At 71.3% G+C, this 114209-nt stretch carries 99 protein-coding genes, 1 tRNA gene, 1 pseudogene and 1 riboswitch (2 of these 102 running past the window's edge); of the genes and pseudogenes, 52 read left to right on the top strand and 49 right to left on the bottom strand.

Translation table 11 applies throughout. The annotated features are described in order from the left end of the window. The 4 genes from CGL27_RS22500 to CGL27_RS22485 form a co-directional block, all read left to right on the top strand. Nucleotides 1-1161, top strand: partial view of a glycoside hydrolase family 55 protein gene (locus tag CGL27_RS22500; RefSeq protein WP_119989604.1) — the 3' portion only. The gene continues 579 nt to the left of window position 1, outside the view; only the last 1161 of its 1740 coding nucleotides appear in the window; its start codon lies beyond the left edge, outside the window; its stop codon occupies nucleotides 1159-1161. A 112-nt stretch (nucleotides 1162-1273) separates the two neighbouring features. Continuing rightward, nucleotides 1274-1513 carry a hypothetical protein gene (locus tag CGL27_RS22495; RefSeq protein ID WP_150112962.1) on the top strand — a complete coding sequence of 80 codons (240 nt, stop codon included), beginning with the start codon at nucleotides 1274-1276 and terminating at the stop codon, nucleotides 1511-1513. Next, nucleotides 1506-2204, top strand: a complete 699-nt coding sequence (locus tag CGL27_RS22490) for a sigma-70 family RNA polymerase sigma factor (RefSeq protein WP_240450599.1) — start codon at nucleotides 1506-1508, stop codon at nucleotides 2202-2204. Before CGL27_RS22495 ends, CGL27_RS22490 begins: the two co-directional genes overlap by 8 nt. Next, nucleotides 2201-4324: a M48 family metalloprotease gene (locus tag CGL27_RS22485; protein WP_119989602.1), complete on the top strand. Its 2124-nt coding sequence runs from the start codon at nucleotides 2201-2203 to the stop codon at nucleotides 4322-4324. The genes CGL27_RS22490 and CGL27_RS22485 overlap by 4 nt, the downstream gene beginning before the upstream one ends. A gap of 18 nt (nucleotides 4325-4342) precedes the next feature. On the opposite strand, the gene CGL27_RS22480 is transcribed toward CGL27_RS22485, so the two are convergent. Continuing rightward, nucleotides 4343-5713: an MFS transporter gene (locus tag CGL27_RS22480; protein ID WP_205587733.1), complete on the bottom strand. Its 1371-nt coding sequence runs from the start codon at nucleotides 5711-5713 to the stop codon at nucleotides 4343-4345. 150 nt (nucleotides 5714-5863) lie between these two features. Here CGL27_RS22480 and CGL27_RS22475 point away from each other — a divergent pair, with 150 nt between their 5' ends. Then, nucleotides 5864-6625: a phosphoglyceromutase gene (locus tag CGL27_RS22475; RefSeq protein ID WP_078642133.1), complete on the top strand. Its 762-nt coding sequence runs from the start codon at nucleotides 5864-5866 to the stop codon at nucleotides 6623-6625. 78 nt (nucleotides 6626-6703) lie between these two features. Here CGL27_RS22475 and CGL27_RS22470 read toward each other — a convergent pair whose 3' ends face one another. The 5 genes from CGL27_RS22470 to CGL27_RS22450 all read right to left on the bottom strand — a co-directional run bounded on the left by CGL27_RS22470 (nucleotide 6704) and on the right by CGL27_RS22450 (nucleotide 10462). Then, nucleotides 6704-7939: a tyrosine-type recombinase/integrase gene (locus CGL27_RS22470; protein WP_119989600.1), complete on the bottom strand. Its 1236-nt coding sequence runs from the start codon at nucleotides 7937-7939 to the stop codon at nucleotides 6704-6706. 162 nt (nucleotides 7940-8101) lie between these two features. Next, nucleotides 8102-8347 (bottom strand): helix-turn-helix domain-containing protein, encoded by a 246-nt coding sequence (locus CGL27_RS22465; protein ID WP_119989598.1) that lies wholly within the window; start codon nucleotides 8345-8347, stop codon nucleotides 8102-8104. Then, complete coding sequence (locus CGL27_RS22460; RefSeq protein WP_119994501.1) at nucleotides 8344-9066, bottom strand: HNH endonuclease signature motif containing protein; 723 nt, start codon at nucleotides 9064-9066, stop codon at nucleotides 8344-8346. Before CGL27_RS22460 ends, CGL27_RS22465 begins: the two co-directional genes overlap by 4 nt. Nucleotides 9067-9071: 5 nt before the next feature. Next, nucleotides 9072-9827 carry a hypothetical protein gene (locus CGL27_RS22455; protein WP_240450598.1) on the bottom strand — a complete coding sequence of 252 codons (756 nt, stop codon included), beginning with the start codon at nucleotides 9825-9827 and terminating at the stop codon, nucleotides 9072-9074. Then, nucleotides 9824-10462, bottom strand: a complete 639-nt coding sequence (locus CGL27_RS22450) for a hypothetical protein (protein ID WP_162953043.1) — start codon at nucleotides 10460-10462, stop codon at nucleotides 9824-9826. Before CGL27_RS22450 ends, CGL27_RS22455 begins: the two co-directional genes overlap by 4 nt. A 220-nt stretch (nucleotides 10463-10682) precedes the next feature. On the opposite strand from CGL27_RS22450, the gene CGL27_RS22445 reads away from it, so the two are divergent. Together CGL27_RS22445 and CGL27_RS22440 are read left to right on the top strand one after the other, a co-directional pair. Then, nucleotides 10683-11462, top strand: a complete 780-nt coding sequence (locus CGL27_RS22445) for a GntR family transcriptional regulator (protein ID WP_119989594.1) — start codon at nucleotides 10683-10685, stop codon at nucleotides 11460-11462. Further along, nucleotides 11459-12019, top strand: coding sequence for a GNAT family N-acetyltransferase (locus tag CGL27_RS22440; protein WP_119989592.1), 561 nt, complete (start codon nucleotides 11459-11461; stop codon nucleotides 12017-12019). The genes CGL27_RS22445 and CGL27_RS22440 overlap by 4 nt, the downstream gene beginning before the upstream one ends. 3629 nt (nucleotides 12020-15648) lie before the next feature. On the opposite strand, the gene CGL27_RS22435 is transcribed toward CGL27_RS22440, so the two are convergent. Both CGL27_RS22435 and CGL27_RS22430 read right to left on the bottom strand, forming a co-directional pair. Next, entirely contained in the window at nucleotides 15649-16428 is a 780-nt protein-coding gene (locus tag CGL27_RS22435) for a GntR family transcriptional regulator (RefSeq protein ID WP_119989590.1), read from the bottom strand. After that, complete coding sequence (locus CGL27_RS22430) at nucleotides 16425-16970, bottom strand: UTRA domain-containing protein (protein WP_119989588.1); 546 nt, start codon at nucleotides 16968-16970, stop codon at nucleotides 16425-16427. Before CGL27_RS22430 ends, CGL27_RS22435 begins: the two co-directional genes overlap by 4 nt. Before the next feature lie 158 nt (nucleotides 16971-17128). On the opposite strand from CGL27_RS22430, the gene CGL27_RS22425 reads away from it, so the two are divergent. Both CGL27_RS22425 and CGL27_RS22420 read left to right on the top strand, forming a co-directional pair. After that, nucleotides 17129-17533 (top strand): ATP-binding protein, encoded by a 405-nt coding sequence (locus CGL27_RS22425; protein ID WP_119989586.1) that lies wholly within the window; start codon nucleotides 17129-17131, stop codon nucleotides 17531-17533. Further along, nucleotides 17530-17823, top strand: coding sequence for a hypothetical protein (locus CGL27_RS22420; protein WP_119989584.1), 294 nt, complete (start codon nucleotides 17530-17532; stop codon nucleotides 17821-17823). Before CGL27_RS22425 ends, CGL27_RS22420 begins: the two co-directional genes overlap by 4 nt. 107 nt (nucleotides 17824-17930) lie before the next feature. On the opposite strand, the gene CGL27_RS22415 is transcribed toward CGL27_RS22420, so the two are convergent. Then, nucleotides 17931-18542: a DJ-1/PfpI family protein gene (locus CGL27_RS22415; protein WP_119989582.1), complete on the bottom strand. Its 612-nt coding sequence runs from the start codon at nucleotides 18540-18542 to the stop codon at nucleotides 17931-17933. A 167-nt stretch (nucleotides 18543-18709) separates the two neighbouring features. Here CGL27_RS22415 and CGL27_RS22410 point away from each other — a divergent pair, with 167 nt between their 5' ends. From CGL27_RS22410 to CGL27_RS22400, 3 genes are all read left to right on the top strand, one after another. After that, a complete protein-coding gene (locus CGL27_RS22410) occupies nucleotides 18710-19495 on the top strand; it encodes a GntR family transcriptional regulator (RefSeq protein WP_078642127.1) in 786 nt (261 codons plus the stop codon). Nucleotides 19496-19497: 2 nt separating this feature from the next. After that, nucleotides 19498-20256 carry a glycosyltransferase gene (locus tag CGL27_RS22405; protein ID WP_078642126.1) on the top strand — a complete coding sequence of 253 codons (759 nt, stop codon included), beginning with the start codon at nucleotides 19498-19500 and terminating at the stop codon, nucleotides 20254-20256. A 111-nt stretch (nucleotides 20257-20367) separates the two neighbouring features. Continuing rightward, nucleotides 20368-20982, top strand: coding sequence for a dihydrofolate reductase family protein (locus CGL27_RS22400; protein WP_119989580.1), 615 nt, complete (start codon nucleotides 20368-20370; stop codon nucleotides 20980-20982). A gap of 16 nt (nucleotides 20983-20998) precedes the next feature. On the opposite strand, the gene CGL27_RS22395 is transcribed toward CGL27_RS22400, so the two are convergent. The 4 genes from CGL27_RS22395 to phoU all read right to left on the bottom strand — a co-directional run bounded on the left by CGL27_RS22395 (nucleotide 20999) and on the right by phoU (nucleotide 27950). Further along, nucleotides 20999-21931: an FkbM family methyltransferase gene (locus CGL27_RS22395; RefSeq protein WP_119989579.1), complete on the bottom strand. Its 933-nt coding sequence runs from the start codon at nucleotides 21929-21931 to the stop codon at nucleotides 20999-21001. A gap of 210 nt (nucleotides 21932-22141) precedes the next feature. Then, entirely contained in the window at nucleotides 22142-26167 is a 4026-nt protein-coding gene (locus tag CGL27_RS22390) for a WD40 repeat domain-containing protein (RefSeq protein WP_119989577.1), read from the bottom strand. 450 nt (nucleotides 26168-26617) lie between these two features. Beyond that, nucleotides 26618-26848: a hypothetical protein gene (locus CGL27_RS22385; protein WP_014061583.1), complete on the bottom strand. Its 231-nt coding sequence runs from the start codon at nucleotides 26846-26848 to the stop codon at nucleotides 26618-26620. Nucleotides 26849-27272: 424 nt separating this feature from the next. Then, on the bottom strand, nucleotides 27273-27950 hold the full coding sequence (phoU, locus tag CGL27_RS22380; protein WP_078642123.1) for a phosphate signaling complex protein PhoU: 678 nt from the start codon (nucleotides 27948-27950) through the stop codon (nucleotides 27273-27275). A gap of 322 nt (nucleotides 27951-28272) precedes the next feature. On the opposite strand from phoU, the gene CGL27_RS22375 reads away from it, so the two are divergent. Together CGL27_RS22375 and CGL27_RS22370 are read left to right on the top strand one after the other, a co-directional pair. Further along, entirely contained in the window at nucleotides 28273-29571 is a 1299-nt protein-coding gene (locus CGL27_RS22375; protein WP_086708663.1) for an ATP-binding protein, read from the top strand. Further along, nucleotides 29568-30248: a response regulator transcription factor gene (locus CGL27_RS22370; protein ID WP_014061580.1), complete on the top strand. Its 681-nt coding sequence runs from the start codon at nucleotides 29568-29570 to the stop codon at nucleotides 30246-30248. The genes CGL27_RS22375 and CGL27_RS22370 overlap by 4 nt, the downstream gene beginning before the upstream one ends. Before the next feature lie 220 nt (nucleotides 30249-30468). Here CGL27_RS22370 and CGL27_RS22365 read toward each other — a convergent pair whose 3' ends face one another. Further along, the gene (locus tag CGL27_RS22365) at nucleotides 30469-31167 is read right to left on the bottom strand and encodes a DUF461 domain-containing protein (protein WP_119989575.1); all 699 of its coding nucleotides are present in this window, start codon (nucleotides 31165-31167) and stop codon (nucleotides 30469-30471) included. Between the two features lie 596 nt (nucleotides 31168-31763). Between CGL27_RS22365 and CGL27_RS22355 the strand changes: the two genes are divergently transcribed. The 6 genes from CGL27_RS22355 to CGL27_RS22330 all read left to right on the top strand — a co-directional run bounded on the left by CGL27_RS22355 (nucleotide 31764) and on the right by CGL27_RS22330 (nucleotide 38721). Beyond that, nucleotides 31764-32246, top strand: a complete 483-nt coding sequence (locus tag CGL27_RS22355) for a CarD family transcriptional regulator (RefSeq protein WP_009716930.1) — start codon at nucleotides 31764-31766, stop codon at nucleotides 32244-32246. A 306-nt stretch (nucleotides 32247-32552) separates the two neighbouring features. Then, entirely contained in the window at nucleotides 32553-33347 is a 795-nt protein-coding gene (gene ispD / locus CGL27_RS22350) for a 2-C-methyl-D-erythritol 4-phosphate cytidylyltransferase (protein WP_119989573.1), read from the top strand. Then, a complete protein-coding gene (ispF, locus tag CGL27_RS22345) occupies nucleotides 33337-33837 on the top strand; it encodes a 2-C-methyl-D-erythritol 2,4-cyclodiphosphate synthase (RefSeq protein ID WP_119989571.1) in 501 nt (166 codons plus the stop codon). Before ispD ends, ispF begins: the two co-directional genes overlap by 11 nt. Before the next feature lie 128 nt (nucleotides 33838-33965). Further along, on the top strand, nucleotides 33966-35366 hold the full coding sequence (gene cysS / locus CGL27_RS22340; RefSeq protein WP_078642118.1) for a cysteine--tRNA ligase: 1401 nt from the start codon (nucleotides 33966-33968) through the stop codon (nucleotides 35364-35366). A 166-nt stretch (nucleotides 35367-35532) separates the two neighbouring features. Further along, on the top strand, nucleotides 35533-36483 hold the full coding sequence (gene rlmB / locus CGL27_RS22335) for a 23S rRNA (guanosine(2251)-2'-O)-methyltransferase RlmB (protein ID WP_119989569.1): 951 nt from the start codon (nucleotides 35533-35535) through the stop codon (nucleotides 36481-36483). A gap of 501 nt (nucleotides 36484-36984) precedes the next feature. Next, entirely contained in the window at nucleotides 36985-38721 is a 1737-nt protein-coding gene (locus CGL27_RS22330) for a DoxX family protein (RefSeq protein WP_119989566.1), read from the top strand. Nucleotides 38722-39227: 506 nt separating this feature from the next. Here CGL27_RS22330 and CGL27_RS22325 read toward each other — a convergent pair. The 3 genes from CGL27_RS22325 to ugpC all read right to left on the bottom strand — a co-directional run bounded on the left by CGL27_RS22325 (nucleotide 39228) and on the right by ugpC (nucleotide 41992). Beyond that, nucleotides 39228-40028 (bottom strand): nucleotidyltransferase family protein, encoded by an 801-nt coding sequence (locus CGL27_RS22325; protein WP_119989565.1) that lies wholly within the window; start codon nucleotides 40026-40028, stop codon nucleotides 39228-39230. 132 nt (nucleotides 40029-40160) lie between these two features. Beyond that, nucleotides 40161-40580 (bottom strand): hypothetical protein, encoded by a 420-nt coding sequence (locus CGL27_RS22320; RefSeq protein ID WP_078642115.1) that lies wholly within the window; start codon nucleotides 40578-40580, stop codon nucleotides 40161-40163. Nucleotides 40581-40855: 275 nt separating this feature from the next. Next, nucleotides 40856-41992, bottom strand: coding sequence for a sn-glycerol-3-phosphate ABC transporter ATP-binding protein UgpC (ugpC, locus tag CGL27_RS22315; protein WP_119994499.1), 1137 nt, complete (start codon nucleotides 41990-41992; stop codon nucleotides 40856-40858). Nucleotides 41993-42169: 177 nt separating this feature from the next. Here ugpC and CGL27_RS22310 point away from each other — a divergent pair. From CGL27_RS22310 to CGL27_RS22295, 4 genes are all read left to right on the top strand, one after another. Continuing rightward, nucleotides 42170-42242, top strand: a tRNA-Thr gene (locus tag CGL27_RS22310). A gap of 293 nt (nucleotides 42243-42535) precedes the next feature. Next, nucleotides 42536-42793, top strand: a complete 258-nt coding sequence (locus CGL27_RS22305) for a LysR family transcriptional regulator (protein ID WP_119989563.1) — start codon at nucleotides 42536-42538, stop codon at nucleotides 42791-42793. Between the two features lie 830 nt (nucleotides 42794-43623). Further along, complete coding sequence (locus CGL27_RS22300) at nucleotides 43624-44328, top strand: response regulator transcription factor (protein ID WP_119989561.1); 705 nt, start codon at nucleotides 43624-43626, stop codon at nucleotides 44326-44328. A 23-nt stretch (nucleotides 44329-44351) separates the two neighbouring features. Beyond that, the gene (locus CGL27_RS22295; protein WP_237299006.1) at nucleotides 44352-45197 is read left to right on the top strand and encodes a LuxR family transcriptional regulator; all 846 of its coding nucleotides are present in this window, start codon (nucleotides 44352-44354) and stop codon (nucleotides 45195-45197) included. Between the two features lie 305 nt (nucleotides 45198-45502). Here CGL27_RS22295 and CGL27_RS22290 read toward each other — a convergent pair whose 3' ends face one another. The 5 genes from CGL27_RS22290 to CGL27_RS22270 all read right to left on the bottom strand — a co-directional run bounded on the left by CGL27_RS22290 (nucleotide 45503) and on the right by CGL27_RS22270 (nucleotide 51116). Then, entirely contained in the window at nucleotides 45503-46000 is a 498-nt protein-coding gene (locus CGL27_RS22290; RefSeq protein WP_119989559.1) for a hypothetical protein, read from the bottom strand. Between the two features lie 140 nt (nucleotides 46001-46140). Beyond that, on the bottom strand, nucleotides 46141-46779 hold the full coding sequence (locus CGL27_RS22285) for an MBL fold metallo-hydrolase (RefSeq protein WP_119989557.1): 639 nt from the start codon (nucleotides 46777-46779) through the stop codon (nucleotides 46141-46143). After that, nucleotides 46779-47864, bottom strand: a complete 1086-nt coding sequence (locus CGL27_RS22280) for an S-(hydroxymethyl)mycothiol dehydrogenase (RefSeq protein ID WP_078642110.1) — start codon at nucleotides 47862-47864, stop codon at nucleotides 46779-46781. The genes CGL27_RS22285 and CGL27_RS22280 overlap by 1 nt, the downstream gene beginning before the upstream one ends. A 109-nt stretch (nucleotides 47865-47973) precedes the next feature. Continuing rightward, nucleotides 47974-49593, bottom strand: a complete 1620-nt coding sequence (locus CGL27_RS22275; RefSeq protein WP_119989555.1) for a M4 family metallopeptidase — start codon at nucleotides 49591-49593, stop codon at nucleotides 47974-47976. Between the two features lie 512 nt (nucleotides 49594-50105). Beyond that, nucleotides 50106-51116 (bottom strand): NAD(P)-dependent alcohol dehydrogenase, encoded by a 1011-nt coding sequence (locus CGL27_RS22270; RefSeq protein ID WP_119989553.1) that lies wholly within the window; start codon nucleotides 51114-51116, stop codon nucleotides 50106-50108. Nucleotides 51117-51214: 98 nt separating this feature from the next. On the opposite strand from CGL27_RS22270, the gene CGL27_RS22265 reads away from it, so the two are divergent. Both CGL27_RS22265 and CGL27_RS22260 read left to right on the top strand, forming a co-directional pair. Further along, entirely contained in the window at nucleotides 51215-51796 is a 582-nt protein-coding gene (locus tag CGL27_RS22265) for a TetR family transcriptional regulator (RefSeq protein ID WP_119989551.1), read from the top strand. Between the two features lie 88 nt (nucleotides 51797-51884). Then, nucleotides 51885-52481, top strand: coding sequence for a Uma2 family endonuclease (locus CGL27_RS22260; protein WP_205587732.1), 597 nt, complete (start codon nucleotides 51885-51887; stop codon nucleotides 52479-52481). A 117-nt stretch (nucleotides 52482-52598) separates the two neighbouring features. Here the strand turns inward: CGL27_RS22260 and CGL27_RS22255 are convergent, their stop codons facing one another. Further along, the gene (locus tag CGL27_RS22255; RefSeq protein ID WP_059142734.1) at nucleotides 52599-53174 is read right to left on the bottom strand and encodes a TerD family protein; all 576 of its coding nucleotides are present in this window, start codon (nucleotides 53172-53174) and stop codon (nucleotides 52599-52601) included. Nucleotides 53175-53356: 182 nt separating this feature from the next. On the opposite strand from CGL27_RS22255, the gene arfB reads away from it, so the two are divergent. Next, nucleotides 53357-53785, top strand: coding sequence for an alternative ribosome rescue aminoacyl-tRNA hydrolase ArfB (gene arfB / locus CGL27_RS22250; protein ID WP_119989550.1), 429 nt, complete (start codon nucleotides 53357-53359; stop codon nucleotides 53783-53785). A gap of 105 nt (nucleotides 53786-53890) precedes the next feature. On the opposite strand, the gene CGL27_RS22245 is transcribed toward arfB, so the two are convergent. Continuing rightward, the gene (locus CGL27_RS22245; RefSeq protein WP_237299004.1) at nucleotides 53891-54391 is read right to left on the bottom strand and encodes a flavin reductase family protein; all 501 of its coding nucleotides are present in this window, start codon (nucleotides 54389-54391) and stop codon (nucleotides 53891-53893) included. Between the two features lie 404 nt (nucleotides 54392-54795). Here CGL27_RS22245 and cdgB point away from each other — a divergent pair, with 404 nt between their 5' ends. Together cdgB and CGL27_RS22235 are read left to right on the top strand one after the other, a co-directional pair. Then, nucleotides 54796-56484: a diguanylate cyclase CdgB gene (gene cdgB, locus CGL27_RS22240; RefSeq protein ID WP_078642103.1), complete on the top strand. Its 1689-nt coding sequence runs from the start codon at nucleotides 54796-54798 to the stop codon at nucleotides 56482-56484. Nucleotides 56485-56803: 319 nt separating this feature from the next. Beyond that, complete coding sequence (locus CGL27_RS22235) at nucleotides 56804-57793, top strand: carbohydrate-binding protein (protein ID WP_119989548.1); 990 nt, start codon at nucleotides 56804-56806, stop codon at nucleotides 57791-57793. A gap of 93 nt (nucleotides 57794-57886) precedes the next feature. Here CGL27_RS22235 and CGL27_RS22230 read toward each other — a convergent pair whose 3' ends face one another. The 3 genes from CGL27_RS22230 to CGL27_RS22220 all read right to left on the bottom strand — a co-directional run bounded on the left by CGL27_RS22230 (nucleotide 57887) and on the right by CGL27_RS22220 (nucleotide 61197). Next, entirely contained in the window at nucleotides 57887-58849 is a 963-nt protein-coding gene (locus tag CGL27_RS22230; protein ID WP_119989546.1) for a 1-phosphofructokinase family hexose kinase, read from the bottom strand. A gap of 231 nt (nucleotides 58850-59080) precedes the next feature. Next, nucleotides 59081-60265 (bottom strand): N-acetylglucosamine-6-phosphate deacetylase, encoded by a 1185-nt coding sequence (gene nagA / locus CGL27_RS22225; protein ID WP_119989544.1) that lies wholly within the window; start codon nucleotides 60263-60265, stop codon nucleotides 59081-59083. After that, entirely contained in the window at nucleotides 60265-61197 is a 933-nt protein-coding gene (locus tag CGL27_RS22220) for an ROK family protein (protein ID WP_119994497.1), read from the bottom strand. Before CGL27_RS22220 ends, nagA begins: the two co-directional genes overlap by 1 nt. A 292-nt stretch (nucleotides 61198-61489) precedes the next feature. Here CGL27_RS22220 and CGL27_RS22215 point away from each other — a divergent pair, with 292 nt between their 5' ends. The 3 genes from CGL27_RS22215 (at nucleotide 61490) to otsB (ending at nucleotide 64183) form a co-directional block, all read left to right on the top strand. Next, a complete protein-coding gene (locus CGL27_RS22215; RefSeq protein WP_119989542.1) occupies nucleotides 61490-62773 on the top strand; it encodes an extracellular solute-binding protein in 1284 nt (427 codons plus the stop codon). Nucleotides 62774-62925: 152 nt separating this feature from the next. Further along, a complete protein-coding gene (locus CGL27_RS22210) occupies nucleotides 62926-63144 on the top strand; it encodes a DUF3263 domain-containing protein (RefSeq protein WP_078647486.1) in 219 nt (72 codons plus the stop codon). Nucleotides 63145-63328: 184 nt separating this feature from the next. Continuing rightward, a complete protein-coding gene (otsB, locus tag CGL27_RS22205) occupies nucleotides 63329-64183 on the top strand; it encodes a trehalose-phosphatase (RefSeq protein ID WP_119989541.1) in 855 nt (284 codons plus the stop codon). Between the two features lie 75 nt (nucleotides 64184-64258). Here otsB and CGL27_RS22200 read toward each other — a convergent pair whose 3' ends face one another. Together CGL27_RS22200 and CGL27_RS22195 are read right to left on the bottom strand one after the other, a co-directional pair. Beyond that, complete coding sequence (locus CGL27_RS22200) at nucleotides 64259-65725, bottom strand: trehalose-6-phosphate synthase (protein WP_119989539.1); 1467 nt, start codon at nucleotides 65723-65725, stop codon at nucleotides 64259-64261. Between the two features lie 115 nt (nucleotides 65726-65840). Beyond that, the gene (locus CGL27_RS22195) at nucleotides 65841-66788 is read right to left on the bottom strand and encodes a glucosyl-3-phosphoglycerate synthase (protein WP_078642096.1); all 948 of its coding nucleotides are present in this window, start codon (nucleotides 66786-66788) and stop codon (nucleotides 65841-65843) included. Nucleotides 66789-66980: 192 nt separating this feature from the next. Beyond that, nucleotides 66981-67122: riboswitch (SAM riboswitch) on the top strand. Between the two features lie 18 nt (nucleotides 67123-67140). Here CGL27_RS22195 and thrC point away from each other — a divergent pair. The 4 genes from thrC to groL all read left to right on the top strand — a co-directional run bounded on the left by thrC (nucleotide 67141) and on the right by groL (nucleotide 71326). Beyond that, on the top strand, nucleotides 67141-68442 hold the full coding sequence (thrC, locus tag CGL27_RS22190; protein WP_119989537.1) for a threonine synthase: 1302 nt from the start codon (nucleotides 67141-67143) through the stop codon (nucleotides 68440-68442). Then, nucleotides 68439-68717 (top strand): MoaD/ThiS family protein, encoded by a 279-nt coding sequence (locus CGL27_RS22185; protein WP_059142722.1) that lies wholly within the window; start codon nucleotides 68439-68441, stop codon nucleotides 68715-68717. The genes thrC and CGL27_RS22185 overlap by 4 nt, the downstream gene beginning before the upstream one ends. Nucleotides 68718-69126: 409 nt before the next feature. Further along, the gene (locus CGL27_RS22180; protein ID WP_009716982.1) at nucleotides 69127-69333 is read left to right on the top strand and encodes a cold-shock protein; all 207 of its coding nucleotides are present in this window, start codon (nucleotides 69127-69129) and stop codon (nucleotides 69331-69333) included. Between the two features lie 367 nt (nucleotides 69334-69700). Beyond that, on the top strand, nucleotides 69701-71326 hold the full coding sequence (gene groL / locus CGL27_RS22175) for a chaperonin GroEL (RefSeq protein ID WP_059142721.1): 1626 nt from the start codon (nucleotides 69701-69703) through the stop codon (nucleotides 71324-71326). A gap of 147 nt (nucleotides 71327-71473) precedes the next feature. Here groL and murQ read toward each other — a convergent pair whose 3' ends face one another. Both murQ and CGL27_RS22165 read right to left on the bottom strand, forming a co-directional pair. Further along, nucleotides 71474-72424, bottom strand: coding sequence for an N-acetylmuramic acid 6-phosphate etherase (murQ, locus tag CGL27_RS22170; RefSeq protein WP_119989535.1), 951 nt, complete (start codon nucleotides 72422-72424; stop codon nucleotides 71474-71476). A gap of 116 nt (nucleotides 72425-72540) precedes the next feature. Next, complete coding sequence (locus CGL27_RS22165) at nucleotides 72541-73479, bottom strand: MurR/RpiR family transcriptional regulator (RefSeq protein ID WP_078642093.1); 939 nt, start codon at nucleotides 73477-73479, stop codon at nucleotides 72541-72543. Nucleotides 73480-73591: 112 nt separating this feature from the next. On the opposite strand from CGL27_RS22165, the gene CGL27_RS22160 reads away from it, so the two are divergent. Both CGL27_RS22160 and CGL27_RS22155 read left to right on the top strand, forming a co-directional pair. Further along, entirely contained in the window at nucleotides 73592-73957 is a 366-nt protein-coding gene (locus CGL27_RS22160) for a hypothetical protein (RefSeq protein ID WP_043237407.1), read from the top strand. After that, nucleotides 73957-74229, top strand: coding sequence for a DUF4031 domain-containing protein (locus CGL27_RS22155; protein WP_119989533.1), 273 nt, complete (start codon nucleotides 73957-73959; stop codon nucleotides 74227-74229). Before CGL27_RS22160 ends, CGL27_RS22155 begins: the two co-directional genes overlap by 1 nt. A gap of 290 nt (nucleotides 74230-74519) precedes the next feature. Here the strand turns inward: CGL27_RS22155 and CGL27_RS22150 are convergent, their stop codons facing one another. Then, the gene (locus tag CGL27_RS22150) at nucleotides 74520-75758 is read right to left on the bottom strand and encodes a Cmx/CmrA family chloramphenicol efflux MFS transporter (protein WP_119989531.1); all 1239 of its coding nucleotides are present in this window, start codon (nucleotides 75756-75758) and stop codon (nucleotides 74520-74522) included. A 222-nt stretch (nucleotides 75759-75980) separates the two neighbouring features. Here CGL27_RS22150 and CGL27_RS22145 point away from each other — a divergent pair, with 222 nt between their 5' ends. Next, entirely contained in the window at nucleotides 75981-76649 is a 669-nt protein-coding gene (locus tag CGL27_RS22145; RefSeq protein ID WP_119989529.1) for a Type 1 glutamine amidotransferase-like domain-containing protein, read from the top strand. 100 nt (nucleotides 76650-76749) lie between these two features. Here CGL27_RS22145 and CGL27_RS22140 read toward each other — a convergent pair. Beyond that, nucleotides 76750-77420, bottom strand: a pseudogene (locus tag CGL27_RS22140) (hypothetical protein). A 56-nt stretch (nucleotides 77421-77476) separates the two neighbouring features. Here CGL27_RS22140 and CGL27_RS22135 point away from each other — a divergent pair. After that, the gene (locus CGL27_RS22135) at nucleotides 77477-78205 is read left to right on the top strand and encodes a copper homeostasis protein CutC (RefSeq protein WP_119989528.1); all 729 of its coding nucleotides are present in this window, start codon (nucleotides 77477-77479) and stop codon (nucleotides 78203-78205) included. 187 nt (nucleotides 78206-78392) lie between these two features. Continuing rightward, on the top strand, nucleotides 78393-78812 hold the full coding sequence (locus CGL27_RS22130) for a VOC family protein (protein ID WP_119989526.1): 420 nt from the start codon (nucleotides 78393-78395) through the stop codon (nucleotides 78810-78812). An 8-nt stretch (nucleotides 78813-78820) separates the two neighbouring features. Here CGL27_RS22130 and CGL27_RS22125 read toward each other — a convergent pair whose 3' ends face one another. Both CGL27_RS22125 and CGL27_RS22120 read right to left on the bottom strand, forming a co-directional pair. Then, entirely contained in the window at nucleotides 78821-80806 is a 1986-nt protein-coding gene (locus CGL27_RS22125) for an AAA family ATPase (protein ID WP_240450597.1), read from the bottom strand. Between the two features lie 429 nt (nucleotides 80807-81235). Next, nucleotides 81236-82885, bottom strand: a complete 1650-nt coding sequence (locus CGL27_RS22120) for a DNA repair helicase XPB (protein WP_119989524.1) — start codon at nucleotides 82883-82885, stop codon at nucleotides 81236-81238. A 582-nt stretch (nucleotides 82886-83467) separates the two neighbouring features. Between CGL27_RS22120 and CGL27_RS22115 the strand changes: the two genes are divergently transcribed. Continuing rightward, nucleotides 83468-84016 carry a VanZ family protein gene (locus tag CGL27_RS22115; protein ID WP_237299001.1) on the top strand — a complete coding sequence of 183 codons (549 nt, stop codon included), beginning with the start codon at nucleotides 83468-83470 and terminating at the stop codon, nucleotides 84014-84016. Between the two features lie 93 nt (nucleotides 84017-84109). Here CGL27_RS22115 and CGL27_RS22110 read toward each other — a convergent pair whose 3' ends face one another. Continuing rightward, a complete protein-coding gene (locus CGL27_RS22110; protein ID WP_240451003.1) occupies nucleotides 84110-86905 on the bottom strand; it encodes a helicase C-terminal domain-containing protein in 2796 nt (931 codons plus the stop codon). Nucleotides 86906-87190: 285 nt separating this feature from the next. On the opposite strand from CGL27_RS22110, the gene CGL27_RS22105 reads away from it, so the two are divergent. Continuing rightward, entirely contained in the window at nucleotides 87191-88492 is a 1302-nt protein-coding gene (locus tag CGL27_RS22105) for a hypothetical protein (RefSeq protein ID WP_119989520.1), read from the top strand. A 113-nt stretch (nucleotides 88493-88605) separates the two neighbouring features. On the opposite strand, the gene CGL27_RS22100 is transcribed toward CGL27_RS22105, so the two are convergent. The 3 genes from CGL27_RS22100 to CGL27_RS22090 all read right to left on the bottom strand — a co-directional run bounded on the left by CGL27_RS22100 (nucleotide 88606) and on the right by CGL27_RS22090 (nucleotide 91792). Continuing rightward, complete coding sequence (locus tag CGL27_RS22100) at nucleotides 88606-89544, bottom strand: ABC transporter ATP-binding protein (RefSeq protein WP_107439088.1); 939 nt, start codon at nucleotides 89542-89544, stop codon at nucleotides 88606-88608. Continuing rightward, entirely contained in the window at nucleotides 89541-90686 is a 1146-nt protein-coding gene (locus CGL27_RS22095) for an iron chelate uptake ABC transporter family permease subunit (RefSeq protein WP_119994495.1), read from the bottom strand. The genes CGL27_RS22100 and CGL27_RS22095 overlap by 4 nt, the downstream gene beginning before the upstream one ends. Before the next feature lie 71 nt (nucleotides 90687-90757). Continuing rightward, entirely contained in the window at nucleotides 90758-91792 is a 1035-nt protein-coding gene (locus tag CGL27_RS22090) for an iron ABC transporter permease (protein ID WP_119989518.1), read from the bottom strand. 75 nt (nucleotides 91793-91867) lie between these two features. Between CGL27_RS22090 and CGL27_RS22085 the strand changes: the two genes are divergently transcribed. Continuing rightward, nucleotides 91868-92560 (top strand): haloacid dehalogenase-like hydrolase, encoded by a 693-nt coding sequence (locus CGL27_RS22085; RefSeq protein ID WP_205587731.1) that lies wholly within the window; start codon nucleotides 91868-91870, stop codon nucleotides 92558-92560. A 113-nt stretch (nucleotides 92561-92673) separates the two neighbouring features. Here CGL27_RS22085 and CGL27_RS22080 read toward each other — a convergent pair whose 3' ends face one another. After that, a complete protein-coding gene (locus CGL27_RS22080; RefSeq protein WP_119989516.1) occupies nucleotides 92674-92979 on the bottom strand; it encodes a hypothetical protein in 306 nt (101 codons plus the stop codon). Between the two features lie 168 nt (nucleotides 92980-93147). On the opposite strand from CGL27_RS22080, the gene CGL27_RS53195 reads away from it, so the two are divergent. Next, the gene (locus tag CGL27_RS53195) at nucleotides 93148-93531 is read left to right on the top strand and encodes a cold-shock protein (RefSeq protein ID WP_014061494.1); all 384 of its coding nucleotides are present in this window, start codon (nucleotides 93148-93150) and stop codon (nucleotides 93529-93531) included. Nucleotides 93532-93615: 84 nt separating this feature from the next. On the opposite strand, the gene CGL27_RS22070 is transcribed toward CGL27_RS53195, so the two are convergent. The 4 genes from CGL27_RS22070 to CGL27_RS22055 all read right to left on the bottom strand — a co-directional run bounded on the left by CGL27_RS22070 (nucleotide 93616) and on the right by CGL27_RS22055 (nucleotide 97569). Further along, nucleotides 93616-94482 (bottom strand): 1,4-dihydroxy-6-naphthoate synthase, encoded by an 867-nt coding sequence (locus tag CGL27_RS22070; protein ID WP_107439087.1) that lies wholly within the window; start codon nucleotides 94480-94482, stop codon nucleotides 93616-93618. Then, nucleotides 94479-95279, bottom strand: a complete 801-nt coding sequence (locus tag CGL27_RS22065; RefSeq protein WP_119989514.1) for a futalosine hydrolase — start codon at nucleotides 95277-95279, stop codon at nucleotides 94479-94481. Before CGL27_RS22065 ends, CGL27_RS22070 begins: the two co-directional genes overlap by 4 nt. Before the next feature lie 152 nt (nucleotides 95280-95431). After that, nucleotides 95432-95938 carry a hypothetical protein gene (locus CGL27_RS22060; RefSeq protein ID WP_078642078.1) on the bottom strand — a complete coding sequence of 169 codons (507 nt, stop codon included), beginning with the start codon at nucleotides 95936-95938 and terminating at the stop codon, nucleotides 95432-95434. Nucleotides 95939-96168: 230 nt separating this feature from the next. Next, nucleotides 96169-97569 (bottom strand): MFS transporter, encoded by a 1401-nt coding sequence (locus tag CGL27_RS22055; RefSeq protein ID WP_205587938.1) that lies wholly within the window; start codon nucleotides 97567-97569, stop codon nucleotides 96169-96171. Nucleotides 97570-98074: 505 nt separating this feature from the next. On the opposite strand from CGL27_RS22055, the gene CGL27_RS22050 reads away from it, so the two are divergent. Continuing rightward, entirely contained in the window at nucleotides 98075-98980 is a 906-nt protein-coding gene (locus tag CGL27_RS22050) for a DUF3027 domain-containing protein (protein WP_078642077.1), read from the top strand. An 844-nt stretch (nucleotides 98981-99824) separates the two neighbouring features. Beyond that, entirely contained in the window at nucleotides 99825-103358 is a 3534-nt protein-coding gene (locus CGL27_RS22045; protein ID WP_119989512.1) for a molecular chaperone Hsp90, read from the top strand. A gap of 327 nt (nucleotides 103359-103685) precedes the next feature. On the opposite strand, the gene CGL27_RS22040 is transcribed toward CGL27_RS22045, so the two are convergent. Continuing rightward, on the bottom strand, nucleotides 103686-104504 hold the full coding sequence (locus tag CGL27_RS22040) for an SAM-dependent methyltransferase (RefSeq protein ID WP_119989510.1): 819 nt from the start codon (nucleotides 104502-104504) through the stop codon (nucleotides 103686-103688). 329 nt (nucleotides 104505-104833) lie between these two features. Next, entirely contained in the window at nucleotides 104834-105097 is a 264-nt protein-coding gene (locus CGL27_RS22035) for a DUF2530 domain-containing protein (RefSeq protein ID WP_078642074.1), read from the bottom strand. Nucleotides 105098-105267: 170 nt separating this feature from the next. Between CGL27_RS22035 and CGL27_RS22030 the strand changes: the two genes are divergently transcribed. From CGL27_RS22030 to thpR, 4 genes are all read left to right on the top strand, one after another. Continuing rightward, nucleotides 105268-106734 carry an NCS2 family permease gene (locus tag CGL27_RS22030; protein ID WP_119989508.1) on the top strand — a complete coding sequence of 489 codons (1467 nt, stop codon included), beginning with the start codon at nucleotides 105268-105270 and terminating at the stop codon, nucleotides 106732-106734. Nucleotides 106735-106988: 254 nt separating this feature from the next. Further along, the gene (locus CGL27_RS22025; RefSeq protein WP_078642072.1) at nucleotides 106989-107450 is read left to right on the top strand and encodes a MarR family transcriptional regulator; all 462 of its coding nucleotides are present in this window, start codon (nucleotides 106989-106991) and stop codon (nucleotides 107448-107450) included. Between the two features lie 80 nt (nucleotides 107451-107530). After that, nucleotides 107531-108865 (top strand): MFS transporter, encoded by a 1335-nt coding sequence (locus tag CGL27_RS22020; protein WP_240450596.1) that lies wholly within the window; start codon nucleotides 107531-107533, stop codon nucleotides 108863-108865. Between the two features lie 112 nt (nucleotides 108866-108977). Further along, a complete protein-coding gene (gene thpR / locus CGL27_RS22015) occupies nucleotides 108978-109556 on the top strand; it encodes an RNA 2',3'-cyclic phosphodiesterase (RefSeq protein ID WP_119989505.1) in 579 nt (192 codons plus the stop codon). Between the two features lie 278 nt (nucleotides 109557-109834). On the opposite strand, the gene CGL27_RS22010 is transcribed toward thpR, so the two are convergent. After that, on the bottom strand, nucleotides 109835-110830 hold the full coding sequence (locus CGL27_RS22010; protein WP_119989503.1) for an aldo/keto reductase: 996 nt from the start codon (nucleotides 110828-110830) through the stop codon (nucleotides 109835-109837). A gap of 179 nt (nucleotides 110831-111009) precedes the next feature. Continuing rightward, on the bottom strand, nucleotides 111010-111534 hold the full coding sequence (locus CGL27_RS22005) for a hypothetical protein (protein ID WP_078642068.1): 525 nt from the start codon (nucleotides 111532-111534) through the stop codon (nucleotides 111010-111012). A gap of 515 nt (nucleotides 111535-112049) precedes the next feature. On the opposite strand from CGL27_RS22005, the gene CGL27_RS22000 reads away from it, so the two are divergent. Next, nucleotides 112050-113060 (top strand): hypothetical protein, encoded by a 1011-nt coding sequence (locus CGL27_RS22000; protein ID WP_119989501.1) that lies wholly within the window; start codon nucleotides 112050-112052, stop codon nucleotides 113058-113060. A gap of 146 nt (nucleotides 113061-113206) precedes the next feature. Here the strand turns inward: CGL27_RS22000 and serC are convergent, their stop codons facing one another. Continuing rightward, nucleotides 113207-114209, bottom strand: partial view of a phosphoserine transaminase gene (gene serC, locus CGL27_RS21995; protein WP_078642066.1) — the 3' portion only. Its footprint extends 116 nt past the window's final position; only the last 1003 of its 1119 coding nucleotides appear in the window; its start codon lies beyond the right edge, outside the window — the gene reads right to left on this strand; the stop codon is at nucleotides 113207-113209.

Below are 114209 nucleotides of genomic sequence, written 5' to 3'. Positions count from 1 at the left end.
GGGCTCATCTGGATCTGCCCGGACGCCCGCCTGCGCTCCCTGACCGACGCGATCCGGGCCCAGGCGTGGCCGTTCGAGGGCTGGACGGGCAACAAGCGCGACGAGTGGCACACCCTTACCGATCTCGCCGCCCCCGCCCGCCGCGGGGACTGGACGGTGACCGTCGAGGACCCGTCCGCCCTGCGCCGCGGCGACCGCGTGCTGTTCCAGCTCGCCGACGACGACACGCACTCCCTCCTGCGCCATATGGCCGGTGACGTCGAGGGCGCCGCGGAGTACGTCTGGGCCGACAAGACCAAGCTCACCTCGTACGTTCCTTACGAATGGCCGTGCCGCGTCGTCTCCGTCGACCGGTGGCGCCGCCGGGTGACCCTCGACCGTCCGCTGCCGCTGGATGCCCGGCCCGCCTGGAAGCCCCGGTTCACCACGCTCGTACGCCCGGTCACCGGCTCCGGGGTCGAGGGCATCACCCTCGACGTCGTCGAGACCCCGCAGTCGCAGCATCTGCTGGACAAGGGGTACAACGGCGTCGCGCTGCAGTGCGCGTGGGACTGCTGGGTGGACGACGTGACCGTCAACAACGTCGACAACGGCTTCCTGCTCGTCGCCGCCAAGGCGTGCACCCTGCGCCGCACCCGGGTGACGGGGCGCGGCAGCCATCATCCTTACTGCTGCCGCGAGGGCTCGCACGACAACCTCGTGGAGGACTTCGTCCTGGCCCAGCGCACCGTCCCGGCCCCGGCGGGGACGTCACTGCACGGCATCAACGTGGAGGGGCTGTCCAGCTACAACGTCTGGTCGCGCGGCCGGATGGAGATGGGCACCTTCGACACCCACCGCGGGATGCCCTTCGCCAACGTCCGTACGGAGATCACCGTGGACAACACGGGGGCGCACGGCGGCGACGCGAGCGCGGGCCCGCTCTACGGTGCGCGGTTCACCCACTGGAACGTCACGGTCGGCAATCAGCGGGCCGGGTGCGTCAAGGTCGACGACATCGCGCCGTACAGCGCGACGGTCGGGATCAGCGAGGTCCGGCAGTTCGGCCAGATCGACGTCCCGGACTTCACCGGTCCGCTGCACTCCCGTATCGAGTCCTATGGCCACCCCGAGGCCGTCCACCCCCGCAATCTGTACGAGGCGCAGCGCGCGATGGGCTGACATCTCCCGGAAAACAGGGTGCGAAACGGGGTGAAGAAATACGGTCCATGACGCCTCTTCATGGTGAACCGGCTCTGGCCGGGAACCATGAAGAGGAGACACAACGGTGCTCATGGACAATCCGTGGCTCACGGTGGCAACGGTCGTGACGGTGGGGGTGCTACGGCTGATGGGGGACGTCATCCGCTGGCTGGCGGCGCGCTCGGGCGAACGGCTCCGGGCGCGCACACTGGCCGAGTTGGTGAGCAGAACGGCACCGGGCACGGTGCTCACCGACCGCCGCCCCGACGGCACGGCGCTGACCATAAGGCGGCGGGTGGAGGAGCGGGACGGGGGCGATCGGGGTGAGTGACACCGTCGAGGAGACCGCGCGTGGCGGCGAGTCCGAGGAGGAGTTCGACGCCTTCTACGCCCGCACCTACCCCTGGCTGGCCGCCCGCGCGGTGATGCTCAGCGGCAACCGGCAGAACGCCGAGGACGCCGTGCAGGAGGCGTATATCGAGGCGATGCGCCGCTGGCCCAAGGTCAGGGCGTACGCCTCGCCCGAGGCATGGGTGACCACCACCATGCGGCGCAAGCTCTCGAAGGACGGGCGGCGCTGGTGGTTCCGCTGGAAGCCGGTCGAGATGGCCGAGACGACCGTCCCGGCCGCCACGACCGCCACCGTGGAGGAGACCGCCGAGGCACTGGCCGCGCTGCGCGCCCTCGGCACGCTGCCGCCGCGCCAGCGTCAGGTGGTCGTCATGCATTCGCTCGAGGGCATGAGCTATCGGGCGATCTCCGCCGAGCTGGGGATCTCGGTCGGCAGCGTCGGCAGCAACCTCAACAAGGCCCGCGCCCGGCTGAGCCTGCTGCTGGACGTCTCCCCGGAGCTCGGCCGCCCGACCGAGCGCCTGCTGACCCGCACACCGGAGGACCCGCTGACGGTGGCGCTGCACGGGGCCGCGGAGTGGCTGTCGGACGGCTTCCGGTCCGACGCGCGGAAGGGCTTCCGGCCTGACGCCCGGCACGGCGCCCACGACGGCACCCGGGAGGGCCGATGATCGCCGCCGCCCGTGCCCTCCTCGCCCTCGCCCTGCTCGCCGTCTTCTACGCGCTGGTCGCGGCCATGGTGCTGCTCTGGGGCGCCTTCCTCGCGGCGGCCTTATGGACCGCCGGAGAGCCGGGGGTCCAGACGCCGCCCGTGAGCGTCGTCACCGCCTGCGCGGCGTTCGCCCCGATCGTCTTCGGCATGGTGTGGGCGGTGATCCGCACCGCCCGCCCCGCCGTATCGCGTGAGGACGCGGTGCCGGTGACCCGGCGCGGGGCGCCGGAGTTATGGCGCACGGTCGAGGAGCTGGCCCTCGCCGTCGGCACCCGGCCGCCCGCCCGTATCCGGCTGACCGCCGAGGTCAACGCCTCCGTCACCGAGGACGCACCGCTCCTCGGGCTCGCCCCCGGCCAGCGCGTCCTCTACCTCGGAATGCCCCTGCTGGCCTGTCTGTCGCCCGCCGAACTGCGCGCCGTCCTCGCCCATGAGCTGGGCCACTTCTCCCGCCGCCACAGCCGCTTCGGCGCGGTCGCCCACCGGGGCGCGGCGGGGCTGGTCGCCGCCCGGCAGGCGATCCAGGAGGCGTCGGCGGCCAATGACCTGGTGCGGCTGTACGCGGGCTGGCCCCTGCTGCTGCTCGGCCTCTACACCCACGTCTTCCGCTGGCTCACCCGCCCGGTCCGGCGACGGCAGGAGCTGGAGGCCGATCGTGAGGCCGCCCGGGTGGCCGGTCCGGGCGCCATGGCCGACGCGCTGCGCTCGACGGCGGCGCTGGAGGCGGCGTGGCAGGAGTTCCTCGCGGACTTCCTCGCCCCGATGCGCCGGGCGACGGGCCGGATCCCCGACGATCCGTTCCGCGCCTTCGCCCATATGGTCGAGGCCCCCGAAGTACGGGAGCCGCTGGCCGCGTTACGCGCCCGCGCCGTAGAGCGGCCCGCCGACCGCGACGACGCGCATCCGGCCCTGGCCACCCGCTTGGAACGGCTGGCGCGCCTGCCCGCCCCGGAGCCCGGCGCCGAACCCCTTTCCCCGGGCTCCCTCTCCCCGGACCCCCTCTCGCTACGGTCGCGGTACGCGGTCGCGCTGGGCCGCGTCATGCTGTCCGGCCCGGACGCGGGTAAGCGGGTGCCGTGGCGGGACTGGCTCACCGAACTGGCCGAGCAACGGGCGACGCGCATCCTGACCCCGCTGGCCGAGGCGGTGCGCGGGGTCGAGGAGGCCGAGGGGGCGGGACGCCAGAAGGCGGGGCCGGTAACGGTGCCGGAATCGTGGCCGACCGGGGAGCCGGAAGAGGGGCCGAGCGCGGAGCCCGTCGCGGAGCCGGACGCGCGGTGGGCCGGGGAGCCGGACGCGGGACCGGTCGCAGGACCAGCCGCCCAGCCAGACGCGCTGACGGTCCAGCGGGTGCTGCGACTGCTGGATAGCGGCCGCCGTATGCCGCTGGCCCGCGCCCTCAACTCCCGTCTGCCGCACGGTGAGCGGACGCCCCACCCCGGGCAGACCGAACGCGACGATCCGCTCAGCTCCCTGGCCGACGCCCTCGCCGTGCTGATCGGAGCGCAACTGGTCGCGCGGGGGACCGCGTACTGGGCCATGAACTGGACCGGCCCCAGCATCCTCGTACCGCCCGACGGCATCGCCCCCGAAACCATCCGCACCTGGGCCGACACCGCAGTGCGGCTGCCCGGCCAGACCCAGCGGTTGGGGCTGCACCTGGCCGCCCTGGGCGTGGACGAACGCGCACCCCTGCCCGGCCCGGCCGGGGGCACGGCGGCTGGACCGATGCCGGGGGAGAAGGCGCGGCGGATCAGCATCACGCCCGAGGTCACCGGCCCCGCGCGCCGGCGCATCATCGGCGTAGGGGCGCTGGCGCTCACCGTGCTGGTGGGGATGACGGGGCTGATGTTCGCGCTGTGGGCGAACAGGGACGAGCCGAGCTACCCCCGGATCCCGGTGACCCGGTGGAACGACCGCTACCAGCCGGGCGGCGGCACGGGGACGGAGCCCGCCCCGTACCCGACCTACGGACAGCCCACCTTCCCGGACCGGCCGACGATCCCGACCTACCGGCTGCCACCGCCCTCGATACCGAGCATCCACATCGAGCCCGTGATCCCCAGGCCCGCGCCGTAATCGCACCGGGCCGCGCCCCTAGCCGCCGGCGCCCTCGCCCACCCCAGCCCGGACGCCGCCCCCGGCACCCACCACACCCTCAGCATCCACCTCAGCACCCACTCCAGCACCCACCTCAGCATCCACCCCAGCACCCACGTCGCCCTCAGACGTCCCGCCCCCAGGCTGGTTCCGCATCGCACGCCCCAGCGCCGCGTACCCCCCGGCCGCCACGAGCCCCACCACGGCGCTGCTCGCCCACAGGGCGTCCGCCCCGAAGCGGTCCATGACCGCGCCACCCACCAGCGGCGCGGTGAGCGAGGCGAGGGACCACGACAGGCTGTACATCCCCTGGTAGCGGCCGCGCGCATGGGTCGGGGAGAGCCGGGCCACGAGCCCCATCTGCGTGGGGGAGTTGATGATCTCGCCAAGCGTCCAGACGGTCACGGCCACCGCGTACATCCCCACCGACCCGGCGAAGGCGGTCAGCCCGAAGCCCCCTCCGGTCAGCAGCGCGGAGGCGATCAGCAGCGGCGCCGGATCCCGATGTTCGAGGAACCGCGTCACCGGGATCTGTACGGCCACGATCAGCGCGCCGTTCGTCGCGATCGCGATGCCGTAGTCCGTGCTGGACAGCCCCTCCGCCCCCATCGCCACGGGCAGCGCCACGAACGCCTGCTGGATGAGGGTCGCGACCAGATATGACAGCCCGACCACGGCCATGAACCGCCGGTCCCGCAGCACCGAGCCCAGCCCGGCCTCCGGCTTGTCCACTGCCATATCCCCACCGCCACCTCCGGCGGCGCCACCCCGCTCCGGACGGGACTCCGGCACCTTGGCGAAGACGATGAACGCGCACAGCAGCGTCATCCCGGCGTCGCCCAGGAAGAGCGTGAGATAGCCGTGGCTCGCGATCAGCCCGGCCGCCGCCGCGGAGACGGCGAAGCCGAGGTTGATGGCCCAGTAGTTGAGCGCGAAGGCCCGCACCCGGTCCTCGGGACGGACGATGTCGGCGATCATCGCCTGCACCGCGGGCCGTGACGCGTTGCTGGTCATCCCCACCAGACAGGTCACGACGGCGATGGCGACCGGGTTCTGGACGAAGCCCAGCACGGCGACCGTGACCGCCGTCGACACCTGCGATACCAGTAGCGTGGGCCGCCGCCCCAGCCGGTCGGTCAGCACCCCGGAGACCACCGCCGACACCGCCCCGCCCAGCCCGTGCAGCGCCCCGACCAGCCCGGCGAACATCGGCGAATAGCCCCGGTCCACGGTCAGGTACATGGCGAGAAAGGTGGCCACGAACCCGCCCAGCCGATTGACCAGCGTGGAGGTCCACAGCCACCAGAACTCCCGGGGCAACCCCGAGACGCTCTCCTTCGCGGCCCGTTTCAGTCGAGCGACGGACACCGGACGACTCCCCCCTGTGCGCGACACAAGCCGCATCTGTAAGTGGCACAACCAGCATCCGCAACTTACCGACGCGGCCCCCCGCGCCGCCAGCGAATTGACGGGGTCCGTCAACCGACCGCCTCAGACCGGTCCAGTAGGCTCGGCGGCATGGCCGACGCACCGTACAAGCTGATCCTCCTCCGCCATGGCGAGAGCGAGTGGAACGCGAAGAACCTGTTCACCGGCTGGGTGGACGTCAATCTGAACGAGAAGGGCGAGAAGGAGGCGGTCCGCGGCGGTGAGCTGCTGACGGACGCCGGCCTGCTCCCCGACGTGGTCCACACGTCCCTCCAGAAGCGCGCCATCCGCACCGCCCAGCTCGCCCTCGATGCCGCCGACCGCCTCTGGATCCCGGTCCGCCGCTCCTGGCGCCTCAACGAGCGCCACTACGGCGCGCTCCAGGGCAAGGACAAGGCTCAGACCCTCGCCGAGTTCGGCGAGGAGCAGTTCATGCTGTGGCGCCGCTCGTACGACACCCCGCCGCCCCCGCTCGAGGACGGCGCCGAGTGGTCCCAGAGCGACGACCCGCGCTACGCGACCATCCCGCCGGAGCTGCGCCCCCGCACCGAGTGCCTCAAGGACGTCGTCGAGCGCATGCTGCCGTACTGGTACGACAGCATCGTCCCGGACCTGCTCACCGGCCGCACCGTCCTGGTCGCCGCCCACGGCAACTCCCTCCGCGCCCTGGTCAAGCACCTCGACGGCATCTCCGACGCCGACATCGCGGGCCTGAACATCCCCACCGGCATCCCGCTCTCCTACGACCTCGACGCCGACTTCCGCCCTGTCAACCCGGGCGGCACCTACCTCGACCCGGAGGCCGCGAAGGCCGCCATCGAGGCGGTAAAGAACCAGGGCAAGAAGAAGTAGGTTTTGTGATCATGCCCCCGACCTGCGCATACGGCGCGGTGCGGGGGCATTCTCACGGTCTGGGCCCACTGTGGGCCCTCAGTGTCCCGGACCCTGTGGCCGGAGCGCGCGGCCGATGGCCTTCCGGGCGCGGTCCCGGCTGCTGGGCATGAGGTGCGCGTACACCTTCAACGTCAGTCCCGGGTCGGAGTGCCCCAGGTACTCACTGACGGCTTTGATGCTCTCGCCCGCGTCCAGCAGAACGGACGCGTAGAAGTGCCTCAGCGCGTGCATGCCGTGCTCCCGCGCGGCGGCATGCTCACGGCTCTTCGCCTCGGGGATGACGCCCGCTTTGGCGAGCGAGGGCTTCCAGTGGTCTTCGTTCAGCGACGTTCGCCAGACGTGGCCGCCGTTGGGCCCGCTGAAGATGAGTTGCTTGGTCACCGGCTGGCCAGTCGCTCGCATCCACGGCAACGTGACCTTGACCGGCGGGAAGCGCTTGATGTGCTCCTGGAGCGCTTCGGCCACGGGATCGGGCAGAGGCACGTCACGGAGCTTGCCGCCCTTCGGGGGTGCGAACACGGGCTTACTCAGGCTCAGCTTGAGTTGCTGCACCACATGCAGGGTGCCGGTGTCGAAGTCCAGCTCATCGACACATAGCCCGAGGATCTCGCCTTGCCGTAGACCGCAACCGGCGCCCACGTCGACCATGGTGCGGAAGCGTTCGACCATGGCGGTCCGCACGGCGAAGACGCGTTCTGGCTGCCAGGGCACGACGCGACGCGTGCCCATCTCGGGGAGCGTCACCGTGCGGGAGTTGCAGGGGTTCCGGCGAAGGTAGCCATCCTCTGCCGCTGCGGAGAGGACGGCGCGAACGTTGGAGAAGATCACGCGAGCGTACGCGCCGGACATGCCGGATGCTTCGAGCTGAGTCACGAACTCCCGGATGTGACTCGGCTGGAACGACCCGAGCGGACGCGAACCGATGCGCGGGAAAGCGTGCAGCTTGAGCTGAGACTGCATGGACGCGCGGGTGTTCGGGTCTCCGCTCTGGCTTGCAAGCCATTCCTCCGCGAACTCCTGGAAGGACGTCCGGGAGGCGTTCGGGTCGATGTAGTCGCCACGGGCCACGTCCGCCGTGATTTTGCTCAGCCACTGCTCAGCGAGGCGCTTCTGTCCGTCGGGGAAGGACTTGCCCTTGCGCTTGCCGTCAGGCGCGAAGTAGCGGACGCGGTAGCGCATACCCGTGCCGTAGCGCTCGGTCTTGACTCGGACGGCCTTGCCGTCGGCGTTGGTCTCGGTCCTGTACCAGCGGTCTTGGATGCTGCCTGCCATGGTCAGGCGTGCTCCTTCGGGAGTGTTGGGCGTCACGGGGGTGTGACGCGGGAGTCATGCAGGTCATGCCTCATGCCGGGAGGCTGCGCCGGGGGCGTCACGCCCGTGACAGCGGTTGGCGTCACGGGCGTGACGGCTGGGGATGGCTGCCGCGCGGTGGGGTCAGGCGGCTTCGTCGTGTTCGGTCTGTTGCTGGGCCCAGGCGTGGACGGCTGCGGGGTCGTAGCGGAGGTACTTGCCGATGCGGATGGCGGGGGGCCCGATGCGCTTCCTGCGCCAGGCGTAGACCGTCTCGGTGCTCGGGAGGCTGAACATCACGACGAGGTCTTCGGGGGTCAGGTACCGGTCGGGTAGACCGCCGTGGAGCGTGGCGCGCGGTCCGGTCGGGCGGGTCGATCGGGTGGTCATGCGGCCGTTCCTTCCGTGGTGGACGGCTCGGGGCGGGTCGATCGGTCGGGGGTGGAATCGAGGTGGATGGGCTGGTGAGGGGTAGACCGTTCGCCCCGGTCGGGGGTGGACAGTCGGGCGTGCGCGAGTCGGGCCAGCAGCCGCGCAACGGCGAGCGCGGCCGGGGCCGGTGCGGGGGTGGAAGTCGGGTGGAAGTCGGGGGCGTTCACCCGACTTCCACCGGGCCCGACCAGGCGCAGCACGGCGTGAGCAGTCGGCCGGCCGGTCGGCTGGGCCGCCCCCATGGCGGGGGTGGAAGTCGGGTGAACGCTCCGGTTGTTCACCGCGTTCATGGCGTTCACGGCCGGAGCGTTCTGGACGTTCGTGGCGTTCACCGTGAACGGCTCAGCGTTCATGGGCCGGGCGTCACCGTTCACGGTGGACGGCTCGGTGTTCACGGGCGGTCGGTTGGGGGTGTGGTGGGCGCACAGGAGGAGGGCGAGCAGGAGGGGGACCCGTTCGGCCTTGCGGTGGTTGCAGTCCCAGCAGGCCAGCACCAGATGCTCAGCCGCCCAGGTGCGCAGGAGGGACACCGGGACGATGTGGTCGATCGTGGCTTCCCGGCGCCTGGTGAAGGGGCGGTAGCAGTAGGTGCAGCGGCGGCCGTCGCGCCGGGCGAGTTGGCCTCTGCGGGCGCGGCGTTTCTGGGCGTTGGGGGGCCGGGGTGGGGGTTGGTTCACGGGGGTCACCACTGGGCCCGCAGCGGCCGGGCCCACCGGTTGCCGGGCTCCGGCGGGGGCGTCGCACCGAGCGCGTAGGCGCCGCTGTCGGTGCGCACGATCATCGGCAGCGGCACGGGCAGGGGCCCGCGGATGAGGTCGAAGCAGGCGCGGGCGCGGGCGCGGTCGGGCATGAGCTGCCGGTAGAGCCAGCGTCCGGAGCCTGCCGGATCGGGCACCCGCGCCAGGTCCGCGACCGTGCCGCGCCCCAGACGGACCAGAGCGGCCACAGGGAGGCGTGCGGCGCCGTCGCGGATGTGGCGGGCGACCTGGCGGGGGCCGGGGCGTCCACGGGCGGCTGTGCGGCCCCAGTCGGACAGGTACAGGGCGGCGGCGGCTTCCCCGGCGGTCATGGGCCGGGTGCGGGCGTTGCGGTACCAGAAGGTGAGGGCGAGCCGGTAGGCGTACCAGCGGCACTCGCCCACCTCGAAGAACTCGCTGGAGTCCAGGTGCGAGAAGTCCTCGGTGTGCTCCAGCAGCCCGGCCGGGCCCATCTCGCGTACCTGCTGCTTCAGCAGGTCGTACAGGGCGTCGGTGGTGATCTGAGGCAGGTCACAGAGGTCCGCGCAGCCTTCGAAGAGGGCGGCGGCGGTCTCCTCGCGGCACAGCTCCAGCCCCTCCACGGGCACCGAGGGCAGCGCGGTGCCCATCTGGCGCCGGGCCCGCAGCGGCGCAGCGGTGGTGGGGACGTGGGCGAACAGGGCGGCGGTGGGAGTGGTCACGACTCCACCGCCCACACCTGCGCAGCATCGCCGGACGTGGTGGACGCGCCGGTCGACGTGGCCGGGCCCGAGGACGACAGCACCCGGCCGCCGCTGCTGGAGCCCCACCGCATGGCGTGGATCTCGGCCGCGCAGTGGACCGGGCACATCAGGTCCACTTCACCGTCTTCCCAGTCGTAGAAGCCGATGCTGCCGGTGCCCCGGCAGGGGCACGGACCGTCCACCTCCGTGTCAAAGACGCGGGCGCGTCCGGCGTCCGACAGCGGCACGTAGGCGTGGCTGTTGGACGCCTGCTGGCCAGCCCAGTCCAGCCGCTTGGCCTTGGGGAACCGCTCCTCGTGCCGCCGCTGCACTTCCTCGGGGACCAGGCCGAAGGAGGTCAGGGCCTGATGCCCCCGCTCGAACGCCGCCCAGCGGCGCAACTCCTGCTCGCCCAGCCGCTCGGCCCCCTGCACGATCCAGGCACGCACCTGGTCAGCGGGGAACCGACGACGCGCCGACGGCATGTCGGAGACGTACAGCGCAACCGTCCGCTCGGCCAGCGTCAGGTCAGCGACCCGCGCGCTCACCGGCTCCAGCGGCGAAACGCCCTGCTCGGCCGGGCGGGCATGCGGCTTCACCAAAGTTCCAGGCATGATGGATGTGCCCCTTCGAGGGTCGGGGAGCGGCGGCTTTGCTGGCAGGCGGGACGCCGCTTCTCTGTATGGACACGCCCGTTTTGGGCATGGCTGTGCCCTGTGAACAGGGCGTTGGACTTTCGCGACCACTTCTCATGAGAAGTGATGTACCGAAGGTAGAGGGAGTCGACCGACCCCGTCAATGACTTCTCATGAGAAGTCCCGCTAAGCTGTGTCCATGCCGAATCGCAGCCGCCCCAGCACCACGCCACGAATCCATGAGATTGCCTCCGACCTGCGGACTCGCATCGACGAAGGCGAGTTCGCAGCGGGCAGCAAGTTGCCCAGCACCCGGGAGTTGACCGAGCAGTACGACATCAGTGCACAGGCCATCGCACGGGTTGTCTCCCTGCTCAAGGCGGACGGAGTAGTAGAGGGGCGACAGGGCGCCGGGGTGTTCGTTCGGGCGTGGCGCCCCTTGGTCTACCGACCGCAGAGCGAGTTTCGCAGGAAGCCCCCGACTGTCGACATCTTCACAAGCTTGTTGGAGTCAGAGGGGCGAGACGGAAGTCAGACGATCGAGGTGGAGACTCGACTTCCCAACGAGGCGGTCCGTCAGCGGCTCCAGCTTCCCGAAGGGGAGCCTGTCGCCGTGCGTCGTAGGACGAGTTACGTCGACAACCAAGAGCCCTTTGCCACCGACGACTCGTACGTACCTCTGAAGTTGGTCGAAGGGTCGGAGTGGATGACCCCGGGGAGCGTCGACCGTGGGACCAACCAAGTGCTTGCCGAACTTGGCTGCAAGTTGGTCCGGGCCCTGGATGAGATGTACATCAGGATGCCGAGGCCCGACGAGGTGAAACGCCTCAAACTCCCCGCCGGCACTCCGATCGCGGAACTGATCAGCACCGGGCACGACCGCAATGGCCGCCCCGTGCAGGTAACGTCCTGCATCCTTCCCGGTGACCGTCACGTCGTCGTCTACGAGCGGGTCGCACCGGGGGAGGAAGGCGAGTGATCATCGTGTGCGCAAAGCCCGCTGATATCCCGCGCCTTGTCCAGTTCCGGACCGATGCGGCAGCGTGGCTCGCCCCGCTAGGAACCGATCAATGGTCCACGCCCTTCCCGGAAGATCAGATAGCGGCAAGCGTGCGTGCCGGGGAAGTCTTCTTGGTCAAGGGCGCTGGGGACGGTGAAGCGGCGGCAACCGTGACCCTTGACCACGACATAGACGCTGAGCTTTGGGACCTCTGGACCCCAGAAGAGCGGGCAGAACCGGCCCTGTACGTGCACAAGCTCACGGTCGATCGTCGGTATGCAGGTCATGACCTGGGCGGGCGAATTCTCGATTGGGCTGGAGATCGAGCCGCCCGGCAGGGGGCACGGTGGCTACGCCTCGACGCATGGACCACGAATGCCAGGCTGCATGGGTACTACGCTCGGCATGGCTTCCAGCACGTCCGCACCACGGCGGACCCTGACGAAGTATCCGGGTGGCTGGCGCAGCGACCAGCCCGCTTTGCTCAGCATGGTTTCGAGGATCGAACTGTCTCCGACGCCTGCCCGCTCGCATAGGGCATCCGACGCCGACTGCACCTGCCCTCCCCTCTGGGAAGTCCGCGACATCCGCTACACCGCTACGTCGCAGGTCAGGGGCAGGATTTCTGTAGCGGATGGTTCGGGTGTAGCGGATAGGTCCGCTACAGCGCGGTCTCTTCCCCCTCCCCCTCTGAGGTCCGCTACTTCCGCTACCGCCGCTACCGTGCAGGTCAGGGGCATGATCACGGTAGCGGGAAGGGGTGCTGGTAGCGGACAACTCCCGCTACCGGCCCGGTGACCGGCCCTGGCCGCGCGGGTCAGAGCGGAAGGGCAGCATGGACCGCCTTCGGCGGACGACCCTTGGGCGCCCACGGCGGGAGCTCCCGGCGGGCCGTAGGCGGCTGCTGGCGCGACCACGACCGGGGGGCCGGGCCGGGCTCTCCCACCTCCTGAAGAGCCGTGCAGGGGCGCCCACGGGCCGCACCAAGCCCACGGTCGCTCACCTGGTTCCGGGCCGGGGAATCCTGAGTCGTTGGGGGAGTTTTTCGAAAAACCGCGACTCATCGCGACTCATCGACTCTCAGCGCAGGTCAGAAGGGGTGTCCCTGAGTCGGTTCATCGCGACTCATCGGCACTCAGAGCGCACTCATCGCGTCTCAGGCGGGGATGGTGAGCGGCTTGAGTCGCGATGAGTCGCGACTCAGCGCAATGTGCGCGGAACTCGGGACGGCCTTCCAAGGCGGCACGGCGAGACGAGCCTCCCCTTGAAAGGCCGACCGCACGCCGTGGTGGGGCGAAGAGGCCACCCACGCCCGGCCGCGCGGGGGTGGCCTCTTCTCTGCCCACCGACGACTCGCCGCACGCCCTGCTAGACCTAGCACCCACTGCTGCTAGGTCTAGCAGCGCTCCTAGCGCCACAGACCGGGAGTGACCAGCGGCCTAGCGTCTAGCGGGGCCGTTCTCCATCACACGGATGCTGCCCCCAAAGGGCGGGTGCCGCGCCGCGCTGGCCGCTAGCCGCTAGCCGCTAGCCGTGGGCATGGTGCGGCCCGTGGGCGCCCATGGAAGGCTCTTCAGGAGGCGGGGGCGCCCCTTCGCGGCCCGTGTTTGTCCGAGGTTCGGATTTCTGCGTCACAGCGACATCTGCGACATGCGGTGCCCCTGACCTGCACTTTTCGGGTGACGCAGAGGTTCGGAGGTGCGTCAACGGTGACGCGGGGTGTCCGTCAGCGGTGACGCAGATGTCGCAGGATGACGCAGACATTGCCGTCTGCGTCACGCCTGTATGTGCAGGTCAGGGGCCATTTGATGTCGCAGATGTCGCACGTGACGCAGGATTTCCTACTTAGGAAAAAAGAGGGAGTGTCTGTTGTAGTTGGGTGCGCCTCGGCGTTCGGCGCCGAACATCAAGAAGAGCACCCGGGGCCGTGGTGCTCTTCTTGATTGTCCCCCCGGTCGTGGTCACTCCAGCAGCCGCCTACGGCCCGCCGGGAGCTCCCGCCGTGGGCGCCCGAGGGTCGTCCGCCGAAGGCGGTCCATGCTGCCCTTCTCGTTCTGACCCGCGCGGCCGGGGGCGGGTCACCGGGCCGGTAGCGGGAGTTGTCCGCTACCAGCACCCCTTCCCGCTACCGTGATCATGCCCCTGACCTGCACGGTAGCGGCGGTAGCGGAAGTAGCGGACCTCAGAGGGGGAGGGGGAAGAGACCGCGCTGTAGCGGACCTATCCGCTACACCCGAACCGTCCGCTACAGAAAACCGGCCTCTGACCTGCGACGTAGCGGTGTAGCGGATGTCGCGGACTTCCCAGAGGAGGCACCGCCGGGGCGGCCGACCACCGAGGCGATGACACCCGAAGGGAGGGGCCATGTTGGGCCCACAATCCACTGGGTCGCGGACCATCGCGGACCACCCATCCTGACCTGCGCTTTTACCGGGGGCCAGAACGGGAGCATCGCGGACCACTCGTTGAGAGTTGGGGGCGATGCCCCAAACTCTCCAGAGAGTTTGGGGTGATACCCCAGGTGGTCCGCGATGGTCCGGACGTCGAGTCCCACAAAACAGCAGGTCAGGATGGGTGGTCCGCGATGGTCCGCGACCCACAGCAATGTGACGCCAACTTCCCCCGCAGGCACCCCGGTCGGCCTGGTGCTGGCCGGGAGTCGCTTCCGAGGAGGCTCTTAGGGGAGGGTGTGACGCGGGGTGTGAGGACTGGCCCCGGCGGGTGTGACGGGAGGCGTGATGCGGTGTGACGGGCCGCTGTTACGCCCGCGTCACGGCGCGTCTGCCTAGGGGTTTGGGTGTTACGCGGCCGTCACGTGTGACGGGCGTCAGGCGACCGTTACGGCAGCGCGGGGCGCCGTCGCACCCGGGAACGCGAGAGGACCACGCCGACGACTCCACGCTTCTCCCGCCCGGATCGCTCGGAAGTGTCAGAGCGGGTGTCAGGGGGCGGCCGGCGGGGGTGTCAGGCGTGGTGTCAGAAGGTGTCACCGCCGGGTGTCAGGGTGCGTGACACCCGCGTGTGCCTAGGGGTTTGGGTGTCACGGCCGGTCTGACGGCCGACAGGTGTCAGGGCAGCCCCCCACCTAAGAGCCTCCCGGCCACCGGTCCGGGCCGCGGGCGCCGTTCCAGCCGTGCGGGCGCATCCGCACGGCGCCCGCACGCCGTGCGAGCTGCCCTGCTCCCGGTGCGAGGTGGCCTCTTGGCAGTCGCTGTGCGGGGGCGTGCGGCACCCGTGCGGGAAGCGTGCGGCAGGGCCACCCACGGCTGCCGGGGAGCTCCCGGCACGGGCACCACTTGTCGCTTGTCGCTTGTCGCTTGTCGCGACAAGCCTGATAGGGGCCCAACTCCCTCCCCAACCCCCGTGATGGGGGTGACAGGCGACAAGCGACAGGCGACAAGCGACAAGTAGGGGGCTCTTAGGGAGGGCGCCCATGGTCTGCCACCGGTCGGCCTGGTGCCGCTCGTAGTCGCTCCCGCAGCCGCCTATGGCCCGGCGGGAGTTCTCGCCGTGGGCGCCCGAAGGTCGTCCGCCGAAGGCGGTCCTTCCTGCTCTTCTGCTCTGGCTCGCGCACGGCAGGGAGGGAGGCAGGAGGGGCGCGGTGAGGCTGTTTTCCGGGGTTTCCGGACTGGGCGAGGCGGCGCCTCCCTTGCCTCCCTGACGAGGGTCGTTGCAGGTCAGTACGGGGAGGCAGGGCCAGGGAGGCGGTCAGGGAGTTCTCCCTCCTTCCCTGGCGCCTCCCTGACCGCCTCCCTGGACTCGCATGGGCCGCATGGGGCATCCGGCGGGGAGGCGCTCCCGGCCCCTCTACCCCCTCTACCTTGCAGGTCAGGGGCCTTTACCGACCCCTCTACCGAGGTAAAGGCCCCCCGCTACCTCAGCGCCGGGTGAAGACCGCTCGCGCCCCAGAGCGGCCAGGCCCGGCGGCGGCCGGGAGGTAGAGAGGGAGGGCTTTACCTCGGGCCCTCTGTGGGCCCTCCGAGGACGACCGACGACGACCAACAACGACCAACAACGACCGTCCTGCCGCAGGTCGGACGGGGCGCGCACCCTGCTGACCAGGGCCGAAAAACGGGCCCGCCAGACCCAGGGCAAGAAGAAGTAACCCGACGTGATCAAGCCCCCTACCTGCGGCCGCGGGCCGCAGGTAGGGGGCTTTTCGCTATCAGGAGGGAGTGAACTCGTACTGCAGCTCGTAGAGGTGACCGGCCTTGGTCATCACCGTCGCCTCGATGGGGCGCTGGTCGTCGCTGTAGACGACGCGCAGCGTCCGCAGGACCGGAAGGTTTCCCGGCAGGTCGAGCACCGCGTACTGCTCCTGGGTCGGTACGCGCGCGGAGACCTTGTCGACGCTGAGGCGGGGCGGGTAGCCCAGCTCCGCGAGGAGGGCCGGGGTGCCGCCCTTGATCTTGCGGCGGTCCATCATCGCCGTCCCGTGCGCCAGCTCCAGCGGGTAGTACGACTTCACCAGCTCCACCGGCTCATCGTCCATGAGCAGCACCTGTGCCCGCAGCAGCGCCGTGCCGTCCTCCGGGAGGCGCAGGGCCTCGGCGACGTCGGCGGGCGGGCGGATCTCGGTGACGTCGAGGAGCCGGCTGCTTCCGCGCGCCTGGTGGCCCGCGGCCTCGCTGATCCATCGGTACGGTTCTCCGGGCGCGGCCGGGGCCATGTACGAGGCGGGTCGCATGGTGCGCTGCCGGTGTTCGCGTACGGTGACGGCCGCTCCGGCCCGGCCGACCGCCAGCCCTTCGTCCTTCAGGAGCTGCAGCGCTTTCTGCACGGTCGCGTTCGAGGCGGTGAACCGCTCCTTGAGCTGGGCGGTCGAGGGAAGCTTGGCGCCCGGAGGAAGGTCGCCGGACATGATCTCGTCGCGCAGGTCGGCGGCGATCCGTTCATGCAGCGACCGCTGATCGACTGCGTCCTGTTCGGCCTTCGGCACGGTCATCCCATCCTGAGTTCGTAGCGCAGGCGCTGGCGTTGGGCGGGCATGGTGATCAGGTCGGCCTGAATGGCCCGGTCGGCCCCGTCGAGTACGACCCGCTCCAGGCGCAGCACCGGCTCCTCCGCACCGATCCGCAGCAGCTCCCGCTCCTCTGCGTCCGGCATGCGCGCCGTCACGTCCTCGCGTACCCGCCGACCCACATGCCCCAGCTCGGCGAGCAGCGACACCGCTCCTCCGCGGATCTTCGTGGTGCCCGCGAGGCCGGTGCCTGCCGCGATCTGTGCCGGGTAGTAGGAGTCGGTCAACTCGCACGGCTCCTCGTCGAGGTACATGATCCGGCGCCGTACGACGACCGTATCCCTGTCCTCGATTCCCAGCAGGCGGGCCACGACAGCCGGAGCGGGAACCTCCCCGGCGTGCAGGATGCGCTGCGTCCCACGCCTCCCGCGCGCCGCCGCTTCCTCGCCCCATGCGTCGCCCTGACCGCCGCCTTCACCAGGCCGCAGATAGGGCATCGAGGAACTGATCCACGCATCGCTGGCCACTGAGCCCCTCCTCAAGCGGGATCGACACTCGCCGACCTTGCCGCTTTACACAGTAAGCGACCCCTTGGTCACCACCCCTGGAGCCTACCTCGCTACCTTTCGTGAATAGCGATAAGGTGGCCTCGCTCATGCACCCAGCTCTGAGGCGGTGACTCGCCATGCCCCTGACGCGGCAGCAGTCCTTCACGCGGCGCAAGCCATCCATCCGCGCAACGCGACAGTTTGTCACCCGCACGCTCTCCGAATGGGGTTACGTCGACCGCTTGGAGGAGATCCAGTTATGCGTATCGGAGATCGCCACCAATGCCCTCCTGCATGGCGTCCCACCGGGCCGGCTGTTCCGGGTACGGATCGAAGTGGTCGGGGACGAGGTGCGCATCGAAGTACGCGACTCCGGCCCCGGCCGACCGGCCGCCCAATCCCCGCACACGGACAGCGAGAACGGCCGTGGCCTGCTTCTCGTAGCCGAACTGGCGGACGCCTGGGGCGACATCGAGCACACGGTCGGCAAGACGGTCTGGTTCACGGTCAAGGCAACGCAAGCGCAGGGGCGCGCCCAGTGACGGCCCAGCGCGACCATCAGCACGGCTGCTGCAACCTCGACCAGCTCCATCGCGACGAGATCGCAGTGGCGATGAACTGGGTGGTCCGCATCTGCCAGGACATCATCCGCGACCACAGTCACAAGACCTTCTGGGTCCCCACCGGAACCGTGACCGGCACAGCCCCGACCACGGACGGCCTGATCGAGTCGGCTCGCGCTGACGTGCTCGGCAAGCTCAGGCGCCAAATCGACGGCGCAGAGGCCATCATCAACAACACGGAGCACGAACGCGCCCGGCACCAGCGGTGAGTTGCACCCTGCCGGCAAGTACTCAAGGCGTCGCGCCATCGGCGCGGCGGTGCGACAGACAGAGGGCGTGGGCGATGCATCAGCCCCGAGGGCCTATGCCCGGCGCGTCAGCGCAGCGCCGCCTCGCCCGAGTACACCGCACGCAAAGCGTGCTCGACTGTCTCCTCGTTTTCGCCGACCGGGGCCACGTAGTCCAGGACGCCCCGCGCGGCGGCCTCCCCGACGGTTCGGGTGATGACCCATGTGGCGAGGTACTGGGACGACAGGCAGCCGCCCGCCGTCGCGATGTTGCCCTCGGCGTGGAAGGGGACGTCCAGCACGGTGACGCCGCTGGCTTCGACGAAGGGGCGGCTCTTCATGTCCGTGCAGGCGGGCATGCCATCCAGCAGCCCGAGCCGGGAGAGCACCAGCGCGCCGGAGCACTGGGCGCCGATCAGCTGGCGCTCGGGGTCGAGGGGCAGGCGGGAGATCAGTTGGTCGTCGGCGACGACCTCGCGGGCCTTTACTCCGCTGCCAATCAGGACGACGTCGGCTTCGGTCACGAACTCCATCGGGCGCTGGCCGGTGACCTCGACGCCGTTCATGGAGGTGACCACCGGCGTCGGTGTCGTGATGAACGCCTCCAGACCGTCCTTGCGGCATCGGTTGATCAGCGCGGCGGCGATGAAGCTGTCGAGCTCGTTGAATCCGTCAAAGGTGACCACGGCTACCTGCGGCATGGCATCTCCTCACGAGCGGTACGGCGGGTCAGTGTCTCCCGAGTGCCGGGGCCAGGGCGCGGGCCAATTTGGCATCGGTGGCTCAACCGGCCATAAGACCTCTTAAGGACTTACGCTGAAATCGTCCGCAGCGGCCGCACAACCGGGGACGGGACGGTGAGCTACCCATGGCCAAGTACGAGCAGATCGCCGATGCCCTGCGGCAGGGCATCCGCGCAGGTCAGCTGCTCCCCGGGGAGCGGCTGCCGGCCGAGGACAAGCTTGCGGCGCGGTATCGGACCAGTGTGCCGACGCTTCAGCGGGCGCTGTCGGAGCTGGTGGCCGAGGGGCTGATCGACAGGCGGCACGGGGTGGGGACCTTCGTGCGCACCCCGCGTCGGCGGGTCATGCGGAGCAACGATCGGCACCAGTGGGAGAAGGACCGGGCGCGCCGGTCCACGGCGGAGCGCCTGCGGACCGGGTCCACCGAGCACGACACCGGGCTGGAGGTGACCGACCTCGCCTTTCACGCCGAGTACCGCGATGCGAAGGCCGACGACGATCTGGCGTCCGTCTTCCGTATCCCCGTGGGCACGCGGCTGCTGGAGCGGATCTACCGCACCAACTGCCGCGCGGAGGACGCGCCGTTCGCCCTGGTGCACTCGTATCTGGTCCACGATGTGGTGGCCGCCAATCCGGATCTGCTCGACGCCGCCAACGAGCCCTGGCCCGGCGGCACCCAGAATCAGCTCTACACGATCGGCATCGAGCTGGACCGCATAGAGGAACGGATCACGGCCCGGCCGCCGACGGTGGAAGAGGCCGAGGCGCTCGGGCTGAAGAAGGGTGTGTCGGTGATCGTCCTGCGCAAGATCTGTACGGATATCGGCGACCGGGTCGTGGAGGTCTCCGACGTGACGCTGTGCGGAGACCGTACGGAGCTCGTCTTCACCACGCCCCTGACGAGGTGGTGATCATGCCCAACGTCATTACCGTCATCACCGCCGTCCACGCCCCGGGCGCCGAGCATCTGCCGGACGCCTACAAGTCGTTGCGCGAGCAGGAGCTGCCGGACGGCTGGGACTGGCAGTGGGTCATCCAGGAAGACGGCGAGACCGACGCCGTGCGTCCCTACGTCCCCGATGACGCCCGTGTCAGCTTCGGCCAGGGCCGGGCGGGTCGGGCCGCGATGGCCCGCACGATGGGGCTCGCGCGCGCCGAGGGCGAGTACGTCAGGGTGCTGGACGCCGACGACATGCTCACCCCCGGCGCCCTCGCCCGCGACCTCCGCGCGCTCACCGACCACCCCGCTCTCGGCTGGGCCACCTGCCGGGCCCTGGACCTGCTGCCCGACGGCTCCACCGTCGGCTTCGAGGGCGATCCGCCGCAAGGGCCCATCGCGCGCGGCGCCCTCCTCGAATTCTGGCGGGCGAACGGCTACCGAGCCCAGGTGCACCCCGTCACCCTCTTCGTACGCCGGGACCTGCTCCTCGCCCTCGGCGGCTGGATGGCCCTCCCCGCGTCCGAGGACACCGGCCTCCTCATGGCCCTCAACGCGGTCAGCCGCGGCTGGTTCACCGCCGAGACCGGCCTGCTCTACCGCAAGTGGCCCGGCCAGGTCACCAGCCAGTCCGCCCACACCGACGAGGCCGAGCGCACGGCCCGGTTCGCGGTGGTCGAGGCGCGGGCCCGGGTCCTGGCCGCCATGGACGGCTGGCGCTACGACGCGAGCTGAAACGCCTGCTCGGCCGGCACCGATGAGTTTGTGCGGCGTCCCCGGTCTGAGAGGAGGAAGAGCTCACCGACTCAGGAAGAGCTCACCGACCGCTTCCCACGGAGGGGCATCATGAGGAAGATCAGCGCCAGCCTGTTCATCTCGCTCGACGGGGTCGTGGAAGCGCCCGATCAGTGGCACTTCCCCTATTTCAACGACGAGATGGGCGCCGCCGTCGACGCGTCCTTCGCCACGGCCGACACCCTCCTCATCGGCCGCAAGACCTATGACAGCTTCGCCGGCGCGTGGCCGGACCGCGAGGCGGCGGGCGGCGAGGACGCCCACTTCGCCAAGAAGCTCGGTGACGCCCGCAAGATCGTCGTATCGCGCCAGGACCTCACCTTCACCTGGCGGAACTCCGAACTGCTCGAGGGCGAGTTGGCGGACGCCGTCACCGCGCTGAAGAGCGAACCGGGCGGGGACATCGCCCTGAGCGGCTCGGTCTCGGTCGTCCGGCAGCTCCTGGCGCACGGCCTGCTGGACGAGTTGCACCTGCTGGTCCACCCGATCGCCGTCCGCAAGGGCATGCGGCTGTTCGACGAGGGCGAGACCACGATCCCGCTGAAGCTGCTCTCCTCCGAGACCTTCGGCACCGGTGTGCTGCACCTGGTCTACGCCCTGGCCGAACCGACGGGCGACGCGGCCTACGACGACGCCAAGGCCCACCTGCCCCAGAACGATCAGTAGCGCCGTCCGTCTTGTGTCAGGGCAAGGTTTCCGCGTCCACCCGGGAAAAGACCAGATCGCTTTCCTCGGCGACCGGGCCCCGCCAGCGCATCGGCACCTCCGGGGCGCGCCGGAGCGCGTCCGGGTAGCTGGCTGCCGCGTAGTCGTTGGTCAGGCGGTAGACGTGGAAACCGTGGTCTTTGAGAGCGACCAGCAGCTCTGCTACGGAGTCTCCCAGCTCGGACATGCGCTGCGGGGTGACCTCGACGGTCAGTTCGGCGTCCGGGCGCAGCTTGTCCAGGAGGGGGAGAAGCCCCCGGACGACGCCGCCTTCCGCGCCCTCCACGTCGATCTTGATCACCCTGGCCCTGGTGATCTCTTCCTCGGTGAGGAGGCGAGGCAGGGGCTGGGCCGCGATGTCGAAGGTGGACTCGGCCGGGCCGTCGTAGGGGACGACGCTGTTCGCGCCCATGTTGCGGGAGCTGGCGAGGATGAACGTCAGCAGCTCGTCGCGGTCGGAGACGGCCGCGTTGAGCGCGCGGATGTTGGCGCAGCCGTTGCGCCGTGCGTGCCGCAGGAGGATGCGGTGGAAGGTCGGCGAGGCTTCGATCGCCACCACCTTGCCGCGTGCCCCGACGAGGCGTGAGGCCAGGATGCTGTAGTAGCCGATGTTGGCCCCGACGTCCACGAAGACGTCCCCGGGCTTGAGGCGCCGCTGGAGCCACCGCGTCATATGCGGCTCCCAGACGCCGAATAGGTACAGGTAGCGCTGGATGAGGTCCTGTGTGTCGACGGCGAAGGTGGCGCCGAAGCGGGTACGGGCCAGGCGGTGCAGGGGGCGGTCCCGTAGTGCGGCGTTGAGGTGGTTCTCGACCAGGGCCCGCTTTCCGGCGCTCCAGGGCGTATGGCGGACGTACTCGCGGCCGAGGTCCAGAGCGGCCTGGTCGAGCCTGTGGCTGCTGCGGCTCACGGGGCCTCCAGGGGGTGAAAGGTCGTTCTGGTGCGGCGTCTCCCCCTGACCTGCTTCCCCCTGACATGGAAGCGCCCGACCGCTGGCGACGGGGGATGCACCAGCGGTCGGGCTGTACCTAAGCGTAACGCGGCTCCTCGCGTGTGGGGGCCGACTCCTCCCTCCGATGAGGAGTTGTGACCGCGATCACGCAACGTTCTCGCAACGTGGTTACCGCCCACATGGCGGCTCGTACGACAGCCGCGGCAGGTACTCGTGCCATTTCTCCGGTGTCAGCACGCCCCGGGTCATCGAGCAGATACGACGATCCGCCACGCCCACGTCCAGGCTCCAGAGCCGGACCGTGTCGGCGCCGCTGGACACTCCGAGCATCCGGTTCTGGCGACTGAACGACAGGAAATTGCCGGTCTTGGCGTTGGGGCTCAGCGACTGCCCGATGGACGTGGCCTTGGACGGGACGGTGACGTCCCAGAGGCGGGCCGTGTTGTCGTTGCCGCCGCTCGCCAGGGTGCTGCCGTCCCGGCTGAACGACAGCGACACGATCGCGTCGGTGTGGCCGGTGAGAGGGGAGCGCAGCCGGGTCGCCCTGCTGGGATCGGTGACGTTCCAGAGCCGGACGGTGTTGTCGTCGCTGCCGCTGGCCAGTGTGCGGCCGTCCGGGCTGTAGGCGAGCCGGTTGACGGGGCCGAGGTGTCCCGTGAGCGGCGCGCCTCGTGGGGTGGTGTGGCGTGGGTCGGTCACCTTCCACAGGCGGATGGTGTTGTCCGCGCTGCCGCTGACGAGCGTACGGCCGTCGGGGCTGAAGACGAGGTCGTTGACGTAGCCCTTGTGGCCGGTGAGCGGCGTGCCGAGCCGACGGACGTGGGAGAGGTCGCCGACGTCCCACAGTTGGATGGTGCGGTCCTCGTACGCGGTCGCCATGACGTGCCCGTCCGGGCTGAAGGCCAGGGCGCTCGCGAACCGGGTCCGCAGGGGGAGGGGCGACTTGTAGGCGACGGGGTGGGCCGGGTCGGTGACGTTCCACAGTCGCAGCTCGCGGTTGCCGGTCATCACCGCGAGGGTGTGGCCGTCGGGGGAGAAGGTCAGTTCACGTACCGCGTCCTCCCCGGGGAGGAACGGCTTGCCCAGCGGTGCCGGCCGGCTGGGCTTCTCCACGCTCCACAGCCGGACCTTCTCGTCGCGCCCGGCCGTGGCGAGCACCCGCCCGTCCGGGCGGAACACCCCCATCCGGCCGACCATGTCCGAGGTCGGCAGCGACCACAGGCGGGCCGTGTTGTCGCCGGACCCGGTGGCGAGGGTGCGGCCGTCGGGGCTGAAGCCCAGGGCGTACATCTCGCCGCTGCTGCCCGCGAGCGGCTCGCCGACCTGCGACGGGTATTGCGGATCGCTGACGTTCCACAGGCTCGCGGTGCTGTCCTGGCTGGCGGCGGCGAGCATGGATCCGTCCGGGCTGAAGGACACGGACCAGATGGGGCCGGTGTGGCCGGTGAGCGGCGAGCCGAGCGGCTCCGCGTGGCGCGGATCGCCGACGTTCCACAGGCGGATGGTGTTGTCCGCGCTGCCGCTGGCGAGAGTGCGGCCGTCAGGGCTGAAGACCACGGAGTGCACCAGGTCCTTATGGCCGGTCAGCACCGTCTCGATCCGCTTCGGACGGCGCGGATCGGCCATGTTCCACAGCCTGATCGTGCCGTTGTCGCCACCGGCCGCCAGGGTGCGGCCGTCGGGGCTGAACGCCACGGAGCGCACGGCGGCGGTGTGGCCGGTCAGCGCGCCGAGCGGCTTCGGCCGGTCCGGGCGGCTCAGGTCCCAGAGGCGAACGACGCGGTCTTCCGTGGCCGTGGCCAGCGTGCGCCCGTCCGGGCTGAAGGCGAGCAGATAGATCGTGCCGTCGTGGTGGGACAGGGGCGCGCCGATCGGGCGCGGATGGCCGGGGTTCCGTACGTCCCACAGCCGGACCGTGCCGTCGTCGCCGGCGCTGGCGAGGGTGCGGCCGTCCGGGCTGAAGACCGCGCTGCTCACCCAGCTCGTATGGCCGGTGAGGGGTTTGCCGAGCGGTTTGGGGCGGGTCCGGTCGCTCACGTCCCACAGCCGTACGGTCCGGTCGTAGCTGGCGGTGGCCAGGAGCCGCCCGTTCGGGCTGAACGTGGTGAGGTAGACGGCGCCGGTGTGGCCATGGAGCGGGGTGGCCAGCGGCGCGTTCACCATCGAGAGCAACCGGTTCTTCGTGGCCTCGTCGTCGGGCCGCAACCGGTGTGCCACCAGGGCGAGTTGGGCGGACAGCGACGGATCCGTGTACTGGAAGCGATCGGCCTCGGTGACCACCTGCTCGAACACCGCGTCGTCCCGCTGCTGCCAGGCGACCACCGCCGTACCGGCGGCCAGCACCGCCAGGACGACCAGAGCCGACACCGCGCCTCGGCTGAGCCACACCGTGCGCCTGCGCAGCCGGACGGACGCGGCCAGGAATTCCACCGCGCTGCGGGTCAGATAGGTGCCGCCGGCGGTCTTCGCCCAGGTGTGGGCCTGCTCCAGGCGGGAGCCGCGGTAGAGCAGTGACGCGTCGCGGTTCGAGCCCTCCCAGGCCCTGCCGTCCTCCTCCAGCCGCTGGCGCACCAGATGGTCGTTCCGGTCCTCGTCGATCCAGTCGCGCAGCCGTGGCCAGGCGTGGAGCAGCGCCTCGTGGGTGATCTCCACGGTCTCCGCGTCGAGCGTCACCAGGCGGGCGCGGACCAGCGCTTCGAGCGATTCCTCCGTCTTGCCCGGGTCTGTCGACTCCTTGGCCAACTGGTGCCGCGTCCCGCGCCTGCGGGTGGCCTGGGTGTCCTCGCCCAGCCGGACCAGCCGCAGAAGAAGCAGTCGCGCGGCCGTGCGTGCCTCGGTGTCCAGGTCGGACCAGGCGCGTTCGGCGGTGGCCGCCACCGCGCCCTGGATGCCGCCCGCCGCGCGGTAGCCGGCCAGCGTCAGCCGTCCCGCCTTCCGCCGCTGCCAGGTGGCGAGCAGGGCATGGGAGAGGAGCGGCAGCACGCCCGCGTCATGCGTGCCACGAGGGCTGTCGGCGCTCACTTCACGCACGATCAGCTCCGCCAGCCCCGGTTCGAGTTCCAGCCCCACGGCCTTGGCCGGGCCGGTGACCGCTTCGCGCAACTCCGCGGTGGTCAGCGGCCCGAGCACCATGTGCCGGTGCTGCAGCGCGTCGGCCAGTTCGGGATAGGCCAGGCACAGCTCGTAGAAGTCGGCACGTATGCCGAGGACGACGAGCACGGGGGGCGGCTCGCCCGGGCCGTCGGGCGTGCAGACGGCGTGCAGGAGCTGGATGAACGCGCGCCGGTCCGCCTCGTCGGCGCCGAGGGTGAACGCCTCCTCGAACTGATCCACGATCACCACCGGACGGGCGGTGGCGGACGTCTCGCGTTCGGCCCAAGCCATGACGGCCTCGCGCACCGCGCGCGCGAACCCGGGAGTGCCGGGCCCCCGCGCCTCAGCGCCGGGCTCCCGCGCCTCCGGTTCCGCCGACGCGGGGACGACGTCCGCGAGTTCGGGGATCCGGCGGGCCAGCTCGGCGAGCGGATCGGCGCCCGGCACGAGCTGCAGCACCCGACTCTCGCGCAACGCGGGCACCCGCCTCTCGCGCAACGCGGGCACCAGCCCGGCGTTCAGCAGGGAGGACTTCCCCGCCCCGGAGGCGCCCACGAGCACGACCAGGCCGCCCGTCTCCTCCGCCGCGCAGAGCTGAGTGACGAGGGCGTCCGTGCTCCGCTCCCGGCCGAAAAACCACCGGGCGTCCTGCTGACGGTACGAGGCCAGCCCCCGGTACGGGCATACGCCACCGGAGACGGCCGGGGTTTCGGCCGGGGGCCGTTCCTCCTCTTCCGCTGACGGGTCGGGGCGTTCGCCGACCGGGTCGGCCACCGCCCGCTCCCACAGCCGCTGCCAGTGGGCCATGTCGTACAGGCCCTTGGACACCGGCACGGGCCGCGCGCGGCGGGCGTCGGGTATCAGGACGAGCAGTACGGCCGCGAGGGCGATGAACTGGGCGGGTACGTTCTTGGCCCGCCGCCAGTCGCTGATCCGCTGGGCGGAGACCCGTACGGGACGCCCTCGCTCGTCGGCCCGCTGGAGTCGGACGACCGCCTCGGACACGCTCTTGAGGGGAGGGTTGCCGGCCTCCCGGTACAGCAGCGCGAGGCGTTCCGCGAAGGCTGTGCGTGCCCCCGAGTCGGAACTCAAGGTCTCCACTCCTTACTTCCCCCGCGCTCTGAACATCCGGACCGGAAAACTCACTTTATACGGCTGACCAGCGGTGAAGCCGGTATCGCGATGCCGGAACCTCCTCGGCGGGAGGCCCAACTGGCAGGATCATGGCGCAGTAGCGCACCCCACCACGAGCCGCCCAGCAAGGCCATCAGCTCAGCGCACGGAGAGACAACCCATGACATCGCATGTTCTCGGTCAGCTTTCGGCGAAGTCACGTGTTTCGCCGGAGCCACCAGAGGGCGGTCGCGGGGCTCGTCGTATGAGCTCGAGAGATCCGTGGAGCCGGTCCCGTCCGGACGGCTGTCGCATCGACCACGGGTCCGGCCTTCGCACCTGATCCGCACCGGCACGGCGCGGATCGCCACCGCCCCACGGTTCGGCACCGGTCCCCACGAGGGGAGGGACCGGCGCCGAACGTGGGAGCGGGTCAGGTCATCTGGGCGCGGCGGGCCAGTCGCCGGGGCCGCCGCCGTTCCATTCGATCAGCTCGGGGTTGTCGAGGGTCGCGTTCTCTTCCAGCACACCCGCGCGCTGCAGGAGCCGCCGGAGCTCGTCCGCGCTCACCACCACGCCGACGTCCTGGCCGTCGATCAGCACACGACGGCGGCCGTCCAGCGGTTCGTCCACCACTACGCGAGCCGGGGCCGGGGTCTTGTCCTCCATAGCACCAGGCTCGCCGCATACGGCGCCGACCGCACCTCGGGCGGGACGTGCCGACGAGGCCGAACGGCAGAGGGCCGGGAACCGGTCACCTGGTCCCAGGCCCTCCGTCATGCCGGTCGTGCGGTCCTGCGGTCCTGCGGTCGCGCCGATCCTGCCGGTCGTACGGTCGTGCCCGTCAGCCGCAGCAGCCGCCGCACTGGCACGGGCCGCCGGACTGGCAGCCGCAGCCGCAGCCCGATCCGCAGCCACATGCGCCGACGGGGTGGCCGACGGGTTGGGTCGGAGGGGGTTCGGGCTTGGAGAGGTCCGCCATGCGTCGCCTCCTCGGGAGGGGTCACGTCACTTGCCCCTCATGGTGCCGACGACCCGGCGGCCGCGCGCAGGGGCGCGTCGACGGCGCTTCGATGCACGCCGTCGCGGACGCTCACGCCCCTGCGGCGTCTCCCTGCGGGGACATCTCGTCGGCGTGCTCGCCGGTGACCAGGTAGACCACGCGCTTGGCGACGGAGACCGCGTGGTCGGCGAACCGCTCGTAGTAACGGCCCAGCAGCGTGACGTCCACGGCGGTCTCTATGCCGTGCTTCCAGCGGTCGTCCATCAGGTGCTGGAAGAGGGTGCGGTGCAGCAGGTCCATCGCGTCGTCGTCGTGCTCGAGCTGGAGCGCGAGGTCGACGTCCTTGGTGATGATGACCTCGGCGGCCTTCGCCATCAGCCGCTGCGCGAGCTGGCCCATCTCCAGGATCGTGGCGTGCAGATCGTGCGGCACGGCCGACTCCGGGAAACGGAGCCGGGCCAGCTTGGCGACATGCTGCGCGAGGTCGCCGGAGCGCTCCAGGTCGGCGCTCATCCGCAGGCTGGTCACCACGATCCGCAGATCGGTGGCGACCGGCTGCTGCCGGGCCAGCAGGGTTATCGCCCGTCCCTCCAGATCCCGCTGCAGAGTGTCGACCTTCTCATCGGCGGCGATGACGCTCTCGGCGAGCTTGAGGTCCGCGTCGAGAATGGCAGTGGTGGCACGGCCGATGGCCGAACCGACGAGCCGGGCCATGTCGACCAGACCGTCCCCGATCGAATCAAGCTCCTCGTGGTACGCGTCCCGCATCACTGACCTCTTTCACTGACTCTCGGTGACGATCTCTGACAGGTTTCTGGCAGATCTCCGTGGCTATTGCCCTCGAGGGCGAGGGCCCCACACTTCCACGCTCCGGCCGGAACGCGTCCGCTTCCGGCATCGGGCGTGAATCACACCTAACTCCCAGGTGAACTCTCGGCAACGTCGCCCCGGCCGCCCCGTGTGGCACCCGCCCGGCGAAACGTCCGGAGTGAACCGATACCGACGCCCCGGTGAACTCTCGGCAACGTCTGACCAAGGGGATCGTCACGGGGCTGTGGAGCGGTCTCGCCGCCCGCATAACCTTGGACGCATGAACGTGAACGCGGCGATCGCCGCAGTGGCGGCGCTCGCCGGGTTGTGCACCGGCGTCATCGCCATGCTGGCGTTCCGCTGGAGCGAGCGTGAACAGGCGAAGCCTACGCGTTCCTCACTGCATACCGACGCCGTGCTGCCGCCCGGCGTCGACACCGTCCTGTCGGTGCTGCGCTCCTCGGCCGTCGTCCTCGACGAGGCGGACGCCGTCGTCAAGGCAAGTTCGGCCGCGTACGCGCTTGGCCTGGTGCGCGGCGGCAAGCTGGCCGTGGAGCCGATGCTGGCGATGGCCCGCGACACCCGGCGGGACGGCGAGATCCGTCAGATCGAGCTGGATCTGCCGCGCCGCGGCACCGGCCGGGGCGGGGACGCGCTCGCGGTGTCCGCCAGAGTGGCCCCGCTGGGCTCCCGGCTGGTTCTGCTGCTCGTGGAGGACCTCACCGAGGCCCGCCGGATCGAGGCCGTGAGACGTGACTTCGTCGCCAACGTCAGCCATGAGCTCAAGACCCCGGTCGGCGCGCTGTCCCTGCTGTCCGAGGCCGTGATGGACGCGTCCGACGACCCGGAGGCGGTCAACCGCTTCGCCGGGCGGATGCAGGTCGAGGCCACCCGGCTGACCAGCCTCGTCCAGGAGCTCATCGACCTCTCCCGGGTGCAGAACGACGACCCGCTGGAGGACGCCGAGCCGGTCCGGGTGGACGAGCTCGTCGCCGAGGCCATCGACCGGTGCCGTCACCAGGCGGGCACCAAGCAGATCACGATGGCCACGGGCGGCACCGCCGATCTGCACGTATGGGGCAACCGCGGCCAGCTCGCCGCCGCGCTCGGCAATCTCGTCGAGAACGCGGTCAACTACAGTCCGGCCCGTACCCGCGTCGGCATCGCCGCCCGCCGCATCCCCGCCACCGGCGGGGACCTGATCGAGGTCGCCGTGACCGACCAGGGCATAGGCATCTCCGAGAAGGACCGCGAGCGGATCTTCGAGCGCTTCTACCGGGTCGATCCGGCCCGCTCGCGGCAGACCGGCGGGACCGGGCTCGGTCTCGCCATCGTCAAACATGTGGCCGCCTCGCACGGCGGGGAGGTCACCGTGTGGAGCGCCGAAGGACAGGGCTCCACCTTCACCCTGAGACTCCCGGAAGCCGGTGCGGCACGGGACCGGGACCGCTCGCGGAGCCAGCCGAGCGAGTCGAGCGAGTCGTACGACACCGGAGCAGACCTCGATGGCGAGGACCACGGCCGGCCGTACGAGACCTTCACCAATGAACCACTCTCTGCCCCGGAGGTCCTTCCGTGACCCGAGTTCTGGTCGTCGAGGACGAGGAATCGTTCAGCGACGCACTGTCGTACATGCTTCGCAAGGAGGGATTCGAGGTCGCGATCGCGACGACGGGGCCCGAGGGCCTCGACGAGTTCGAGCGCAACGGCGCCGACCTGGTGCTGCTCGACCTGATGCTGCCGGGCCTGCCCGGTACGGAGGTCTGCCGCCAGCTGCGCGGCCGGTCCAATGTCCCGGTGATCATGGTGACCGCCAAGGACAGCGAGATCGACAAGGTGGTCGGGCTGGAGATAGGCGCCGACGACTATGTGACCAAGCCCTTCTCCTCACGTGAGCTGGTCGCCCGGATCAGAGCCGTACTGCGCCGCCGCGGTGAGCCGGAGGAGATCACCCCCGCCGCCCTGGAGGCCGGGCCGGTCCGGATGGACGTGGACCGGCATGTGGTCACGGTCGGCGGCGGCAAGGTGGACCTCCCGCTGAAGGAGTTCGACCTGCTGGAGATGTTGCTGCGCAACGCGGGCCGGGTGCTGACCCGGATGCAGCTGATCGACCGCGTCTGGGGCGCGGACTATGTGGGCGACACCAAGACGCTCGACGTCCACGTCAAGCGACTCCGGGCCAAGATCGAGCCCGACCCGGGTGCGCCTCGGTATCTGGTGACGGTGCGGGGTCTGGGCTACAAGTTCGAGCCGTAAGCCATATGCCGTAGAGCCGGACCCGGGTCCCCGCGCCGCCGGACGGAGTCCGGCACAGCGTCCCGAAGCCCGTGAGGCCCGCCAGGGCCGAGCGGTGCGAGGGGCGCACGCGGGAGGGGGCTCGAGCCGGACCCATGCGCGAGGGCGGCCCTGGAAAGCTCCAGGGCCGCCCTCGCGCATGTCCGGGGCCGGTCTCGGCGACCGGCCCCGGTGACCGGTCTCAGTGACCGCCGCCGTTCGGGTTCGGCTCGCCCGTCGCGATGCCGTTCGGGGCGCCGCTGCTCTGGTCGGAGCCCGGCTGGCCGCTCGCCGAGCCGGACGGGGTGCCGCTGGGCTTGCCACTGGGCGTACCGCTCGGCGTGCCACTGGGCGTCGCCGAGCCCGACGGCTTCGCGGTCGGCAGCTCGGACGGGCCCCAGCCCTTGAAGTAGCTCGTCGCCGGGACCACGAACGCGGTGACCGGGATATTGCCGGTCGAGCTGAGGTCGAAGACGACCCGCTCCGCGTTGCCGTCCTGGGCGGCCTCGCGCCCGTCGCTGATGACGGCGGAGGCATTGCCCTCGCCGCCGAAGGCCACCGAGCCGCCGGCCGGGACGACGACCGGGCCGGTCTTGCCCTTGGCCGGGGTGAGCTTCACCCGCGCATCGGTGCCGGGGAGGGTGATGGCCTTGACGGTCTGGTCCCCCTTGCCGTTGTTGAAGAGCCGGCCGGTGACGACGGCCGGGCCCTTCGCCTTGCGGTCCGGCTGGGTCACCAACGTGGCGTTCTGGATCTTGATATCGCCGACAGCGGTCGCGGCGTTGTCGGGCTTGACCTCCAGCGTCTGTGCGTCGTTCCCGGCTCCGCAGGCGGAGAGCGGGGCGACCGAGACCACGATGGCGGCTGCGGCGAGGGCGCCGCGTCGAAGGCTGCTGCTCACGGCGGCGGCATCTCCTAGGACGAGGTGGACGAGGTAAAGATTGGATCAGCGCGCTTAGATTACCGATCCGCCCTCTTCGGCCCGCACCCGACCCGCCCCAAGGCGCTCCGCCCCGGGCGGGGCACCCGTGCGCTGCCGGTTCCGGCGTGCGTTACGAGGTCCGTACGGCGCCGTCCTGAAGTCCCGAATATCGGCTCGGCCGTTCGCGCCGGAGATTATCGGTAAGGAATCCACGCATGTCCGAGAATTGATCACGGGCTTGATGCGCTCTGCGTGATCAAGTCTGTGATCAATTCTCGAATCGGGGCGGGATCGCTCGCTCCTGATCCGAACGGAGTAGCGGAAGTCCATCGACTGGACTCCGGCAAAACGGGACGTACGGCCACTCGTTCGGGCTTCTTCGGGTACGTAACGGGCGGGTTTCCGCGTGCCCGGACAGCGGCTCCCACCTGCGAATACCCGGTTCCGCACGCCTCGTGCAGCACGTTCCGGTCGCACTTGTCAAGCCCCGAGATATGCCCTGACCTGCGAAAACGCCATTCAGAAGAAGGCGTTCCCGTGTTACCCTGGATAGCCACGGAAGGGGTACCTGTCACATGACGTTCAAGGTTGGCGACACCGTGGTCTATCCCCATCACGGGGCCGCGCTGATCGAGGCCATCGAAACTCGCCAGATCAAAGGCGTGGACAAGACCTACTTGGTGCTGAAGGTCGCTCAGGGTGACCTGACGGTTCGTGTGCCGGCGGACAATGCGGAGTTCGTCGGTGTGCGTGATGTGGTCGGCCAGGACGGGCTGGATCGGGTCTTCGAGGTGCTGCGTGCACCGTATGCGGAAGAACCGACGAACTGGTCCCGTCGTTACAAGGCAAATCTCGAGAAGCTCGCCTCCGGCGATGTGATCAAGGTGGCCGAGGTCGTGCGTGATCTGTGGCGCCGAGAGCGTGAGCGCGGACTCTCCGCCGGTGAGAAGCGCATGCTCGCCAAGGCCCGCCAGATCCTGGTGAGCGAACTCGCGCTCGCCGAGAGCACCAATGAGGACAAGGCCGAGGCTCTGCTCGACGAGGTTCTCGCGTCCTGAATATCAATGCCGTGGTGCCCGAGTGACTCAGACCTCTGATTCCCGCTAAGTCGTCTGTCGCCGGGCGCTGCGGCATGCGTATGCACCGGACGCTGTGATCCCCACGCGGTGATCTCTTGTGAGCCTCCGGTCGTCGCACCTCTGTGCCGGTGCGCTCAGCCGCGCCACGGTGCGCGGTGGAAGGTGTGCCGGGCCCGGGCAGCTGACTCGACCGGTCGTCACGGAAGGGGCCGGTCGGGCCATCGCGCCCGGCACGCTGTGGCCATACCCATCTCGGCTGAGGAAGCAAACCTGAACGCCAACTCAATGTCCGCAACCCCGGATCACGGCGGCTCCGGCGCGTCCGGCCGACCCGCCCGCACCGCCGCCGTGATCCCCGCCGCGGGCCGCGGCGTGCGGCTGGGCCCGGGCGCCCCCAAGGCGCTGCGCCCGCTGAGCGGCACGCCCATGCTCGTCCACGCCGTACGGGCGATGGCCGGATCCCGCTCCGTCTCCCTCGTCGTCGTGGTCGCCCCGCCGGACGGCGCCGACGAGGTACGGCGGCTGCTGGACGCGTATCCGCTGAGCGGCAGCCTCGCCGACACCACCGAGGTGGTGGTCGTGCCCGGCGGCGAGACCCGTCAGGAGTCGGTGCGCAAGGGGCTGGCCGCCGTCCCCGAGACCGTCACCACCGTGCTGGTGCACGACGCGGCGCGGCCGCTGGTGCCCGTGGACACGGTGGACGCGGTCGCCGCCGCCGTACGGGACGGATCGCCCGCCGTCGTCCCGGCGCTGCCGCTGGCCGACACCGTCAAGCAGGTCGAGCCGCGCACCGGGGAGCGGGCCGGCGAGCCCGAGCCGGTCGTCGGCACCCCGGAGCGCGCCCTGCTGCGCGCCGTCCAGACCCCGCAGGGCTTCGACCGCGCCACGCTCGTGGCCGCCCACGAGAAGATCGCCCTGGAGGGCGAGGGCGCGACGGACGACGCGGGCATGGTGGAGCGGCTCGGCGTCGAGGTCGTGGTCGTCCCCGGCCATGAGGAGGCGTTCAAGGTGACCCGGCCGCTGGATCTGGTGCTGGCCGAGGCGGTTCTGGCCCGCAGGAGGGCGAACGATGGCTTCTGACGCGGTGGCGCTCCCCCTGGTGGGCATCGGCACGGATGTGCACGCCTTCGAGAAGGGGCGTGAGCTGTGGTGCGCGGGGCTGCTGTGGGATGGCGACGAGTACGGAGAGTACGGACTGGCCGGCCACTCCGACGGCGATGTGGCCGCGCACGCCGCCTGTGACGCGCTGTTCTCCGCCGCCGGGCTCGGTGATCTCGGCGCCCACTTCGGCACCGACCGCCCCGAGTGGTCCGGCGCCGCGGGCACCACGCTGCTCGCCGAGGCGGCCCGGATCGTGCGGGACGCGGGCTTCGGGATCGGCAATGTGGCGATCCAGGTGATCGGCGTGCGCCCCAAGATCGGCAAACGGCGCGCAGAGGCGACGAAGGTGCTGACGGCGGCGGTGGGCGCCCCCGTCTCGGTGTCCGGTACGACCACGGACGGCCTGGGCCTGACCGGCCGGGCCGAGGGCCTCGCGGCGATCGCCACGGCGCTGGTGGTCCGGCGGTAAGGGGGCAGGGGCGTCGTCGGCCGCTGCCCGCGCGTCCCACGCCCCGGTTTCGTCCCGAGTGTCACGCTTCTGTGTCCCCGCCGGGGAAGGCGCACGGGGCACCGTTCACTTCCCACTACCCTTGATGCGTGACTATTCGCCTGTACGACACCAGCGCCCGGCAGATCCGTGACTTCACCCCGCTCAAGCCGGGCTGTGTCTCGATCTACCTGTGCGGCGCGACCGTGCAGGCGGCCCCGCACATCGGGCACATCAGGTCGGGGCTGAACTTCGACATCATGCGCCGCTGGTTCGCCCACCGCGGCTATGACGTGACGTTCATCCGCAATGTCACCGACATCGACGACAAGATCATCGCGAAGTCGGCGGAGCAGAAGCGGCCGTGGTGGGCGATCGGCTACGAGAACGAGCGCGCCTTCAACCAGGCGTACGACATCCTCGGCTGCCTGCCCGTGACCTATGAGCCGCGGGCGACCGGTCATGTTCCCGAGATGATCGAGATGATGCGGGAGCTGATCGACCGGGGTCATGCCTATGCCGCCGAGGGCAATGTCTACTTCGATGTGCGCTCGTTCCCCGAGTATCTGAAGCTCTCCAACCAGGATCTGGACGGACTGCGCCAGCCCTCCGGCGAGGGCGAGATCGGCAAGCGCGACCCGCGCGATTTCGCCATGTGGAAGGCGGCGAAGCCGGGGGAGCCGAGCTGGGAGACCCCGTGGGGGCGCGGCCGTCCCGGCTGGCACCTGGAGTGCTCGGCGATGGCGCACAAGTACCTCGGGCGCGCCTTCGACATCCACGGCGGTGGCGTCGACCTGATCTTCCCGCACCATGAGAACGAGATCGCGCAGGCCAAGGCGTTCGGCGACGACTTCGCCGCCTACTGGGCGCACAACGCCTGGGTGACCATGAGCGGCGAGAAGATGAGCAAGTCGCTCGGCAACTCGGTGCTGGTCTCCGAGATGGTCAAGCGCTGGCGTCCGATCGTGCTCCGCTACTACCTGGGCACCCCGCACTACCGGTCGATGATCGAGTACAGCGAGGAAGCCCTGCGCGAGGCCGAGTCGGCGTTCGCGCGGATCGAGGGCTTCGTCCAGCGAGTGACCGAAAAGGCAGGGAAGGCAGTCCCTGCCGCGGCCGAGGTGCCGCCCGCCTTCGCGGAGGCGATGGACGACGACCTCGGGGTGCCGCAGGCGCTCGCCGTCGTCCACACCACCGTCCGCCAGGGGAACTCCGCCCTGACCGCCGACGACAAGGAGGCGGCGGTCGCCCGGCTTGCCGAGGTGCGGGCCATGCTGGGCGTGCTGGGCCTCGACCCGCTCGATGAGCACTGGGCGGGCGGCTCGGACCGCGGTGAGGATCTGCACGGCGTGGTCGACTCGCTCGTCCGGCTGGTCCTGGAGCAGCGGCAGGCCGCGCGGACCCGTAAGGACTACGCGACGGCGGACGCGATCCGCGATCAGCTACAGCAGTCGGGTCTGGTGATCGAGGACACCCCGTCCGGACCGCGCTGGGAGCTGGGCCAGCGCTGAGGCCCTGGCCCTGACCTCCTGTGTTGTGCCGCCCGGCGCCCCGGGCGGCACACTTGTGACCGTACAAATGACCGCACAGACGCCTTTGACCTCACAGACGGGTGACGTTCGGCGTCCGAGCCGCTTGCTGAGCGCCGCTGAGCAGTGAAGAGACAGGTGACCATTCATGGCCGGCAACAGCCAGCGCAGGAACCGCCGTACCAGCAACAAGAAGGGTGCGACGGTCGGCAGCGGAGGCAAGCGGCGCCGCTCCCTCGAGGGCAAGGGGCCGACCCCGCCCGCCGAGATGCGTAAGGGACATGCCAAGCAGCGGATCGCCAACGCCCGCACCCGCCAGGCGGCCAAGCGCCCCGTCGCGCGCCGCGGCGGCAAGGGGTCGAGCGAACTGGTGGTGGGCCGTAACCCGGTGGTCGAGGCGCTGCGCGAGGGCGTTCCGGCGAACACCCTGTATGTGCAGCAGTTCATCGACAGCGACGACCGGGTGCGCGAGGCGCTGAAGCTGGCCGCCGACCGCGGCGGCATCCACCTCATGGAGGCGCCCAAGCCCGAACTCGACCGGATGACGAACGGCCTGAACCACCAGGGCGTGGTGCTCCAGGTCCCGCCGTACGAGTACGCCCACCCCGAGGACCTGAGCGCGGCCGCCTTCGACGAGGGCGAGGACCCGCTGATCGTCGCCCTCGACGGCGTCACCGACCCGCGCAACCTGGGCGCCGTGGTCCGCTCGGTGTCCGCCTTCGGCGGCCATGGCGTGGTCGTACCGGAGCGGCGCGCGGCCGGGATGACCGCGGGCGCCTGGAAGACCTCCGCGGGCACCGCCGCCCGCACCCCGGTCGCCCGCGCGACGAACCTCACCCGGACGCTGGAGGCTTACCAGAAGGCGGGCCTGACGGTCGTCGGGCTGGCCGCGGACGGCGAGGTCGAACTGCAGGACGTCGAGGCGCTGGACGGTCCGCTCGTGATCGTCATCGGCAGCGAGGGGAAGGGGCTCTCGCGGCTGGTGGGCGAGACCTGCGATCTGCGGGTGCGGATTCCGATGCCGGGCGGCGCGGAGTCGCTCAACGCGGGCGTGGCGGCGGGCGTCGTCCTCTACGAGGCGGCTCGGCGCCGGGCGTAGGGGGGCCTTTGGCGCGGGGCCCCTGGCGGGGGGTGCGGGCTGCTTGGTCCGGCGGGGCCCCTGGCAGGGGGTGCTGGCTGCTTGATCCGGCGGGGCCCCTGGGCCAGGGGGCGCTGTCGGCCTGATCCGGTCGTAAAGCGGGCTCGGTGGGGTCGCGGGTCAGGTCCGGTCGTAGAGCGGGCTCGGTGGGGTCGTGGTGCGGGTCAGGTCGGGTCGTAGAGCGGGCTCGGTGAGGTTGTGATGCGGGTCAGGTCCGGCCGTAGAGCACGCCCGGTCCGGCCGGGGAACAGGTCCGGCCCGGCCGGGGAACAGGCCCGCTGGCGGGCGACCGCGGCCGTAAGGCGCGCACGGTTCGGCCGTGGGTCGGGGCGTGGGTGCCCTGGCCCGGGCGGGGTCTGCGGCCGATGATCTTGACGGGCCTCGGACAGATCGGGACGTCCCCGGCAGTGTCTTTCCCGTCCGTCGCTCGGTTAGTTGGGCGTGGAGACCAGAAAAGCCCGCATGCCTTCGCCCATGGCGGGAAGCGCGCGGGGATTCGACGACGAGCCACAGCTGACCATGGCCAAGGTGCCATGCGATCCCGCGCAGGTCGCCGTCAACGCCCCGAGCTTCCGGGTGCAGCTCAGCGCCCCGGTCGTCAGCAGCGCGCTGGCGAACACGGCCCGGCTCACCCGCGTCCCGGCCCCGGGTCGGCGTCGGCCGCCCGTGGTGTGGAGCGGCCGCACCCGCCCCGGCGGGGACACCGCGGCGACCCGGCTGCTGCAGGCCGTGCGGTACTCCGCCGAGGGGTTGACCGACAGTCTGTCCGACGGCCTCTCGGACCGTCTGTCCGATGGCCTGTCCGATGCTCTGGGCCGTTCCCGGTCCGGGGAGGGCGCCGAGGACGTGGGCGCCACGCAGGTGCTGCCGCGGATCGCCTTCGACGACGACACCCCCACGGTCATCGGCCCGCGCAGCCCCCATACGGAGAACGCGCCCCGGTCGTCCGGCGGGCGGCGCCGTCCGGGCGCGGACGGCCCGGCCGAGGCGGGCGGGGCCAGCGCGGTGGCGCGGGCGGCCGGGGCGGAGCGGCGCGGCGCGCCCTCCGGACGGCCGGGCGCCATCGACGGCGACGGGCCTGGGCCGCGGAGCGCCACGGTGCCGCGTCCGCGCCGCCACGCCGAGTCCGTACGCCACGCCTACTACCCCGGGCGCCGGATGAACCTCGGCGTCGTCCTGCTCCCGCTGCGCATCTTCCTCGGCTTCATCTCCGTCTACGCGGGGATGGGCAAGCTCTCCGACCCCGTCTACTTCGACGGCGGCGAGCGCGGTTCGATGGTCACCTGGCTGCGCGCGCTGCACCCCTGGCCGTTCGCGGAGCCGCTGCGCGACCTGGCGCTGGAGCATCCGGTGGGCGCCGGGCTGACCGTGGCGTTCCTGCAGATCGTGGTCGGGGTGCTCACCGTGCTCGGGCTGTGGCAGCGGCTGGCCGCCTCGTTCGGCGCGCTGCTGTCCGCCGCGCTGATCCTCACCGTGAGCTGGCGTACGGTGCCGGTCTACGACGCGCCCGACATCATCTACCTCGCCGCCTGGAGCCCGCTGGTCATCGCGGGCGCGCCGGTCTACTCGGCGGACGCCCGGCTCGCCGGCGAGGCATGGCGGCGGCTCGGCCCCCGGGCCGAGCTGTGGGAGCTGCGGCGCCGGGTGCTGCGCCGCGGCGGTGTGATGGCGATGGTGGTCGCCGGGCTGACGCTGCTGGTGGGCTCGATGCTGGGCACCGCCGTACGGTCCTCGGAGGTCGTGAAGGCGCCGGAGCCGAGCGATATGCCGACGAACAACCTGCCCGGCTCGCCACTGCCCAGCAAGTCCGTGGAGAGCCCGCGCGGCGGGCAGCGCGGGCCGATGGGCACGGGCGGCGGATCGGCCGGTGCGCCGTCGCCGCGCGAGCGGCTGCCGCACCGCCCCAAGCCGTCCGCCTCGGCGTCGACGTCCTCCTCCGGGGTGCCGAGCGCGACGGGGCCCGCGTCCGGCACGTCCGACCGCCCCAGCGACGGATCGCGGTCGCGCCCGGGCCTGGGCACCACGCCCCGCTCTCCGCGTCACCACCCTCTCGCCCCGACGGCGGGCCCGTCGTCGCTGGGCGGCGCCGGGGGAGGGATGTCCGCGGGCGGCCCGGAGGGCGGCCCGCCGGAGGACAATACGTCCAACTACAGCGGCCCGGCCGCCGACGAGGCCGCCTTGGGCGGCCTCCTCGGCTGAGCCGGAGCCAACGGGGCACCGTCCCGGCCGGACGAGGAGTCCGCAGGCGGACGAGGGATCGACGGGCGGGCGGCGGCCCGTGCCCGTGCCGAGCACTGCGTTGCCCGCGAGTGGACGACGGACGCGCGAGTGGACGACGGACGCGCGAGTGGACGACGGACGCGCGGGCGGGCGACGAGCCCGTGGGGGCAAGCCCGTGGGGCGAGTCCGTGGGCGGGCGGCGGCCTGTGCCCGCGCCCAGCACCGCGTTGCCCGCGGGTGGACGACGAGCCGCGCCCAGCACCGCCTGAGCCCCTGAGCAGCGGGCACCGGGGTCCCCGAGCAGCGGGGCACTCAAGTACGCAAGCACCGGATCCCGGAGTGCCCAAGCACCGGAGCCCCCGAGCAGCGGGGCGCCCAAGCACCTGAGCACGGGACTGCCGGAGCGCCCGAGCGCCCGAGCACCGAAGCACTCAAGCTCCCGAGCACCGGAGCCCGAGCACCGAGAGCCCCCCCCGCACAGCCGCTCAGCCGTGGGGCACCGGGGCTGTGCCGAAGGGGCCGTGGCCGTGGGGTGGGGGGCCCGAGGCGAGTTCCTTGGCGGCCTCGGTCAGGTCCTTGGCGGTGTCGATGGCCCGCCAGTACGCGCCCTGGGGCAGCGGGAAGCCCGCCAGCCGCCGTTCCCGCGCCAGGCGCGGGAACGTGGTGCGCTCGTGGTCGCCCCGGTCGGGCAGCAACGCGGTGAAGGCGGCGGAGAAGACGTAGACGCCCGCGTTGATGAGATACGGCGAGGGCGGCGACTCGATGAAGTCCAGGACATGCCCGAACTCATTGGTCTCCACGGCCCCCCACGGAATGCGCGGCCGGGCGAGGGCAAGCGTGGCGGTGGCCCCGCGTTCGTCGTGGAAGTCCGCCATGTCGCGGAGCGAGAAGCGGGTCCAGATGTCGCCGTTGGTGGCGTACCAGGGCTGGTCGGGCTCGGGCAGCCTGGCGGCGGCGAACTTCAGGCCGCCGCCGCGCCCCAGCGGCTCCTTCTCGACGACGGTCCGCACCCGCAGCGGCAGGTCCGCCGTCTCGAGCCAGTCCTGGAGGACGGCGGCGAGGTGGCCGCAGGAGACCACGGCGTCGGTGACGCCCTCGGCGGCCAACCAGGCCAGCTGATGGCCGATGATCGGGGTCCCGGTGCCCGGGATCTCGACCATCGGCTTGGGGCGGTCGTCGGTGTACGGACGCAGCCGTGAGCCCTGGCCTCCGGCCAGGACGACGGCTTGTGTGGGGCGCGCGCTCTGGTGGGGATGCCCGGGTCTGCGCTCGTCGTCATCGCTCATGAACCGCACCATATGCGGTGGGAGGACCGCCGTAGGCGGAGCCGGAGCGGGAGCGGTGGCAAGAGCGGGAAGAGCACGGGCGGTACGGGCCACGGCGGGAGCCGCGCGGCCTCGGCGGGACGGGTGACGCGGTCAGCGGTACGCCTGGGTGATACCGGACGCGAACGAGGTGTCGCAGACGGGCCGGGCGTACGCCTGGGCGCGGCTCACGCCGCCGTACTTGGCGACCGCGGCGCGGCCGAGCGCACGGGCGATGGAGGCGCAGTGCTGGGCGAGCGAGGGCCGTTCGGCGGTCGCGGCCTGGAGGTGGGTGAGCGCCACGGAGGGGTTCTTCTCCTGGAGCTCGGCGAGCAGCCGGTCGCGCAGCAGCTCATGCGGGGCCCGGTGGGTGGCGTGGGTGGACGCCCGGTCGGAGGAGGCGGTGAGGATCTGCGACTCGGCGCTCGGCGAGGCCCAGGGGACGCGGGTGACCGCGAGGGTGCCGGAGAGGACGAGCACGACGGGGAGGACGAGAGCGAGCGTTCTGCCGATGCGGCGGGCTGCGTTGTTCACGGGGTAGTTCCTCGCGGGTGGGTGGTACGGGACTGCGGTACGCGGTGATCGTAGCGAGGAGCGACGATTTGGCGACATTCCGTCACCAGGCTGGGTGATGGGAAACCACCCTTGGTGGTCGGAGGGTTGACGCTCTAGATCGAAATGGGCGAAATGTCGGGGAATTTATCGACAACGCAACAACGCGACGACCGCCCCCGCACAACGCGACGGCGCCGCCCGTCCGCGTGGAGCGGACGAACGGCGCCGTCGGAACGACTGACGGGTCAGCGGCCTCAGTCGCTGAGCCGCTCCCCGGTGGAGGTCGAGAAGACGTGCATCTCACCGGGCCGCGGCACGACGTGCAACTGCGCGCCCTTCTCCGGCACCTGGCGCCCGTTCACGCGGACGACCAGGTCCTTGTCCTCGCCGCCGACCTCGGCGGCGCCGTAGACGTAGCCGTCGGCGCCGAGCTCCTCGACGACGTTGACGGTGACGGCGAGACCGGCCGGGGCGTCGTCGGACGCCTTGGTGAGGGCCTTGGCGGCGCCGCCGTTCTGCTCGACCACGTCGAAGTGCTCGGGCCGGACGCCCACGGTGACCGTGCGGTCGCCCTTGTCGGCCGCGGCGCTCAGCGCCTCACGCGAGACCGGGACGACGCTGTTGCCGAACTTCACACCGCCGTCGGTGATCGGCACCTCGACGAGGTTCATCGCCGGCGAGCCGATGAAGCCCGCGACGAAGAGGTTGGCGGGGCGGTCGTACATGTTGCGCGGCGAGTCGACCTGCTGCAGCAGCCCGTCCTTCAGCACCGCCACCCGGTCGCCCATGGTCATGGCCTCGACCTGGTCGTGCGTGACGTACACCGTGGTGATCCCGAGCCGCCGCTGCAGGCTGGCGATCTGTGTACGGGTCTGCACACGGAGCTTGGCGTCCAGGTTGGACAGCGGCTCGTCCATGAGGAACACCTGCGGCTCCCGGACGATCGCCCGCCCCATCGCCACACGCTGCCGCTGACCACCGGACAGCGCCTTCGGCTTGCGCTCCAGGTACTCCGTGAGGTCGAGGATCTTCGCCGCGTCCTCGACCTTCTGCCGGATCTCGGTCTTGTTGACGCCGGCGATCTTGAGCGCGAAGCCCATGTTCTGGGCGACGGACATGTGCGGGTACAGCGCGTAGTTCTGGAACACCATGGCGATGTCCCGGTCCTTCGGCGGCAGGTGGGTGACGTCCCGGTCACCGATCCGGATGGTCCCGCCGTTGACGTCCTCCAGCCCCGCGAGCATCCGCAGGGAGGTCGACTTACCGCAGCCGGAGGGGCCGACGAGGACGAGGAACTCGCCGTCCTCGATGGCGATGTCGAGCTGATCGACAGCGGGCTTCTCAGTGCCCGGGTACACCCGGGTTGCCTTGTCGTACGTGACCGTGGCCATGGTGATCTGTCCCTTCACCGGCAGGAACGTGCCGGACGATCCGAGTAAAGGAGGGGGTCTAGTCCACCGGAGGTGGATTGGCGTGACGCTATACCGGACAGGGCGGCCATGTCTCTAGGCAGGCCCCGGGAATTTTCGAACGGACCACGCCCCGGGGGCGGGTACACTGCAGGGGACGCCGACTTAGCTCAGCTGGTAGAGCACCGCTCTTGTAAAGCGAAGGTCGTCGGTTCGAACCCGACAGTCGGCTCTGCGAAACCGCAGATCACACACGTGATTCTGCGGTTTTTTGTTTGCCGCGGCGCTCTCGGCGGCATCTCCCCGAGCCGGAGCCGTGGGCCCGTGGACCGGGGCACGGGTCGGTGGCGCGGGCCGAGCCGAGCCGGGCCGGGCCGGGCCGGGTCCGCGGGGCTGGGTTCGTGGGCCGGGCGTCGCCCGGGCGGCGGGGTCGGATGATGTTGCCACTTGCAGCTTCCTGCATCCGCTGTTGCCGAACGGGATTCGATCCGTTGATATGGCCTGGACGCGGATAAGGGGGAAGAAATGCATGAGCGCGAGTTTCGTGCCTTCGTATCCATCGCCGAGAGCGGACGCATGGATGAGGCGGCAAAGGCGCTGGATTATTCACAGCCAGCCATCAGCTACCAGATCAAATGCCTTGAACAGACTTTGGGCGTGCGGCTTTTTACGCGTGACTCCACCGGTACTCAGCTGACCAAGGCGGGGCGCGCGATTCTTCCGTCCGCGCGGGCAGTGCTGGCCCTCATCGACGACATGAAGGACGCGTGTGCGGCGGCCTGAGGGACGTGTCACTGGAAGTCCGGCAGTGCGCCCGGTGCACCGGTCTCGACCAGTACGGGCCGGATCGCACCCTTGCAGCATGTCCGCGCCCATGCATGGACAGCGCTGTCATCGCTGTAAAGTGCGTCACCTTCAGGGTGGGGCGGCTCTGGGCAGGCGTTGCTGTCGGCTCGGTGAAACACTCGATTGACCTGCGGTTTCGCAGCGTTGGCCGACGGTCCGCGGAGTTAGCGGGCCGTATCGGAGGTGGCATGGGTGGATAGCTGACAGCAAGCGGTCACCGGGCTCTGTTTTGATTGCTCACCGTTTCCCTCCGACTGCGCTCTGCGCCCGGAGCGTGATCGTCCGAGCCGCGCTTCCCGGCAGATGTGCAACTTGATGTCAATCCGGGGGTCCGGGTGCGGAGCGAGATCAGTTTCCGTTCGAGGGTGGCCGATTTATCTGAAAGTTATCAACTATGATGCATTGACTGAGGTGCGGCCAGCGAACTAATCTCGCCGCCGCACGGCTTAGGGGGCGGCCTTCTGGGGAGAGCGCACGCAGGTTAACCCGCACTTGAACGTACGTGAATGTGCGTGAATGTGCGGGGGTGCAAGGGGGAGTGGGCAGTTCCGATGCCCGAGTCATTCGGGGATGAGAGCACTGGGGAATGCGTCGGCGTCATACGGCTGAGCCCCGGCCGTCCGGCCGCTCGGCGTTCATCGACGGGTACGCGGTAGGGATGTCGCGTACCGCATGGGGGAGTCATGTCAGAACTGTCGAATTCAAGTGGAAGATCCGAGGGCGTAGAAGAGACGCTCCAGCAGGTATGTGAGCTCATCGAATCGGCGGTGACCCTGCACCGCAGCATTCCGCCGCAGCCCTCGCCCATGGTGCTCGTCACCGACGGAGTGGCGGTCGCGCGGTCCGTCGGGCGTTTGCTGGCCGGTGCCAAGTACAGCGTCAGCGTGATCGTTCCGGGCGCTCTGGAGCGGGCCAGGCCGATGCTCGCGCTGATGGGGCGGTTCGCCGCGGTGGCCAAGTCCGGTGTCACCGTCCGGCTGCTGTGCACCCCGCAGGTGCTCGCGGTCCCCCACGGCATCCTCGCCGCGGCGCGCGGCGGGCAGCTGGGCTTCGACGTCCGGGTCACCGACGCCGATCTGCACGGGACCGTCATCGTCGACGGCAAGGCGGCGTTCGGGCGTTCGGGGCCCGAGCGCGACGGTCGTTACGCCACCGTCAACACCGATCTCGCCTCCGTGCGCGCGCTGTACCTGATGTTCGCCGGGGTCTGGGGCAGCGCGATGCCGGTGCACGAACATCTGAGGTTGGCCGAGCGGCTCCGCTCGGACTCCATGCGGGTGATCCTCGAGCGGCTCAGCGAGGGGCACACCGACGACGTCGCGGCCAAGAAGATCCAGATCTCGCTGCGAACCTATCGCCGCCATGTGGCGACCATCATGCGGGACGTGGGCGCGAGTTCGCGCTTCCAGGCAGGGGTGCGCGCGGTCGAGCTCGGGCTGCTCACCCAATCGGGCAGCGAGCTGGTGGATTGAGCGAATTCACGGGGGTGAGGGCAATGAGGGTTCCTACGCCAACGGGGGCCGGAGTCCAGCGACAGCACGATGACGGTGACGGCGACGGTGACGACGAGCACCCCGGGGACGACATCACCCAGGAACTCCTCGCGGTCCAGGCGCTCATCGAATCCACGGTGGTCAAGCACCGCGACCGGCAGCTGCGGAACTCGTGGGTGGCGGCCGTCGAGGCGGACGACAAGGAAGTGCACGCCGCCGCACAGGACCTGCTGCGAACGGCCACCGACCGAGTGGACGTGGTGCTGGCGGCGGAGGCCGCACATGTGCACGTTCTGCACGGTGTCCTCGACCGCTGGCTGCAGTCGGGCGGCGACACCGTGCGCACCCGGATGCTGTGTGCCCAGAACACCGTGGACTGGGGCTTCGTACAGCGGCATGTGAAGGACGGGAACTCCCTGGAGGTGCGGGTGGCGCGCATACCGCTGCTCGCCGCCCTCATCGTGGACGGTCAGGCCGCGTTGGTGTGCGCGGACTCGGCCGCGGGCCGCCGCGCCTCCACCCTCCGCGACTCGGGGGTCATCGAGACGCTCCAGACGCTCTTCGACGGCATCTGGCGGACCGCGCTGTCGGCCAGCGAGCGCATCGAGCTGGGCGAGAGATCGCGCGGGGAGATGGTGCGGCCGATCCTGGAGCGGCTGCAACTCGGGGCCACCGATGAGGTCGCGGCCCGAGAGTTGGCGGTCTCCGTCCGCACATACCGCCGCTATGTGGCCGACATCATGGCCTTGCTGGGGGCCAACTCACGGTTTCAGGCCGGGGTACGGGCGGCGGAGTTGGGCCTGCTGCCCATGACGCCGTCCCAGGACGCTCCGAAGCCATCGAGATGATGGCCGGAAACGGCGAGCAGAGCAGGGCCTCCGGAGGCCGGAAACGCCGGTGACCGCGAGGCCCTGCTCGGGTCTGGCAGCTTCCTGTAGTGCCCTTTGCGGAGGGTTCTCGGCGGTCGATACATATGGCGGCGAGGGAATTCAGCCCCCGTGCCGCGGCGCGGGGGAGAGTTCCCGCCGGCGGCATTCAACCCCCGAGAACGCTGCCGGAGCGGAGGTTCGGCGACGGACTACAGCCGTACCGGACCTCCGCTGAATCGACGCTTCACGGGGCCGCGCCGCACCTTACGGAGCCGCGCAGCACCTTATGCGCGAGGGAAGCGGGACTGCAGGTCCCACACCACGGGGTTGTTGCCGAGCCCCTCGTGCATGTCGATGAGGTCGGCGGTCAAATCGTGCAGGAAGTCGCGGGCCTCGCGGCGCAGCGCCGCGTGGTTGAAGGTCAGCGGCGCCTCCTCCAGCGGCACCCAGTCGGCGGTGATGTCCACCCATCCGAAGCGGCGCTCGAAGAGCATCCGGTCCGTCGACTCGGTGAAGTCCAGCTCCGCGTGGATCGCCGTCGCGGAACGGCTGCCGCGTGGATCCCGGTCGAGCCGCTCCACGATGTCGCACAGCGCCCACGCGAAGTCGAGTACCGGCACCCATCCCCAGGCTGTGGACAGCTCGCGGTCCGCCTCCGTATCGGCGATATACACGTCCCCGCAGAACAGGTCGTGCCGCAGGGTGCGCACATCCGCGGTCCGGTAGTCCGTCTGCGGGGGATCCGGGAAGCGGCGCGAGAGGGAGTAGCCCAGGTCGATCACACGGCCGATGGTGTCATGGAGCGCGGGACCGCCCGGGAGAGGGCGGCCCCGCGCACGCCGCTCAGTGGCCCCGCGATCTGCTGGTCGGGGTCCGGGCCTCTCGACCGTGGGGGCTCGTGGGCCTCTCGACCGGCGGGGGCTCAGTGCCCCCGCGCGATCCACTCGTCGAGGTGCGGGGCCTCGTCCCCGATGGCCGTGGAGTCGCCGTGGCCGGTGCGGACCAGCGTCTCCGGGGGCAGCGTCAGCAGCCGCTCCCGGATCGACTCGATGATCGTCGGGAAGGACGAGTAGGAGCGCCCGGTCGCGCCGGGGCCGCCCTGGAAGAGGGTGTCCCCGGAGAAGACCGTGGTCAGCGCCGGGGCGTGCAGACAGACCGCACCGGGGGAGTGGCCGGGGGTGTGCAGCACCCGCAGCTCGGTCCCCGCGACGGTGAGGACGTCGCCGTCGGCCAGCGGCTTGTCCGGGGCACGGTCCGGGTGGCGCATCCGCCACAGCACCTCGTCCTCGGGGTGCAGCAGGATCGGCGCGCCGGTGCGGTCGGCGAGCACCGGTGCCGCGTCGATGTGGTCGTCGTGGCCGTGGGTGCAGATGATGCCGAGCAGCCGGCGGTCGCCGATGGCGTCCGCGATGGCGTCGGCGTCATGCGCGGCGTCGATCACGTACACCTCGTGGTCGTCGCCGATCAGCCACACGTTGTTGTCCACCTCCCAGGTGCCGCCGTCCAGCGAGAAGGTGCCGGAGGTGACGAGGTGGTCGACGCGTACGGGCGGAGGGGTCATCAGAACATCACCACCGAGCGGAGCACCTCACCGCGGTGCATCTTGGCGAACGCCTCCTCGATGTCCTCGAGCCCGATCGTCTCGCTGACGAACGCGTCCAGGTCGAGGCGGCCCTGCTGGTAGAGGTCGATCAGCAGGGGGAAGTCGCGGGACGGCAGACAGTCCCCGTACCAGGAGGACTTGAGCGCCCCGCCGCGCCCGAAGACGTCCAGGAGCGGCAGCTCCAGCTTCATCTCGGGGGTGGGGACGCCGACCAGGACGACCGTGCCGGCCAGATCGCGGGCGTAGAACGCCTGCTGGTACGTCTCGGGGCGGCCCACCGCCTCGATGACGACGTCGGCGCCGTTGCCGTCGGTCAGTTCCCGGATGGCCTCGACGACATCGGCGCTGCCCGCGTGGAGGGTGTGGGTGGCGCCCAGCGAGCGGGCCCACTCCAGCTTCCGCTCGTCCAGATCCACCGCGATGATCTTCGCGGCTCCGGCCAGCCGCGCCCCGGCGACCGAGGCGGCGCCGACACCGCCGCAGCCGATCACGGCGACCGAGTCGCCGCGCTGGACGTTGCCCGTGTTGAGCGCGGCGCCGATGCCGGCCATCACGCCGCAGCCGAGCAGCCCGGCCGCGGCGGGCGAGGCCGAGGGGTCGACCTTGGTGCACTGTCCGGCGGCCACCAGCGTCTTCTCGGCGAACGCGCCGATGCCGAGCGCCGGGGTCAGCGCGGTGCCGTCGGTCAGCGTCATGGGCTGCTTGGCGTTGTGGGTGTTGAAGCAGTACCAGGGGCGACCGCGACGGCAGGCCCGGCACTCGTGGCAGACGGCCCGCCAGTTGAGGATCACGAAGTCGCCGGGGGCCACCTCCGTGACGCCCTCGCCCACGGACTCCACGATGCCCGCCGCCTCATGGCCGAGCAGGAAGGGGAACTCATCGTTGATCCCACCCTCCCGGTAGTGCAGATCGGTGTGGCAGACGCCGCACGCCTGGACCCGCACCACCGCCTCGCCGGGGCCGGCGTCCGGCACCACGATCGTTTCGATCCTGACCTTCTCGCCCTTGCCGGGGGCTACCACGCCGCGTACCTGTTGAGTCATGACAGCAGCGTAAGTGGCGATCACCGGCTACGACAGGGATGACGGGGCACGCCCGGAACGGGCCGCACCGGTGTTCCCCGGTGCGGCCCGTCCGGGCATCCTTCGGGGCTTACTTCACGTTGATCGCGGTCCAGGCGGCGGCGACCGCCTTGTACTCGGTGGAGCTGGAGCCGTAGAGGTCGGCCGCGGCACTGAGAGTGCCGGTGCGGGCGCCCGCGTACTTGGTCGTCGAGGTCCAGTACGTGGTCAGGGCCCGGTACCAGATCTTGATGGCCTTGTCCCGGCCGATCCCGCTGACGGTCGAACCGTCGTAGGTCGGGCTGTTGTAGCTCACGCCGTTGATGACCTTCGCGCCGCTGCCCTCGGACAGCAGGTAGAAGAAGTGGTTGGCGGGACCGGAGGAGTAGTGGACGTCGATATTGCCGAGCGTCGAGGACCAGTAGTCCTTGGACGCGCCGTCCTTGCTGGGCTTGTCCTGGTAGCGCAGCGGGGTGCCGTCGCCATTGATGTTGATCTTCTCGCCGATGAGGTAGTCACCGACGTCCGCGGAGTTGCCCGAGTAGAACTCCACCGCGGTGGCCATGATGTCGGAGGTGGCCTCGTTGAGACCGCCGGGCTCACCGGCGTAGTTGAGGTTGGCGGTGGCCGCGGTCACGCCGTGGCTCATCTCGTGGCCGGCCACGTCCATCGCGGTCAGCGCGTTGGCGTTGCCCGAGCCGTCGCCGTAGGTCATGCAGAAGCAGGAGTCCTGCCAGAAGGCGTTCACGTAGCTGTTGCCGTAGTGGACGCGGGAGTACGAGCCCACGCCGTTGTTCTTGATGCCGTTGCGGCCCAGGAACTCCTTGTAGAAGTCCCAGGTCTCGGCCGCGCCGTAGTGCGCGTCGACGCCGGCGGTCTGGCGCCCGCCGCCCCATACGTCGTCCGCGTCGGTGAACAGGGTGCCGGTTCCCGAGCTGCCCTGGTTCAGGTCATAGGTCTTGTGGTTGCCACGGGTGGAGTCCGTGAGGCTGTAGGTGGAGCCGCTCTTGGTGGTGCCCAGGGGCACCGTGCCGCTGTACTTGCTGGTGCCGGTGCCGGTCTCGACGCCCTCCCACTGGGACAGCTTCGCGCCCGTGGCGGCGTCGGTGACGACGTGCAGCTCGCTCGGGGTGCCGTCGGCCTGCGTCCCGGTGACGACGGTCTCCCAGGCCAGGACGGGCTTGCCGGTGGCCGCCCAGACCACCTTCCGCGGCGACTTGGCCTTCTCGCCGGTGGTCGCCTTCGGCGCGGCCTTCAGCGCGGTGCCGGAGGCGGCCCCGGGGGTCACGGCGGCGTCGGTGCTCTTGACGGCTATCCGGGCGCCGGTGGCCTTGTTGACCGAGCGCGCGCCGCTGGTCTTCTCGTGGACGACCAGGTCGCCACCGAGGACCGGCAGCCCCGCGTAGGTGCGCTCGTAGCGGGTGTGAACGGTTCCGTCCGCGTCCTTGATGACGTCGCGGACGAGGAGCTTCTCCTTGGCCCCGAGTCCGAGGGACTCGGCCTGCGCGGAGGCGTCGGCCTGGGCCGCCTTGATCGCGGTGGCGCGCTCGGTGGCGGTCAGCGGAAGCGCCGTGGCGCCCGCCTCGCGGGAGCGCTCCGGCTGGGCGCTGGCCTGGCCGGACTGCACACCGATGACGACCATGGCGGCGGAGGCGACGAGCGCCGCCACGCGGACGGTCTTCTTACGGGGGGAGGAAGCGATGGGTCTCACTCGGTCTCCTTGCCTTGGGGCCGCCGGGTCGCGGCCCTGTGTAGGGGGTACGGACGGTCATGGGTGGGCCGTCCGGTCGAGCAGGAGTGGTGCGAGTGGTGCACATGGCGGTGCGTGATGTCCCTACTGCGGAGTCAGAGGACGCGCAGCGGGCCGACCAGAGATTGTCACCGAACGATCGATTCGGGTAGGCGCGTAACAAGAATTTGACTCGACGTTGTTCAAGTGGGGGCGAATTCGGTCAGCGAGGCATGAGGCAACAACGGCTGTTTGATGCCGACTTATGCTGCTACGTCATGCCCCCGTCGTGTTGGTGCGTCCGGCCGTTCCGAGGGCCGGTACCGGCCAATCGCCCAGGTGGCGAGCGCGGCGGGCCGGTCGACGGCGGCGGAGGGCGGCGTTGCTGTGTACGCGACGAGAAGACGATCTGTGTGCCGAGCGGCACGTAACACCGTCACCAATGGCACCGGTGCCGGCACCGTCCCACCGCTCGACGGACCGACGGGGGGAGCTCAGAACTCCAACACCGCGCGGTAGCGCGCGCGTCCGTGGCGGACATGGTCGAGCGCCTCGTCCAGGCGCGCGACCGGGAAGGTCTCGACGGCCGGGCGGATGCCGTGCCGCGCCGCGAAGTCCAGCATCTGCCGGTGCTCCGCCGGTGCTCCCACGAGGCCGCCGACGAGCCGCTTCTCGCCCAGCAGAAGGCTCAACGGGTGGAAGCCGAAGGGCCCGTGGGGAACGCCGACCACGCACAGCGTCCCCTGCGGGCGCAGCGCCGCGAGATACGCGTCCCACGGCAGGTCGGCCGAGACGGTCGAGAGGATGAAGTCGAACGAGCCCGAGACCCGCTGAAGGCCCTCCTCCGCGGCGACGAACTCATGGGCGCCGAACCGGCGGCTGTCGTCCGCCTTCGCCGCCGTCGAGGAGATCGCGGTCACCTGGCAGCCCCACTTGGCGAGGAACTGGATCGCGAGGTGGCCCAGACCGCCCACCCCCACCACGGCGACCCGGTCGGTGGGCCGCACCCCGTTCCGCGTGATCGCCGAGAACACGGTGATCCCGGCGCACAGGAGCGGCGCCGCGTGCTCGGAGGCGAGGGAGTCGGGGATCGGCTGGACATACCGCCAGTCGCTCGCCCGCACCCGGGTGGCGAACGCGCCGCGGTCGCCGCGCAGGACCGTGTCGTCCTTGTCCGCGCACAGATACTGCCGACCGCTGAGGCACCACTCGCAGGCGAAGCACGCCCCCGCCACCGCGCCGACCCCCACCCGCCGGCCGACGGCAAGCTGCCCGCCGTCGACGGCGCTGCCCACGGCCTCGATCACGCCGACCGCCTCATGGCCCGCGACCAGCGGGAACCGGGAGATGCCGTGCGCGTCGTCGACCATGGCGACGTCGGTCTGGCAGACGCCGCAGTGCGTCACGGCGACGTCGACCTCGAGGGGCCCCAGGGGCTCCGGCTCGTACTCGAGCCGCTGAACAGGGCCACCGGCCCGCTCCACCGCGTATGCGCGCACGGTCATGCGCCCCACCTCATTTCTAACTAACTAGTTGGTTGGTTTTTTGTACGCTACGCGGCAGCGCCCGTACTGGCAACTAACCAGTTGGTAATCTGAGCCCCGTGTCTCCCCGGAAAAGCGATGCCACCCGCCGCCGCCTGCTCGACGCGGCCACCGCCGACTTCGCCGCCCATGGCATCGCGGGCGCCCGGGTCGACCGCATCGCGGCCGCCGCGGGCATCAACAAGGCGCAGCTCTATGCCTACTTCGGAGACAAGCTCGGCCTCTTCGGCGCCGTCTTCCGCCTCCACGCCGACGCCGTCGTCGACTCCGTGCCGTTCATGGCCGACGACCTCCCCCAGTACGCCGTGCGGCTGTACGACACCGCCGTGGAACGGCCGGAGCTCATCCGCCTGGCCACCTGGGCGAGGCTGGAAGGAGTGGCCACCGACAATCTGGCGACCGAGTCATCGGCCGCTGTCGCCACCAAACTCCAGGCGATCGCCGATGCCCAGCGCGACGGCCGGGTCACCGCCTCGATGGACCCCCAGGACGTCCTCGCGCTGGTGCTCGCCATGGCCCTGACCTGGTCCGCCTCCGGCCTTTCCGCCACAGCCGCCCCGGACGACCCGTCCGCGGCCCACGACCGCCGCAAGCAGGCCCTCTCCCAGGCGGTCTCGGGCGCCTTCGGCGCGCGGGGCTGATCGTCCTCCGAACGGGTGACTACGGGCCGGACCGCCCGAGACCGCTCGCCTACGCTGGAAGCATCGCTCCGTACGAAGGAGGTCCACCGTGGCACTGACGGCCCCCGAGCGCGAAGCGCGCACGGACAGTGGCGAGAGCACCGCTTCATCGGTCGAGGAAGCCTTCGTGGCGTTGAGCGCGGCAGCCCCCGAGGGATGGCGCGTGGAACTGATCGAAGGAGAAATCCACGTGGTGCCTCCCGCTAACGGTGAGCACGAAGAGATTGTGTCCGAGGTTGCGGACCAGGTGACCAGCCGTCGTACGAACAAGGAATTGCGAACACGTACCGGGCTTGGGCTCCTCGTTCCTGGAGCTTCGGCGACCGGCAAGGTTGTCCCGGATATCGTCATCGCGCCCAAGGGGAGCTTTGACGACTCCTTGGAGTACCACGACCCCGGCGCGGTGATGCTCGTCGGCGAGGTCACCTCGCATTCGACCGCCGACAACGACCGGGGGCCCAAGCTGCGGGGCTATGCGGCGGCGGGCATTCCGTTCTATCTGCTGATCGACCGGGAACGGAAGCAGGCCGTGCTGCACTCCCTGCCCGCCGGGAAGAGGTACACCCGCAAGGTCGAGGTCGACATCTCCCAGCCGCTGTCGCTGCCCGAACCGCTCGGGTTCGACCTGGACACCAGCGAGTTCTGACCCCGTTCCCCTTATGGGGGCCTTATGAGGGCCTTATGGGAGCCCTCATGAGCCCCGATACGGCGAGGGCCGCCCCTGGTGTGGGGCGGCCCTCAGTGTTTCCACGCCGGTGAAACCTCAGACGTTGACGCCGAAGTCCTGGGCGATGCCCACGAGACCGGCGGCGTAGCCCTGGCCCACGGCACGGAACTTCCACTCCGCGCCATTGCGGTACAGCTCGCCGAAGACCATGGCGGTCTCGGTCGCGGCGTCCTCGCTCAGGTCGTAGCGGGCGATCTCGGTGCCGCCGGCCTGGTTGACGATGCGGATGAACGCGTTCCGCACCTGGCCGAAGTTCTGGCTGCGGGACTCGGCGTCGTAGATCGAGACCGGGAAGACGATCTTCTCCACGTCGGCCGGCAGACCGGCCAGGTTGACGTTGATCTGCTCGTCGTCGCCCTCGCCCTGGCCGGTGACGTTGTCACCGGTGTGGACGATGGTCTGGTCCGGCGTGGACTTGTTGTTGAAGAACACGAAGTGCTGGTCGGAGTAGACCTTGCCGTTCGCGTTCACGGCGATGGCACTCGCGTCGAGGTCGAAGTCGGTGCCCGTGGTGGTGCGGACGTCCCAGCCGAGGCCGACCGTGACGGCGGTCAGGCCCGGTGCCTCCTTGGTGAGCGAGACGTTGCCGCCCTTGGACAGGCTTACAGCCATGGGGAGTCCCTTTCGTGGTCTCGATGATTCGAGGCGACGGGCGAAGCCGTCGTCACCCTCCACAACGCCACGAACAGCCCGACAGGTTCCAGCTCCCTTTACTTTCTTTGCCAAACCCTGATGCGGCGGTGTGACGAGATAACCGGATGACGCCGCCGGGGTCGGCAGGCGACCATGGACGCATGCCCGCGCCCTATGTCATCCGAGGTTCCGTCTCCTTGCCGGAGGCCGAGCTGATGTGGCGTTTCTCGCGGTCCTCCGGGCCCGGTGGACAGCACGTCAACACCAGCGACAGCCGGGTCGAGCTGCGCTTCGACCTCGCCCGCACCGAGGCGCTGCCGCCCGTATGGAAGGAGCGCGCGCTGGAGCAGCTGGCGGGCCGGCTGGTGGACGGGGTGGTGGCCGTACGGGCCGCCGAGCACCGTTCGCAGTGGCGCAACCGCGAGACGGCCGCCGTAAGGCTCGCATCGCTGCTCGCGGAGGCGACCGCGCCACCGCCCAAACCGCGCCGCCCCACCCGGATCCCCCGGGGCCTCAACGAGCGGCGGCTGCGGGAGAAGAAGCAGCGCAGTGACGTCAAGCGGGGGCGTACGGGGCGGGGCTGGACGTAGCACCGGGCCGGGGCCGACCGGAACCGAGCTGACCGAACCGGGCCGCCGGACCGGGCCGACCGGACTCCCGGCTCCTTGCTCTTCGGCCTCCACCCCTTGGCGCCCTCACCCCAGCGCCCGGTAGCGCCCCCTGAAATACGTCAGCGGCCCGCCCTCCGCGGCCGGTGCCGCCGCGGCGAGCACCCGCGCCACCACCAGCGTGTGGTCCCCGGCCGTCACCCGCTGCTCGGTGCGGCACTCCAGCGTCGCCAGCGCGCCCACCGCGAGCGGGGCGTCCGTGTGCTCGCCCCGCACCACGGGCATGTCCTCGAACAGCAACCTGTCGCTGATGCGCCCCTTCATGGCGAATCGTCCCGCAATGCTCCGCTGACCTTCCGACAGGACCGATACCGCCCAATGCGGCTGTCGCTCCAGCAGCTCGTCCATCCGCGAACCGTTGCGAACGCTCACCATCACCAGCGGCGGGTCAAGTGACACTGACATGAACGCGGTGGCCGTCATACCGACGTCCTCGCCGCGCGGCCCCTCCTCCGGGTCGTGTGCGGTCACCAGCACCACGCCCGCGGTGAGCCGTGACAGCGCGGCACGGAACTCGTCCTCACTCACCCCACCAGCATGGGGGACGGCGGGCTCGGCTGGACTGGAAGGAGTCGTCGGGAACACCCCTCGACGCTAACCGCCCCCGCCCCCTCCCCGCATCGGACCCGGGGACCACGGCGGGCTTAGGTCGTCGGCCGTAGGCCGGGCGTCGATCGGAGGGTGCTCGGGCCGTTCGGGCGGTCGCCTTGCATGGCCAGGTATCGCCGTTCCGGAATTTGCGTTCACAAAAACTTGGAGCGCTCCCACCCCCTCTGTGAAAGAGGTGAATACGTTCTGTGACATGAGTCACAGCAGGCAGTAATTGTTGACCCTGTGTACCGAGTGAACAGCTCGCTGTGATTCAGTGGCCGTGGCAATCGGACGACAAGACGCCAGGAGTTTGCTGTCGAGGTCTCGGGGGAGCGCGATCGATGGAGACCGAGTCGGAGCCGTACATCCGCCTTGCGACACTGCGGCAGCTGCACCAGGTAGTCGCCGATCTGAACACCGCCCGCAGCCTCGCCGACACGCTTCAGGCCGTCGCCGACGGCGTCATCGCCGGACTCGGGTTCGAGCTGTCGGCCGTCAACCTCGTCCGCCCCGACGGAGACCTCGTCGTCGCCGCCGTCGGCGGCAGCGCCGGGGCCGAGGCGCTGATGGCCGGGCGGGTCGGCTCCCGCTGCTCCTGGGAGCGCCGGCTGTCCATGGGCGACCGCTGGGGCGATCTGCGCTTCATCCCGTACAGCGAGGGCTGGGTCCTCGACGACGACGACGTCCCGCAGTGGCACACCCCCGGCCCCGCGCCCCGCTTTCCCGACGAATGGCACCCCATGGACCGCCTGTTCGCCCCGCTCTACGCGGCGGGCGCCTCCGGCGGCGAGCTCATCGGCGTCATCTCCGTCGACAAACCGCGCAACGGCCGCCGCCCCGGCGCCTGGGGCCGTGAGGCCCTCCAGATGTACGCCTTCCACGCCGCCGTCGCGATCGGCAACGCCCGGCTGCGCGGCAACATGCAGCGCGCCCTGCTGCGCCTGGAGCGCGAGCAGCAGGCGCTGCGCGCCAGCGAGGAGTCCTTCCGGCAGGCGTTCGAGTACGCGCCCAGCGGTATGGCCATCGCCGAGATGGGCGGCGATCAGCACGGCCGGCTGCTGCGTACCAACGACGCCCTGTGCCGGCTGCTGGGCCGTCCCGCCTCCGCGATGCGCCGCTTCTCCTTCTCCGACCTCGTCCACCCCGAGGACATCGGCACCCTGCTGCGCACCTCCGCCGAGGGCGGCCGCGCCGAGCTGCGCCTGGCCCGCCGCGACGGTTCGTACGTCTGGGTCTCGCTGCGCAACTCGGTGGTGGCCGACGCCGCCGACGGCCCGCGCTTCCTGCTCACCCATGTCGAGGACATCGAGGAGCGCAAGCGCCATGAGCTGCAGCTCGCCCACCGGGCCAGCCATGACTCGCTGACCGGTCTGCCCAACAGCGCCGAGCTGCGCGCCCGGCTCGCCGCCCGGCTGTGCGCCACCCCGCCCCGGCCGGGCGGGGGCTACGACGACGAGGCCGCCTCGCCCGACGGCGCGGGTGGCGGCGGGGTCTATGTCGACGCGGCGGGACATCTGCACGGCTTCGACGACTTCGAGTGCTTCGGCACCCCGCCCCCCGCCGAGAGCGTCCCGTTCGACGGCCATGTGCACACCATCCCGCCCAACGAGGACTCCAACGCCGACGACGGCCACAAGGGGCTCGCGGTGCTCTTCTGCGACCTCGACGGCTTCAAGTCCATCAACGACCGCTTCGGGCACCACGCGGGCGATGCCGTGCTCATCGAGGTCGCCCGCCGGCTGACCAACGGCGTGCGGGAAGGGGATACGGTCGCCCGCCTCGGCGGCGACGAATTCGTCGTCCTCGCCGACGGCCTCGGCCGGGCCGACGCCCAGGACCTGGCGGTGCGGCTGCGCAACGCGATCACCCCGCCCATCCGGGTCGACGGCCGGGCCGTCCGGGTGGGTGCCAGCTTCGGCATCGGCTGGGCGGGCTGCGGAATGTCGGCCGAAGAGGTGCTGCACTCCGCCGACCAGCGGATGTACATCGAGAAGCGGTCCCGCTCCAAGGAGCGCCGGCGGGCTGGATGAGCTGTGCGGGGCGTGCGGGCGTGACTGTGCGGGTGTGTGGGCGTGGCCGTGCGGCCGGGTGGTTGTGAGATGTGCCGGTGGGTGGTTGTGAGATATGTCGGGGGTAGGAGGGGGGAACCGACCGGCCGAATGAGGTGTGGGAGCGGTCGGTCGCGGTAGGCTGCGCCGATGCGGCCCTGCCGCCGACAGTGAACCGATCGTGAATATTGGCCATCCGGACAGCACACGCCCTGTTGAGGCCCTCTCGACCCTGATATGAGCTGTCGTGGCGCGTTCTGATCCTGCGCCGATGGCCATATGCATAGGGGAGTGACGAGGGATGACGGCCGGCAACAACGGCTCGGGCACACCGGAGAACGACGACCCGTTCGCCTACCTGTACCGCTCGGAAGGCGACCAGGGGGACCAGGGCGGTCAGTCGGGCCAGCCGGGTGCCGCCCCCCGCACCGGTGGCTACGGCTACCCAGGTCCGGCCCAGCCAGGGGTCCCCCGCACCTCCTACAACCAGGTCCGTGCGGTGGGCGAGCGCAACTACGGCCAGCAGATCCCGAACCAGCCGCCGCAGGGGTACGGCCAGCAGCAGGGTGGCTACGGCCGGCAGAACGCCCACTACGCCGCCCCCGAGACGCTGCCCGGCGGGGCACCCCGCCAGCCCGGTGCGGCCGACCCGCGCGGCGGCCATGGGGGAGGCGGCCGCGGCCCCAACAACAAGGGGCTGCTGATCGGGGCGCTCGCCGTGGTCGCGGTGGTCATCGTGGGCATCGGCGTCGCCATGATCACCAACGGTGACGACAAGAAGGACGACCAGACCGATCCGACGAACCAGCCCACGGCGGGCTCCAGCGTCGGGCCCGGCGAGTCCTCCGGGCCCTCCAAGGCCCCGGACGGGAATCTGCCCACCGAGGACGCCGCCAAGATGCGGCTGACCGGCGGCGCGGCCGCCGCGAGCGCCATCCAGGGCGCCAAGGCCGACGGCGGCTCCTACGTCGGCGTCAACGCCCCGGGCGCGTCCGCGACCTGGAGCGTGGACGTGGACAAGGCGAAGTCGTACCGGCTGTACGTCACGTACGGCGTGCCCGGCGAGGACCAGAGCATGTCGCTGACGATCAACGGCAAGAAGGAGGCGCGGCCGCTCAACATGAAGAACTTCGCGGACGCGCCGAAGGGTGACTTCGAGAAGGGCTGGACGGAGACCTGGTCGATCGTCCAGCTCAGCAAGGGCACCAACACGATCACCGTGTCGTGTGAGAACGGCGACAAGTGCAACGCCAACATCGACCAGATGTGGCTGGCCAAGGCCAAGGGCTAGGCCGGTACTGCCAAGGGTCGGGGCCCCGGAGAGGCCGCCGGGGTCCCAAGAGGGTGCGGGGCTGCTGAACGTGCGGCGGTGCTCGCGGCGGCCTCACGCCGCCGCCGGGTGCTCCGTCACCTCGACTCCCGCCAGCACCTCGTCGTAGACCGCCCGGTCGAACTCGCCCGCCACCGGGGCCCGTACGGCCGCCGCCGACAGGGCCACCGCCCGGGCGAGCCGGTCCGGCCACGGCGCCTCCTCGACCAGCCCGGACAGCAGCCCCGCGACCGCCGCGTCCCCGGCCCCGGTCGGATTGCCCGCCAGTCGGCGCGGCGGGGTGGCGCGCCAGGCGCCGTGGGCGGTGACCGCGAGCATGCCGTGCGGGCCGAGCGAGGCGGCCACCGCGCGCGCCCCGCGCCGCCGGGCGTCGCGCGCGGCGCGCAGCGGGTCGGTGGAGCCGGTGAGCCCGGCGAGCTCATCGATGTTGGGCTTGACGAGATGGGGGCGGGCGGCGATGCCCCGGCGCAGCGGTTCGCCGCTGGTGTCCAGCAGGGTGGGCACGCCCGCCGCATGCGCCTCCCGGATGAGCTGGGCGTACGTCCCGACGGGGACCCCGGGTGGCAGGCTGCCGCACAGCGCGACCGCCGACGCCTCGCGCAGCAGCCGGCCGTAAGCGTCCATGAAGGTGGACCACTCGGGGGTGGTGACGATCGGGCCGGGCTCGTTGAGCTGGGTGGTGTCGCCCGTGGTGGCGTCCACGACGCCGATGGTGCGCCGGGTGGTCCCGGCGATCGGGACCAGTGCGTCGGTGATCGTTCCGTGCGGTGCCTTGGGGCCGGTGCGGGGCACGGCGATTTTGCCGAGCAGTTGCCGCAGCACCGCGCCGGTGACCCCGCCGACGAAGCCGGTGACGACGGTGTCGTGGCCCAGGGCGGCCAGCACCCGGGCCACGTTGAGGCCCTTGCCGCCGGGCCGTTCGGTGACCTCGGTGACGCGGTGGGTGGTGTGCGGACGCAGTTCCGGCACCCGGTAGGTGACGTCGAGGGCGGCGTTGAGCGTGACCGTGAGGATCACCCTGGCATCCCCTCTCCCGTCCCCCCGCCGGACGGAGATTCCTGTGCTGAACGCGACTGTGTACCGAGCCGTGCGTGCCCGTGCCTGGGTCCGTGCCTGGGCCCGAACCCGCACTCATGCCCGTGCCCGTACCTGAGCCCGTGCCCGAGCGATCATGCCAAAACGAGTGGCTTCGGCCCAGACCTCCGAGTCGTTCCGGTCACCGTCATCACTGTCTGAAATCAGAGCATTTCAGCTCAGTTCGGGATGGACAACCCAACCGCCCCGGCGCATCACGCCCCGCAGCCGGAAGTCGTCGTCGAGTACGACGAGATCCGCGTCCTTGCCCACCTCGAGCGAGCCCACCCGGTCGGCGATGCCCAGCAGCCGGGCGGGGGTCGCGGACAGCGCCCTTACGGTCTCCTCGACGCTGAGCCCGTCGATCGTGACGGCCCGCTGGAAGGCCCGGTCCAGGGTGAGGGTGGAGCCCGCGATGGAGCCGGCCGTCGGCCCGTCGCTGATCCGCGCGACGCCGTCCTTGACCTCGACCTCCATGGGGCCGAGCGGATAGCGCCCGTCGTTCATGCCCGCCGCGCCCATCGCGTCGGTGATGAAGGCGACCCGGTCCGCGCCCGCCCGGTGGAACGCCAGCTCCAGCATGGCGGGGTGCAGATGGGTGCCGTCGTTGATCAGCTCGATGGTGACCCGCTCGTCCTCCAGCAGCGCGGCGATCGGGCCGGGGGCGCGGTGCAGCAGCGACGGCATCGCGTTGAACAGGTGGGTCGCCACGGTCGCGCCCGACTCGACGGCCTCCCGCGTCGCCTCGTACGTCGAGTCGGTGTGGCCGACGGCCGCGAGGACTCCGCTGTCGGCCAGCAGCCGTACGGACTCCAGCCCGCCCGGCAGTTCGGGGGCGAGGGTCATCATCCGCGCGGTGCCGCGCGCCGCGTCCACCAGTTTGCGCACATCCGCCGGATCGGGCGCGCGCAGCAGCGACGGCTGGTGGGCGCCGCAGCGGTGGGGGGAGATGAACGGCCCCTCGAAGTGGATGCCCGCCAACTCGCCCTGCTCCACCAGCTCCGAGAGGATGGCGGCCTGCCGGGCGAGGTCGTCCAGATCGCCGGTGACGGTGGAGGCGAGCATCGTGGTGGTGCCGTGCAGCCGGTGCGTACGGATGGCGGTCAGCGATTCTTCGGGGGTGCCCGCCGAGAACGAGGCACCGCCGCCGCCGTGCACATGCAGGTCCACGAAGCCGGGGACGATCCAGCGGCCCGGCAGGTCGAGCGCCTCCTCCGCTCCCTCGCCGTGGCCGGACGCGGTATCCGCCGCCGGCCCGGCCGCGGTGATGCGCGTGCCTTCGACCGTCACCCGCCCGTTGTCGACCACGCCTCCCGGCAGGACCACCCGGGCGCCTGTGAGAACCGTTCGCTGGACCATCAGGCGGTTACCTCCGTGGAGAGTCGATCCCAGGCGAGCAGACCCGCGCCCAGGCAGCCGGCGGTGTCCCCGAGGGCCGCCGGGACGATTCGGGGAAGCTGCTGGAAGGTGAGCCGTGCCTCGACCGCGGTGCGCAGCGGTGCGAACAGGGTTTCCCCGGCCTCGGCCAGCCCACCGCCGACGATCAGCACACCGGGGTCCAGCAGGGTGAGGCCGGTCACCAGGCCGTCGGCGAGCGCGCTCACCATCTCCCCCCATACGGCCACGGCCCTCGGGTCGCCGGACCGGACGGCCTTGGCGCAGTCGGCGGCGTCGGCCGCCGGATCGCCGCTCGCAGCGGCCCAGGCGCGGCCCACCGCCGCCGCCGAGGCGAGCGTCTCCAGACAGCCGGACTGACCGCAGCCGCAGGCGGGGCCGCCCGGCCGGACGACGATATGGCCGATCTCGCCGGAGGAACCGTGCGCTCCGGGGTCGATCCGCCCGTCGATGCCGATGGCGCCCGCGATGCCGGTGCCGACGGATACGAACAGGAAGCGCCGCGCGCCCTCGCCCGCTCCTATCCGCCCCTCGGCCAGCCCGCCCATCCGGACGTCGTGCCCGAGCGCGACCGGGATCCCGCCCAGCCGCTCGGTGAGCAGCGCGCGCAGCGGGACGTCGCTCCAGCCGAGGTTGGCGGCGAAGACGGCCACTCCGCGGTCCTCGTCCAGGACCCCGGGCACGCCGACCCCCGCGGCCACCGGGGGCCCGCCGAACCGTCGCTCGCCGATCTCGCGCAGCTCGGCGGCGAAGTCGAGGATCGCGGCGACGACCGCCTCGGGTCCGCGCTCCCGCTCGGTGGGCCTCCTGGCCTCATGGAGGAGTGTGGTGTCCGCCCCGATCAGGGCGGCCTTCATACCGGTGCCGCCCACATCCAGGGCGATGACGTGTTTCACATGGAACAGTCTCGCGCGATCCACCATGAGAGGTCTAGTCCACTCGCCGCTTCTCGTCAGAAGATCACGCCGTTGCCGGTAAGGGAGTTGGTATGAACCTGCTCTTCCGTTTGTGAGTGGGTGACACATCGCACTTTGGCGTGTAACAACCCGCTCACCTGGGCAAGAGCGCCACCGATATCGAAGCGATATGCCCATGGTGTAGACCTTGTGGAGGTTTGCAAGGCAGACTCGCTCGACCTCGGGGGAGGACCCTGGAGGATGAAACAAGCCATAGGGTGGGAAAACAGCGGTGCAGCGGCGACGGTTCTTGGGTTTGACAACGGCGGGTGTCGCGGCGGTGACGACGACACCCGGGCTCACGGCCTGTGGCAGCGACGGCTCCGGCTCGGGCGGTGACGCCACGCTGAAGGTGGTCGCGGCCGACTACGGCGACAGCACCGCCAACAGCTCCCAGAGGTACTGGAACAGGCTGGCCCGGGCCTTCGAGGCCAAGAACAGCGGGATCAAGGTCGACGTCAAGGTCTATAGCTGGACCGAAGTGGACCGGCGCGTCGCCGAGATGGTCAAGAACGGTCAGGCCCCGGACATCGCGCAGATCGGCGCGTACGCCGACTACGCCGCGCAGGGGAAGCTCTACCGCGCCGACGAGATGCTCGCCATCCCCACCCAGGCCGGTTTCATCACCTCGATCGCCCATGCGGGCGAGGTGCGGCGAGTGCAGTACGGGGTGCCGTTCGTGGCCAGCGCGCGGCTGCTCTTCTACAACAAGAAGCTCTTCGACCAGGCCGGTATATCCTCCGCCCCCACGAGCTGGGACGAGCTCAAGGAGGCGGCCGTCCGGCTCAAGGCCGACGGGGTGAAGATCCCGTACGCGCTGCCGCTCGGCCCCGAGGAGTGCCAGGCCGAGACCATGATGTGGATGCTCAGCGGCGGTGGCGGCTACACCGACACCAACGGCAGCTACACCATCGACTCCTCCGCGAACATCAAGACCTTCGAATGGCTGCGGGACGAACTGGTCGGCGCGGACCTCACCGGCCCCGGCTCCCCGGCCCGCACCAACCGGCAGGACGCCTTCGACGCCTTCACCCGCGGCGAGGTCGGCATGCTCAACGGCCACCCGACCCTGATGCAGCAGGCGTCCGGCCACGGCATCAGCTACGGCACCGCGGCCCTGCCCGGCCGCAGGGGCAAGTCCCCGTCGACGATGGGCGTCGCCGACTGGCTGATGGCCTTCAAGCAGAACGGCCACCGTAAGGAGATCGGGAAGTTTCTCGACTTCGTCTACACCGAGAACAACGTGCTGAACTTCGTCACCGAGTACGACCTGCTGCCGGTGACCACCGCCGTCGAGCAGACGATGCTCGGCGACCGTGAGTACAAGCGGCTGTGGCGGTTCCTCGACGAGCTGGAGAGCGCCGAGTTCTACCCGGCCGACAAGACCTCCTGGGCGGAGGTCAGCAAGCTGTTCAAGCAGAAGATCGGCTCGACCGTGGCCAAGGGCGGCGACCCGACGAGCGTGCTGGGCCAGATCCAGCGCGAGGCCGACGCCATGGAGAATGCGGGGGCATGACAGTGGACACGCCCGCCCCCGGCCCTTCCGACGACCCTGCCGACAAGGGCGAGGGCGGGGGCGAGGGCCGGGGCGGGGAGCAGGACGGGGGCCGGGACCAGGTCGAGAGTCCGGCTGAGGGGCAGGACCAGGAACCGGGCCCGGGTGACGGGCTGTCCGACCGCGACGTGGCCGTGCTCGCCGTGGAGCGACGCGGCTGGCCGGGCCCCGGCGCCAAGGAGCGTGCGATACGGGAGCGGCTGGGCATCTCCCCGACCCGCTACTACCAGCTGCTGAACGCGCTGCTGGACGACCCCAGGGCCCTGGAGCACGACCCGGTGACCGTCAACCGGCTGCGGCGGGTCAGGGACGAGCGCCGCGAACGGCGCTGACGTCTATCGGGGGAGGGATGGCCGGGGCGGTTCACCGGCGGGGCGGCTAGGGGCTGTTCACGGGTGGGACGTCCCTGGGCGGTTCACCGGCGGGACCTCCCTGCGCCGTTCACCGGCGGGATGATGCCCGGGGGAAGCCCGTGGTGCCGCCGGGCCCGGTAGGGTCACCGCTATGGGCAGCGCTATGGGCAGTCACCCCCTCCCCGTACCTACCACCGCCGCCGGCCGCGAGGGCCTCGCCGCCCTCCTCGAACGGCCCGGCCGCGCCGTTGTCGGACTCGACTTCGACGGCACCCTCGCCGAGATCGTCCCTGACCCCGACCGGGCCCGCGCCCACCCCGGCGCCGTCCCCGCGCTCTCCCGGCTGGCCCCGTGGCTGCGCTCCGCCGCGGTGATCACCGGCCGTCCGGCCGAGGTCGCCGTCCGGTACGGCGGCTTCGCCGGGGCCGAGGGGCTGCACGGGCTCGTCGTCCTCGGTCTCTATGGCGCCGAGCGCTGGGACGCGGCGAGCGGCGCCGTCCAGGCACCCGAACCGCACCCCGGCGTCGCCGCCGTCCAGGCCGAACTCCCCGTCGTCCTCGATGAGTACGGCGCTTCGCAGGGCACCTGGATCGAGGACAAGGGCCGCGCCGTCGCCGTCCACACCCGCCGTGCCGAGGACCCGCAGGCCACGTTCGAGCTGCTGCGCGCGCCGCTGCACGTCCTGGCCGAGCGCCATGGGCTGATCGTCGAGCCGGGCCGACTGGTGCTGGAGCTGCGGCCCCCGGGCATGGACAAGGGCGTCGCGCTCACGGAGTACGTACGGCGGACGGGCGCGGAAGCCGTGCTCTACGCGGGCGACGACCTGGGCGACCTGGCCGCGTTCGCGGCGGTGGAGCGGCTGCGCGAGGAGGGTGTGCCGGGGGTGCTGGTGTGCAGCGGCAGCACGGAGGTGACCGAACTCGCCAAGCGGGCCGACCTGGTGGTCGACGGCCCGGCGGGCGTGGTGGAGCTGCTGTCGTCCCTGGCCGACGCGGTCAGCGGCGCCAACGCCTCGTAGAGCCCGCCCGGACCGCGCCGGTCACCTCGTAAGTCCGTGGCTCAGAAGCCCGCCGCCACCGCGAAACCCTCGCCCCTACAGCGCCCGCAACTGCGCCAGGAACCATGCCTGGGGCGGCAGCGCGGTCGCGGCGGCGGCGAGTCGCTTCGTACGGTCCGCGCGCTCGCCGTCGCTCATGCGCAGCGCCTCGTCCAGCGCCCGGGCCGTGGCCTCCACGTCGTACGGGTTCACCACCAGCGCGTCGTCGCCCAGCTCGGCGTACGCCCCCGCCTCCCGCGACAGCACCAGGGCGCATCCTCGCTCGGAGACCACCGGGACCTCCTTGGCCACCAGGTTCATCCCGTCCCGGATGGGGTTGACCAGGGCCACGTCCGCCAGTCGGTAGGCCGCGAGCGACCGTGCGAAGTCGTCCTTCACATGCAGGGCGACCGGGGTCCAGCCCTCCGTGCCGTACTCGGCGTTGATCTTGTCCGCGAGCCGCCGCACCCGCTCGGTGTAGTCGCGGTAGACCGCGAGGTCCTGGCGGGAGGGGTAGGCGAAGGCCACATGCACCACGCGCTCCCGCCACTCGGGGTGGGTCTCCAGCAGCCGCCGGTAGGCCAGCAGCCCGCGCACGATGTTCTTGGACAGCTCGGTGCGGTCCACCCGGACGATCGACTTCCGGTCCGGCCCGATCTGCGCCCGCAGACTGGCCAGCCGTTCGTCCACATCCGCCTGCCGCGACCGCTGCCGCAGGAAGTCCGCGTCCGCGCCCAGGCCGTGGACGCCCAGTCGGGTCTCCCGCCCCTCGAAGCGCACGGCCGTCGGCGGGCCGTCGCCGTCTCCGTCACCGTCCCGGACGATCTCCGCGCCCAGCACGGCCGCGCAGCAGTCGGCGAAGGCGCCGGCCCAGCGCTCGGTGAGGAACGCGGCGCGGTCGCCGCCGAGGATGCCGCGCAGCACACCCGCCGCGACGTCGTCCGGCAGCAGCCGGTAGTAGTCCGGCGGGGCCCAGGGGGTGTGCGAGAAGTGACCGATCCGCAGGTCGGGGCGGAGTTCGCGGAGCATCGCGGGCACCAGCGCCAGGTGGTAGTCCTGCACCAGGACGACGGCCTCGTCCACCGCTTCCTCGGCGAGCGCGTCCGCGAAGGCCGCGTTATAGGTCTCGTAAGCCGCCCACTGGTCGGCGAACTCCGCGTCGAAGACCGGCTCGACCGGGGTCTGGTAGAGCAGATGGTGAACGAACCACAGCACCGAATTGGCGATGCCGTTGTACGCGGCGGCGAAGACATCCGGCGCGATGTCGAGCATCCGCACCTGCTGGCCGCCGGTGTCACCGGGGTTCAGATGGCTGTCCCCTGCGCGCCGGGCCGCCTCGCGATCACCCTCCCCGAGCGCCGCGCACACCCACACCGCGTTCGCGTCCGGGCCGATGGCGCTGAGGCCGGAGACCAGCCCGCCACCGCCGCGCCGGGCGGTGAGCGAGCCGTCCTCGCCCAGGCTGTACGAGACCGGACCGCGATTGGACGCGACCAGGATCGGGGCGGTGCGCGGAACTGCCATGTCGCGAGCCTAGCCAGCCGCGGCCCCGCGCAAACGTACGTACGGTTTCTTGCCCCGTAGGAGCCATCGCCTGATACCGGGGCCCGGGGTCATCACGCCGCGCCGCCCGGGTGCGTCACGCCGCGCGCCGCTCCGCGTACTCCGGTATCTCGATCATCGGTGGCCGCTCCTCGGTGTCCACGGCCGTGGTGCGCGGCTCGAAGCCGTTGTCGCCCCGGTCGAACTGGGTCAGCCGCGGACGCACCAAATGGCCCCGGGCCAGCCGCAACTGCGCGGTGCGGTAGATCGCGGCCGCCATCCGGCCGAGTGCCAGCCCGTCCTGGTGGCGGTGTTTGCGCACCCCGATGTCCACCTGGCCGAGCGCGTCGAGACCCACCGTGTGCAGCGCGTCGACCAGCAGCCCCAGCTCGACCCCGTAGCCGACCGGGAAGGGCAGCCGCTCCAGCAGCGTGCGGCGCGCCGCGTACTCACCGCCCAGCGGCTGGACGAATCCGGCCAGCTGGGGCCAGTGCAGATTCAGCAGCGGGCGGGCGACCAGCTCGGTGACCCGGCCGCCCTGGCCCGCCAGCTCCCCGAGCGGGCGGTCGTACATGCCCTTCACGAGCTGCAGCGTGGGGTCGGTCAGCAGCGGACCGACGATCCCCGAGACGAAGCGCGGATCGAATTCCCGCAGGTCGGCGTCGATGAAGCAGATGATGTCGCCGCTCGTGGCCAGCAGGGACCGCCACAGCACCTCGCCCTTGCCGGGCAGCACGGGCAGCCGGGGGAGCAGCGAGTCGCGGGGGACGACGGTGGCGCCCGCCGCCGTGGCGACCTCGGCGGTGCGGTCCGTCGAGCCGGAGTCCAGCACCACCAGCTCGTCCACCAGCGGTGCCGACTCGCCCATCAGCTCCCGGCGGATCGTCGCGGCGATCTCGCCGACCGTGGCCTCCTCGTTCAGGGCGGGCAGGACCACGCTCAGGGTCGTCGCCGAGCCCCGCTTCGCATCCAGCAGGCGGTCCAGCGGCCGGTCGTCGGCCGACCAGGAGCGGTGCTTCAGCCAGCGCTCCACCTCATCCAGCACCTGTGTCTCTCCCTGCCGTGGTCGCTGTGATCCATCTCGCGCATCGGACGGCTAGCTCAACCATCCGGGCCGTCGGTTACAGTCTTGAACAACGCACATGGCCGTCGTATGTCGGGGTCGACCTCGGTGTTTACCGAGGAAGCCCGTGATGATGCCGTGCTGACAAACGCCCGGGTCCGCCCGGTGCCATACCGCTCATCCAGAGGGGCAGAGGGAACGGCCCGTTGAAGCCCCGGCAACCCTCCAGCTGATCTCGCATTCCGCAGCGAGGCTCCCAGCTCGGGAAGGTGCCAATTCCGTCTCGTGGCGAAATGCGTCGCGAGGAAGATGAGGAGAAAGGGCCTCGCCATCCATGGCTGTGCAGTCAGTAGAAAGCTCAACCACTTCCTCCACCTCCGACGCCTCCGGTGCCTTCGGTCCCGCCATCGCATTGTCCTGTCGGGAGTGCGGTGAGCGGTTCGATCTGGGCCCGATCTTCGCGTGTGAGGTCTGTTTCGGGCCGCTCGAGGTCGCGTACGAGCTGCCGGCCGGCGACCCGGAGGAGCTGCGCCGGCGCATCGAAGCCGGTCCGAACAGCATCTGGCGCTATGCCCCGCTGCTGCCCGTCCCGGCAGACGTGGCGGACCTGCCCAGCCTGCACCCCGGTTTCACCCAGCTGGTCAAGGCCGACAACCTCGCCCGTGAGCTCGGCGTCACCGGTGAACTGCACATCAAGGACGACTCCGGGAACCCCACCCATTCCTTCAAGGACCGGGTCGTCGCCATCGCCGTCCAGGCCGCCCGCACCTTCGGCTTCACCACCCTCTCCTGCTCCTCCACCGGCAACCTCGCCGGCGCGGTCGGTGCCGCGGCCGCCCGTGCGGGATTCCGCTCCTGCGTCTTCATCCCGCACGACCTGGAGGCGGGCAAGGTCGTCATGGCCGCGGTCTACGGCGGTGAGCTGGTCGGCATCGAGGGCAACTACGACGACGTCAACCGCTTCTGCAGCGAGCTGATCGGCGACCCGGTGGGCGAGGGCTGGGGCTTCGTCAACGTCAATCTGCGGCCGTACTACGGCGAGGGTTCCAAGACCCTGGCGTACGAGATCTGCGAGCAGCTCGGCTGGCGGCTGCCGGACCAGATCGTCATCCCGATCGCCTCGGGCTCCCAGCTCACCAAGATCGACAAGGGGCTGAAGGAGCTGATCGCGATCGGTCTGGTCGAGGACAAGCCCTACAAGATCTTCGGCGCCCAGGCCGAGGGCTGCTCCCCGGTCTCCGCCGCCTTCAAGGCCGGCCATGACGTCGTCCGGCCGCAGAAGCCGCAGACCATCGCCAAGTCGCTGGCCATCGGCAACCCCGCGGACGGCCCTTACGTCCTGGACATCGCCCGCCGTACGGGCGGCGCGGTGGAGGACGTGAACGACGAGCAGATCGTCGACGCGATCAAGCTGCTCGCCCGCACCGAGGGGATCTTCGCGGAGACCGCGGGCGGGGTGACCGTCGGCGTGACCAAGAAGCTGATCGAGGACGGTCTGCTCGACCCGTCCCTGACGACCGTCGTGCTCAACACCGGCGACGGCCTCAAGACCCTCGACGCGGTGGCCCCCACCACGGGTCCCTCCGCCATCATCCGCCCCACCCTTGACTCGTTCCGAGAGGCTGGTCTCGCATGAGCGTCAACGTCCGAATCCCGACCATCCTGCGCACCTACACCGCCGGTCAGGCCGAGGTCCCCGCCGAGGGCGCGACCCTCGCCGAGGTCCTGGCGGACCTGGAGAAGAACCACCAGGGCATCGCGGCCCGCGTGCTGGACGACACCGGCAAGCTCCGCCGCTTCGTCAACGTCTACGTCAATGACGACGACGTCCGCTTCGCCGATGGCCTGGCCACGGCTACCCCGGACGGTGCCGGGATCTCGATCATCCCGGCGGTCGCGGGCGGCTGCTGACCCCGCGTCCACCCTCCTCACCTTTGGCATCGCCCCGTCCGGGGACAACCGGACGGGGCGATTCCGTGTGTGGAATCGCGATACAGTTGCCCTGATTCCCCGATGGCCCCCGGGCCGGAACCACATATGAGAACTCGTCAAGTTGTGCGTAAAGTGTGAGCGCGAATTGTCGGGTTGGTTCCCTATGTCCCGCCCGGCTTGCCCGAACTTCACATAAATTCTCACTTTTAACCGTTCGGCCGTGCCCAGAATTCTCGTCCGATTGACCTGTTGCAGAGGGCGTTGGGACGGATACATTCAGCGGCGGTCGACGCGTTCCGGCGCACACCCCCCACATCCGGGGGGTGAGGTCTGACCCGGGTCCGCGGAGTGCGGTCCTGCGCAAGGGCCAGCAATAGGGGAGTTAGGAATGGCTCAGGGCACCGTCAAGTGGTTCAACGCGGAGAAGGGGTACGGCTTCATCGCGGTCGACGGTGGTGCGGACGTGTTCGTCCACTACAGCGCGATCCAGATGGACGGGTACCGCACCCTCGAGGAAGGCCAGCGGGTCGAGTTCGAGATCTCGCAGGGTCAGAAGGGCCCGCAGGCCGACATGGTCCGCGTGGCCGTAGGCTGACGCGCCGACGCGACGCAGCTGAACAGTACAGTCCGAAGGGTCCGTGTCCCGGCCAGGGTACGGACCCTTCGGCGTGTCCGCGCTGATCGTTACGGGGTTGATGCAGGGGGCGGATGGCCTCCGGCCGCTTGCGCCCGCCCGTCACCCGGCCGCCACCCCCCAAGGATGGCCTCCGGCCGCTTGCACTCTATAGGTCCGAGTGCTAATCATTGGCGTTAGCACTCTGACGTTGAGAGTGACAGAAGGACCGGGTCGGTGAGGCCCGCCAGGCCATGCGGGGCAAGGAACCGCACGGTAGGCAGGCCGTCCGTCGCGGGCGCCAGCGCGGTCCGGAGCAATCCACCCCGTCTTGGGAGGACCACTTCACATGGCCAAGATCATCGCGTTCGACGAGGAGGCGCGGCGCGGCCTCGAGCGCGGGATGAACCAGCTCGCCGACGCCGTCAAGGTCACCCTCGGCCCCAAGGGCCGTAACGTCGTCCTCGAGAAGAAGTGGGGCGCCCCCACGATCACCAACGATGGTGTTTCCATCGCCAAGGAGATCGAGCTCGAGGACGCGTACGAGAAGATCGGCGCCGAGCTGGTCAAGGAGGTCGCGAAGAAGACGGACGACGTCGCCGGTGACGGCACGACGACCGCGACCGTCCTCGCCCAGGCGCTGGTCAAGGAGGGCCTCCGCAACGTCGCCGCGGGTGCCAACCCGATGGCGCTCAAGCGCGGTATCGAGAAGGCCGTCGAGGCCGTCTCCGCCCAGCTTCTCGAGCAGGCCAAGGACGTGGAGACCAAGGAGCAGATCGCCTCCACCGCCTCCATCTCCGCTGCCGACACCCAGATCGGTGAGCTCATCGCCGAGGCGATGGACAAGGTCGGCAAGGAAGGTGTCATCACCGTCGAGGAGTCGCAGACCTTCGGGCTCGAACTCGAGCTCACCGAGGGCATGCGCTTCGACAAGGGCTACATCTCCCCGTACTTCGCGACGGACATGGAGCGTATGGAGTCGTCGCTCGACGACCCGTACATCCTGATCGTCAACTCCAAGATCAGCAGCGTGAAGGACCTCCTCCCGCTGCTCGAGAAGGTCATGCAGTCGGGCAAGCCGCTGCTGATCATCGCCGAGGACGTCGAGGGCGAGGCCCTGGCCACCCTGGTCGTCAACAAGATCCGTGGCACCTTCAAGTCCGTCGCCGTCAAGGCCCCGGGCTTCGGTGACCGCCGTAAGGCCATGCTCGGTGACATCGCCATCCTTACCGGTGGCACCGTCATCTCCGAGGAGGTCGGCCTCAAGCTGGAGAACGCCGGGCTGGACCTGCTCGGCCGCGCCCGTAAGGTCACCGTCACCAAGGACGAGACCACCATCGTGGACGGCGCCGGCGACACCGACCAGGTGCAGGGCCGCGTCAACCAGATCCGAGCCGAGATCGAGTCCTCGGACTCGGACTACGACCGCGAGAAGCTGCAGGAGCGCCTGGCGAAGCTGGCCGGCGGCGTGGCCGTCATCAAGGCCGGTGCCGCCACCGAGGTCGAGCTCAAGGAGCGCAAGCACCGCATCGAGGACGCGGTGCGCAACGCCAAGGCGGCCGTCGAGGAGGGCATCGTCGCCGGTGGTGGCGTGGCCCTGCTGCAGACCGTCTCGGTCTTCGAGAAGCTGGAGCTCGAGGGCGACGAGGCCACCGGTGCCCAGGCCGTGCGCCTGGCCCTGGAGGCCCCGCTGAAGCAGATCGCGGTCAACGCCGGTCTCGAGGGCGGCGTCGTGGTCGAGAAGGTGCGCAACCTGACCCCGGGCCACGGCCTCAACGCCGCGACCGGTGAGTACGTCGACCTGATCGCCGAGGGCATCATCGACCCGGCCAAGGTCACGCGCTCCGCGCTGCAGAACGCCGCGTCGATCGCCGCGCTGTTCCTCACCACCGAGGCCGTCATCGCCGACAAGCCGGAGAAGGCCGCCCCGGCGGGCGCTCCGGGCGGCATGCCGGGCGGTGACATGGACTTCTGATCGACTCGGCGCGTTCGTTCGCCGGTCGGTCGTACCGTCCAAGACGTCGGGGCGGCACCCTCTCCCAGGGGTGCCGCCCCGACGGCGTTTTTTGGGGGGCGGGTGGATCCGCGGCCCGGCGTATCCGCGGCCCGGCGTATCCGGGGCTTACTCCTCAGCCGCATCGAGGGCGGCGCGCAGATGGCCGTGCGCCTCGGCGAGCAGCTTCTCGGCGGTCGAGGCGTCCACCTCGCCCAGGATGGTGAGGATCGCGTTCTTCACCTCGCCGTCCGTGGCCGCCAGCGCGCTTTCGATCCGCTGGTCGGAGGCGCCGGTCGCCAGGAAGACGATCCTCCGGGAGCGGGCGCGCAGCTTGTCGTTGGAGGCGCGCACATCGACCATCAGATTTCCGAAGGTCTTGCCCAACCGGATCATGGTGATGGTCGAGATCATGTTGAGCACCAGCTTCTGGGCCGTGCCCGCCTTGAGCCGCGTCGAGCCGGTGAGCAGCTCCGGCCCCACGACGATCTCGATGCCGTGGTCGGCCGCGGCGGCGAGCGCCGAGTCGGCGTTGCAGGACAGTCCGACGGTGAGCGCGCCGAGCCGTCGGCCGTGTTCGACCGCGCCCACGGCGTACGGGGTGCGGCCGGAGGCCGAGACGCCGACCACCGTGTCGTCGGGGCCGATCCCGAGCAGGTCGAGGTCGCGGGCGGCCAGCTCCGCGCTGTCCTCCGCGCCCTCGACCGAGGTCACCACGGCGTCCGGGCCGCCCGCGATCACCCCGACGACCTGCTCGGGCCGGGTGTTGAAGGTGGGCGGGCATTCGCTCGCGTCGAGCACCCCGAGCCGTCCGGCGGTGCCCGCGCCCGTATAGAGGAGACGGCCGCCACGGGACATCCGCGCGGCGATGGCGTCGATGGCGGCGGCGATACGGGGAAGCTGGCGGGCGACGGCGGCGGGGACGCCGGCGTCCTCCGCGTTCATGATCCGGGCGATCTCGAGGGTTTCGAGGCGGTCGATCTCGGCGAGTTCGGGGCGGAACGCCTCGGTGGTGAGGGTGTCGAGCTGGGCGCGGAGCCGTGTGGAGTCCTGGTCGGCTGCGGAGTCGGCGGAAGTCATGGTGAAGCGGCTCTTTCCGGTACGTCGGGGCGGGGGTGGGGGGTGAAGAGGCGGAGAGGGGTGGGGTCGGGCCGGGGGTGGCCCGAGGGCGGAACCTCGGGCGGGACCGGCCCGGCTCAGCGATGCCCGGGGCGCGGGTCGTGGCGGTGCGCGAGGGCCTCGTACGACGCGGAGAGGGCGGGCGCCGCCGATTCGTACGTCCGCTGGGCGACCCCTATGAACAGGCAGTCCACCACCAGGAGCTGGCTGGTGCGGCTGGACATGGCCGCCGGGCGCAGCTCGCTCTCACGGGCGGTGGAGGTGGTGAGCACCAGGTCCGCGTACTGCGCGACCTCGCCGTCCGGCCGTCCGGTGATCGCGACAGTGGTCGCGCCGCGCTCGAAGGCCACCCGCAGCGGCTCGATGACGTCCGTCGTACGCCCGGAATGGGTGATCGCGATGGCGACGTCGCCGGAGTGCAGCTGGACCGCGTTGGTGACCGCGAGGTGCGGATCGGCGTGGGCGTGGGCTATCAGCCCGATGCGCAGCAGCTTCTGGACCAGGTCCTGCCCGACGAGGCTGGACGCCCCCACCCCGTACACATCGATCCGGCGCGCCGTGGCCAGCGCCGAGACGGCGGCCTCGACCTGGCTGGTGTCCAGGACGGCGGCGGTGTCGGCCAGACACTGCTGCTCCTCCCGCGCCAGCTTGGTGACCACGTCGGCGATCGGATCGTCGACCGCGATGTCCGCGGTGACGGCCGGGGCCCGCCCGGCGGCCTGGTGTGCGGCGAGCGCGGCGAGCGCGATGCGCAGATCGCGATATCCGGGGTAGCCGAGCAGTCGGGAGGTGCGGACGACGGTGGCCTCGCTGGTGCCGGTTCGCTCGGCGAGCCCGGTGACGGTGAGCGCCGCGCATCCGGCCGGATCCCCGGCCACGGCCTCGGCCACGCGCTGCATGGAGCGGGTCATGGAGGGGCCTAACGTGCGGACCTTCGCGGCGAGGGCGGCCGGAGGGGGCGGGGTGGGGTCGGATTGCGGTGGTGGCATGAAAGTTTCCTTCAGGTCGCTGCTCATCCGCGAAAACTATTTCCGGCCACGGGGCCCGTCAACCCTCCGGGCGGCGGTGCGGCGGTGCGAGAGGACCGAGGATGAAGCAAACAGGCGCCAGGAGGAAGCAAAGGTGACAATGGAACCCATGAAGCTCGAACACGCACTGCACGCGGCCCGCGCCCTCGTCCTGGCCGACCTCGCGGCGGGCGAGGTCGCCCGGGCCGATATCGTCTCGCTGGTCGAAGACGCGATCGCGCACCGGCGGTGGTGGGTCGAGCAGTGGCCGGAAGGCATCGAGTACGTGGCCGGTCTGGTCGCCCAGGACGTCCAGGACGCCCTGCTGGAACGGTACGGCCGATGGCCGCTGTGCCCCGTCTGCACCCAGGGCGGCGACCTCCACGCCCTCGACGTGGAGCCCGAGTTGGGCCCCAACCCGCACTGGGTCTGCGGCAAGACGGCGGTCGCGGTGGCGCCCGTGGGATCGCTGGGCACCACCCTCTGATGGCCGTACTGATCGACCCGCCCTCGTGGCCGGGCCACGGCCGCCTGTGGTCCCACCTGGTCAGCGATGTCTCCTACACCGAACTCCACGCCTTCGCCGCCCGCATCGGCGCCCCGCCCCGAGGCTTCGACCGCGACCACTACGACCTGCCGAGCGAGTTGTACGCGAAGGCGGTACGGGCGGGCGCGGAGGAGGTGGGCAGCAAGGAACTTCTCCGCCGCCTGAAGGCCGCGGGCCTCCGCCGCCCCAAACGGGCCGCGAACGCGGACTGACCGGTGCGGGCGGGCCTGCGGCCCGCCCTGCCGACCGGCCGGGCGGAGTGGCCGCCACGCCCCCGCCGTGCGTAGGTCCGCGCGCTGCCGCGATGCCGCTCGTGCCCCCGAGCGGCTGAGGGCGGCCGTGCCGCGGGCGGCATGGCGGGCATCAAGCTCGGCTCCGGCGCCAAGGTGAGCGCCCCGCGGGGGCGGTGTGGCCACCGTGCCTGAGGAAACCGGGGAAGACAGGGAGGTGAGCGCCCCGCGCGGGCGGTGTGGCCGCGCCCGCGCGGCGAGGCGGGGGTCTCTCAGCGCGTCGTGCGCGACGGGTCGGGGGCCGCTTCCGCTTCCGCCGGGGAGTACGTCGCCGACGTGGCGATGACGCGCGAGGCACCATCCGCCCGGTGCAAACGCATCGCGGCGACCGTCGTCACCACGCCCGTACCGGCGAGCGCCGCACCCGTCCAGGCGACCGCCGGGTAGCCCCAGCCCAGGTCGATGACGAGGCCGCCGAGCCACGGGCCCACCGTGTTGCCGATGTTGAAGGCCGAGGTGTTCGTCGCGCCCGCGAGCGTGGGCGCGGCGTTCGCGAGGTTGAACATCCGGGCGTTGAGCGCGGGCGCGGTGAAGAAGGCGGTGAAGCCGAGCAGCAGCGCCAACGTCACGGCCGCGACCGCGCTGTGCGCGGTCAGCGCCAACGCGCTCAGCACGACCGTCGAGGCGGTGATGCCCCCGAGCATCGTGCCGAACAGATGCGCGTCCGCGATCCGCCCGCCGAGCACCGTACCCAGCAGCGCGCCGACCCCGAACAGCGCGAGCACGGTCGGCACCCAGCCCTCGTCCAGCCCCGCCACATCCGTGAGCAGCGGCCCGAGGTAGGAGAACAGGCAGAAGACCGCGCCACCGCTGAGCGCGGTGGCGGCCAGCGCCAGCCACACCTGCCGGTCGCGGTAGATGCGCAACTCGGCCCGCAGCCGGGGCCGGTCGTCCCCGGTCGGCACCTCCGTACGCGGTACGAGCGCGACGACTCCGACCAGCCCGAGCGCCGACAGCCCGGCCACCGCCCAGAAGGCGGCGCGCCACCCCGCGTGCTGCCCGAGCAACGCCCCGGCGGGGACCCCCGCGATGTTCGCGATGCTCAGCCCGCCGACCATCACCGCCATCGCCTTCGCCCGCGCGTTCACCGGCACCAGCGATACGGCCACCGCGGCGCCCACCGCCCAGAACCCGGCACACGCGAGCGCGCTGACGACCCGCGAGGCGAACAGCACCCCGTACGACGGCGCCAGCGCCCCCGCGATCTGCCCCAGCCCGAACGCCGCCAGCAGCGCCATCAGCGTCGTCCGCCGCGGCAACCGCAACGTGGCCGCCGCCAGCACCGGCGCCCCGACCACCATCCCGATCGCGAAGGCCGATATCAGCAACCCGGCCGTGGGGATGGACACCCCCATGTCCCGCGCGACGGGTTGCAGCAGCCCGGACAGCATGAACTCGGAGGTACCGAGAGCGAAGACGGACAGCCCGAGGACGTAGACCGCCAGGGGCATGCGGGAGCGAGCGGAATCCGCTGGGGAGGAGGAGGGCATGCCAGGCCCAACGCCACGGCATGACCTCGGCATTCCTGCGCGGAACATCGGGATGTGCGCTTCTCGAACATTCACTCGATGGCGTGGAATGTGATGCGGCCATGCCATGCCATGCCATGCCATGACGGCGGTGGTGATCCTGGGTTCGTTGCGCGCGCCTGTCAGCCGTGGTTGGCTCGCCCGATGGAGCTTCTGTTGACCGCGAGTGGCCTGCGCAACGAGACACTGCGGGATGCGCTGCGGCACATGCTGGGAAAGCCGTTCGGGTCGGCGAACGTCGTGTACGTTCCTACGGCGTCCGTTGCCGAGCCCGGGGACCACGGGTGGTTCGTCGCGGACCTGAACCGGCTGCACGGCCTTGGCTGGCGGGAGTTCGACGTCCTGGAGCTGAACGGCCTGCCCCGGCAGATGGTGCTCGACCGGCTGCTCCACGCTGACGTCATCTATGTCGAGGGCGGCAGTCACTACCACCTTGCGCGCAGCATCACCGGCAACGGCCTGGCCGACGGCTTCCTGGAGGCGCTGGAGAGCCGGGTCTATGTGGGGGTCAGCGCCGGATCAATGATCTTCAGCCGTAATCTCACCGGACACTCCGCCGACGTCATCGGGGACACCACGGACCTCCACGTGCTCGGCGCGACGACCGTGGAGCCGCCGTTCGGTCTCTTCGACTGGTATCTCAAGCCCCACCTGTACTCGCCGGATTTCCCCGAGCGGGACGACGCCTGGGCTGATCGCATCGTTGCGCGGGCGGACTTCCCGATCTACTTCATCGATGACGAGACGGCCGTTCGCGTCAGGGACGGCAAGGTGGATGTCATTTCTGAAGGCCGGTGGCGGTTCCATCCGTGAGAAGACCTGCTGGAGGGCGTCGACGGTCGTGGCGCGGTTCTTGCGCAGCGGGCCGAGCGGGACCATGCGCAGCTCGGGGTCGAGCCGCGAACGGCACATGTTACGCACTGAGCAGCTCCAGCTCCGTGGCCATGTTGCGGCGCGCGGCCTCCTCCCACCGGTCGTGCCCCTCCGGCGTACGGAAGAGGCGGGACAGGCCCAGCAGGTGGCGGAGGACGTTCGCGCGGCCCTCGCGGAAGGCGTCGTCGGGGACGAAGCCGTACTCCTCGCGGACCGCCGCCGCGTAGGCGCCGTAGGCCGCCGGGGAGCCCGCCAGTACGGCGAGGTCGGCGTCGCAGAGGACTTCGCCGTTGGTGTCGCCCTCGGCGGGGTCGTGGTCGCGGGTGACGAGGACGAGGCGGACGGTTTCGGCCGTGCGGGGCGCCGGGACGGCCGCCTCGGTGAGGGCGCGTTCGGCGAGGCGGGCGCTGCGTTCCTCGTTGGTGGAGCGGTCGGGGAGGTAGACGGCGTCGTGGAACCAGGCGGCGAGCCGGATGGCGGCGGGGTCGGGGGCCTGGACGTGCGGGAGCAGCTCGTCCACCCGGTCCAGGACCGCGAGCAGATGATCGGTGGTGTGGTAACGGCGCTGGGGTTCGGCCCAGCGGGTCAGGAGGTCCTCGCCGTAGGGGCGGGTGACGGAGCCGTGGCTTCGCGGGCGCTGGTGAGGAGGTCCGTCCAGCGGGTGAGCAGGGCGTCATGGGCCGGATGGCGGGCGGGCGCGGGTGCGGGCATGGGCCAATTGTGGGGTAGCGGTTTGCCCTCTTGCGCGGTGTGGCAAGCTGTGGACCATGTCTAGACCAATTCTCGAGGTGATCGCCCTGAACCTGGCGGACGCGATCGCCGCACAGGCCGGAGGGGCGGACCGCCTCGAACTGGTCACCGACATGGCCGCCGACGGGCTCACCCCCTCCCGTGAGACCTTCGCCGCCGTCCGATCGGCCGTGGACCTGCCGGTACGGGTGATGCTCCGCGCCGCCGACGGCTTCGCGGCAGGGGACCCCGCCGCGTTCGACGCGCTGTGCGAAGCCGCCGCGGCGCTGCACTCGGAGGGGGCGGACGAGTTCGTCCTGGGCTTCCTGACCGACGACGGCGGGGTCGACCTGGCCGCCGTGACCGCGCTGACCGAAGTCGTGCGGGCGGGCGGCGGCGTGGACGAGAGCCGCTGGACCTTCCACCGGGCCATCGACCGCGCCGCGGATCGCGACGGGCTGCGCAAGCGGCTCGCCGACATCCCCGGTCTCGACACGTATCTCACCGCCGGGTGCGCGCGCGGCGTCGACGACGGTCTGCCGACCTTGGCCGAGGAGGCGGCGCGAACCGGTACGCCGGGCTACGAGCCGCGCATCATGGCCGGTGGCGGGCTGCGCCTCGACCATCTGTCCGCCCTGCGCGCCGCCGGGATCGACGCCTTCCACATCGGCGGCGCGGCCCGCCCGGCGGGATGGGCCGGCCCTGTGGACGCGGCCGCGGTCGGCCGGTGGCGTACGGCCCTGGACGCGCCCGTTCCGGTCGCCTGAGGCCGGGCCGCGCGGCGCGGGGGTCGGGGCCGCGCGGCGGCTGTGCCGACAAGCTTCTGCTGAGTGCTGGGCCTGCACACCAGGTCCGAAAACCGGTCGGAAACCGGGGTTCGATACCGGGCGGGTTCTGCCCGGTATCGACCGTACGGTCATCCGCACGGCACACAACACCTCACGGGAGCTTGCCATGCACTTCGCCTCGATCCGCATCATCACCGAGGACGTCGCCCGGATCGTCGACTTCTACGAGCGGGCCACGGGCCTGACGGCGAAGCGGTACACGGACGACTTCGCCGAGTTCATGACGTCCAGCGGAACCCTCGCCCTTGCGAGCACCCGCACGGTGCGGGGGCTCGGTGAGCAGGCGCCCCGGCCCGCGTCGAACCAGAGCGTGATCGTGGAGTTCCGCGTCGCCGATGTCGACGGCGAGTACGAGCGGCTCAAGGAGTTCGACGTCGAGATCGTGAACGAGCCCACCACACAGCCCTGGGGCAACCGTTCGCTGCTGTTCAAGGACCCCGACGGCAATCTCGTCAACTTCTTCACGCCCGTCACCCCGGACGCCCTCAAGCGAGCCGAGCAGCAGGCCGCCGAGGCCAAGGCGTAACGGTCGGCTCAGCTCAGCCGCTCCGGCAGCGCCGCCCCGTGGACGACCGTCAGCCCCGAGACCGCACGGGTAAGGGAGACATACAGGCGGCGCAGCCCGGTGCGTTCGTCCGGCTCGCCGTCGACCACCGCGGCCGGTTCGTCCAGCACCACGTAGTCGTACTCCAGGCCCTTGGCCAGCGTCGCCGGGACGAGGGTGAGCCGGGCCTCGGCGCTGGTCTCCTCGCCGGGGGAGAGGTGGGTCAGGCCCGCCGCGTCGAGGGCCTCGGCCAGGGCCGGGACGCGGGCGTCGGCCGCGATGAGGCCGACGGAGCCCTCGTGGGTCAGAGCGTCGTGGCACGCGGTGATCACGGCCGCGTCCAGCTCCGCCGGGTCCACGGGCCGTACGGAGAAGTCGCCGGCCGCCTCGCGGATCGAGGTGGCCTCCGACAGGCCGGGGGCGATGGCGGGCAGCAGCCGCGAGGCGTACGCGATCACCTCGCGCGGCACCCGGAAACCCTGGGTCAGCTCCTCGATCGCCGCCCCGTCCTTGCCCAGATGGGTCAGGGCCTCCTCCCAACTGGCCGTCGCCCATGGGGTGGTGCCCTGGGCGATGTCGCCGAGCACGGTCGCCGAGCCGGTGCTGCAGCGGCGGCCGACCGCGCGGTACTGCATGGGCGACAGGTCCTGCGCCTCGTCCAGGACCACATGCCCGAGGGACGGGGTGCGCTCGATGAGATCGGCGGCCTCGTCGATCAGCACCAGGTCCGCCGGGGACCACTTCGCGGACTTCACACCGCGCCCCGGCTTCGCCCACAGGACGGTCTTCTGCTCGTCGGCGTCGAGGACGCCCTCCGCGTGCTCGGCCAGGAAGTCGGCGTCGGAGAGCAGCCGCAGCACCAGCTTGGCCGGGTCGACCGGCGGCCAGACCGCCTTGACCGCCGCCTTGACGGCCGCGTTGCGCGCGACCGCGTCCTGCACTCGGTCGTCGGGCGCCTCGCCCGCCTGCTCCATCCGGACGAGCACGGCGTGCGCGATGCGTTGTGGAAGCGCCTCGCGGGCCGCGCCGTAGCGGATGTCGCGGGTGAGCAACTCCTCGACCATCTCCTCCAGTTCATACGCGGGCACCCGCCAGCGGCGTGAACCGCGCACCACCACACAGGGTTCGGTGGGGGCGGTGACATACGAGCGCAGGGCGCGGCGCAGCACCTCGGCCAGCCGCGCGTCGCCCTTGATACGGGCCGCGTCGGCGGAGTCGGTGCCCCGCGCCTCCGCGCCCAGGGACGGGCGGGTCACCAGGTCCTCGACGGTCGCCTGGGCCACCTGCAACTCGCCGAGGGCGGGCAGGACCTGCTCGATGTAGTGGAGGAAGGAGCGGTTCGGGCCGATGACGAGGGTGCCGGAGCGGGCCAGCCGCTCGCGGTGCGCGTACAGCAGATACGCCACCCGGTGCAGCCCCACGGCCGTCTTACCGGTGCCCGGCGCCCCCTGGACGCAGATGGTGCCGCCGATCCCCTGGCGGACGATCTCGTCCTGCTCCGGCTGGATGGTCGCGACGATGTCCCGCATCGGGCCGACGCGCGGGCGCTCGATCTCGGACTGGAGCAGCTTGCTGGTCTGCTGCGCCTCGGTGGGGTCGGAGAGCCTTTCGTCCTCGTACGCCGTCAGCTCGCCGCCCGTGTAGCCGAAGCGGCGGCGCAGCGCGATGTCCATCGGCGCGGTCTTGGACGCCTGGTAGAAGGGCTGGGAGACGGGGGCCCGCCAGTCGATGACCATCGGGTCGCCGTCCGCGTCGTGCACATGCCGGCGGCCGATGTAGAAGCGCTCGCCCTCCGCGCCCTCCGCCGTCTCCGCACCCGGTGCGTGCAGATAGTCGAGCCGGCCGAAGAAGAGCGGGGTGCCGGAGAGGTCGGCGAGGGCCTTGATGCGCTCGCTGACCTGGTGGTGCAACGCCGCGGCGTTGACCCAGTTCGCGGCGACGTCCCGGAGGTCGAGGGCCTCGACGTCGGCGCGCATGGCGCGCAGCGCGGCGCGGGAGTCGGTCAGATGGGCGCGCTCCCGCGTGAGGGGGTCTGCCGCGTGGGGGGCCGGGAGAGGGGCTGGGAGGGGGTCCGAGCGAGGGTCTGAGAGGGGATCTGCGTGGTCAGGGGCGTGCGAGGGCACGGCGTAGCCTCCGGCGAGCGAGTACACAACGAGTGCACAAAGCGAGTACACAAAGCGGGTGCGCGGTACGGATGCGCGGTCAGAGATGCCGACCGGTTTCCGTCCGGGCGGCGGCTCTCCCGTTCGGAACGCGGGAGGCGGCAAGACCGGCGATTGTAGCCAGGGCATGTCCGGGAGGCGAATGAATTATGACCGCCCCGGGGGAAGGGGCCGGGCGGGCTCCCATGTCATGGCCATGGAAGCGTGCCCAACGGCCGTGGGTGACTCGTGGTGGGCCGAACGTCAGACGTCCTCGTCCGCGAGCAGTTCGCTCGCGTCCACGATCCGGTACGCGTACCCCTGCTCGGCCAGGAACCGCTGCCGGTGCGCCGCGAAGTCCTGGTCGAGCGTGTCGCGCGCGACCACCGAGTAGAAGACCGCCGGGTGCCCGTCGGCCTTCGGGCGCAGCACCCGGCCGAGCCGCTGGGCCTCCTCCTGACGGGAGCCGAAGGTGCCGGAGACCTGGATGGCGACCGTGGCCTCGGGGAGGTCGATGGAGAAGTTGGCGACCTTCGAGACGACGAGCACCGACAGCTCGCCCTCCCGGAAGGCGTCGAAGAGCTTCTCCCGCTGGGCGTTGGTGGTCTCGCCCTTGATAACGGGCGCGTCCAGGTGCTCGCCCAACTCGTCGAGCTGGTCGATGTACTGGCCGATGACCAGCGTCTGCTGCCCCTTGTGCCGGGCGACCAGCGCCTCGGTGACCTTCCGCTTGGAGTCGGTCGTGGCGCAGTAGCGGTACTTCTCGTCGGTCTCGGCGGTCGCGTACGTCAGCCGCTCGGCCTCGGTCAGGTTGACCCGGACCTCGACACAGTCGGCGGGCGCGATATAGCCCTGCGCCTCGATCTCCTTCCAGGGCGCGTCGAAGCGCTTGGGTCCGATGAGCGAGAAGACATCGGACTCCCGGCCGTCCTCCCGGACGAGCGTCGCCGTGAGCCCGAGCCGCCGCCGGGCCTGCAGATCGGCGGTGAACTTGAAGACGGGCGCCGGCAGCAGATGCACCTCGTCGTAGACGATCAGGCCCCAGTCGCGGGAGTCGAACAGCTCCAGATGCGGGTAGACGCCCTTCCGCTTGGTGGTGAGCACCTGGTACGTGGCGATGGTGATCGGGCGGATCTCCTTCCGCGTACCGCTGTACTCACCGATCTCCTCCTCGGTGAGCGAGGTGCGGCGAACCAGCTCGTGCTTCCACTGCCGGGCGGAGACGGTGTTGGTGACCAGGATCAGGGTGGTCGACTTGGCGACGGCCATCGCACCGGCCCCCACCAGCGTCTTTCCGGCACCGCAGGGGAGCACGACGACACCGGAACCGCCGTGCCAGAAGCCCTCCACGGCCTGCGTCTGATACGGCCGCAGCGCCCAGCCGTCCTCGTGCAGCTCGATGGAGTGGGCCTCGCCGTCCACATACCCGGCCAGGTCCTCGGCGGGCCAGCCCAGCTTCAGCAGCGTCTGCTTGATCTGTCCGCGCTCGGAGGGGTGGACGACGACGGTCTCCGGGTCGATCCGGGCGCCGACCAGCGGCTGGATCTTCTTCGACCGCAGGATCTCCTCGAGGATCGGGCGGTCGCTGGTCTCCAGGACCAGACCGTGGGTGGGGTGCTTGAGCAGCCGCAGCCGCCCGTAGCGGGCCATGGTCTCCGCGACGTCGACGAGGAGGGCGTGCGGGACGGGGTAGCGGGAGTACGCGACGAGGGCGTCGACCACCTGCTCGGCGTCGTGCCCGGCGGCGCGGGCGTTCCACAGCCCCAGCGGGGTCACCCGGTAGGTGTGGATGTGCTCGGGCGCCCGCTCCAGCTCGGCGAAGGGCGCGATGGCGCGGCGGCAGGCGCCTGCCTGCTCGTGGTCCACCTCGAGCAGGAGCGTCTTGTCGCTTTGGACGATGAGGGGTCCATTCACGCGCCTGGGTCCTTTCGTGCTGCCGGCCAAAGAACCAGTGTCCCCCATCGAGAAGGCGTGGCGAAGAGCCGCAGGGATACAACGGGCGGCTACGGGCAAGCGGCGAAGACGGAACGGACCGACGGAACCGCGACGACAGCGCCGCGACAACAGAGCCATGGGCGGGAGGGAGTCCCTGTGATCAGCATCGCTGGATGGAAGATCCGGCGGACGGCGGACAAGAGGACGACGGTAAAGCGGACGGCGGAGAAACGGTCGGCGGAGAAGAAGCCGGGGGAGAAGAAGCCGCGGGAGGGTTCCCGGACGACGGGCGGCCAGAAGGCGGCGAGCGGCGAGAAGAGGGCGAGCGGTCAGAAGAGGGGGCCGCGGGCGGGCGGGGCTCTGACGAAGGGGTCCCGGACGACAAAGCCTCAGTCCACGAAGTCGCAGACCGCGAAGCCTCAGTCCGCGAAGCCTCAGTCCGCGAAGCCGTCGCAGACCGCGAAGGCCCAGGCTGCGAAGCCTGAGTCCGCGAAGGCCCCGTCAACGAAAGCCCGGACCGGGAAAGCCCGGATCGCCGAGCCTGTCAAGCCTGCCAAGCCCGTGGAGCCCGAGGGCACCCAGGAGACGGCGCTGCTGCAGCGCAGGTCGTTCGGCGCGCGCGCCGCACGGTTGCTGGTGCTGGTCCTGGCGTTCGTCTGCATGGTCGGCTTCGCGGCGGCGCTCGCCAAGGCCACGCTCGTGCCCCAGCCCGGCTCCGTCGACCTCGTCCACACCAATCTGCATCCGGGACGCTCGCTGCACGCCTACGTCGACCAGCCCGCCTTCCAGGACACGGTGAAGCAGATCGGCGGCAATGTGCTGCTCGGTGCCCCCTTCGGGGTGCTGCTGCCGATGCTGCTGCCCAAGGCGCGGGGCGCGGTGCGGGTGGTGGTGGTGACGGCCTTGGTGATGGTGGCCGTCGAGACCGTTCAGGGGCTCATCGTCGAGGGCCGGGCCTTCGACATCGACGACGTCATCCTCAACACCTCGGGCGCGCTGCTCGGCTACGTCGTGATCGGCCGCTGGCTCGGCCACGCCCTGCACCCCCGCCGCCGCCACTGGTGGCACCGGTGGACCCGGCGGGGGACCGAGGTACCGCCCGCGGCGTGAGCTGTCCCTACGTGCCGTGGCCCCCAGCCCGCGGATCCAGCCCGCGGACGCCCTGCGGGCGTGTCCTCAAGCGCCGGACGGGCTGATTTCAGCCTACGTCGCGTCCTCGGCCAGTTCGGCGGCGCCCGTGATGCGGTGCAGGGGGTACGTACGGACTTCGTCCGCCGTGTGGTCGTAGGCCGTGACGAAGCCGCCCTCGACCCGGACCGGGGCGATCACGCGCTGGGTGGCCGCGCCGTTCGCATTGACATAGCCGATCCAGACGTTGGAGCCGGTCAGGGCCGCGGCCTGCATGGTGGCCAGGGTGTCGGCGGAGGTGGTGCGGGGCAGCCGGTCCCCGCCGGCGGCGGCCCCGGAACGAGCCCCGGAACCAGGCCGAGAACCAGCCCCGCCACCGGACCGGGAACCAGCCCCGGAGCCAGCCCCGGCATCCGGCCCCGACCCGGCTCCGGACGCGGCGGCCGGTTTGTGGGGCGCGGTCGCGGCGAGGTCCCCGGCCCGGATGGCGCGTACGGCCGCGCCCAGCAGGGTGGCGTCGGCCACCGGCGGGCCCTCCGGGACCGGAACGGGCGGTGTACGGGGCGGGGTGCGCTGGGCTTCGGGGCGGCTGACCAGCACATCGCCCTCGGCGGACTCGGCAGCCGGGGCGTACCCCATCGCCCGCAGCCCCTCCAGCAGCGTGTCCGGCGGCGCCTGGGCGGCCAGGACGGTGGGGGCGAGGCGGCGCAGCCGCAGCCCCGCCGAGCGGCGGTCGGCGAGGATCTCGGCGAGCAGCGCGTCGTCGTCGCAGCGCAGATACGCGGAGGCGGTGCCGATGCGCAGTCGGCCGTGCTTACGGGCCACATCGTTGACGAGATAGGTGAGCGGCTGGGGCACGGGGGTGCGGGAGTGCGCGGCGAGGAAGGTGTGGACATCGTCGGCGGTCCGCCCGGCGTCCAGCGCACGGCGTACGGACTCGGGCGTGAAGCGGTACACGGTCGCGCCGCCCTTGGACTCGACGTCGGCGAGGATGCCCAGCGTCTCGGCGAGCGGCCGTTCCAGGGGGCCGGGCGCGACGGCGGTCAGGTCGGCCTGGAGCAGGACGTGGTCGAGGGGCTCGGGGAGCAGCGGCGCGAGCAGCCGCGCGGCGTGCGCGGACGCGATGTCGCTCCTGGCGGCCGGCGGCTCGTCCGGGTGGCGTTCCAGCAGGGCGCGGCCGTGGGAGGAGAGCGCGCCCCGGCCGGTGATCCCGAGCATTTCGGCCTCGGCCACGGCCCAGCGAGCCAGCCGCGAGCGCAGGTCCTCCCTGGTGGGGGAAGCGGCGCTGGGGATGGACCCGATGGGCGAGACGGCGCTGGCGGCCGACCCGCTGGGCGAGGAGGCGCCAGGGGCGGCACCGGCCGAGGCGGGGGCCCCGCGGTGGCTGGTCGGCCGCTCCCACCGCAGCCGGGTCAGCACGACGTCGGGGGTGGCCGCGGCTCCGGGCGGGAGGGTGGCCAGGAGTTCGAGGACCCGGCGGCGGACCTCGGGGGCCGGGGAGCGGTCCAGGTCCGGGCCGAGCGCGGCGAGAGTGCGGCCCCGGTTGTCCCGGCCGCCGACCAGCCCCGCCGTACGGGTCGCGGGCAGCCACGCGGCGGCGAGCCGCGCCCAGCGCTCCTCGGCGGGGAGCCGCAGCCAGTCGTCGTAGGCGGGGGTGGGGGCGTAACGCTCGTCGGTCTCACCGTCGGAGGCCACCAGCCCGGCCGCGTAGGCCAGCTCGATCCAGAAGGCGGCCACCGGTTCGGCCACGTCGAGTGTCACGGTGGCCCGCTTGAGGTCCCGGACGCTCAGCCCGCCCGCGCGCAACACGGGAGGTCCGGCGGTCTCCCACTGCCCCAGCAGCTCCTCGACGGTGGCCAGGGCGGTGAAGGCCTGCCCCGCGGCGGTGTTGTCCACAGCCTGTGGATCGTGCTCGGCGGTCGGCGAGAGCGGCGGGGCCAGCGGCTCGGGGGCGCGGTGCGCCCGGCCGTGGCGCAGATGCAGGGCGACCTCGCGGGGCAGCACCACGTTGCGCGGCCCGGACGGCAGCAGCAGTCCGCGGTCCAGCAGCCAGCCGACGGGCGGGGTGGGCGAGGCGACGGACGCCTCCCCGTACGGCGGTCCCCAGGTCAGCTTGGACAGCACGCCCGCCGCGCCCGCCGGTGCCCCGTCCAGCAGGGCCGCCATCCGGGCGCGGTCCTGGAACAGCTCGGCCAGGGTCGCCACCGCCGTGACCGGGTCGTGCGTGGGCGGCAGCCCGGCGCCCGCCAGCAGCTCCTGCAGTCGGCCCGGAGACATCCCGGACGTGGCCTCCTGGACGGTCGGGCCGAGACCGGTCGGGGAGGGTGAGGTGGGCGAGGGCGCGAGCAGTTCGCGGGCGGTGCGGACGAGGCGGAGCCGGTCGTCACCGCCCCAGACCAGGGCCTGGTCGCGCAGGGTGGCCACGGCACGCGGCAGCTCGGCCGCGATCGCCGCACGTTCCTCGGCGCCCAGGGCGGCGTCGGTGCCGGATGGGGGGCTGGAGGGGGTGGCGGGGCCGAGGGGTGAGGCGGCGTCGGGACCCTGAACATCCCCAGCACCGTCGGCTTCCCTCGCCCTCCGGGCGTCCCTCTGACCCGCGGCCTCCTCCGCGCCCTCATCGCCCGTCAGCAGATCCCGCAGGGTTTCGTACGGGCACGGGTCGGGCGCGACCGCCAGCGCCTCGGCGGTCTGCAGCGCGAACCGGTCGAGCCGCTCCACGGCCCGTACCACCGAGGCGCGGGTGCCGGCCCGGGTGGCGAGCTGGGTGAGGTCGTTCGGGACCGGGGAGAGCAGATCGGGGCGGGCGCGCAGCAGGGCGGCGAGGGCGTCGTCGGGCCGGGTCCGCAGCTCCTCGGCGAGTGTGCGCGGCATCCCGCGACCACGGTTGCCGTGGTCGCCGTCCCATGGGCCGGTGTCCCGTGGGCCGCCGTCCCCGTGGCCGGTGTCCCCACGGCCGGTGTCTGCGGGCAACTCATGCCTCCCGGTTGCGCGAGCTGGTCTCTTCGGGCATTTCAGCCTTCCCGATTCCATGAACTGCTCATTCGATCCACAGTACCCGCGGGGTGCGGGACGCAGGGGGTGCGGCGGGACTCCGCTTCCGCGCGGTACCGTCGGAGCCGACTGATACGCCGACCGTGCGCATTCTCAGGGGTCTTGGTGGGGATCGAGAGCGAAAAGCTCGTCTACGACTATCTGAGCCGTGTCGGTGACCTGGCTCAGCAGCAGGGTTTGTCGTCCGGTGAACGCATGCGACTGGTCTCCGGGCTGCGGGCCGATATCGACCATCGCCGGACCACCGGAGGGGCGGACAGCCCGGCCGGGGTGAAGCGGATCCTGTCCAAGCTGGGTTCACCGGCCGACGTGGTGGCCGCCGCGGGCGGTCGGCCCCCCGACCCGGGCTCGGGAACGGGCGCTGAGCCGGGCCCGGCGGGTGGTGGCGCGGTCGGCGGTGCGGGAGGTGGCCCGGTCGGCGGCGCGGGCAATGGAGCGGGCGGCGGTGGGTCGCCGCGGGGAGCCGCCGGGGCGGCGCGGGCGGCCCGCGACAGACTGGCCGGGCTCGCCAAGAGCAGCGGTCTCACCGGTAAGGTCCCCACCCCGCGCGAGGAGGACGCCCCGGGGGCGCCCGGCGCCGGCCGGAACGGCGGCGGCCCGGGCGACGGCTCCCCCTCCCTGCTCAAGCCGAGGCCCTCCACCCCCGCCCCGTCCCCGTCCAACGCCGCCTCCCCGCCACATCTCGCGGGGGAGGACGAACTGAGCCCGCGCGAGTCCAACATGGACTGGTGGCATGTGGAGGCGGGGCCGTTCGCCCAGCCCGAACAGCGCGACGCGCAGTACGGCTCGGTCGAGGGGTTCACCGGCGGGATCGAGATCCCCGAACTGCTCGGCAAGGGCAAGACCGTCGAGCAGGAACGCCAAGAGCGGCGGGAGGCCGAGGAGAAGGCGGCGGAGGAAGAGGCCGCCGCCGAGGCCCAGGCCGCCGAGCAGGCGAAGGCCAAGGCCGCGGCCGGGGCCGGGGCCGGGGGCAAGCAGCGCGGTGCGCTGCGCCGGGTGCTGCTCGGGCCCGGTAAGGCGGCCGATCAGCCCGCGGGCGGGGGCGGGGTCGGCGTCGCCAAATGGCTGGCCGGGCTCGGCCCGATACTGCTGGTGGCGGTCGGACTCCTCGTGGCGGGCGCCGCCATGGGCAACATCATCCCGATCGCCTTCGGCTGGGTGATCGCCTACTACGGCACCTACCGCCACTCCCCGGCCGGGGCGAAGTGGGCCTCGATGGGCATACCCGGTCTGGTCGCGGCCGGAGCCGGGGTCTGGCTGTGGGGCCGGGCCGCCCGCAAATGGGGCCAGCCGATCCCCGAGGACGGGTGGAAGGACGCGCTGACCGACACCTGGCCGTTCATCGTCCGGGGCGCGGCCATCGCCTCGGTGCTCTTCCTCCTGTGGCGCGCGAGGCGCAAGGGCTGAGGTCCGAGGGCCCGGTGGGGGGTTTGCTCTGGCAGCTCCCGTGGGGTTCACGCCGGGCTGCCGTGCGGCTCGCCGGGAAGCAGGCGCTGGGCGGTGCCGGCCCCCGCCGCCGCTCAGTCCTGCTCGGCCCGCCAAGGCGTGCCCGGGACGACGAGGGGGCTGCCGGTGACCGGGTCGGGGACGACCACCGAGTCCAGGCCGAACACCTCGTGCACCAGCTCCGCCGTGACGATCTCCGCCGGGCGGCCGCGTGCCACGATCCGGCCCTCCTTCATCGCGATCAGATGATCGGCGTAGCGGGCGGCCTGGTTGAGGTCGTGCAGGACGGCGACGACCGTACGGCCGCGTTCGTGGTTGAGCTGGCGCACCAGGTCCAGCACCTCCACCTGGTGGGAGATGTCCAGATACGTCGTCGGCTCGTCCAGCAGCAACAGATCGGTCTCCTGCGCGAGCGCCATCGCGATCCATACGCGCTGCCGCTGCCCGCCGGACAGCTCGTCCACGGGGCGGTCGGCGAGCGCCGTCACGTCCGTACGCTCCATGGCGTCCGTGACGGCTCGTTCGTCCTCCTCCGACCACTGCTGCCACCAGTGCTGATGCGGTTGGCGGCCACGGGAGACGAGATCGGCGACGGTGATCGCCTCGGGCGCGACCGGGGTCTGCGGGAGCAGCCCCACGGCCCGGGCGATCTTCTTGGTGGGGATACGGGCGAGATCCGTGCCGTCGAGGAGTACGGCGCCGCCGCGCGGCCGCAGCAGCCGCCCGAGGGCGCGCAGCAGGGTGGACTTGCCGCAGGCGTTGGGGCCGACGATGACCGTGACCTCGCCGTCGGGTATCGCCAGGTCCAGCCCGTCCACGACGGTCCGGTCCTCGTAGGCGAGGGTCAGCTCACGCGCGGTGAGCCGGTTCGGGGCAGCGGGTTCCACCGGATCCGTTTCCGGCGTACGCGTACTCGCTCCCGTGGTACTGGCTCCTGTCCTGCCCGTTCCTGTCCTGCCCGGTCCCGTCGTACCCGGTCCCGTCGTACCCGTTGTGGACGCCGAAGCGGTCATGCGGCGGTGCCTCCCTTACGGCCGCGTCCCCCGGAAGACAGCAGCAGGTGGATCAGATACGGGGCGCCGACCGCGGCGGTCAGCACGCCCACCGGCAGTTCGGTCGGCGCGAACAGCTTGCGGGCCAGCAGATCCGCGGTGACGACGATGAACGCTCCGGCCAGGGCCGAGCACAGCAGCGGGATCTGGGCGGTCCGGGTCATCCGGCGGGCGATCTGCGGGGCGAGCAGCGCCACGAAGTCCACCGGGCCGGCCGCGCCCGTCGCCATCGACGCGAGCACGACGCCGAGGGACACCAGGCCCAGCCGTACCCGCCCGAGCCGTACGCCCAGCGCGGTCGCCGTGTCGTCGTCCAGGGACACCGTGCGCTGCGCCCGCGCCGCCCACAGCACACCGGGCAGCAGCACCAGCAGCGCCCAGCCGAGCGGAGCGGCCTCGTCCCAGCCGCGTCCGTTGAGCGAACCGGTCATCCACACCTTCGCCTGCTGGGCCACGAGATAGTCGCCCTTGGTCAGGAAGAGATGGGTGATCGAGCGCAGCGCGACGGCGAAACCGATGCCGATGAGCACGAAGCGGGCCGCCTGCAGCCCGCCGCGCCAGGCGAAGACGTACACCAGCGCGGCGGCGGCGAGACCGCCCGCGACGGAGAGATAGGGCAGGACGGCGAAGGAGGTGACCCCGTAGGTCATCGCGCCCACGGTCACCGCGCTCGCGCCCTGGCTGACACCGATGATGTCCGGGCTCGCGAGGGGGTTGCGGGCCACCGTCTGGATCAGCGCGCCCGCGATGCCGAAGGCGGCGCCGACCATCAGACCGAGCGTCATCCGGGGGAGCCGCAGCGTGCCGACGACGAGATCGTTCGGGGTGGCCTGCCCGAGGCCCCACTGGGTGTGCAGGACGGCCTTCACGGCGTCGGCGGGGGCGATGAAGCTCTCGCCGACGCACAGATACGCCACACAGACGGCGACGGTGGCCAGGGCCAGCCCGATCGCGACGAGGGCCGAGCGGCGGTGCAGCAGGAACGATCCGCCACGGAGGTCACGCCCGTCATGGCCGCCACGTCCGCCACCCTTGATGCGGATCAGGCCGTACCCGGCGGGGCGGACCCCCGGACGGACCTCGGGCCGGACACCCGGAGGGATCCCCGGACGGTCGGTGCGGCTGTCAGCGCGGCTTTCGGCGCCGCCGTCAGTGCGGCGGCTGTCGGTGGCGGTCACGCGGCCACCGTCTTCCGGCGGACCAGCGTGACCAGGAAGGGCACCCCGATCAGCGCGGTCATCACGCCCGCCGGGACCTCGCTCGGCGGGAAGAGGATCCGGCCCACCACATCCGAGACCAGCAGCATCACCGGGCCGATCAGAGCGGCCATCGGAAGCACCCAGCGGTGGTCGGTCCCGACGATCGCGCGGGCGATATGGGGGACCGCGAGGCCGACGAAGGCGAGCGGGCCGGCGGCGGCGACCCCGACCCCGGTGAGGATCGTGGCGCCGAGGGCGGCGACGACCCGTACGACCGCCACGTTCTGGCCGAGCCCCTTCGCGACGTCCTCGCCGAGCGCCAGCGCGTCCAGACCGCGTGCCACCGCGATCACCAGCACCGTGCCGACCAGCAGGAACGGCCAGATCTGGCCCACGATCTCGGTGTCCCGCCCGGCGAGCGAGCCGATCTGCCAGAAGCGGAACTCATCCAGGGCCGCCGCCTTCGTCGTCAGCACGCCCGTCGTCACGGACACCAGCAGCGCGTTGATCGCGGCGCCGGAGAGGGCGAGTTTGACCGGGGTCGCGCCGCCCCGCCCGCTGCTGGCGATGGCGTAGACGGCGACCGAGGCCAGCCCCGCGCCCGCGAAGGCGAACCAGACATAGCCGCCCAGCGTGTGCACCCCGGCGAAGGCGATCGCGAGCACCACCCCCACCGAGGCCCCCTGGCTGACGCCGAGGATGCCCGGGTCGGCGATCGGGTTGCGGGTGACGCCCTGCATCACGGTGCCCGCCATGGCGAGCGCCGCGCCGACCATCAGCCCGATGACGGTGCGCGGCAGCCGCAGGGACCGCACGATGTCGGCGGCGTCGCTCGAACCGCCGTGCAGCAGCGCGTCCAGCACCGCGCTCGGCGCGATCTGGCGGCTGCCCACGGCGAGACTCAGCAGGATGGCGAGCAGCAGGGCGACGACGGCCGTGGCCGTCCAGCCGAGGCGGCGGCGGACCAGTGAGGCTCTGGGAGGGCGGCTGCTGGTCCGGTCGGCGGTCATCGCTTCCGTTCGTTCGTCTCGCTCGTCGGCTACGAAGTTAGGCGAGGCTAAGTGTATGGGGTGGGTCGAGGCACAATGGCGGGCATGTCTTCGTACTCCGCTCCGTCCCCCGCCCCCACCACCGACCCGGGCTTCGCCGCGGACGCCGGGTCACACACGGTGACCGTCGGCTTCGACCTCGACATGACCCTCATCGACTCCCGGCCGGGCATCAAGGCGGCGTACGAGGCGCTCTCGGCCCGGACCGGCACCTACATCGACTCCGACCTCGCCATCACCCGGCTCGGCCCGCCGCTGGAGCAGGAGCTGGTGCACTGGTTCCCCGACGAGCGCGTCGAGGAGATGGGCGAGCTCTACCGCGACCTCTACCCGGAGTACGCGATCGGGCCCACCCCGGCCATGACCGGGGCCCGTGAGGCGATCGAGGCCGTGCGGCGGGCCGGGGGCCGGGCCATCGTCGTCACCGCGAAGCACGAGCCCAACGCCAAGCTGCATCTGAGCCACCTGGGCATCGAGGCGGACGCGGTCATCGGCTGGCTGTGGGCCGAGGCCAAGGCGGAGGCGCTGCGGGAATACGGGGCGACGGTGTACGTGGGGGACCACACGGGTGACGTACGGGGTGCTCGTACGGCCGCTGCGCTGTCCGTGGCGGTCGCCACCGGGCCCTGCCCGGCGGATGAACTGCTGGCGGCCGGCGCGGATGTCGTCCTGGACGATCTGACGGCGTTCCCGGCCTGGCTGGCGGGGCACATAGGCGGTCAGGCGTAGGCGGTCGCGTATAGGTGGGCACGCCTAGGCGGTCACAGAGCAGGTAAGCGGTCACGCAGCAGGCTGATTGGCTCGCTGACGCAGATCCGGGGCTGAACAGACCCCGGGCTGATTCACCCGTTTGGCGGTACGGCCGACGGCGGCACGTGGGCGGCCGCGGCCTGCCGCCGCTGCGCCGCGATGGAGCGCAACAGCCCCGCGGCGGCCAGGGCGAAGCCGACCCCCATCAGCATGCAGATGAAGTACGCCACCGACGGCAGCGGATCCGCGCCGAGGAAAAGCGGCGCGACGGTGACGAGCGTGGCCACCGCTCCGATGGCGAAGACGATGACGCCGGACCGGATGAGCCGGTCGCCGGGAAGGGGTGCCTCCCGGGGGTAGCGGGAGGAGCCGCCGGGGCGCGGGGTTTCATTACTCACCGCACCAGGGTAGATCCGTGCCAGAGCGCGCATAGGAACCACCCGGGTACGTCTTGTCACCAGGCTCGGGACCATTAGCCTTGGTGGTGGCGGGTCTTACGACCCGCTGTAGTGCTATCGAGAGCTGTTTTTCCGTGTTTTCCGACGAGCGACGAGGACGAGACAGACGTGCCTACCGGCAAGGTCAAGTGGTTCAACAGTGAGAAGGGCTTTGGCTTTCTCTCCCGCGATGACGGTGGCGACGTCTTCGTTCACTCGTCGGTGCTTCCGGAAGGTGTCGACGCACTAAAGCCGGGGCAGCGCGTGGAATTCGGCGTGGTGGCCGGAAACCGCGGAGACCAGGCATTGTCCGTCACCGTTCTCGACCCGACCCCTTCCGTGGCGGCCGCCCAGCGGCGCAAGCCGGATGAGCTGGCGTCGATCGTCCAGGATCTGACCACCCTGCTGGAAAACGTGACGCAGCAGTTGGAGCGCGGCCGCTACCCGGACAAGGCACACGGCCACAAGATCGCGGGCATGCTGCGAGCGGTGGCCGACCAGCTCGACGTATGACCTGATCGGCCCCGCACATACGACATCCCGTCAGGCGGAATCCATCAGCCGAATTCCATTGGAGCGCCGGAATCCGGCGGAACGTCAGACCGCGTCCAGCGCCCCGGGGCCGAGGGGCGGCACCAGCCCCTCGGCCGCCGCGCGGGTCAGCAGCCCGCGCACCGCGGCGTAGCCGTTCTCGCCCAGGTCGGCGGTGAACTCGTTCACGTACAGCCCGATGTGCTGATCGGCGACGGCCGGATCCATCTCCTGGGCATGCTCCAGGACATACGTCCGCGACGCCTCCGGGTCGTCCCAGGCCATCCGCACCGACGTCCGGGCGGCGTCGGCGAGTTCCCGCAGCCGCTCGTCGCCCAGTGAGCGCTTGGCGATGATCGCGCCGAGCGGGATCGGCAGGCCGGTGGTCTGCTCCCAGTGCTCGCCCATGTCAGCCAGGCAGTGCAGCCCGTAATTCTGATAGGTGAACCGGGCCTCGTGGATGACGAGCCCGGCGTCGACCTCGCCGTCCCGCACCGCGGGCATGATCGCGTGGAACGGCAGCACCTTGATCTCGCCGACCCCGCCCGGCACCTCGGCGGCGGCCCACAGCCGGAAGAGCAGATACGCGGTCGAACGCTCGCTCGGCACCGCGACCGTCTTCCCCGCCAGGTCCTTGCCGGTGAACTGCTGCCCCTCCCCGGGCTGCCGCGTGAGCACCAGCGGACCGCAGCCGCGCCCGAGCGCCCCGCCGCAGGGCAGCAGCGCGTAGTCGTCCAGCACCCACGGCAGTACGGCGTAGGACACCTTCAGCACATCGAACTCACCGCGCTCCGCCATCCCGTTGGTGATGTCGATGTCGGCGAAGGTGACATCGAGTGCGGGCGCGCCGGGGACGCGGCCGTGGGCCCAGGCGTGGAAGACGAAGGTGTCGTTGGGGCAGGGGGAGTAGGCGATCTTCAGGGGCTCAGTCACTGCCGGGTTCCTTCCGGGTCCAAGGTCCAGGTGCCGAGGAGGGGGGCGATGGTTCCGAAGGCGCTTGTGAGCGCCTCGAGCGCCGCCCCGATCCGCCAGGCCGCCCGGTCGCGCGGCCCGACGGCGTTCGAGATCGCCCGTACCTCCAGAGCGGGCACGGACTGGGCCGCGGCGGCCTCCGCCACGCCGAAGCCCTCCATGGCCTCGGCGGCGGCGTGCGGATGACGGCGCAGCAGCTCGGCGGCCCGTCCGGCGCTGCCGGTCACGGTCGACACGGTGAGCACGGTGCCGCGCACGGCGTCCGTCGCCTCGGCGACGGCGGCGACGAGCGCGGCGGGCGGGAGGTGTTCGACGGTTCCGAAGCCCAGATCGGTGACGGCGGCGAAGCCGTCGGGGGTCTCGGCGCCCAGGTCGGCGGCGACGATCGCGTCGGCGACGACGATGGAGCCGAGGCGCGCGGTGGCGGCAGGCTGCGCGGTGGCGGGGCGCTCGGTGGCGTCGGGGTGCGCGGTGGTGAAGCCGCCGCCGATACCGGCCGATACGGCGAGGTCGTAGGGCGTACGGGCGACCGCTGCCGCGGTCAGGGCGGCGGCGGCTCCGGCCGCCGCCGCCGCTGGGCCGACCCCGGCGGCCAGGACGTCCACGGTGAGCGGCGGCCCGGTGGGCGGCACCGGGCTCAGCCGGTGGATCATCCCGCCGGGGACGGGGAGTTCGGCCACCTCGGGGGCCGTGGCGCCGATGCCCCGCACCACGGCGTCCCGCTCGGCGGACACGGCCGTGACGATCAGCACGCGCATGGACGGTTCCCCCTTGTCAGGGCGTGGCTGGTTCTCCTGGGGCTGGTTCTCCTGGTGTGTCGGGTTCTCTCGACGTGCCCAGTTTTCCCAGTGCGGCCAGGCCCCGTAGGGCGGCGCTTCGTCCTACGGAGTCCCGTACGTCAGGAATCCTGTCAGGAGTCCCGCTCCAGCGTGAAGCGCCAGATGCCCTTGACGCCCTGGCTGCTCTTGCCGAGCTCGGCGATCGTGATCGTGACCTTCTTCTCGATCGTGGTCTGGCCCGTCTGCGGGTTCTGCTGGGAGAAGAGCGTGTCGCTGTCGAAGCTGCGGTACGTCTCCTTGCTCGCCTCGGCCATGACCGGGTTGTTGGCGATCAGGCCCCAGCTTGACTTGGCGATCTCGGGGTCCACCCCGATCCGCACCTTGTCTCCGGGGGTCACCTTGATCGTCTTTTCGGGCTTGGCGGAAAGGCACGCCTTGAACTTCTCCGAGCTCAGGTCCTTGCCGTCGCCGTAGCAGCCGTCGCTCGCCTCGGCCGTCACGGTGTCCGAACCGACCGTCACCGTTGCCAGCGGGGTCGGCTTGTCGCATGCGGAGAGGGCGACGAGCCCGAGGGACACAGCACAGGCGGCGGTGGCGGCGCGGCGGCCCTTGCCCCTGGAAAACAGCGCAGCGGTCATGCGGGCAGGCTATCGGGCCGCCCCGATCACTTCGCGCGCGGGTCAGGCGAGCCGTGGAGGCGGGTCAGGCCGACCGTAGACGCGACCCGGCCCAGTGGTCGTACCACGCAATTCAGGCCAGCCGCAGACGCGACCCGGCCCAGCCGTCGTGCACGCAATTCAGCCCAGCCGTCCTGCACGCGAATCAGGCCACCCGCGCACGCGGACACAGGCCCCCGCCCACGCGCCGCTCAAGCCACCCGTGGATACGGCGCCCCCCGCCGGGAGGCGCTCAGCAGCCCGCGGACGCTCAGCGCCACGCCCAGCGCGAGCACCGCCGCCGCGACCGCCATCCCCAGCACCCCGTGGAGCGGCAGCACGATGCCGATGGCGCCGCCGAGGACCCACGCCATCTGGAGCGTCGTCTCGGAGCGGGAGAACGCGGAGGTGCGGACCTCCTCCGGGACGTCGCGCTGGATCAGCGCGTCCAGCGACAGCTTGCCCAGCGCCTGGGAGATACCGGCCGTGGCGGCCACGGCGGCGACCGTCACCGCGCCGTAGAAGGCCGCCGACACGATGATCACGGCCAGGGCCGAGCTCAGCACCACCGCGATGATCCGCTCCGGACCGCGCGCCCGCTGCCAGGCGCCGATCGCGGTGCCCAGCGCGTTGCCGCCGCCCGCGCAGACGGCGGCCAGGCCGAGCGAGACCTCGGGGCCGAGCCCGCCCACGGGCTGGTCGCGGAGGAGGAAGGCGAGGAAGAGGGTGAGGAATCCGGACAGGGTCTTCAGCGCGGCGCACGCCTGCAGGGCGTGCAGTACGGAGGGGCCGACCGTACGGAGGCCGAGCCGCCCGGAACGGCTCCTGCGAAGGGTGCTCCAAAAGTTGGTCCAGAAGGCGGTCCTGGACCCACCGACCTTGGCCTTGGGTTTACGCACCGTCACCGTCACCGGTAGATGCAGATGGCGCTGTCCCGAGGTCAGCTGCGCCCTGGCCTCACCCTTCGCGGAGTCCACCTTGTGGGGGAGAGTGAACGACAGGAACCCGCCCAGCAGAAAGATCACGGACGCCCCGTACAGCGGCCAGCTCGGACCGATCTGATGCAGCCCGGCCCCCAGCGGGGCCGCCACGCCGGTCGCGAGCAGCCCGGCAAGCGTGACCCGTGAGTTGGCCTTGACCAGGGAGAAGTGGGGTGGGAGCAGCCGTGGCACGACGGCGGAACGGACGACTCCGTACGCCTTGGACGCCACCAGCACGCCCAGCGCCGCCGGATACAGCTCGAGGCCGCCGCCCGCCACCGCCCCCGCCATCGTCAGCGCGAGCACCGTACGGGTCAGCATCGCGCCCGCCATGGCCGCGCGGCGGCCGTGCGGAAGGCGGTCCAGGAGCGGGCCGATGACGGGGGCGAGTAGCGCGAATGGCGCCATGGTGATGACCAGGTAGAGCGCGACCCGGCCGCGGGCCTCGTCGGTCGGGACCGAGAAGAAGATCGTGGAGGCGAGCGCGACGGTGATCAGCATGTCGCCCGCGGAGTTCACCGCGTGCAGCTCGATCAACTTGCCGAGCCCCGACTCCCCGGCCCCATGGGCATGGGTGACCCGGCGGATGCCCCGCCCGGCCGCGGTGAAGGGGAGACGGAGCGCGAAGGGCAGACGGAGCGCATGGACGGCCCAGCGGTCCGACCGTCTGGTCGAACCGCCGCTGTACCACCGCTTGCCCGCCACCTGACCATGGTGCAGCCAACGCGGCCCCGGCGTCAGACCTTCGACGGCTTTCCGGCTGGCGGCGCCGCCGGCGGGGATCGGCAACACTCCGCTGTCCAGCGGAAATGTGGTTCACCCGGGGTGGGCGGGCAGCGGGTGGACGGCACGGGGGCCGGGGACGGGTATAGGACGGGCATGGGGCGGGGGTAGGGGCTGCGCGGCCGGACAAGGTAGCGTGCGTAACCGCGCCACCGAGGGTCGTTCCTGGCCGCGTGCCGAGTAGCCATCCCGCAGAATGGGACGTACAAGGTGCGCCCGAAGGCCGGATGGGCGCGGACGTCGACGCGGCCCCATGGTCCGCTCCGTCCGCGGTCCCGCGTTCCGGCCGTGCGGCTGGCGCACCAGGTCAGACGGCTGCGACGGCGTGGAAGAGAGAATCGATCCTGTGAGTGCGATGCGAAGCCGTACCCCCGACCGCCTGTGCGCCGAGGCGGTCGAACTCGCCCGCGAGGCGGCCATGGAAGCCGCCTTTCCGGGGAAGGTCGGCGAGTATATGGGCGCTGTCGCCGAGGGCGATCGAGTGGTCACGCATCTCTTCGAGAACCCCGAGCCGGGCTATCGCGGCTGGCGCTGGGCGGTCACCGTGACCCGCGCCTCCCGCGCGAAGGCCGTCACCCTGGACGAGACGGTACTGCTCCCCGGCCCCGACGCGCTGCTCGCGCCGGAGTGGGTGCCCTGGAGTGAGCGGCTGCGCCCCGGCGACATGGGGCCGGGCGATCTGCTCCCCACCGAGGCCGAGGACCTGCGCCTGGAGCCGGGCTACACGGGCGAGGACATCCCGCCGCCCAACTCCGTGGTCTCGGAGGAGATGCAGCAGCTCGCGGCGGTGGAGGAGGCCGATGTGACGGCCGGCGCCCCCGTCACCCAGACCGCCGCGCCCAAGACCGGCTCGATCGCGGCCATCGCCGAGGAGCTGGGCATGCGGCGCGCCCGGGTGCTGTCCCGCTACGGCCTCCACGTCGCGGCCGACCGCTGGGACGACGCGTACGGCGCCCAGACCCCCATGGCCCAGGCGGCCCCCGGCACGTGCGCGACCTGCGGCTTCCTGATGCCCCTCGGCGGCTCGCTGGGACAGGCGTTCGGGGTGTGCGCGAACGAGTTCAGCCCGGCGGACGGCCGCGTCGTCTCCCTCTCGTACGGCTGCGGAGCCCACTCCGAGGCGGCCGTCATGCCCAAGCCCCCGCGCCCGTCCGCGCCCGTGGTCGACGAGACCGTTGTCGAACCGCTCCCCCTCCACCCGGACCGCGCGAGCGGCTCCGTTGAGGCGGACACGCCGCCGGAGGAACTGGGCCACAGCTGAGGCGGTCTGCGGGGGCGCCCTGACGGGCGCGCCGTAGCCAGCTCATCGCTGAGACTCGCCTCAGGCCCGACCGGGTGGTCCGCGCGGGGGCGGGCGCGCGCCGTCGCCGCGATGGCGGCTGCGGCCCCCGCTCCCCCCCGCTGCTGCCGCCCCGTGGGGTGCCCGTGACGGCTGCTGTCCGCCGCTGCCCGGACACGCGCCTCCCGGACTCGTCCGGCGACGTGTGGGCAGGTGCGGCCGGGAGCCCCACGCGCCCGGCGGGCGGCCCTGTGCAGGGCGGCGCAGCATGAAGCGGTCTGTGCGAGGCGGGCGTGTGCGAGGCGGGTCTGTGCGGCGCGGGCGTGTGTGACGCGTGCCCGGCGGGCGGGTCTGTGCGGCGCGCGTCCGGCGGGCGGGCCTGTGCGACACGGCCCGGCCGTGCCCGGCCCGGTCCATGGGGCCGATCCGCCCGCAGGCGTCCGTCGGCAGGTCCAACGGCGAGCCCAGCCGCACCGGTTTCCGCCCCTGCGGGGCCGCCCGCCGGTGGAAGCATGGCCGAGTCGGACGGAGGGGCTGAGCGGGGGGCCGGACGCCGCGGGGGCCGAGGGGCTCGGGGCGAGGCGAGGAAGAAGACCTGGGAGGCAGGGGCAGACCCGGGGCTGAGGCGGGGAATCCGGTTGTCTGGAGCCCGAGGCGTCGTTTGGGCGCGGATAGCGGTACGTTCGCGGCTAGCAAGGGCGACACGCGAGGGAACGACGAGCGCGGTGGGGCGAGCCGCACCGCGGGGGGACTCGGCGGTGTGGAGCCGCGGCGCAGGACGGACCCCGACCAGGAACTCCGGAGGCGAGACGTGAGCAGCACGGCGATGGTGCGAGGCGCGACCGAGGACGCGGACCCGTTCGGGACCGCGCGGCTGCGGCGCGGCGTGCTGGACGCCTGGGCCGCGTCGCCCGCCCGGTTCCGGGAGGACGCCAACGCCGAGGAGGACCTGGCGCTGGGCGGCCACCGCGACCGGCTGGTCGTCGAGATGGCCCAGAACGCGGCGGACGCCGCCGCCCGCGCCGGGGTGCCCGGACGGCTGCGGCTGACCCTGCGGCCGGCCACCGACGGCGAGCCCGCCGTGCTGGCCGCCGCCAACACCGGGGCGCCGCTGGACGCGGTCGGGGTCGAGTCGCTGTCCACCCTGCGGGCGTCGGCCAAGCGGGACGAGCCGGAGAGCGCGGTCGGGCGGTTCGGCGTCGGCTTCGCGGCGGTGCTCGCGGTGAGTGACGAGCCCGCGGTCGTGGGCCGCACCGGCGGGGTGCGCTGGTCGCTGGCCGAGGCGCGGGACCTGACCCAGCACGCCACCGCCACCAGCCCCGGCCTCGCCGAGGAGCTGCGCCGCCGCGACGGCCACGTACCGCTGCTGCGGCTGCCGCTGCCCGCCGAGGGGATCGCCCCGGAGGGCTACGACACCGTCGTGGTGCTGCCGCTGCGCGACGGCGCCGCCCTGGACGTGGCCGAGCGGCTGCTGGCCGGGATCGACGACGCGCTGCTGCTCACCCTCCCCGGCCTGGCCGAGGTCGTGGTGGAGACCGTCGAGGGCACCCGGACGCTGCGCCGCCGCCAGGAGGGCCCGTACACCGTCATCGAGGACACCGGCGAGGGCAGCGGCGAGGCCAGCCGAGAGGGCAGCGGCGAGGCCAGCCGCGCCCGCGGTACGACGCGCTGGCGCACCGAGAGCGCCGGCGGGCGGCTGGAGCCGGAGTTGCTCGCCGACCGCCCGGTGGAGGAGCGGCTGCGCCCGGTGTGGTCGGTGACCTGGGCGGTTCCGGTGGATGCGGAGGGCGCGCCGATGCGGTCCGCGACCGCCCCGGTCGTCCACGCCCCGACGCCGACCGATGAGCCGCTGGGCATGCCGGCGCTGCTGATCGCGTCCTTCCCGCTGGAGCCCACCCGCCGCCACACCGCCCCCGGCCCGCTCACGGACTTCCTGCTGGACCGCGCGGCCGAGTCGTACGCGACGCTGCTGCGCGACTGGCATCCGGTCTCGGTCGGCACGATCGACCTGGTCCCGGGGCAGCTCGGCCGGGGCGAGCTGGACGGGGAGCTGCGCCGCAGGGTGCTGGAGCGGCTGCCGAGGGTGCCGTTCCTGCCCAGCGCCGCCGCACCGGCGGTGGGCGCGGGCACCGAGACCGTGGAGGGCTGGCTCGGGTCGCCGAACGCGCTCGGCCCGGACGCCGCCCAGGGCGGCCCCGCGGCGGGCGATGCGGCCGCTGCCGCCGCCCCGCCGGTGGCGGCGGCCGACTCCCCGGCCGACTGGGACGACGACGTGCTGGCGCGCGGCGGCTTCGAGGGCGAGCCGCACGCGCTGCGGCCCCGGGACGCCGAGGTCGTCGAGGGCGCGGGCGCGGAGACGGTGGAGGTGCTGGCCGAGCTGTTCCCGACGCTGCTGCCCGCGGGGCTGGAGCGCCGTTCGGAGCTGCGGGTGCTGGGCGTGGCCCGGGTGCCGCTGGGCGAGCTCATCGACCGGCTCGCGGGCGTGGAGCGCGCCCCGGCCTGGTGGCGGCGGCTGTACGACTCGCTGGGCGGAATCGACCCGGACCGGCTCAGCGGGCTGCCGGTGCCGCTGGCGGACGGCCGGACGACGATCGGGCCCCGGCAGGTGCTGCTGCCGCTGCCGGGCGAGGCAGACGGCGACCTGGACAGCATCGGAATCGACGGGACCGCGGAGCACCCCGGGGCCGCCTGGGCCGCCGAGTCCGCCGGGATGGCCGGAACCGCCGAGTCCGCGGGGATCACCGGGACCACGGAGGCCCCCGAGCGCGGCGGCTCGGTCGGCGCCACGCATCGCACCCTCGCCCGCCTCGGCCTGAAAGTTGCACATCCGGATGCCGCCCATCCACTCCTGGAGAAGCTCGGCGCGACCCCCGCCACCCCCCGCGCCGTGCTGACGACCCCGCAGGTGCGGGCCGCCGTCGCGCATTCGCTGGAGGCGGAGGACGAGTACGACCCGTTCGCGGAGGAGGGCGAGGCCCTCGGCGCGGCGCTGGACGCCGACACGCTGGCCGACACGGTCCTCGGCCTGGTCCAGCAGGCCCGGCTGGCGCCCGGCGACGAGCCCTGGCTGGCCGCGCTCGCGCTGCCGGACGAGGACGGGGAGCTGGCCCCGGCCGGTGAACTGGTCCTTCCCGGCAGCGCCTTCGAGCAGGTGATGCGGGAGGGCGAACTGGCCGCGTGTGACGCCGAACTGGCCGAGCGCTGGGGTGAGCAGCCGCTGGCCGCGGTCGGTGTGCTGGCGAGCTTCACGCTGGTCAGGGCCACCGATGTGGTGCTGGAACCGGATGAACTGGAGCCGCGCGAAGGCGACTTCACCGAGCCGGACGACGTCGGCGTGCTGGACGCCGTCGACGTGTGGTGCGAGGACGTGCTGGACCGGCTGCCGCAGACGCCGGTGCCGCCGGTGGCCACCGAGATCGTGGCCGTACGGGACCTGGACCTGGTCGACGACGACGCCTGGCCGCGGGCGCTCGCCATGCTCGCCCAGCCGCCGCTGCGCGACGCGCTCACCGCGCCGGTGCGGGTGCTGCTGCCGGACGGCACGACGGAGACGGTGCGCTCGTACACCGCGTGGTGGCTGCGCGGCAATCCGGTGCTGGACGGCCGCCGCCCCGCCGGGCTGCGCGCGGCCGGGGGCGATCCGCTGCTGGTGGGGCTGTACGAGGCGGTGGACGCGGCCGGGTTCGAGGACGAGCAGGTGCTGCGGGCGCTGGGGGTACGGACCTCCGTCGCCGCGCTGCTGGACGAACCGGGAGGCGCCGCCGAGCTGCTGGCCCGCCTCGCCGACCCGGACCGCGAGGTGACCCCCGCCCAGCTGCACGCCATCTACGGGCAGTTGGCCGACCTGGAACCCGAACAGGTGACCCTGCCGGACGACGTACGCGCCATCGTGGACGGCGAGCCGACGGTGGTCGAGGCGGGCGAGGCACTGGTCGCGGACGCCCCGGACCTGATGCCGCTGGCCGAGGCGGACGGCCGGGCGCTGCTGCCCGTACGGCCCACCCGGGCGGCGGAGCTGGCGGAGCTGTTCCAGGTGCGGCGGCTGAGCGAGGCGTACCCGGCGCGGGTGACCTCACAGGGCGATCCGCACGAGGTGCCCGAGGCGGTCCGCGAACTCCTCCCGGGCGCCCCGCTGTCGTACATCGAGCACGAAGAGCTGCTGATCGAGGGCGAGGGCGAGGGCGAGGACGAGCTGGACTGGCGGTACGTGGACGGCACCCTGCACGCCTCGACGGTCGAGGGTGTCGCGGCCGGTCTGGCCTGGGCCGCCGGCCACTGGTCCCGCCGGTTCGAGGTGGCGGCCCTGCTGGAGGACCTGACCCGTACGGAGGAGCTGGCGCGGGCCCGCTGGTTCGACTGAGTGACCGCCCGGGGGCTGTTCGGCTGACGGCTGCCCGGGGATGTCCGGGGTTGTTCGACGACGGACGGCCCGGGGCTGCCCGGGGTTGTTCGACTGCCCGGGGCGGGGCTTCTGCCTTGGGGTGGGGCTCGCGCCCCGAGGCGGGGCCTACGCCCGGTGAGGGCTTGCGCCCCGGGTCTGGTCTTGCCCGGGGCGGCGCTTGCGCCCCGGGGTCAGGTCTCGCGCCCCGGTCAGGGCCTGCGCCCCGGGGGCAGGGCCTCTGCGCCCCCGGTCAGGTCTTGCCCGCGCGGTCAGGTCTTGTCCGCCCGGCCAGGTCTTGCCGCCCGGTCAGGGCTTACGCGCTACGCCCGCGAAGATCCACAGGTCCTTGGCCTCCGCCTCTTCGCTGGCCTGTTCGTTCTCGGGCCTCCAGCGGTGGGGCATCACCACGCCCGGGTCGACCAGCTCCAGCCCGTCGAAGAACCGAAGGACCTCCTCCTGGGTGCGGCCCTGCACATGGATGCCGCTGCTGCGGTAGAGGTTGGTCACCGCGTCGGAGACCCCGCCGCGGGGGTCGAGCCCACCGTGCGAGAGCACGAGGTAGCTGCCCGACGCCAGGGGCTCGACCAGCTCTCGCACGATCTCGTACGGCTTCTGCTCGTTCGCGATGAAGTGCATGATCGCGTTGAGCGACAGGGCGATCGGCTGGGACAGATCGAGGGTGTCGGCCAGGTCCTCGGCGGCCAGGATGCCCTGCGGTTCGGTGACGTCCGCGTGGATGTAGGCGGTGCGGCCCTCGGGTGTGGAGAGCAACAGGGCCTGGGCATAGGCCAGCACGATGGGGTCGTTGTCCGCGTAGACGACCCGGGAGTCCGGGGCGATCTCCTGGGCGACCTGGTGGAGGTTGGGCTCGGTGGGTATACCGGTGCCGATGTCCAGGAACTGCCGTATGCCCGCCTCGCGCGCGAGCCAGCGGGTCGCGCGGTGCATGAATGACCGGTTGGCACGGGTCCACGGCTTGACGTCGGGCCAGACGGCCTCGACCTGTTCGGCGGCGAGGGTGTCGACCGCGTAGTGGGTCTTACCGCCCAGGAAGTAGTCGTACATGCGGGCCGAGTGCGGCTTGCTGGTGTCGATCTCATCGGCACGAAAGCGGTTACCGGTCATATCCCTCACATTACTGGTGAGTTGGCTGCCACAAGACGGTAGTTCCCGAACAAAGTGCGCGCCGTGAGGCTTCCGCAACATTGTGAACGACCCGTGAAGATCGTACAGTTGTCGCATCCGGCTCCGCCCGCGTATCTCCGCGGCGGGGCCCTCATCTTTCCGTGTGCACCGCAGACGGGTGAGCGGGTGCGTCGCAAGGAGGGGAGCGCGCCCGCGCACCAGGCCAGGGCGCCGGATCGCCGCCGGGAACGGCGACGGTCCGGCGCCGCGCCATCGCGCGGGTGTGTCGCCATCGCGGGTGCGTGGTGTGCGTGCTGGGGGTAGGCGCGTCAGCCGCTCTGCGCGTCGCCGTTCCGCGAGCCGTTGATCGCCGTGTCCCGGGCCCGTACGTACCAGACGCCGAGCAGTCCGAGGGCGCCGCCGGCCAGGCAGGTCCACAGCCACCACAGATGTCCGTGCTCGTCGAACCAGCGGTAGAAGGGCAGCTGGACGAGGAAGAGGACGAACCACACGATCGTGCCGCCGGTGATCGTGGCCACGACATTGCCTTCGAGCGGCTCCGGCGCCTCGTGCTTGGGGGTCCACTTCGTCATGGCCACAGCTTAAGGGGGCCGGTCATGGGCTCGGTCGGGGCCGTGCCGGGACCGGTTTGGCGATCGGGCCTTAATAGTTTCATACTCAATGCTTTCGGGTCTGGCTGGAATGTCTTGTTCGATCGTCCAAGAGACCCGCTGTTGATGTTCACGCAAGACTGAGGTCATCCATGTCCCCCTCGGCCCCCGCGCCGGTCGACGCCAGCGAACAGGCTCCGATTCCCCCTATGAACGGCATCGACAAGTTCTTCAAGATCAGTGAGCGTGGCTCCTCGGTCTCCCGGGAGATCCGTGGCGGCCTGGCCACGTTCTTTGCGATGGCCTACATCGTCGTACTGAACCCGATCATCCTCGGGGCCGGTACGGACAAGTTCGGGCATCAGCTCAACAACGGCCAGCTCGTCACCGCCACCGCCCTGATCGCGGGCCTGACCACGCTGCTCATGGGGATCATCGGCAACGTCCCCATCGCGCTCGCCGCGGGCCTTGGCATCAACGCCGTGGTCTCGCTGCAGCTCGCACCCAAGATGAGCTGGCCGGATGCGATGGGCATGGTGGTGCTCGCGGGTCTGGTGCTGATGATCCTCGTCGCCTCGGGCCTACGGCAGCGGGTGATGGACGCGATCCCGGCCGGGCTTCGGCGGGCGATCGCGATCGGCATCGGGCTGTTCATCGCCCTGATCGGCCTGGTCGACTCCGGCTTCGTCAGCCGTAACCCCGACTCCGCGCACACCACCGTCCCCCTGGGGCTTGGGGTGGCCGGGCGGCTGCAGGGCTGGCCGGTGCTGGTGTTCGTGGTCGGCCTCGCGCTCACGTTCATCCTGATCGTCCGCAAGACGCGCGGCGCGATCCTGATCGGCATCGTGACCATGACCCTGGTCGCGATCGTGATCAACTCCGTGGCCCACATCCCGGACGCCCAGTGGGGGCTGACCATCCCCAAGGTGCCGGAGAAGGTGGTCGACAGCCCGGACTTCGGCCTGGTCGGCCATGTCAGCCTCTTCGGCGGCTTCCATGAGGTCGGCCTGCTCACCGGCTGTCTCTTCGTCTTCACCGTGCTGCTGTCCGGTTTCTTCGACGCGATGGGCACGATCATCGGCGTCGGCGAGGAGGCCGGGCTGACCGATGAGCGCGGGCAGCTCCCGGGCATGGGCCGGATCCTGATGGTGGACGGCGTCGCGGTCGCGGGCGGCGGCTTCGGCTCGGCCTCGGCCAACACCTGCTTCGTCGAGTCCACGGCGGGCGTCGGGGAAGGGGCGCGCACCGGGCTCGCGAACGTGGTGACCGGCGGTCTCTTCCTGCTCGCGCTGGTCTTCACCCCACTGGCCAAGGTGGTGCCCTCGCAGGCCGCGACGCCCGCGCTGGTGGTCGTCGGCTTCCTGATCATGGCGGCGAACGTCAAGGAGATCGACTGGAGCGATTTCACGATCGCGATCCCGGCCTTCCTGACCATGATCTCGATGCCGTTCACCTACAGCATCACCAACGGGATCGGGCTGGGCGTGCTCTCGTTCCTGCTGCTGCGCATCGCCACCCGGCGGGCCAGGGAGATCCCGTGGCTGCTGGGCGCGGTGGGGCTGTGCTTCCTGGTGTACTTCCTGCTCAACCCGATCGAGCAGGCGCTCGGCGTCTCCTGAGCCGAGCCGTAGTCTCCTGAGCCGAGTCGGCGTCCGAGTCAAGTCGTCGTTCTGCCCTGGCGCGCCTGCCCTGGCGTAGGTCGTCCCCTCTGTACGTCGTCCCTTCCTGAGCGCCCAGGACCGTAGGTGTCCTGGGCGCTCAGGTGTTTCGCCGAGCGTCACTACCCGGAGTCAACTCACTCGTTCGGGTGAAATAGAAATAAGGGCTTAACCAGGGTTTTCATTAGGCGAGGTAATGAGTTATGCTAAAGACCATGCCGGATCTGTCCCGCTCCCAGCACAACGCGGAGGCGCCCCCCGATGACGCGGCCGCCGTGAGCGCCCTGCGGTCGGCAGTGATGCGTCTCTCGCGGCGGCTCAAGCACCAGCGGGTGGACGAGTCACTCAGCCCGACCGAGATGGCGGTCCTGGGCACGCTTGCCCAGTGCGGCTCCGCCACCCCCGGTGAGCTGGCCCGCAAGGAGCACGTCCAGCCGCCGTCCATGACCCGCATCGTGGCCCTGCTGGAGGCCAAGGGACTCGTCAGGCTCGAGCCGCATCCGGAGGACCGGCGGCAGAAGGTCGTCTCGCCGACCGAGCGGGCTGAGGCCATGCTCGAGGAGAGCCGACGCAAGCGCAACGCCTGGCTGGCCGAGCTGGTCGGGGAGCTGACCGAGGACGAGTGGGACGTGCTGCGCGCCGCCGCGCCCGTGCTGGAGAAGCTCGCGCATTTGTAAGAACAACCGAGGCAGCCAGGAGGCGAACACACTTGAGTACGGGACCCGGAGCAGACTCCGCACCCGCACCGAAGCACCCCATGAACTCCGCACCCGACCCCGCATCCCCCGTCACCACGGGACGCACCCGGGGCGGGACCTTCCGTTCGCTGAAGGTCCGTAACTACCGGCTGTTCGCCACCGGTGCCATGATCTCCAACACCGGCACCTGGATGTCGCGGATCGCCCAGGACTGGCTGGTCCTCAGCATCACCGGCTCCTCCACCGCCGTCGGCATCACCACCGCGCTGCAGTTCCTGCCCATGCTGCTCTTCGGGCTGTACGGCGGGGTCCTCGCGGACCGATGTCCCAGACGGCGGCTGCTGCTGTTCACCCAGACCGCGCTGGGGCTGTGCGGGCTCGCCCTCGCCGCCCTCACGCTCAGCGGCCATGTGCAGGTCTGGCATGTCTACCTGATCGCGTTCCTGCTCGGCATGGTCACCGTCGTCGACAACCCGACCCGCCAGGTCTTCGTCAACGAGATGGTCGGCCCCAAGGACCTGCGGAACGCGGTGAGCCTCAACTCCGCGAACTTCCAGTCCGCCCGGCTGGTCGGCCCGGCGGTCGCCGGTGTGCTGATCACCGCCGTGGGCAGCGGCTGGGCCTTCCTGATCAACGGACTCTCCTTCGCCGCCCCGATCATCGGGCTGCTGCTGATGCGCACCAGTGAGCTGCACAAGGTCGAGCGGGCGCCGCGCGGCAAGGGGCAGCTACGGGAGGGGCTGCGCTACGTCGCCGGGAACCCCGATCTGATCTGGCCGATCGTGCTCGTCGGCTTCATCGGCACCTTCGGCTTCAACTTCCCGATCTGGCTGAGCGCCTTCGCCGACGATGTCTTCCACGCCGGACCCGGTACCTACGGCCTGCTCAACACGCTGATCGCGATCGGCTCGGTGGCCGGTGCGCTGCTGGCCGCCCGACGCGTGGTGGCCCGGCGGCGGCTGCTGGTCGGGGCCGCGCTGATGTTCGGCGTGCTGGAGATGGTCGCGGCGGCGACCCCGTACTTCTGGCTCTTCGCGGCGCTCATGGTGCCGATCGGGATATTCAGCCTGACGTTCAACGTGACCGCGAACTCCAGCGTCCAGCTCGCGACCGATCCCGCGATGCGGGGCCGGGTGATGAGCCTGTTCATGATGGTCTTCGTCGGCGGTACGCCGATCGGCGGCCCGCTCGTGGGCTGGCTGACCGACACCTACGGCGCGCGCATCGGCTTCGCCGCGGGCGGTCTGGTCTCGGCCGCCGCGGCGGGCACGGTCGGGCTGCTCCTGGTCCGGGCCGGCGGTCTGCGGGTGAAGCTGGACCTCCGCCGCGGCCACCCGCGTGTGGTCTTCGTCCCCCGCACACCGGAGGACAAGCAACTCGCCGCCACGGCCTGAGCCCACCACGGAACTCAGCCCCTCCGGCGTTCGCGGAGCGAGGTCCGGGGCGGAGCCTCGGCGGGGTCAAAGGGGCGGAGCCCCTTCCCGCCCCGTGGGGGAGACTGTGCGGATGAGACTCTTCGCCGCCGTCTTGCCGCCGGACGCGGCCGTCGCCGAGCTGGCCGCGCGGGTCGAGGCGCTCCAGGCGCTGCCGGGGGCGGACGGGCTGCGCTGGACCGAGCGGGAGGGCTGGCACTTCACGCTCGCCTTCTACGGCGAGGTGGCCGAGGAGGTGCTGCCCGAGCTGCACACCCGGCTGGCCCGTGCCGCCCATCGGCACGGCGCCCACGAGCTGCGGCTGGCGGGCGGGGGCCGGTTCGACGACCGGGTGGTGTGGGTGGGCGTCGACGGCGACAGCGAGGCCCTGCGGCGGCTGGCCGACTCCGCCGAGGCGGGGGGCCGACGGGCCGGGGTCCCGATGGACCGGCACCGTCCGTACCATCCGCATCTGACCATCGCCCGTGCCCGCTCCTCCCGCCACCGCTCCGCCACCAGCCTGGTGCCGTACGTGGACGGGCTCACCGACTTCGCGGGCCGGGAGTGGACCGTGGGCGAGCTCTGCCTGGTGCGCAGCCATCCACCGGCCCCGGGCGTCCCCGGGCGGCAGCCGCGCTACGAGGTGGTGGCGGCCTGGCCGCTGGGGCACTGAGCGGTCCGGCCGCTGGGGGCACTGAGCGGTCCGGCTGATGGGCCACTGAGCGGTCCGGCTAATCTCAAGCCTGTGGACCCCAAGACCAGAAACATGATCATGAGTGGCGCGCTGGTGCTGATTCTCGTCGTCGTCGCCGCCGCGGCCGCCCTGGGCGGCTAGAGCCGCCATAGGACGCGTAACGGCAGGGGGCGCGGGCCGCGTACGGCCCACGCCCCTCAGCGCCTTCGCATACCGCCCCAGCGGCGACCGCCTCTGCGGCTACCGCCCGGCGGCGGCTACCAGGCGAACGCCTCCGGTGACGGCCCCGGACCCGGGAAGATCTCGTCCAGCTCCGTCAGCACTTCCTCGCTCAGCTTCAGCTCCGCGGCGCGTACCGCCGACGCAAGCTGCTCGGCCGTGCGCGGGCCCACGATCGGGCCGGTCACCCCGGGCCGGGTGAGCAGCCAGGCCAGGGCCGCCTCGCCGGGCTCGATGCCGTGCTTGGCCAGCAGGTCCTCGTACCGCTGGATCTGATCGCGCACCGCCGTGTTCTTCAGCGCGTCGGCGCTGCGCCCGGACGTGCTGCGCGATCCGCCGCCCTCGCGCTCCTTGCGGAGCGCGCCGCCGAGCAGTCCGCCGTGCAGCGGCGACCAGGGGATGATGCCCACGCCGTAGCCCTGCGCGGCCGGGATGACCTCCATCTCGGCGCGGCGCTCGGCCAGGTTGTACAGGCACTGCTCGCTGACCAGCCCGTACGAGCCACGGCGAGCCGCGGCCTCATTGGCCTGGGCGATGTGCCAGCCCGCGTGGTTGGAGGAGCCCGCGTAGATGATCTTGCCCTGCTGGACGAGGACGTCGATCGCCTGCCAGATCTCGTCCCACGGGGTGGAGCGGTCCACGTGGTGGAACTGGTAGAGGTCGATGTAGTCCGTGCCGAGCCGCTTGAGGCTGGCGTCCACGGCCCGGCGGATGTTGACGGCCGAGAGCTTGTCGGTGTTGGGCCAGGGCTCGCCCTCGGCGGCCATGTTTCCGTACACCTTGGTCGCGAGGACGGTCTTCTCGCGCCGCCCGCCGCCCTTGGCGAACCAGCTCCCGATGATTTCCTCGGTGCGGCCCTTGTTCTCGCCCCAGCCGTACACATTGGCGGTGTCGAAGAAGTTGATGCCCGCGTCGAGCGCGGCATCCATGATCGAGTGGCTGTCGGCTTCCTCGGTCTGCGGACCGAAGTTCATGGTGCCGAGGACGATCCGGCTGACCTTGAGACCTGTGCGTCCGAGCTGCGTGTACTCCATGGGATCAGCCAAGCCGTTGGAGTGCGCTCTAATCAAGGGGGGGGCGGGCCGGGGCATCGGTGGCCCGGCGACTGCCGGTGGTTGTGAATTCCCTTGGAAAACCCGAAGGCCCGCTTTTTGGCCCCCCGTGCGGTCAAAAAGCGGGCGTCATGGGATTTCTTGAGGCCGACCTATTCTGATCAGCGGGAAGCGCGGGCCTTCATAAAGCCGAGAGCGCCGAGGGCCAGGGCCATCAGTGCGCCGATCAGGACCATGTAGAGCCCCGGTCCAGCGGTCATTTCGTACAGCTTCGCGGCCTGCTCCGCCGCCTTTTCCGCGACCTTCTGCGACACCCCCTCGTCGTCCTTCAGCTTCTGGGTGACCAGCCGCTCGGGGTCCGCCATGTTGATGGCCGCGACGATCGCCATGGCCAGCCCCAGAACCCCGCCGACCAGGTAGAGCGCCGCCTTCTTGGTGACCATGGCGACGATGAACAGGATCCCCGCGACCAGGGCGATGATCAGCGTGATGATGCCATCGCCGTCGATGCCCTTGATGCCCCCGGTGGCGCCCTCGGCGTCGGAGACCACCCAGTTCACCATGGAGCCGACCAGTGCGATGACCGAGCCGACGATCGCGAAGATCGCGATCTTCTTGGACGGTGCGGCCGGTGCGGCCGGTGACGCGTGTGCGGCACCGCCGCTCGGGGCCCCTGCGGAATGCATGGGGGGCGCGCTTTGCGCATAAGAGGACTGGCTGTATTCGCTCATGAGCCCAGACCGTAAGCGGGGCCTTTCTGCATTGCAATGCCGCCGCCCGCTATGCCGCCAATGACCGATAAATTTCTCGCCGAAATAATCCCCGGATGAGGTCAAATAATCTGCGGGTTATTTCGGGCCGGCCGCCCGCACAAATAATTGACAGACGTTATCTGCCCGTGATCGCCGAAGTCATGCACGGGTGGGGTCATACATGGGTGGAGTCATGCATCGGCGGAAGTCATGCGTGACCGGAGGGAGCCTCTCGGCGCCTGTGCCGGGGGAGTCGCTCCGCGCCTGGTGGGCGAGTCGCTCGGCGCCTGGTGGGCGAGTCGCTCGGCGCCTGGTGGGCGAGTCGCTCCGTACCTGGTGGGCGAGTCGCTCCGTACCTGGTGGGCGAGTTGCTCCGTGCCTGGCCGGAGGGAGTCCTCCGGCGTGGTTCTGGCGCCGGACGCCCCCGGCGGGATGGCAGGCTTGGGCCCATGCGTCCGCTTCCGTTCGTACTCGGTGCCGCCGCGCTGCTGACCGTGTCCGCAGCCGCCCCGGCCGCCGCCGACGACTCGTCGTCGCCGTCTCCCTTCACGATCGAGGATCCACGGATCACCGAGTCCAGCGGCCTGGCCGCGAGCCGCCTCCACCCCGGCGTCTACTGGACGCACAACGACAGCTCGGACGGGCCGTACGTCTACGCCGTCGACGGCAAGACCGGCAAGACGGTCGCGCGGGTCACCCTGCGCGGCATAGGGGATCCCCGCGATGTGGAAGCGATCTCGATAGGGCCGGACGGCAATCTCTACGTCGGCGACATCGGCGACAACCTCGGCGGTACGTGGTCCCATGTGTGGATCTACCGCTTCCCCGAGCCGAAGCAGCTCAAGGACAGCACCGTCACCGCGACCCAGTTCACCGTCAAGTACCAGGGCGGGCCGCGCAATGCCGAGGCGCTGATGGTCCATCCCAAGACGGGCCGCGTCTATATCGCCAGCAAGAGCGACGAGGACGCCGGGCTGTATGCCGGACCGGCCACGCTGAGCCCCTCGGGGGTGAATGTCTTCCGGCGGGTCTCCGACCTCGACATGGAGGTCACGGACGGGGCGTTCGCCCCGGACGGCACCCGGCTCGTCCTCCGCGGCTATTTCTCGGCCGCCGAATACCGCTGGCGGGACGGAAAGCCGACGCGGCTCGAGGAGGAGCCGGGGCTGCCCCTGCAGCGGCAGGGCGAGTCGGTCACCTTCACCCCGGACGGCGGCACGCTCGTGTACGGCACCGAGGGCGCGGGCTCCAAGGTGACGCCGGTGGACCTCGGCGGGGAGCTGCTGCCGGACGCCACCGCGAAGGAGCAGAAGAAGAACGGGGAGTACTCCGACCGCGTCGACGGCAAGCTCACCGAGGACGAGAAGAACGGCAACCTGGTCAAGGCCGGGGTCACCTTCGCCGGTGCGCTGGTCGTGTTCCTCGGCCTGCGCAGGCTCTTCCGCCGGGGCCGCTCCTGATCGTCCGCGCATGCGAGATCGTCCGCGCATGCGAGATCGTCAGCGCTGCGAAATCGTCAGCGCCATGCGAAGGGGCCCGCGGCCGGTGCTCGGCCGCGGGCCCCTTGCGTACGGGCGTAAGAGCGCGCCTCAGAGGTGCTCGCGCCTCAGAGGTGCTCGATGACGTAGTCCACGCACGCCGTCAGTGCCTGGACGTCCGCCGGGTCGACGGCCGGGAACATCGCCACCCGTAGCTGGTTGCGGCCCAGCTTGCGGTACGGCTCGGTGTCCACGACGCCGTTGGCCCGCAGCGCCTTGGCGACCGCGGCGGCGTCGATCTCCTCGGTGAAGTCGATCGTGCCGACGACCTGCGACCGCTTGGCCGGGTCGGCCACGAACGGGGTGGCGAACTTGGACTCCTCGGCCCAGCCGTACAGCGTGCGCGACGAGGTCGCGGTGCGCCGTACCGCCCAGTCCAGACCGCCCTGTCCGTTGATCCACTTCAGCTGGTCGTCGAGCAGGAAGAGCGTCGCCAGCGCCGGAGTGTTGTACGTCTGGTTCTTCAGCGAGTTGTCGATCGCGGTCGGCAGCGAGAAGAACTCCGGGACGTGCCGGCCGGAAGCATGGATCCGGGCGGCACGCTCCAGCGCGGCGGGCGAGAACACGCCGATCCACAGACCGCCGTCGGCCGCGAAGGACTTCTGCGGCGCGAAGTAGTAGACGTCCGTCTCGGCGATGTCGACCGGCAGACCGCCCGCCCCGGAGGTCGCGTCCACCAGGACCAGCGCGCCCTCGTCGGCACCGGCCACCCGCTGGATGGGCATGGCGACACCGGTGGAGGTCTCGTTGTGGGTGAAGGCGTAGACGTCCGTGCCGCTCTCGGCGCGCGGCTCCGGATGGGTGCCGGGGTCGGAGGAGATCACCGTGGGCTCCTCCAGCCACGGCGCCAGCTTCGCCGCCTTGGCGAACTTCGAGGAGAACTCGCCGAAGGACAGATGCTGGGACTTGGAGTCGATCAGCCCGTGGGTCGCGATGTCCCAGAAGGCGGTGGAGCCGCCGTTGCCCAGGATGACCTCGTAACCCTCCGGGAGTTGGAAGAGCTCACGCACCCCTTCGCGCACCGCGCCGACCAGGTTCTTGACCGGGGCCTGGCGGTGGGAGGTGCCGAGC

Origin of the sequence: Streptomyces sp. 11-1-2 (assembly GCF_003595545.1) — a bacterium.
Lineage (GTDB): Bacteria > Actinomycetota > Actinomycetes > Streptomycetales > Streptomycetaceae > Streptomyces > Streptomyces hygroscopicus_B.
Note: the sequence above shows the minus strand (reverse complement) of the source record. Positions and strands in the feature narration are given on the sequence as shown.

Excerpts from the sequence above, each read along its gene's own strand:
- CGL27_RS22355 (WP_009716930.1), top strand. The coding sequence starts at position 31,764 with ATGACGTTCAAGGTTGGCGACACCGTGGTCTATCCCCATCACGGGGCC.
- cdgB (WP_078642103.1), top strand. The coding sequence starts at position 54,796 with ATGGAGACCGAGTCGGAGCCGTACATCCGCCTTGCGACACTGCGGCAG.
- CGL27_RS22400 (WP_119989580.1), top strand. The coding sequence starts at position 20,368 with ATGAGGAAGATCAGCGCCAGCCTGTTCATCTCGCTCGACGGGGTCGTG.
- CGL27_RS22295 (WP_237299006.1), top strand. The coding sequence starts at position 44,352 with ATGAGGGTTCCTACGCCAACGGGGGCCGGAGTCCAGCGACAGCACGAT.
- CGL27_RS22285 (WP_119989557.1), bottom strand. The coding sequence starts at position 46,779 with ATGACCCCTCCGCCCGTACGCGTCGACCACCTCGTCACCTCCGGCACC.
- CGL27_RS22040 (WP_119989510.1), bottom strand. The coding sequence starts at position 104,504 with ATGACCGGTAACCGCTTTCGTGCCGATGAGATCGACACCAGCAAGCCG.
- murQ (WP_119989535.1), bottom strand. The coding sequence starts at position 72,424 with ATGACTTCCGCCGACTCCGCAGCCGACCAGGACTCCACACGGCTCCGC.
- CGL27_RS22450 (WP_162953043.1), bottom strand. The coding sequence starts at position 10,462 with ATGCCTGGAACTTTGGTGAAGCCGCATGCCCGCCCGGCCGAGCAGGGC.
- otsB (WP_119989541.1), top strand. The coding sequence starts at position 63,329 with ATGGGCAGTCACCCCCTCCCCGTACCTACCACCGCCGCCGGCCGCGAG.
- CGL27_RS22085 (WP_205587731.1), top strand. The coding sequence starts at position 91,868 with ATGGCGGGCATGTCTTCGTACTCCGCTCCGTCCCCCGCCCCCACCACC.
- CGL27_RS22090 (WP_119989518.1), bottom strand. The coding sequence starts at position 91,792 with ATGACCGCCGACCGGACCAGCAGCCGCCCTCCCAGAGCCTCACTGGTC.
- ispD (WP_119989573.1), top strand. The coding sequence starts at position 32,553 with ATGTCCGCAACCCCGGATCACGGCGGCTCCGGCGCGTCCGGCCGACCC.
- CGL27_RS22020 (WP_240450596.1), top strand. The coding sequence starts at position 107,531 with ATGAACTCCGCACCCGACCCCGCATCCCCCGTCACCACGGGACGCACC.
- CGL27_RS22255 (WP_059142734.1), bottom strand. The coding sequence starts at position 53,174 with ATGGCTGTAAGCCTGTCCAAGGGCGGCAACGTCTCGCTCACCAAGGAG.
- CGL27_RS22150 (WP_119989531.1), bottom strand. The coding sequence starts at position 75,758 with ATGCCCCTGGCGGTCTACGTCCTCGGGCTGTCCGTCTTCGCTCTCGGT.
- CGL27_RS22030 (WP_119989508.1), top strand. The coding sequence starts at position 105,268 with ATGTCCCCCTCGGCCCCCGCGCCGGTCGACGCCAGCGAACAGGCTCCG.
- CGL27_RS22035 (WP_078642074.1), bottom strand. The coding sequence starts at position 105,097 with ATGACGAAGTGGACCCCCAAGCACGAGGCGCCGGAGCCGCTCGAAGGC.
- arfB (WP_119989550.1), top strand. The coding sequence starts at position 53,357 with ATGCCCGCGCCCTATGTCATCCGAGGTTCCGTCTCCTTGCCGGAGGCC.
- CGL27_RS22325 (WP_119989565.1), bottom strand. The coding sequence starts at position 40,028 with ATGAGCGATGACGACGAGCGCAGACCCGGGCATCCCCACCAGAGCGCG.
- CGL27_RS22135 (WP_119989528.1), top strand. The coding sequence starts at position 77,477 with ATGTCTAGACCAATTCTCGAGGTGATCGCCCTGAACCTGGCGGACGCG.
- CGL27_RS22005 (WP_078642068.1), bottom strand. The coding sequence starts at position 111,534 with ATGCATTCCGCAGGGGCCCCGAGCGGCGGTGCCGCACACGCGTCACCG.
- CGL27_RS22485 (WP_119989602.1), top strand. The coding sequence starts at position 2,201 with ATGATCGCCGCCGCCCGTGCCCTCCTCGCCCTCGCCCTGCTCGCCGTC.
- CGL27_RS22180 (WP_009716982.1), top strand. The coding sequence starts at position 69,127 with ATGGCTCAGGGCACCGTCAAGTGGTTCAACGCGGAGAAGGGGTACGGC.
- CGL27_RS22405 (WP_078642126.1), top strand. The coding sequence starts at position 19,498 with ATGCCCAACGTCATTACCGTCATCACCGCCGTCCACGCCCCGGGCGCC.
- CGL27_RS22470 (WP_119989600.1), bottom strand. The coding sequence starts at position 7,939 with ATGGCAGGCAGCATCCAAGACCGCTGGTACAGGACCGAGACCAACGCC.
- CGL27_RS22185 (WP_059142722.1), top strand. The coding sequence starts at position 68,439 with ATGAGCGTCAACGTCCGAATCCCGACCATCCTGCGCACCTACACCGCC.
- CGL27_RS22280 (WP_078642110.1), bottom strand. The coding sequence starts at position 47,864 with ATGACTCAACAGGTACGCGGCGTGGTAGCCCCCGGCAAGGGCGAGAAG.
- CGL27_RS22445 (WP_119989594.1), top strand. The coding sequence starts at position 10,683 with ATGCCGAATCGCAGCCGCCCCAGCACCACGCCACGAATCCATGAGATT.
- CGL27_RS22060 (WP_078642078.1), bottom strand. The coding sequence starts at position 95,938 with ATGACCGCTGCGCTGTTTTCCAGGGGCAAGGGCCGCCGCGCCGCCACC.
- thrC (WP_119989537.1), top strand. The coding sequence starts at position 67,141 with ATGGCTGTGCAGTCAGTAGAAAGCTCAACCACTTCCTCCACCTCCGAC.
- CGL27_RS22235 (WP_119989548.1), top strand. The coding sequence starts at position 56,804 with ATGACGGCCGGCAACAACGGCTCGGGCACACCGGAGAACGACGACCCG.
- CGL27_RS22495 (WP_150112962.1), top strand. The coding sequence starts at position 1,274 with ATGGACAATCCGTGGCTCACGGTGGCAACGGTCGTGACGGTGGGGGTG.
- CGL27_RS22465 (WP_119989598.1), bottom strand. The coding sequence starts at position 8,347 with ATGACCACCCGATCGACCCGCCCGACCGGACCGCGCGCCACGCTCCAC.
- CGL27_RS22330 (WP_119989566.1), top strand. The coding sequence starts at position 36,985 with ATGCCTTCGCCCATGGCGGGAAGCGCGCGGGGATTCGACGACGAGCCA.
- groL (WP_059142721.1), top strand. The coding sequence starts at position 69,701 with ATGGCCAAGATCATCGCGTTCGACGAGGAGGCGCGGCGCGGCCTCGAG.
- CGL27_RS22000 (WP_119989501.1), top strand. The coding sequence starts at position 112,050 with ATGCGTCCGCTTCCGTTCGTACTCGGTGCCGCCGCGCTGCTGACCGTG.
- CGL27_RS22145 (WP_119989529.1), top strand. The coding sequence starts at position 75,981 with ATGGAGCTTCTGTTGACCGCGAGTGGCCTGCGCAACGAGACACTGCGG.
- CGL27_RS22305 (WP_119989563.1), top strand. The coding sequence starts at position 42,536 with ATGCATGAGCGCGAGTTTCGTGCCTTCGTATCCATCGCCGAGAGCGGA.
- CGL27_RS22165 (WP_078642093.1), bottom strand. The coding sequence starts at position 73,479 with ATGAGCAGCGACCTGAAGGAAACTTTCATGCCACCACCGCAATCCGAC.
- CGL27_RS22410 (WP_078642127.1), top strand. The coding sequence starts at position 18,710 with ATGGCCAAGTACGAGCAGATCGCCGATGCCCTGCGGCAGGGCATCCGC.
- phoU (WP_078642123.1), bottom strand. The coding sequence starts at position 27,950 with ATGCGGGACGCGTACCACGAGGAGCTTGATTCGATCGGGGACGGTCTG.
- CGL27_RS22045 (WP_119989512.1), top strand. The coding sequence starts at position 99,825 with ATGGTGCGAGGCGCGACCGAGGACGCGGACCCGTTCGGGACCGCGCGG.
- rlmB (WP_119989569.1), top strand. The coding sequence starts at position 35,533 with ATGGCCGGCAACAGCCAGCGCAGGAACCGCCGTACCAGCAACAAGAAG.
- CGL27_RS22475 (WP_078642133.1), top strand. The coding sequence starts at position 5,864 with ATGGCCGACGCACCGTACAAGCTGATCCTCCTCCGCCATGGCGAGAGC.
- CGL27_RS22200 (WP_119989539.1), bottom strand. The coding sequence starts at position 65,725 with ATGGCAGTTCCGCGCACCGCCCCGATCCTGGTCGCGTCCAATCGCGGT.
- CGL27_RS22435 (WP_119989590.1), bottom strand. The coding sequence starts at position 16,428 with ATGACCGTGCCGAAGGCCGAACAGGACGCAGTCGATCAGCGGTCGCTG.
- ispF (WP_119989571.1), top strand. The coding sequence starts at position 33,337 with ATGGCTTCTGACGCGGTGGCGCTCCCCCTGGTGGGCATCGGCACGGAT.
- CGL27_RS22425 (WP_119989586.1), top strand. The coding sequence starts at position 17,129 with ATGCCCCTGACGCGGCAGCAGTCCTTCACGCGGCGCAAGCCATCCATC.
- ugpC (WP_119994499.1), bottom strand. The coding sequence starts at position 41,992 with ATGGCCACGGTCACGTACGACAAGGCAACCCGGGTGTACCCGGGCACT.
- CGL27_RS22270 (WP_119989553.1), bottom strand. The coding sequence starts at position 51,116 with ATGACCGTGCGCGCATACGCGGTGGAGCGGGCCGGTGGCCCTGTTCAG.
- CGL27_RS22110 (WP_240451003.1), bottom strand. The coding sequence starts at position 86,905 with ATGCCGCGCACACTCGCCGAGGAGCTGCGGACCCGGCCCGACGACGCC.
- CGL27_RS22125 (WP_240450597.1), bottom strand. The coding sequence starts at position 80,806 with ATGCGCGCCGACGTCGAGGCCCTCGACCTCCGGGACGTCGCCGCGAAC.
- CGL27_RS22415 (WP_119989582.1), bottom strand. The coding sequence starts at position 18,542 with ATGCCGCAGGTAGCCGTGGTCACCTTTGACGGATTCAACGAGCTCGAC.
- CGL27_RS22155 (WP_119989533.1), top strand. The coding sequence starts at position 73,957 with ATGGCCGTACTGATCGACCCGCCCTCGTGGCCGGGCCACGGCCGCCTG.
- thpR (WP_119989505.1), top strand. The coding sequence starts at position 108,978 with ATGAGACTCTTCGCCGCCGTCTTGCCGCCGGACGCGGCCGTCGCCGAG.
- CGL27_RS22010 (WP_119989503.1), bottom strand. The coding sequence starts at position 110,830 with ATGGAGTACACGCAGCTCGGACGCACAGGTCTCAAGGTCAGCCGGATC.
- CGL27_RS22065 (WP_119989514.1), bottom strand. The coding sequence starts at position 95,279 with ATGCGCGTGCTGATCGTCACGGCCGTGTCCGCCGAGCGGGACGCCGTG.
- CGL27_RS22025 (WP_078642072.1), top strand. The coding sequence starts at position 106,989 with ATGCCGGATCTGTCCCGCTCCCAGCACAACGCGGAGGCGCCCCCCGAT.
- CGL27_RS22100 (WP_107439088.1), bottom strand. The coding sequence starts at position 89,544 with ATGACCGCTTCGGCGTCCACAACGGGTACGACGGGACCGGGTACGACG.
- CGL27_RS22375 (WP_086708663.1), top strand. The coding sequence starts at position 28,273 with ATGAACGTGAACGCGGCGATCGCCGCAGTGGCGGCGCTCGCCGGGTTG.
- CGL27_RS22160 (WP_043237407.1), top strand. The coding sequence starts at position 73,592 with ATGGAACCCATGAAGCTCGAACACGCACTGCACGCGGCCCGCGCCCTC.
- CGL27_RS22050 (WP_078642077.1), top strand. The coding sequence starts at position 98,075 with ATGCGAAGCCGTACCCCCGACCGCCTGTGCGCCGAGGCGGTCGAACTC.
- CGL27_RS22385 (WP_014061583.1), bottom strand. The coding sequence starts at position 26,848 with ATGGAGGACAAGACCCCGGCCCCGGCTCGCGTAGTGGTGGACGAACCG.
- CGL27_RS22130 (WP_119989526.1), top strand. The coding sequence starts at position 78,393 with ATGCACTTCGCCTCGATCCGCATCATCACCGAGGACGTCGCCCGGATC.
- nagA (WP_119989544.1), bottom strand. The coding sequence starts at position 60,265 with ATGGTCCAGCGAACGGTTCTCACAGGCGCCCGGGTGGTCCTGCCGGGA.